We start from the raw sequence: 83,543 nt of genomic DNA, 5'->3' as shown, positions 1-83,543 counted from the left end.
TCGGTGTCTGTGTTATATGGATCTGTACCATTGGTATCTTCCATACCATTATCAACACCATCCGCATCACAATCTGCATTTGCCCAAGTTATATTGGTTGCATCATACCCAGTATACCCTGCTGCTTGTGTTGGAGAACAAGGATCTAGTGGGTTAATATCTGTATTATCAGGAACGCCATCACCATCGGTATCTGTATTATAAGGGTCTGTACCATTAGTATCTTCAGTACCATTAGTAACACCATCTCCATCACAATCAGCTGTTGCCCAAATAGCATTACTAGCATCATAACCCGTATAACCGGTTGTTTGTGTAGGATCACAAGGTTCTTGAGTATCTGTATTATTTGCTATTTCGGTTTGGTTATCAATACCATCACCATCACAGTCTGCTGTATTCCAAGAGGTGCTAGGTGTTTCTGTTGCACTATCAATATCGTAGCTACATAAATCTAGCGGGTTTGTACCATCAACAGTTATTTCCCAACCATCTTTTACACCATCCCCATCAGAATCAGGATTTGTAGGATCTGTACCAGCAGAAGCTTCTTCAGCTTCTGTTAGTCCATCATCATCACAATCGCTTGTGCTTAAAGGAGTACCTCCGTTAGAACTACAATCATCTAAAGGATCCGTACCATCTGTATTAATTTCTGTACCATCATCTATACCATCCCCATCGCTATCTGCTTCATTCGGATTTGTACCTGCAGCTGCCTCCTCATCATTGGTAAGTCCGTCATTATCACAATCATTTGTCCCTTGCGGTTGCCAATACTGGTCACTTGAAGGTTGACATGGGTCATTAACCGTTGCAGGTGTTTCTGCAGCATCACACACATTGTCACCATCAGAATCTATACACGCAGGAATTTCTACATAAAATATTGCGGTGGCACAGATAGTACCATTACAAACACGATAATCTATAGAAACCGTAGAGAAATTTTCACTTATTGGTGCCGTATAGGTAATTTCTCCTGTTGCGTTATTAATAACGACTGTACCAGAAGCGGTACCTGTACCTAAATCTGTAATGGTACTACCCACTAAAAAGTCGTCATTATTTAAAACATTAAATGTTTTTGCAATAGTTACACTTGCTGTGGTAAAATCATCAGTTGCAGTTGGATTAAATGGATTAGGATCATTACCATTTACATTACCATCGGCATCACAATCTGCTGCTGCCCAAACGGCATAATTCTCATCTGTGCTTTCACGTTCCGTTGGTGTAGTTACAGAACAAGGGTCTGCAGGGTCTGTACCGTTTGCTATTTCCGTTCCATTATCTTCGCCATCGCCATCGCAATCTGTTGTATTCCATATTGGGTCAACATTAGCTACTACTTGGTTTGTACTGTACACACAAGCATCGTTAGGGTCTGGATCTGTTACATCTGGGTCGCCATCGCCATCATCATCATTGTTTTTTATGGTAATAGTTTCTTCTAAATCATCAGCAGTTTCATTAGAATCTACTTGATCTTGTGTGTTTGACACTGTATTTGTAATCAAAACCTCTCTTATTGGAGACTCAATTGCATCAGGTATGGCAACTATGGTTAAAGTTTGTTTTTCTCCACCTGTCATTGTACCTAAACTCCAGTTTGGAGAAGACCAAGTTCCAGAAGAAGGTGTTGCACTAGATAGCGTTAAACCAGTAGGTAAAACATCGTTAATTACAACATTAGTAACATCGTGTACTCCTAAACTTTCTACAGTTATAGTAAAAGTAACGTTCTCTTCTTCTGAATAGGTTGATTTATTTGCTGTTTTTGTTACCGCTATATCTGGGTTACAGTAATATATATTGATAACATTAGAATCGTAAAAACAACCACCTGAAGAAACTTCAACATAATAATCACCAAGAGTAGTTGGTGTATAAGAAGAAAGATTTGCACCAGGAATTAATTCTCCATTTTTATACCATTGGTAGGTGTCAAAAGTATTTGTTAACGTAATTTCACTCCCTACACAACCGTCCCCCGAAATGGTATAATCTACTACGGGAACAGTATCAAAACCAGAGAAATAACCTCCAATACCTAAGGCACCGCTTAGCCCAACAACACCAACAGCTATTGGTCCTGAAGACATTACAGAAACATTTCCTGTTAAGTTTGGTAAATAAAAACTTTTCCAAGGTAACCCGGATGCATTTTGACTAGGAGGTAAGGTAACTGTACCAGACCCATCTGTAACAGTTATATTACTGTCTAAAGTAGTAGTAGAGGCTAAAATGGTTAAACCACCATTAATATCTACTCCAGCTAAATCTTCAATAGTAGCTATATTACTAAGAGTGTTTGGTAATAAACAATTTACTGGTGCTATAAAATTAAGCCCATTTGTAGCTACACTTGTACTGCCAGCTAAGGACTGGTATGCGTATACATTGTTAGAAGTAGTTACGGTAAGATTACTTCCAGGAGCAGTTCCCGAGTAGTTAGAGCCAGGTATTACAAAAAACTCTCCATCGTTTATTGTTGCTATAGGAGTAGAAGAGCCATTTACAAATATATCCGTTCCGTTTACCGTTCCGATAATAATAGGAAATTCTAAAGAGTTACTTCCGCCACCTCTAATGAAAACATATTCTCTACCAATTACATCTATAGGTACGGGTTGGTCTAAACCTGCATCTTGCAAGTTAGTACCAGAAACTACCCCAACTAAGACATTACCATTACTAATAGCAATATCTTTATCGGAAGCAATGTCGGCACCCAACCAGCCATATCTGTTTGCGTTAGTATCGTTAGCTGTGTTTTGGTTGTTTCCAATATTTTCTAGTACATAACTTTCGCCTTTATCTAATGTAATGGTTATTGTATTGCTAGTTATTCCTCTTGCATTTGTTCCTTGTCTAAATGCACAATCTGGATCGTAGTCTGATATAACAATGCTAGTATTATCTTCGGTTGCCATAATTCCTAAAGCAGCATTATAAATACTTCTATTGTGTAAAAAAGGAACACCACCCCATTTAAAGTGTTTTCCTAATCCAATTCTTCCTTTAGAGGTTAAAGATGCACCTTGAACATCATTTCTACCTCTATAATTTACATAGAATTTTTCTCCTCCTGGTGCTTCTAATCGCAAACCAGCATTAGATTGAATTGTACCAACTTGTGCATCTGGTAACATAGTTATTCCATTATCACTACTAGGTAATGTATAAATAAAAGGTGTTGTATTAGAGACAGAAACTGTTGTTAAAGGAACAGCAGATGTACCTCTGTAAATGTTAACATTAAATGCTGCGGTCTCAGGGGTTGATAAATAAACAGCCTGATCACGCATGTGGTTGCCAGTTTGTGTAAGTGGGGGCAAATAATGTAAATCACTTAATTGAGCTTGTATTTTTTGAGAGGTAACTAAAACAATAATTAATATTACTAAAGTATTTATTTTCTGTACTATTTTTTTTGTTTTTGAATGTACTGAGGGGGATAATTTTATCATGATTTTAATCTCTACGTATTAAATTTTAAAGTAATTTAATTATTAATTGTAATAATAAGGCTACATAATTGTAGTACATCCAAATATAATTTAATAGGTTTTTTTTAAAAATTTAATGTTGTGAATATAAGAGAGTGTGTATGTGTAGCTAGAGAGTTTTGTTTTGTGTACTAATTTGAAAGTATAATTAATATAGGTGTTTTAAGTGATTTTTGATAGTATTAGATATTATAAATTAAGGTAGAAAATCTAAATTTTCTACCTTAATTCTGTATTCTAATCCTATATTTAGGTTTGACTATTTTGTTACAATAAATTCAGACCTTCTGTTTTGTTGATGTTTCTCTTTAGAACAAATAACCTCATTACTACATTCATTGGTGAGTTCTGTTTCTCCAAACCCTTTGTGCGATATTCTTTCTTTAGCAATCTCTTGAGATATTAGATAAGCAGCTGTGGCTTTAGCTCTGCGTACCGAAAGGCCTTCATTATACCAGTTATTTGCACGAGAGTCTGTATGAGAACGTACTTGTACGTGTACTTCTGAGAATTCTCTAAGGTATGCCAATACTTTTCCGTACTAATTTTTGCATCTTCTCTGATAAAAGCTTTGTCAAAATCAAAATATATTGGTTCAATGTCTAAGTACTTAGCAAGGTCAGTTCTTATAGGAGCAGCTTTTCTAGTTTTTTCTAGAATTCAGTCTAATCTTTTCCATATAAATGGGAGATGAATGGTTTATGTTATTTTATGTAAAACTACTTTTTATGTAAGAAAAATAACATAAAAAATACGCTTTAGACAAGTATAGAGACTAAATAAAAAACGAATAATTAATTATTTTAGGTTTAAGGGGAAGTGTATTTGAAAAATAAGTAAATCTTGTCGTTTGTTATTTTTATTAAAAGTGTTTTTTATAAATGATTATAAACAGGAGGTTTTAAAAGAATTTTACGTTATTGTTTAGTGCTTGAAAGACCTAGTGATTCTCCTTTTTGTAGCATAAAATCATAAGCATCTTCATAACTATTTGCAATTTTGCCTTCTAAAATAGCTTCTTTAATGGCATCTTTAATAATTCCAATTTCTTTAGAAGGTTGTAGTCCAAAAACATTCATAATCTCTTCTCCAGAGATAGGAGGTTGAAAGTTTCTTATTTTATCTCTTTCTTCAACTTCAACTATTTTTTGGCGAACAATTTTAAAGTTGTTTTTGTATTTTTTTTGTTTTCTAGCATTCTTAGTAGTAATATCCGCTTCACATAGCGTCATTAGGTCTTCTATATGGTCTCCAGCATCAAAAATTAACCTTCTTACTGCAGAATCAGTAACAAAATCTTCAGATATTACAATGGGACGAGAACTCATGAGTACAATTTTTTGTACAAATTTCATCTTGTCGTTTAAAGGCATTCTAAGTCTTTTAAATAATTTGTAGACCATTTTGGAACCTACAAACTCATGTCCGTGAAAGGTCCAGCCAATTTTTTTATGAAATTTTTTGGTAGGAGCTTTACCTATATCATGTAGTAATGCAGCCCAACGTAACCATAAATTATCTGTAGTTTTGGCTATATTATCTACAACTTCTAAGGTATGCCAAAAGTTGTCTTTGTGTTTTTGTCCTTCTATTTCTTCAATACCTTGTAACGCCACAAGTTCTGGAAGAATAAAAGGTAATAATCCAGTTTTATGTAATAAAGCTAATCCAATAGAGGGAGTTTTACTTGCTAGTATTTTATGAAGTTCATCTACAATACGTTCTTTAGAGATAATTTTTATGCGATTTTTATGTTCCGTAATAGCATCTAAAGATTCTTTTTCTATTGTAAAGTTTAATTGTGTAGCAAAACGTATGGCACGCATCATTCGTAAAGGGTCATCGGAATACGTTATGCCTGGTTCTAAAGGTGTTTGTATGCTTTTTTGTTCTAAGTTTTTTATTCCAGAAAAAGGGTCTACTAAGTTTCCAAAAGACGTTTTGTTTAAAGAAAGCGCTAGAGCATTAATAGTAAAATCTCGCCTTTTTTGATCGTCCTCTAATGTTCCATTCTCTACCACAGGTTTACGACTGTCTCTATGGTAGCTTTCTTTTCTAGCACCAACAAATTCTAATTCTAAATTTTTGTATTTGATCATGGCGGTACCAAAATTCTTAAATACAGAAACTTGAGGGTTGTTAGGTAATAAAGATGCTACTTTTTTTGCAAGCTCAATACCACTACCAACAGTTACAATATCTATATCTTTATGTGATCCTCTTTGTAGTATAAAATCACGTACATAGCCTCCAATAACATAGGATTCTAATGCTAATTCTTCTGTAGCTTGGGATAAAATTGTAAATATTGGGTCTTGTAAAGCGGTTTTGTAATTTTCTTGCATTTTATTCACGAATCACTTTCACCTGTCCGTCATTACTTAATTTAATAATAGAAGATGGTGATCCAAAATTTTGTTGTGGCTGCAAATTTACAATATAGTCTACACCTTTTAAAATTACATCGCTAATTTCATTTCTGCTTTTAGGAGTCGGTTTACCAGAAACGTTTGCAGATGTAGAAACAATTGGTTTTTTAAACTTGTTTATTAAATATTGACAAAATTTATCGGAAGCTATTCTTACAGCAAGTGTATTATCTTCTGCAATTAAATTTTTAGCAATGCCTTTTGGATTGTCGTAGATAATTGTGGTTGGTTTTGTAGCCAAATCAATAATATCAAAAGCTAAATCCGGTACTTTCTCAATATGGCGTTCTAACATAGCATCATTACCAACCAAACAAATTAAAGCTTTACTGTCTTCTCTTTGCTTAAGGGCATATACTTTTTTTACGGCTTCTTCATTTGTAGCGTCGCAACCTATACCCCAAACAGTATCTGTAGGGTATAGGATAAGACCACCGTTTTGTAATACATCAACAGTTTTTTTAAGTTCTTGACTAAAATCTTGACGCATTTTATTTTTTATATTTCAATTTTTCTCTTTGTACCGATTCAATGTCTAAAATATCTTTTTCTTTATAAGTTAAAGCATCATGAGTAGCATTTAAATCTCTACAAAGTTTTCGTAATCCCATAGGTTCTAAAGACGCTGAGTGGTCAGTTCCTTTCCAGGTTCTATCTAAAGTAAAATGTCTTTCTATTACATGAGCCCCTAATGTATATGCAGCTACATCAACAGCTATTCCTAAATGATGTCCAGAAAAACCAATACTTTTAACTTTATCTCCATACTTTTTTTGAAGTGTTAGAATATCTAACAGGCATATATCTTTAAAAGGGACTGGATAGCCAGAGGTACAATTGTAAACTACTAAATCTTGATTTCTACCTTTTTTAGAGAAAAAAGCAACAATTTCATGAATTTCATCTTTAGTAGTCATTCCCGTAGAAATATGAATCTCACCAGGGTAATTGTCACACAACCATTCTAACATTTCAAAATGGTTATTACAGGCAGAAGGTATTTTTATAAAATCTGGCTCAAGACTAGCTATTTCTTTTGCAGAGGTGGTATCCCAAACAGAAGTAGAATAAGTAATGCCTACTTCTTCACAATAACTTTTTAATATTTTATGTTCCTCTACACTAAATTCTAAAAATTCTCTATGAGCACCATACGTATTACCATAAGAATTTATTGGGTTTGGGTGCGGCGCATTATATTGCTCTTTAGTTAATAATTCTTTATTATTTCTTTTTTGAAATTTTACAGCATTAGCATTACCAAAAACTTTAGAGATGTAAATTAGTTCTTTCGCTATTTTTAAATCACCTTTATGGTTACATCCTATTTCTGCAATAACATACGGTTTTTTATATTCCATTAAATCTTAAGTTATAATTTATTATAAATTCAGAAGCCTCTCGTATTGCTCCTTTGGCAGAAGTATTATTTAGTATTATATCTGCATTATATTTAATTGGTTTTGTTGCGTTATTTGGGCATAAAGACCATCCGCAACGGAGCATATTACTTAGGTCGTTTACATCATCACCTACATATGCTATCTCTTTAGATGAGATATCCCTATCTAACATTATTTGTTGTAAGAAAGAGTATTTATCTTTAATACCAAGGAATACATCTTCTATTTTTAATTTTTTCATTCTTTGTTTTACGACTTCAGAATTTTCAGAAGTCATCACCATTACTTTTACATTGTTTTGTCTTAATATTTCTAACCCCATTCCATCTCGCATATCAAAGACCTTAGATAATTCGCCATCTTTACTAAAATGCACATTACCATCTGTAAAAACTCCGTCTACATCTAATACAAGGTAGTTTATTCTTTCTGCAAATTTATTTAGTTTAAAATTAGAAACTAGTAATTGCTCAATAATTTTCCAATCAGTTTCAGAGTCTATCTCTACAAAGCTATTCTCGGGCATTTCTAAAGTAGCAATATTACCATTTAGTCTGTTTTTTGATTCTAATAAACCTTTTTTGTTAGTGCAATATATAGCTCCGTTTTCAATTAATAATCCTTCAAAATCTTGTCTTCTAGGTCTATTTTTGTAATCATAATTAAGACTTTTTCCTTCTTTAGACCATATAAACCTATGTGTTTTTACAACGCTAAGTACAGAATCTATATCTGCGTTTTCTAACTTTAATAAAGCTTCGTTAATATTTTCTTTTTTAGTTAAGGGGGAAGTTGCTTGTAGTAGGCAAAAAATATCGAACTCTAAATTTACGGAATCGCAAAATTCTAAGATGGCATCTTCTGTAGAGGATGTATCTTCTGCATTTTCTGGAGACCTTTTTATACATTGTACTTTAGATGACCATGAGAAATTGGTGTTTACATAATCAATAATTTCCTCGTCATCTGTGAAAACATAAACAAAATCTAGCTTAGAAAAAATAGCTTCTGCCAAAACCCAAGTAAATAAGGGTCTACCTAATAGTTTTTTTTTGTTCTTATTAGGAATTCCTTTTGAATTTTTTCTAAGAGGTATAAAACCTACCGTTTTTTTTTTCATTTTATTAACTTTCTATGAATTGTCTGTCATTTGTTTTATTAACTCCTTAGTTCCTCTGGCTGTAAATTTATCTAAATAATCTTTACCTAGAAAGAAACGCTCCTTAACAATTTCTAAATTAGAAAGTGCAGTTGAAAAAAGAGTATACCCTTGTTTAAAATGAAATCCTTCTTTAAGTCCTAAAATTTCAATTGGAAAAAGTGCAGGAAGTATGGTAATGTCTGAAAAATATTTATCATACTGTGTAATTTCTCTTGGATGTACTTTTAGTACAATATTTAAATTAGACGGCACTTTAGATATTACATCTTTATAAATTTCAATTTTAGTTTCTTCGTTTTTAATTACTTGGTCTTCAGAAATTGGCTGGGTAAGAATTAGGGCATTATTATTCTTCTTTAATGTAAAAGAGGTTTTTGGAAGAAAAAGATTAAAAAGCTCATCTTTAATATCTTTATTTAATTTTGCTACTTCCTTTTTTATATTTAACTCAATTGCTTTTTTTAATAATGGTTTTGGTAATTTCTCTGGAAATTGAGCATAAATTTTTTCAGTTTCTTTATCAAACCCACCACCAATTAAAGTTTTTGTTATATACGTTTTTGCAAATAACTCAAATTTGGTACGCCTTTGCCTATAAGTATTTGCTCCATCTTCAATCATTGAAATTTCTTTAAACCCATATTTATATAAGAAATAACTTTTAGAGGAGTCAACATCACATAAATAAAGACTTGATATTTTAAGGAACTCTTTTTCTTTGACTAATTCAGGATGTTTTTTTTCTAAATAAGGTACTAGTTTTTCTTTTCGTTTAAAAGTATAATTAAATTTCCCTAAGTCATTTACATGTTCTTTTCGTTCAGAAATAATATAAACATCTCTAAAAAACCTTTTTTTTAAACTAGGTATTAGCTTTTCTATGTTTGGAGTACTTTCAATTAAAAAAAGAATATTTTCTCCTGTATTATTTATATTATATTGAGAGCTTCTAATAATATGTAAAATAGAAAGGTAAATATGATAAATAGTGGAACCTACATAGGTATGCTTCATATAAAGAATGAAATTTTTTGTTGGAAATGAACATCAAAAAAGTACATTTGTAAAAGTAGTAAAATTTAATCATTTTTATGAGTGCTGTTAGTGTTATCGTGAGTACATATAATCAACCTGATTGGTTAGAAAAAGTTCTTTGGGGTTTTAATTGTCAGACCTACAAGGACTTTCAAATAGTTATTGCTGATGATGGTTCTACAAAGGAAACTAAAGAATTGATTGAAAGAATAAAAGAAGATGTTGATTATGAAATTATACATGTTTGGCAGGAAGACAACGGTTTTCAAAAATGTAAAATTCTTAACAAGGCCATAGTAGCAAGCACATCTGATTATATAATTATGACCGATGGTGATTGTATTCCTAGAGAAGATTTTGTTCATGTGCACTATTTAAATAAAGAAGATGGTACTTTTATTTCTGGAGGATATTATATGTTGCCAATGAATATATCTAAAGCTATTACTAAAGATGATATAATAAAACAGAACTGTTTTAATATTAATTGGTTAAAAGAGAAGGGGTTACCAAAAACATTTAAGAATAACAAATTAACTGCAAAAGGATTTATTTCTAGATTGTTAAATACTTTTACACCAACAAATGCAAGTTGGAATGGTCATAATTCCTCTGGTTGGAAAAAGGATATTTTAAATGTTAACGGTTTTGATGAGCGTATGCAATATGGAGGGGAAGACCGAGAATTTGGAGAGCGTTTATTTAATTTTGGATTAAAATCTAAACAGTTACGATATAGTGCTGTTTGTGTGCATCTAGATCATAAGAGAGGGTATAAAACTCCTGAAGCAATTGCTAAAAATATGGTAATAAGAAAAGAGGTTAAACAAAAAAAGAGTGTTTGGACACACTACGGCATTAGCAAATAATAAGCTAATTCGTTCTTTTTTTCTAAACGTTTAAGTTCTTTGCTATACTCTAAAACTCCTAATGCGTTTAAATAACAAATAGTAATTCCTTTTTTGCCATCTAAAAAGCCTAAACGTAAAAAGTAGTGATTAAAAAATTTCCAAGTAGGTTTAAGCAAAAGCATTACGTATGTAAATTTCTTTTCACGATAAAAAGCTTCTTTGGCTTTTAGTTTACCATATTTAAGCATTTTACCTTTGTAATCCTTATAGTCTTTATAACAGTAATGTGTTAGTTTTTCTTTTAAGATTCCAGATGAACCATTAACTTCTAGGGTTTCATGTACAATTTTTTTGTCTGAAAACTGTGCTTTACTTTTTCTAAAAAGACGGTAATTTTTATCCGTCTGCCATCCGCTAAAGTGTAAAGGTTTATTTTGGTACATAAACTTTCTGTAAAACCAATAAGCTTCTTTAGTGTTGTTAGAATTAATAGTAGTAGTAATTTCAGTCTCTAATTTTTTAGAAACCACTTCATCTGCATCTAAAAACAATACCCAGTCATTAGCAGCTTGTTTTAAAGTAAATGCTTTTTGCGCTGTAAAATTTGAAAATGGGTGTTGAATTACCTTTACCTTAGGATGCTCAACTAAAAACTCGTAAGTGCCATCTGTACTATAAGAATCTACCACAATAATTTCATCGGCAAAGGAAACAGATTCTATACATTGCTGAATGTATCCTATTTCATTATAGGTGATTATTAAAGCGGAAAGTTTTTCTTTATTATTAGGCATTATTCTTACAATATATATTTATATTTTAGATTCAATTTTTATAAAAGGTTGCGCTTGTATACTATTTAATTATTGTTATAACGATAATCTTTTATAAAAAGTGTGTTTGTAATTAAAAAAGAAAAAACTTACACTTTTAGTAAGTTCCAAATCTATGTGTTTTTTATTTAAAAACAACTTTAATAAAAAAAACCCTACCTTAAAAAGTAGAGTTTTTATGTTTTTTTAATAGAAGTTTTCTAAACTGCTACATCATACTCACGTAATGCATCATTTAAAGAGGTCTTCTTATTAGTACTTTCTTTACGCTTGCCAATAATTAGGGCACAAGGAACATTATATTCTCCAGCAGCAAACTTTTTAGTATAACTTCCAGGAATAACTACAGAACGTGCAGGAACAACCCCCTTTGTTTCTACTGGCTTATCTCCAGTTACATCTATAATTTTTGTACTCATAGTTAAAACTACATTGGCACCTAAAACCGCTTCTTTTTCTACTCTAACACCTTCTACAACAATACAACGAGAGCCAACAAAAACACCGTCTTCAATAATTACAGGGGCAGCTTGTAAAGGCTCTAAAACACCACCAATGCCAACACCACCACTTAAGTGTACGTTTTTACCAATTTGTGCACAGCTACCTACAGTTGCCCAAGTATCTACCATGGTACCTTCATCTACATAAGCACCTATGTTTACATAACTAGGCATTAAAATAGTTCCGGGAGAAAGGTAAGAACCTTGGCGAGCAGAAGCTCCAGGAACAACACGAACACCTTGGCCAGCATAATCTGTCTTAAGAGGCATTTTATCGTGGTATTCAAATACACCTGCTTCTAATGTTTCCATTTTTTGGATAGGGAAATAAAGTACTACACCTTTTTTTACCCATTCATTAACTTGCCAACCGTCTGTAGTAGGTTCTGCAACACGTAATTTTCCTTTATCTAATAAATCTATAACTTTTCTAATAGCGTCTTGCGTAGCGTTTTCTTTTAATAGGTCTCTATTATCCCACGCTTTTTCTATAATATTTTGTAATTCTGTCATTTTGTTTCTAAAGTTTCAACAAATATAAGTGGAAGTATGGGAATACCTCTTTCAAATTTATAGTTATAACAATTTATCCTTTATTTTTGCCAAAAATTAATTTGGGAAGAATTTTAGCAATAGATTTTGGTAGAAAGAGAACTGGAATTGCAGTTACCGATGAATTACAGATAATAGCCTCTGGACTAACAACTGTGGCAACACATGATTTGGTTGCTTTTTTGCAAAAGTATGTTGCAGAAGAAAAGGTAGATGTAATTATTGTAGGGGAACCTAAACAAATGGATAATACACCATCGGAATCAGAAGCATATATAATTCCTTTTTTAAATAGATTAGCTAAAGTTTTTCCAAATATGCCAGTTGAAAGGCAAGATGAAAGATTTACTTCTAAAATGGCATTCCAAGCCATGATAGATAGTGGATTAAAAAAGAAGCAAAGAAAAAATAAAGCTTTAGTAGACGAAATTAGTGCTACTATAATTTTACAAGCATATTTAAACAGAAAGTAATGATATTACCAATTATAGCCTACGGAGACCCAGTGTTAAGAAAAGTTGGCAAAGAAATAGATAAAGATTATCCTAAGCTAGATACGTTGTTAGAAAATATGTGGGAAACCATGTATAATGCAAATGGAGTAGGTTTGGCGGCACCTCAAATAGGGCTTCCTATTCGTTTGTTTTTAGTAGATGCATCTCCTTTTGCAGAAGATGATGATATGTCTGCCGAAGAAAAAAAGCAATTAGAGGGATTTAAAAAAGCATTTATTAACCCCAAAATAATTGAAGAAACTGGAGAAGAATGGAGTTTTAATGAGGGATGTCTTAGTATTCCAGATGTAAGAGAAGATGTTTCTAGAAAAGATACGATACTAATATCTTATTTTGATGAAAACTTTAAAGAACATAAAGAATCTTTCAATGGATTGTTAGCTAGAGTTATTCAACATGAATATGACCATATTGAAGGAATACTTTTTACAGATAAGATATCTAGCTTAAAAAAACGATTGCTTAAGGGAAGATTAAATAATATTTCTAAAGGAAAAATTAAGGCAGATTATAGAATGCGTTTTCCCGAAATGAAAAAACGTCGTTAAATAGCTTAATTAATTAAAGTAAAAGTAGCATATTTGCGGTCTTAAAATTTAATAATAGTATGGGGTTAGATAAAATTTTATCCATTTCTGGTAAGCCAGGATTATATAAGTTGTTAACACAAACAAGAACAGGTTTTGTAGCAGAGTCTTTATTAGACGGAAAAAAGATAAGCGTTAGTTTGCGTAGCAATGTAAGTGTATTATCTGAAATTGCTATTTATACTTTAGATGAAGAATTACCTTTAAGAGAAGTTTTCTTAAAAATACAAGTAAAAGAAAAAGGTGGTAAAACTAGTGTTTCTCATAAAGCAGATAAAATAAAATTAGAAGAGTACTTTTTTGAAGTTTTACCAAATTATGATGAGGATAGAGTTTACGCTAGTGATATTAAAAAGGTAGTACAATGGTATAATTTGTTACATGAACAAGGTATTACAGATTTTGATGAGAAAAAAGAGGGGGACGCTTCTGAGGAAGAATAAACCAAACTTTATAAAAAGAAAAAGCCTTCATTATACCATAATGAAGGCTTTTTTTATGGAAAAATAATAATTAATCTTTTTCTATAATTTCATTGGTGTGTTTGCTTTTCTTCCAATCTATTAATTTAGATGGGTAATATTTTACATCCATACGATCTAAAAATGGTGCTTGGTTTCCTAAACGAACCTTATAATTTTCCCAATCTCTATTTTCTTTGGTACTCCAACTTAGTTCAGAATACCCAATAATTCTAGGAAAAGCTAGATATTCTAGTTCCTCTATAGTACTAATTGTCTCGGACCATAAGGGGGCTTCAATACCTAAAATATTTTCTTTTGGTATCCCTTCAAAATTTTCAGGTGTCCATTTGTAAGCAGTATCCACAGGAATATAAGCAGCCCAATGTAGCCCATGTTTAGAAAGAGTATCATATTCCATATCTAAGTACGCTTTTTCTGCAGGAGACATAATTACTTTCATTCCTTTTTTTACTGCTTTTTTAGCGTTTTTAGAGTGTTTCCAATATTGAGAAATAGAGGTAGAGTCTACATTTGCATTTACAATTTCTTCCCACCCAATCATTCTTTTTCCATGTGCTTGGACAATTTTTTCTACTCTATTTACAAAATAGATGTAATCTTTTTTCTTAGTTACATGGCTTTCGTCTCCTCCAATATGAAAATATGGCCCTGGAGTAATCGCTGAAATTTCTTTAACTACATCATTAATGAAGCTATATACAGTATCTTTTCTTGTGTTAAATGTGCTAAAACCAACACGCATACCTTCATATAGTTTAAGCGCTTTCCCATTACCATTTAAAATAGGGTAGGAGACAGATGCTGCATTAGTATGCCCGGGCATATCTACTTCAGGAATTATAGTAATGTATCTTTCTGCTGCGTAAGCAACAATCTCTTTGTAATCTTCTTGCGTGTAAAAACCTCCAGACTCACCGCCAACTTCTGTACTACCTCCAATTTCGGTAAGCTTGGGCCATGATTTTATTTCTATACGCCAACCTTGGTCATCTGTTAAATGAAGATGTAATATGTTTATTTTATAGTAAGCTAAAAGGTCTATGTACTTTTTAACATCTTTTACACTAAAAAAATGCCTAGCAACGTCTAGCATAGAGGCTCTATATTCAAAATTTGGAGCATCTATTATTTTTCCAGAGGCTATAGGCCAAATCTTATGTTCTGCTAGCGTATCGTTACTTACTTCGGGAATAATTTGCCTTAGTGTTTGTATACCTCTAAAGGCACCTTCTGCAGTATTAGAATTAAGGATAATAGAATCTTTGTTTATATATAATTGGTATGCTTCTGGAGTTTCTAGTTCTAAACTGTTTGATTTGTTTATGTAAATAACACGTTCTATAGTTTCTACTCCTTCATAATTTACAGGAATTTCTAGATTAATTTTTGATTTAATTTTTTTAGCAAGAAAATCACCAATATCTTCAAAACCTGCAGCTCCTTTTGTAGTATAAATTGCTGTGTGTTTGTCTAATCCAAAAGCATTATTTGTAGCAATTATTTTTAATGGTTTTGGAATTAGGTTTTCCTTAGACAAATCTGTTGCAGGAAATTTAATTCTTGGTTTTTGTTGTTTTTTACACCCTAAAACTAGTATTATTAGGATTGCAACTGTAGTTAGTTGACAAAAGTTTTTGAACTTCATTTACTTTTAGTTTAAGTGTTTTTTAATAACAGTATACCAAATATTATATCCTTCTTTATTCATGTGTAAGCCATCTGGACCAAATAAAGATTTATTTAGTTTTTTGCCATTTAACATAGGTTTCCAAACATCAGCAAAATGTATTAGGGGGTCTTTTTTGGTAATTCTATGTAGTTTTCTGTTTAGTTGTTTATATTTTTTTTTGAAATGCCATCTACTAATACTTGGCTTTGCAGAAATAAGAATAATATTGGTGTTAGGTTTTTTTGATTTTATTTTATGAATTATTTCTACCATATTTTTAATTACTTCTTTTGGCTTTTTTTCATAAGCAATATCATTGTCTCCTTCGTAAATAAATACTTTTGTTGGGTTGTAGTTTGTAATTAACTTGTCTGAAAAGTGTAATAAATCTCCAGATAAAGATGCTCCAAAACCAGTGTTTATTATTTGTTTATTGGGAAAAAGGGAGTCTAAATTTTTCCATAGTCTAATGCTGGAACTACCTGTAAAAACAGTAGTTTCTTCATTGGGATTCCATGTTGTTTTATACTTTTTTTGAAGGTTTGCAACTTCGTTATCAAATCTATTTTGCGCTTGTAAGAGGAAAATATTAAAAGTTAAAAGAAGAAGAACTACCAATTTTTTTAGCATCTATGTTTTAGGATTAAGAAAAATGTGTTTTATGTATAAAAATACAAACTAAAAAGGTTTCTAAGAATTAATATTTTTTTAGCAAAAAGGATGGCGTTTTTTTATGTTTTTTTTCTAATTTAATACATCAAAAATATTTTAACATAAAACCAATTCAATTATGAGTGAATTAGCAGAAAAATTAGCAAAATTAAAGGCAACAGCAGTTAGTCAATTAAATGATTGTGGTGTTAGCAGTATTGATCATGATAAGCTAGATGGGTATGTAAATAGTTTAAAGTCTATGGTGAATAACAAGGATGCTACATTGGTTTCAGGACAAGATGCTTCTGAGCTAGAAACAGTGCGTAGAAATTTTGTTGAAAAGAAATTAGGTGTTGAGGATAAAGACAAAGCTATGGCTGCAATACAAAGTGTTGCTTCTAAAATGTCTGGTATTAGAATGAAAAGTAGACCTGCATTTTATTATTTAGTACAAGAAGAATTAAGCTAGTAATTTAGAACAACCAATTAAATTAAAAGCATAAGCCATTCGTAAGAGTGGCTTTTTTAATACCTAACGTCAGTTATAATTATTTTTAGAATGTTATGTAGAGTTTATAATTTATTATGATAGTAGCGTTACTCTAAAATTAAGTTAGGAAGAGCTAAAGAAATTTCAGGAAATAAGGTTACTAAAATTAACACTAGAATACTAACAGCTAAAAATGGTAAACTAGCTTTACTTACTTTGCTTATAGATACTTTTCCAATGCTGGAAGCTACAAAAAGACAAATGCCTAATGGTGGTGTAGTTAATCCAATCATTAAATTTAAGAGTGCAATAATTGCAAAATGTATTGGATCTACCTCTACAGCTACAGCAACTTTTAATAAAATAGGAAACAGAATAAGTAATGCGGCAATAGTTTCCATGAAAGTACCAATAAATATTAATAAAAGATTTATTAGTAATAACACTACATATTTGTTTGTAGAGAATCCTAAAATTTCTGTAGATATAATTTGTGGTAGTTGCTCAGTAATTAAAATCCATCCAAAAAGGTTAGCAAAACCAATTAGCACCATTAAAGATGCGGAAGTTTTCATGGAGTCTAAAGTAATTACTGCCAAATTTTTAAGTGTAATTTTTTTATAAACAAAAGCACCTATACATAAAGCATAAATAACGGCTACTATAGAAGCTTCTGTAGGAGTAAAGACCCCACCAATAATTCCAAATAATATTATAAAGGTCATGAGTAGTGACCAAAAAGTGTCTACAAACCCTTTTGCAATTTGCTTTAAATTACTTTTGGGGTGTTTAGGATATTTTCTTTTGCGAGCTAAATAATAGGTTAATATCATTAGGCCAACACCTAGTAAAAGGCCAGGAATTGCACCAGCTAAAAATAATTTACCAACAGATAGTCCACTTAATGTTGCCGCGATAATCATAGGTACACTTGGCGGTATAATAGGTCCAACAGTGGAAGATGCAGCAGTTACGGCGCAAGAGAAATCGGCATCGTAACCTTCTTTTTTCATGGCAGGAATCATTACGGCTCCTATACTTGCTGTGTCAGAAACTGCTGTTCCAGATATTCCCGCAAATAACATGGAAGCTCCAATATTTGCTAATGCTAAGCCACCACGGATATGACCTAGTAAGTGGTTGCAAAAACCAATAATTTTAGCAGTTAACCCGCCTTGGTTCATTAAATTTCCCGCAAGAATAAAACCAGGAATACTTAATAATACAAAAACGTCTATCCCAGAATATAGCTTCATAGGAATTAATATTAGGGGTATTTTTTTAATTAGTAAATAAATTAAACAAGAAATACCTAAAGAAAAAGCGATAGGAAACCTTAATGCAAGGCAAACGGCAAATATTAAAATAACTGTCCAAATCATTTTTTTCTATTAAGAAGTTTTAAAAGGTCTATAAATGCGTAATAACTAATACTAATCCCCATAACTAAAATGCTACTAAAAGCTACTGCCATAGGTAGGCCTATGCTTGGGGAATTCTCTGGTATTCCAAGTAGAAAAAAGTGAATACTATAAAAGGCTATTAAAAGAAAAAGAATTAGCGTAGCAATATTACTGATGATTTCAATCTTGTGCCTTATTGTATTACTTAGTTTATTAAACAGGCCATCAAAAAAAACATAACTTTTATCTTTCATAGCAAGACCAGCAGCAAAACTTGTTGCATATATAAAAAAGAATCTTGAAGCTTCCTCTGTCCAAGAAGGTGGTTTTTCTATAAAAAAGCGTCCATAAATTTGAAAAATTGTTGTTATAACAAAACCTATAGTTCCTATAAGTGTGCCATATTTAAGGAGTCTAGTGATGTTTTTTTTCATATAATTAATTTCTGTCTGCTAGAATTTGATGATATACTTCTTGCATTTCAGGAGATAAACTATTGTATATGGCATCCTTACATTTTTCATTAAAGGCATCTTTATCAACAGTAACAAAAGTCATCCCTTTAGATTTTAATTCTTGTTGTACTTTTTTTTCATTTTCAATAAATAGCTCATGTTCATAGGTTTGCATGTCTGCAGCGCATTCTAAAAATATTTTTTTTAAATCTTCGGGAAATTTTTGAAACTGTTTTTCTCCAATAACGGGGTAGGTCCAACTTACTACATGAGAAGTAACGTTAAGATATTTTTGCACTTCAGAAAAACCTGCTGCTTTTATTAGTGCGTATGGGTTTTCTTGTGCTTCTATAGTGCCTTGTTGTAAAGAGGTGAAAACTTCTGAAAAAGCCATAGGTGTTGGTTTTGCTCCTAAGGCGCTCCAAGCAGTTACAAAAGAAGGTACATTTGGTACACGTACAATTAAGCCTTTTAAATCATCAGGATGCTTTATGGGTCTGTTTGCTGTTAAATGTCTTGGGCCACGTTGAAAATAACCTAATGTTCTTAGTCCTGTTGTGTTTAGCATTTCTGCTTCCATACGTTTACCAATAGGGCCATTAATTAGGTTTTTCATGTCTACCGAATCTCTAAGAAGAAAAGGTAGTTCGCAAAAAGCCATTACTTCTATCCAATTATTTAAGATAGATCCAGTAACTGTCATGTCTATTACTTCGGTCTGAATCATTCGTATTGCTTCAATTTCTTTTGCAATTTGTTCCGAAGAATAGTTTTCTAAAATTATTCTTCCATTAGAACGTTCTTCTAAAATTTCAGAAAAATATTCAAAAGCTTTAAACCAAGTATGTTGGTCATTAACTAGATGGCTAGACCGTAATAAGAATTCAGGTTCCTTTTTAGAGCCACACTGAACTAGTATTAAACATAAAAAAACACATTTTAAAATGTTAAAAAAATATAAGATTGCTTTTTTCAAAATGTTTCTTTAATGTGGTTGGTAATAAATTGGCAAAAAAATGTACAGAATACATTTAATTGCTAAAAATAATAGATTTTTATTGACATAACAAGAAAATAGGACTTTGTATCTTAGCAAAATGAAAATGAACTCCAGAGAAACGCAGTTAAAAGCTTTAGACAGGTTGTTAACTATAATGAATGAGCTTAGAGAAAAATGTCCATGGGATAAAAAGCAAACTATAGAAACTCTAAGACATCTTACTATAGAAGAAACTTATGAATTGGGAGATGCTATTTTAGATAATAATTTGGAAGAAGTTAAAAAAGAACTTGGAGATTTACTTTTGCATATAGTTTTTTATGCAAAGATTGGGTCAGAAACAGGTGCTTTTGATATTGCTGATGTTGCAAATGAGATTTGTGAAAAACTAATTCACAGACACCCACATATTTATGGAGATGTAAAGGTGGAAAATGAAGAAGAGGTAAAACAAAACTGGGAAAAATTAAAACTTAAAGAAGGAAAAAAAAGTGTTTTAGAAGGTGTGCCAAAAGGGCTTCCTGCATTAGTGAAAGCAAGTAGAATACAGGATAAAGTTGCAGGAGTTGGTTTTGATTGGGAAGAACCAAAACAAGTATTTTTAAAAGTTCAGGAAGAATTAGCAGAGTTGGAGGAAGAAATTCAGGCAGGAGATACTGATAAAATAGAAGCCGAATTTGGAGATGTTTTATTTTCTATGATTAATTATGCTAGGTTTTTAAAAGTAAACCCAGAAAATGCATTAGAAAGAACCAATAAAAAATTTATTGGACGCTTTCAATATTTAGAGAAAAAAGCCAAAGAATTAGGGAAGTCTCTAGAAGATATGACGCTTGCCGAAATGGATATTTTTTGGGAAGAGGCAAAAGGGCTATAATTTTTGCTATAAAGCCATTTAACCCTATAGTAAATCTTATCTTTGCCGCTTTAAATTAACAAAGTTTTGTTTAAAGATTATACCAAAGAATTTCGTTACAATATAAAGCTTTCTTTACCTGTAATTATGGGGATGTTAGGCCATACTTTTGTACAATTAGCCGATAATATAATGGTGGGGCAATTAGGTACTGCAGAATTGGCAGCAGTTTCTTTAGGGAATAGTTTTGTTTTTATTGCAATGTCTCTTGGAATTGGTTTTTCTACAGCAATTACGCCACTTGTTGCCGAAGCAGATGGAGCAGGAGAAAAAAAAGATGCTAAAAGTGCGCTTAAACACGGACTGTTTTTATGTACAATTTTAGGAATAACTTTGTTTGGTGTAGTTTTTTTAGCCAAGCCTCTAATATACTCTATGAAACAATCTAATGAGGTAGTAGTGCTTGCTATGCCTTATTTAACTTTGGTTGCTTTTTCTTTAATTCCGTTAGTTATTTTTCAAGCATTTAAACAATTTTCTGATGGTTTGTCGCAAACAAAATACCCAATGTACGCAACTATAATTGGGAATGTTATTAACATTATTCTTAATTACCTTCTTATTTTTGGAACTTTTGGTTTTCCTAAAATGGGAATAGTAGGAGCGGCAATAGGAACTTTAGTTTCTAGAGTAATTATGATTGTTTATATATGGTTTTTACTAAAAAGTAAAGATAAGTTTAGTGGGTATGTTACTAACTTTAATTTTAGAGTAATAGAAAAGAAGGTTATTAAAAAGATGATTTCTCTTGGCTTTCCTTCTGCATTACAAATGTTTTTTGAAGTAGCAATATTTACAGCTGCAATATGGTTAAGTGGTGTATTAGGTAAAAATGCGCAAGCAGCTAACCAAATAGCACTAAATTTAAGCAGTATGACATTTATGTTTGGTATGGGGTTAGGTGTAGCTGCTATGATACGTGTTGGGAACCAAAAAGGATTGCAAAATTTTAAAGAATTAAGAAGAATTGGGCAATCTATATTTTTCCTTACACTATTGTTAGAAATAGTATTTGCTATTCTATTTTTGGTATGTAGAAATTGGTTTCCAACTTTATATCTTGATGTAGACGATACTATTAATCTAGCAGATAATACAGAAGTAATTACTCTTGCAGCAAAACTTTTATTAGTAGCAGCTTTTTTTCAAATTTCAGACGGAGTGCAAGTTGTAGTTTTAGGAGCCTTAAGAGGCTTACAAGATGTAAAAATACCAACCCTTATTACTTTTATAGCTTATTGGGTTATAGGTTTTCCAATTTCATTTTATTTAGGATTGTATACAGATTTTAAGAGTACTGGTATATGGATTGGCTTGCTTACAGGTTTAACCGCTTCTGGTATTATGTTGTATATTCGGTTTAATTATTTAACCAAAAAATTAATAAGTTCTTCAGAGGCTTAATATAGAATCAATTATAATAAAATAGTTACCATGGAATTTCCAAAATTTTTATTAGGAGATAATACAGATTATCCAACAGCAATTTTTGTTGTGCATACAGAGTACCCAAGATTCATTATTAATTTAGAGGATGATGAGGTAGAATGGTTAGAAGAATTTACAAAAGAAGACCAAAAAGAATTGGAAGCAGAAGCAGAATCTTTAATTGAAGAAGCTTCAAAATTTTATGATAGAGAAGTTTCTAGATACGAAGAATAATAACTATGCTAGAGGAACTAGTACAATTAGATAAAGCTATTTTTTTATACTTAAATAATTTAGGAGTATCCACATGGGATTCCTTTTGGTTATTTGTAACTAACAAACTAAGCTCTATTCCTTTATATGTAGTATTACTTTTTTTTTCATATAAACAATTAGGGGTAAAAAAAACACTTTTACTGTTATTTGCTGTAGTTGTTATGATAGGTGTAACAGACCAATTAGCTAATTTTTTTAAATACGGGGTACAGCGCTTAAGACCTTGCCATGATGGTGAGATAAATACACTAATGCGTCTTGTGAAGAGCTATTGTGGTGGTAAATATGGGTATTTTTCAGCGCATGCAGCTAATTCCTTTGCGGTAGCTATTTTCTTTACCAACGTTTTAAAAACTAAATGTAAGTATTTAGCACTTTTTCTTTTTACTTGGGCTGCTTTGGTTGCATATAGTAGAGTGTATATTGGAGTACATTTTCCTTTAGATATTTTAACTGGTACAGGTATAGGATTGTTTTTAGGTTGGTTGTTTACAAAGTTATATATATTTGCACTTCAGAAATTTCCTATATGATATCTAACAAAAGATATTGGTTTTTTATGCTCCTAATAATTCTAGTGTATATAACTGGAATGTTTGTAACTCTTTTTGAGAATGATTCTGCTCAATTTGCTGTAATGGCAATGCGAATGGTGCAAGAAAATGATTTTCTTAATTTATTTAAAGGACCTAATGAGTATTTAGATAAACCTCATATGCATTACTGGTTGGCTGCATTGTCTTTTAAGGTATTTGGACTACATGATTGGGCATATAGAATTCCTGGAATATTAGCATCTTTACTGGGAGCATACAGTTGTTATGGTCTAGGAAACTTATTATATAACAAATCTACAGGAAAATTAGCAGCGTTAATTTTTATGACTTCGCAGACAATATTTTTGTCTAATATAGATGTTAGGACAGATGCTGTTTTAACAGGGTTTACCATTTTTGCAATTTGGAAGCTAACAGATTATATAGAAACAAAATCTATACGTTCTATAATTTTAGGAGCTTTTGGAGCAGCAATAGCTTTTTCTACCAAAGGGCAAATAGCTATTTTAGTTTTAGGTTTGCCTTTAATATGTCATATGGCATATTCTAGAAATTTTATGGCATTTTTAAACTGGCGAGTGCTTATAGCTTTAGTTGTTTTTGGTATATGTATAGCACCAATGTTGTATGCTTATTACCATCAGTTTGATTTGCATCCAGAAAAAGTAATTCGAGGTAAGGACCATAGAAGTGGTATCTTTTTTATTTTTTGGGAGCAAAGCTTTGAGCGTTTAAGTGGCGATGGAATTGGAAAAAATAGTAGTGATTATTTTTTCTTTTTTCATACATTCTTATGGGTATTTTTACCTTGGACGGTTGTAGGGTTAGTAGCGTATTGGAATAAGGCAAAAGAGTTTGTTCAGAATAAATTTAAAAAACAACCAAATCAAGAGTTTTTAACTTTAGGAGGAATTACAATAATCTTTTTAATTATAAGTTTTGCGCAATTTAAACTACCACATTATTTAAACGTAACCATGCCTTTATTTGCTGTTCTTACGGCATCATATTTAATACACTTATATGAGGTAAAAAAAGCGAAGACTATAAAAATAATTTTAGGAGTACAGTATTTTATATTAGGTATTGTTTTTATAGCATCTAGTTTATTTTGCTTTTTTGTTTTTAAGGATAAACCAATTTATGTGTGTATTGGATTACTAATAGTCGCTGCTATTATTTTATACTATTGTTTAAAAAGAGAGGCATACTATTATAGAATAATTAGTATTGCAGTTGGTAGTGCTATACTTTTAAATTTTGTGTTAAATACCCATTTTTACCCAAATCTGCTAGAGTATCAGGGAGGTTCTTCTATGGCTCAAAAAATAGAAGAGCACACTATTCCTGTAGATAATATTTATAAAATATCTTCTAAATTTTCTTGGTCTTTAGATTTTTATAATCAAAACCCTGTAGACATAACCACAATTAAAGAATTAAAAAACAAGAATAATATTTGGGTGTATTGTACTGATGCAGATTTGTTGAAAATAAAAGAATCTGGCTTAGATTGGGATAAGCAATTAACAGTAAAGCAATTTAGAATAACTAGGCTACAAGCTAAATTTTTAAACCCTGCAACACGTAAAAAAGTGCTTAATAAAATGCACTTAATTCATGTAGACTAATTCTTTTTTAGTTCCAATTTGGGTTTTTTAAAATGATATATTATACCAAAAAGAGAAACAAAAGCTGTTACAAAAAAAAATAGCATACTTACACTTATAGATACGGTTTCGTTTAAATTTAAAAGAGTTGCGCCGTAAAAAAAAGTAACCTCTCTACTTCCAATCCCACCAATAGTAAGTGGAATAACAGATATTATAGAAGAGATAAGGAAAATTAATAAATAACCTAAAATATTGGTATTAATACCTAGAGCTTTTAATAAAAGAAAAATACTTGCCAGTTGCGCTATTTGTACCAGTGCTGAAAAAATAAAAGAGGTCCAGAAAATTGGTAAAGTATAACTGAAAAACTTTTTATTTAGGAACCAAAATGTAATGATACTTAAAAATATACCTACAATACATAGTATTTTAAAATTTTGAAGCCAATCTATTTGTACAAAGAGAGCCAATATGCAGGCGTATATAAACAAAAGTAACAAACCACTTAAACGGTCTAATACTAAGACAGAGACTACTTTTTTTGTTACAACATTAAACTTCTTTTTAATCACATAGCCTTTGTATGCATCACCACCAATTCCTCCAGGTAAAAACAAATTATAAAACATACCTAGTAAGTATAGCTTTAGATTGCTTTTTTCGGATAAATTTATGTGCAATTGATGAAAATAAAGATTAAGCCTAATAGATGCAATTACCTTAGATAAAACAAATAAGAGTATAGCAACAGCAACATAAAAGAAATTTGCCTTTTTTAGTACTGTACCTATTTCTTTACTGTCTATTTTGGTGAAAATAAAATAGATTAAAATGGCACTAATAATAATTTTAAGTGCGGTAAGTACGTGTTTAGGAGGTTTTGTCACCTACAAATATTTTTTTAATTCTATAAGGGCGTTTGTTTTGAGATTCGTAATAGGTACGAATAAGAAGCTCCATAACAATACCAATAGTAAATAATTGTATCCCAGCAAAAATAAACATCATACCAGCTGTTAGTAATGGTCTACTACCAATATCTTCTCCAAGGCCAAATTTTATTATAAGTAAATAGGCGTTAATTCCTAATCCTGCAAATATTAAAAGAGCACCTATAATACCAAATAAATGAATAGGTCTTTGGAAATACTTACGTATAAAAAGCAGTAAAGCCATATCTGCAACCACCTTAAAAACACGCTCTAAGCCATATTTAGAAACTCCAGCATTTCTGGCATGGTGTTTAACAGGAACCTGTTTTATTTGAGCACCTTCTAGGTAGGCTAATAAGGTAATAAATCGGTGCATTTCGCCATATAAATTAAGCTCTTTAGCAATATCTTTACTAAATACTTTTAAAGCGCAACCATTATCTTTAATATCTAATTTTGTAACTCTCCTAACTAGAAAATTAGCTATTTTGGACGGTATTTTTTTAACTAAAGAATCTTTTCTTTTTTGTCTAATGCCAGTAATAAGGTCATATTCTCCAGAAACGGCGTAGGTTAGCATTTGAGGAATATCGCTAGGGTCGTTTTGTAAATCACCATCCATAGTAATAATATATTCCCCTTCTGCATAATCTAAACCAGCTGCAAGTGCTAAACTTTGACCATAATTCTTTTTTAATTCTATAAAATGAATCGTGTCATCTTGCATGTCTTTTACAACCTTTCTTGTTTTATCTGTCGAAAAATCATCTACATAAATAATCTGGTACGTATAACCAACCAAGCTTTCATGTATTTTTTGTGTTAATAAAACAACATTGTCTTCCTCATTATATAAGGGAACAACAATAGATAATAAAGAAGAAGTAACTGGCTCCATTTATTTAATTTAAAATCGGGGCAAAGTTATGTTTTTTATTGCAAGTGGGCTTAACAATTTTGTAATGAAAATTTTGTGTTAATTAATAGGGATATTTACTCTGGTAGTGTCCCAAGCAAGAAATAAAGCAAGCTCATTAGAATCATCAAAATCTATTGTAAATTTTTCGGTTACTTTTGATAGCTTTTCGGTAGGCACAGTTATGTTTACCACATCATTTTCTGGGTTTCTAGTAGTTTCTTTTCCACCACTTAAAATAGTAACCCCCCATTCTGGAACTTCACTATTAAAAATTACATTCCATTGTTCTTTGTTTGGGATGGTCCATAAAGAATAAATACCGGCGGGTAAGTTTTTGTCTAGAATTTTAATATCTGTTTCTGTTATAAAGGAAGTTGGCTCATTTGCACCGGTACGCCATACGTGATTATAAGGAATTAATTCGCCAAATAATACTCTTCCTTTTTTGGACGGACTAGAATATATAACCTTTAAATCTTTATTATTTTTATGATAGTTAGCAGTTTGTTCTGGACTATGCTTTTTTGTTTGCCTTTGCATGTAGGGCATTGCAATGAATTTTATAAGAAGGGTAATGCCAATGAAAATTATTAAAATCCATTTTAACTTTTTCATAATCAATATTTTAAAGTATGTTCTAAGGTACTAAATCAAACTTAAAGATAGCAATGTTATGGTATTTTTCTCCTGGTTTTAAAACACTGCTTGGAAAATGTTTTTGGTTTGGTGCATCTGGGTAGTTTTGAGTTTCAAAACAAATAGCAGGGAACCCGTCAGGGGTATACACTACAACTGCGGGTTGGTTGGTGTATACTTTCATACCAATTCCAGTTTTTTTAGAACTTACCTCTGCAGCTTTATCACTACTTAAATCTATCGCAAAAGGAGTATCTAATCTTGTGCTGCCAATTCTACGTTGTTTAACAAAGTCATACTCACTTCCTCTAACAGATTTAGAAGCTCCTGTTGGAATTAACTGCTCTGTAGTTTCTAACATTTCAGGACAATTAAGTTGTAACTCATAATCATCAATAAACGTTTCATCATCTAATCTAAAATAAGAATGATTAGTTAAGTTTACTACCGTTGTACGGTCTGTAGTTGCCTCATGAATTACGTGTAGCGCATTATCTACCAGTTTATAAGTTACTGTGGCTGTTAGGTTTCCTGGGTAACCTTCTTCTAAATGTTTACTATGGTATTGTAGTGTAACAAACGGTTCTTCTTTATAATTAATTTCAATGATTTTCCAATGTTGTCTGCTAAAATTATTTTTACCCCCATGTAAGTGTACACCATTAGTAGAGCTTAAGTGAAATTGTTCTCTATCTAGCTCAAACCCTCCATTAGAAATTCTTCCAGCGTATCTACCAACGCAAGCTCCAAGAAAAAACGCATCTTTTAAGTATTTACTGGGGTAGTCATAACCAACAACAACATTTGTAGATACACCGTTTTTATCTTTCACTAATATTTTTTGTATAACCGCGCCATAGTCTAATACAATTAATGTGATAAAACTATTATTAATGGTAACTTGTTTCAAAAGGACAAAATTTTAAAAATCGATATAAAAATAATTGTTTTCTGCAACATCGATATAATTCTTTCGTCCTTAGTTTAACAAAGCAACCAAAAAAAGACAGAAACTGGCCAATGTTTCAAATAGATGTAGTAGAACAGTGTAAACAAAATAACCGTAAAGCTCAAGTAAAATTGTATAGGCAATATTGCGATGGCATGTACTGTGTTGCCATGCGTTTTGTAAAAAATGCAGATGATGCAGAAGATGTATTACAAGAGTCATTTATTAAAGCTTTTCAGAAAATAGAACAATTTAAAGGAGAGGTAACGTTTGGTGCATGGTTAAAGAGAATTGTAGTAAATAAGAGTATAGATTTTTTAAAAAAGAAGCAAGAAAAATTAGTGGCTCTAGATGAAAGCTATATGCATATTGTAGAAGATGAAGATTGGAGTATTGCTCCAGAGTATACATTTAATGATGTACGCAAAGCAATAGATCAGTTGCCAGAAAATTATAAATATGTAGTAATGATGTTTTTGATAGAAGGTTATGATCATATAGAAATATCAGAAGTTTTAAATATTACACATAGTACCTGTAGAACTAGATTATTACGAGGGAAAGGATATTTAAAAGAAATATTAAAAGGAAAAGATTATGGAACAGGATCTTAGAGAATTATTTAAAAAAGAACAACAAGCACATACGTCAAAACTAAAAGATGGTCATGAAGAACGTTTTTTAAAGCGGTTAGATAATGGTGTATTTAAAGAAAAAAAGAAAAGTTTTAGTGTATTAAAAATTGCAGCTACAATTTTAATACTAATAACTGCAGGTGTTTTTGGATATAAAGAATATAACAAGCAGGAAACAATAGAAACAATTGTAGTTACTAAAAACCCTGTTAATAAAGAACCAATTTCATTAGGAGACCTTTCTCCAGATTTAAAAAAAGTAGAAGATTATTATACAGCAACAATAAACGTATCGCTATCTAATTTACAGGTTTCTAATAAAAATAAAATGCTTGTAGATGGTTATATGGAACAGTTAACAAAGTTAAATTCTGAATACGAAATTTTAACTAAAGAATTGAATGAATCTGGGCCTAATGACTATACTATTAATGCATTAATTAAAAATTTGCAGTTAAGATTACAGTTGTTGCAAAAGCTAAAAAAGAAATTAGATCAATTAAAAACAGAAGAAAATGACCAAATTATATAGAACAAAATATTTATTATTAATTATTGTACTGTCTGTATTTGTATGCAGCGGACAAAAAAATAGTAAGGTATATAAAGAGACTTTTAAAGTAGTAGATAGTGCTATTTTAGAAATAAAAACAAGCTATGCGGATATAGAATTTGATACTTGGGACAAAAATGAAGTATCTATAGAGGCAACAGTTGTTTTGGAAGGAGCTACTGAGGAAGATGCAGCTCTATACTTTAAGAATGATCCTATACAAATATTAGGAAGTAGTAAAAGAATAGTTGTAACATCTAATAATAAGGGTCCTTCCGCATTTAGTAGTGGCCATTTTAATATGGACGATTTTAGTTTTAATATGCCAGAGATTAATGCTATGAAACATATTGTTGTTGAACTTCCTGAGCTACCTGAAATGCCTGAGTTGCCAGAGCTTCCAGAGCTTCCAGAAATGCCACCATTGCCATCAGTATCTGCTTTTAAATTTGATTACAAAGCGTATGAAGAAGAAGGGGATGCTTATTTAAAAAAATGGCAGAAAGATTTTGATAAAAACTTTGATAAGGATTACCAAGAAAAAATAGAAGCTTGGAGCGAAAAAATGGAAGCTAAAATGGAAAAGGCTGAAATTAAAAGAGAAAAAGCGCAAATAAGAATGGAAGCAGCACATTTAGAAAGAGAACGAGCTCATGAGCAAAGAGAACAAGCACATAGGCTAGAGGAGGAGCGTCATAGAAATGATGCAGCTGCTCACAGAAAAGTTTTTATATCTAGAGAGGGTAAGACAAAGAATTTTAATATAAAGAAGAAATTAAAAATTAAGTTGCCAAAATCTACCAAAATGAACTTAAATATTAGACACGGTGAGGTTAAGCTTGCCCAACAAACTTTTAATTTAAAGGCAACTTTGTCGCATTCTAATTTATCTGGCAACATTATAGAGGGGAATAATACAATGGTAAATGCATCGTACTCTCCAGTGGCTATTCAAAAATGGAATTATGGAAGCTTAAAGGCCGATTATTCTGATTATATAACCTTAGACGAAGTGTTGTTTTTAAATCTTAACGCAACTTCTTCAGATGTTACAATAAATAAAATTCTAAAAAAAGTAGTAATTAATAACAAGTTTGGACCTCTTAAAATTAATTATGTGGATGGTGGTTTTAAAGCTATAAATATAACTATGCAAAATGCAGAGTTGGAATGTAATTTGCCAAATTCGGCATGTAATATAGAGGGGCTTATGTATGCTTCAGAGTTTTCTTATCCAGAAGGTGTGCATGTAAAAAAAGACTGTAATTCTAATACCACAAGGATAAGCGGTTATCATAAAAACAACTCCTCTAAAAAAAATATTACTATAGATACTAAATTTAGCGAAGTTGTTTTAAAATAGTTTTAACTTATTTTAGAAGGCCATTTTACAATACTTTCTGTATACATAGCCTCTAATCCCATTTGCACCGCGATAGCTGTATTGGCTCCTGTTGTTATATTAGATATAGGAGAAGAGTTTAGGGTAATACTATCTCTAAAGTCTTGTAAAGCTTGCTTACTTGGGTTTAGATGTTCCATTTTTATTGGATACCCTTTATTTTTATCAAAAGTAACAGTAGCTCCTGCAACACCATCTACGGTTCCTAGTTTTTTGTTTTTTACTCCTTCAGGATAAAACCAAGCATTTCTAGTTCCCATAATAATGGTTCCTTTATCTCCTTTTACTTTTATTTGATAACCGCCTTTAGCATTACTTGTTAAGCAAGTAAATTTGGCTTTTACTCCCTTAGGATAATCATATAGTAAATTTACATTATCATATGTTTCTCTACCATCTTTCCAATAGTCTATACCGCCAATACCCATTACTTTTTTTGGAGTAGCATCTAGTACCCAATTCACAAAATCTATTTGGTGCGAGCATAGTTCGGCCACTAAACCACCAGAAAACTCTTTATACATTCTCCAGTTAATTGCTCTCTCTAATTCGGGTTTTGGTACTGGTCTTCTCCAGTTTCCGTTTCTATTCCATTGGCATTCAAAAGAAGTTATTTTACCAACCTTCCCCTCTTTTAGTAAATTTACTACATGGGTGTATAAACGTGAACTATGGTATTGGTGCCCTGTTTGAAAAACAGTATTAGATATTTTTGTTTTATTTATTAGGTTTTGAATACCATCTAAACCTTTTGCCATTGTTTTTTCACAATACACATGTTTGCCAGCATCTAAAGCATCTATGGCAATTTTGGAATGGGTATTAAAAGGAGTAGAGATTAAAACAGCATCAATATCTGGATTATTTAATAATTTTCTATAATCCGAATATCCTTTAGTTTTTTTGGCTGCGTTACTCAATCCTTTTTCTAATCTAAAAGGTAGGGTATCACAACAGGCTACAACATCAAAATTTTTAATTTCATTTATTAGAGGGATTAACCCACTGCCTCGATTTCCCGTGCCAATTACTCCAATAGTTACTTTATCTAGAGTGTTTTTAGAATTAAGAATATTGGCCACAACATTTGTTGAGGTAGCGATACCTGCGGTGGCTAAACCTCCTTTTAATACAAAATCTCTTCTTTTCATTTGTTATAATTTAGGTTCCCAACCTGCGGCATATTCTCTTTTCCAGCCTTCCATAGCTTTTGCATTGTTGGTCACTTTTCCTGTTAAGGTATCAATTTTTAGAGTTTCTCCAGCGTCTTGTGCCATATTTCCTAAATGGCATAGCATTGTGGATATACTTGCGTCCTGAATGTCTGAATGTAAACTTTTATCTTCACGAATAGCGTCAAAGAAATTGCCAACATGAGATACGTCTAAACTACCATCGCCTCTGGTGTTTGTAGTAGCACTTTGTCCTGCTTCTTTTTCTGTTTTTATAAGTGAACCATCTAAAGCAAATAAATTATAAGCATTTCTACTTAGAGTAATAGAGCCTTTGCTGCCATATATTGTAGCGCCTCTTCCAGGTTGTTTTGGTTGTATTTTTCCACGGCTATGACCAGTCCATGTTAAAAATTTATCATCCTTAAATTTGTAAGTTACTTGTTGGTTATCTACAAATTCCCAGTCATCTTCATAGGTGTATTTACCTCCAAAAGAGGTAACACTTTCTGGTAAATCTACTCCTAAAGCCCAACGGCAAATATCTATTTCATGGGTTCCATTATTATGTATTTCTCCTGTTCCCCAATTATGAAACCAGTGCCAGTTATATGGGTGAATATTATCTTTGTACTCTTTTCTAGGTGCTGGGCCTTGCCATAATTCCCAATCTAATGTTTTTGGAACGTCTGTAACTTTTCCAATGCCAATAGAACCTCTATTGTTAGAGTAGTAAGCTTCCCCTTTATAAACATCTCCAATAATACCTTCTCTTATTTCTTTTATAGCAAGAATAGAACTTTTAGCAGAGCGCTGTTGGTTTCCCATTTGTACTTTTTTACCGTATTTCTTTTGCGCTTGTACCAGTAAATCATTTTCATACGGGTTATGGCTACATGGTTTTTCTACATAAACATGTTTTCCTGCTTGTAAAGCCATTATAGCCATTGGTGCATGCCAGTGTTCTGGAGTTGCAATAAAAACGGCATCTACCCTTTTGTCTTCTAATACTTTTCTAAAATCTTTCTCTACTTTAGGTACATATCCAATATTCTCTTTGCACCATATATTATGCTCTTCTATAATAGTATCATCTACATCACAGTTATATAAAATTTTAGCATTTTTATCTTTATTTATAGCTACTATATGAGATTTAGCTCTACTACGAACACCAATAATTGCACAATTTATTTTATCGTTTGCACCAAGTATACCTGCGTAACTAGAACTAGGTAATACCAAGCCTCCTAAGGTTACAGCTGCAGTTCCTGCAGTAGTTTTTTTTATAAAATTTCTTCTTGAATTCATATTTTATTTTTTAGGAGATTTATTAACTTTTATATTTTTGAAGGAAACTTTATTTCCGTGATCTTGTAATAATAATTGCCCTTTTTCAAGTTCTCCAAAATTTGGCCATTTCTTATATTTGCTTTCAGCTACTAATTTTAAATATTCTGGACTTTTTCTTTCATATTCTAAAACTTTTACACCGTTTATCCAGTGTTCTACATGATTATCTATGGATGAAATATAGGCTGTGTTCCAATCTCCTATTGGATTTACGGGCTTGTTTGGGTCTGCTTTAATTAAGTCATACAAAGAGCATACCGTTCTGCTTCCTTCATGATTTCCTTTTTTTGCATCTGGATGTAAAGTATCATCTAAAATTTGATATTCTAAGCCTATAGAAGAGCCTGCTCCTTTATTTAGTTCCGTATCTACATAATATTTAATACCACTGTTTGCACCAGGGGTTAGTTTAAAATCTACAGATAATTCAAAATTTGCAAATAATTCTTTAGTAACAATATCTCCGCCAGCAGCAGATTCAGCACCATCAGAAGCTAATACGGTTAATTCTCCATTTTCTATTTCCCAGCCACTTTTTGGAAACGTTTCTAATTTAGCACCTTTCCAACCTTGTGTAGTTTTGCCATCCCATAACATTTCCCAACCAGCTTTTTCTTCGCTTACCGTAAGTTTATTTTTAGTGTATATAGGAGTTAAAGTAGATTTTTTGGAATATTTAGCCAAGTTGTCTGTAAGGATATTAATGTTTTTCCATATTATTTCTGTTCCTTCTTTCTTTTTTCCACCTATACTATGTACTTGTAATGCAATAAAACCACTTGCAGTTTTATCATCTATTAAATAAGCAGCAGGAACATCATTAATCCATGTTTTTAAAGTATCTCCTATGGCTTCAATTCTATAGTGATTCCAGTCGTTATTTTTAAAAGCTTTTTGCGCTTCAGGGTTTTTATCTAATGGGTTTAGCCAACCTCTACGGGCTTCATCAAAAATTCCAGCACTCCATGCACGTGAAGAGGGGTCTATTTCTACTTGGTAACCGTGAACTCTACCATTTTTATAATAAGGAAAACTATTGCTTCGTATTTGTATACCAGAATTCATACTGGAGTCTACCTTATAATCTAACTCAAGAATAAAATCGCCATACATTTTATCTGATGTTAAAAAAGAATTAGGGGTCTTTTTTACTGTAGTTCCTACTATGGCACCATCTCTTACCGTGTATTTAGCAACACCTCCTTTTTGTGACCAGCCATTCAGTGTTTCTCCATCAAAAAGGGAAACCCAAGGTGTTGTATCTTTTTTTTGTTCTGTACAGCCAATAACTGTTATTACGCATAATAGAAGGTATATTATGGAACGTGATTTTAATACTGTTTTCATAAAATAGATAATTTGTTTGATTTTTAAGCTGATTTTATTTCACCGTGTTCGTACACGGTAGGGAAATCGAAGGTACAAATTATTAGAATATATTTTACATTTTATCTATAAAATACATAAAGTAATTGTGTTAATCTTATTCCTAACTAGGAAAATAAGGAGTATTCTCATTATTGTGCAGGGGATAGTATAAAAAAAAGCTTCTTTATTACATAGGTAATAAAGAAGCTTTTTTTTAATAAAATTCAGTTTAGTGTGAATTATCTTTTAAAAATTCTCCAAAATTCTTTTTAAATCTATTTAGCCTTGGGATAGATACATTTTTTATATAGGAGTTATCTGGGTTTCTTTTTTCATAATCTTGATGGTACTCTTCTGCTTTATAAAATTTAGAAAAAGCGGTTACTTCTGTTGTTATAGGTAAACCATCATATACATTTTGGTCTTTTAAAGCTTTTATATAAGAGGTAATAATTTCTTTCTCTTTTTCATTTTTATAAAAAGCTATAGATCTATATTGTGTTCCTTTGTCTGGTCCTTGGCGGTTTAGTGTAGTTGGGTCATGTGAGCCAAAAAATACTTGAACTAAAGCAGTAAAAGAAATTACATTTGGATCATAAAAAACTTCAACTGTTTCTGCATGGGTAGTTTTTCCATAACCAACATCTTCATAAGTTGGGTTTTTCTCTTTTCCTCCAGAATAGCCAGATACTACTTCTTTAACTCCTTTTACACTTTCAAAAATAGCTTCTACACACCAAAAACATCCGCTAGCAAAATAAGCAGTTTCATAGTCGCTTAATTCTTGTGGTGTAAGTTTTACTTCTGCTACTTCTTGTATTTCTTGTGTAACAGGTATTTCTTTTTTTATTTTAGATTGGCATCCAAGGGTAAAAAAAAATGAAGTTGATGCTAGTAATAATTTTATAAAGGACATATTTTTTCTGTTTTAGTACTCAAAAGATAAAATACCTTACAATAGAATAGGGTTAAAAAGTTGTTAATTAAAAATTTATATCAAATTTAATATAAAGCTATTCTTGTTTTAAGTTTACAATATGACAGATTTAGAAAAGATATTAGCTGCTATTCCTAAAAAACCTATACCTATTATTGATTCCCAATTTTCTTTCGATGTATATACTCCTTTAGATTTATCTGTTTCAAATACTAGTCTTGAACACTACAATATTACTACGCCAGCAGGATGTCAAGAATATATAGATACAGTTTTAGCTGCTTCGAAAGCAAAGGTTGCTTATGGCGGTTACTTGGAGCAAAGAAATTTGTATGCTAATACCCCTAGTTTTAATAGTGCATCTGATTTTGTTAGAAATATTCATTTAGGATTAGATGTGTGGGCACCAATAGGTACACCTATAATAACTCCTATGGACGGTAAAGTTCATAGTTTTAAAAATAATACTACCGCTGGAGATTATGGCCCAACTATAATTTTAGAACATTCTGTAAATAATGTTATCTTTTATACTTTATATGGGCACTTATCTATTTCTTCTTTAGAGCAATTGTATGTAGGTAAAGAATTTAAACAGGACGAAATTCTTGCTGAAATGGGAGCGCCGGAGATTAATGTTAACTATGCTCCACATTTACACTTCCAAATTATAAAAGATTTACAAGGGAATTTTGGAGATTATCCTGGTGTATCTTCTAAGGCAGATATAGACTATTATTCTAAAAATTGCCCCAACCCTAATTTATTACTTTCTATAGGTGTTTAGAATCCGATTAAAAACACTTTCTTTAGATAAGGTGTTTTTGGATGTGTGTACGTTTATCGAGCATTTTTTACACTTTATCCATATTTGTGTCAGTTGCCGAAAAATAAGGGGTTTTCAGCGTTTTGTAACCTAGCTACATACGGCTTTGGGCGTTTTAATTATATATAAAACGCAAGTCATGAAAACTATCTTAACTTTAATCTTTGTTCTTTTTATTACAGTAGCTGCTCAAGCTCAAAACAACACTAAAGAAGTTAAAGTAGTTACTATAGAAAAGACAATTGTTACAGAAACTACAGTTAATACTACAGAGGTTGCACGTTTATATAAAAGAACAAATGCTAAAGTAAAAAAGGCGTTAACTTTTACTACTAAAAGAAACAGAGCTAAATTGGCTTAACCTTTACTCGATAATCGAGATTTAAATGCTCCAACGCTTTCGTCTAAATCAATGCTAATTTTTGTTCTAATGCCTAGTGGGATTGTCTCTAGATTATTTACTCCCTATTAGTAATTTGGATAATATATAACCCTTGTTTAAGTAGATTGCGTTTTGCCCAAAGGTGTTTTAGCTTTTCTATTCAAGATTTTTATTCTAATCCACATCATGGCAAATATTAAAACAGCTATCCATGAAAAAGTAGTTAGTAAGCTTTTTAAGATAGTAAGTGTGCTAGATAGTAAAACAAAAGATTTAGATATTTCCACAGACTTTGTAATCATTAAGATAATGCATATGTTTTCAGAATAATCAAATGCCATAGCTAAAAAAGGAAGGAGCAAAAGAGGAAATGTTATTCTAGTACTGTTATTTGTAATTTTGATAAGACGAAATAAAAAACTACTTAAAAATAAAGCTAAAAGAAAAGGATAAAATATATCTAAGAGGGTTAATTGTGGAAATAGGTAAAGATTGATGGTTTCATTATTAAGTTTACTTATTATTAATTCTGCTGTAGATAAAGAATAACCTAAATTTTGAAGGTCAAATGCTTTAGTACCAATTTGACTATTAATTACTGGAAAAGTATATACCATCATTAGTATCAGGATACAGTGACTTGCGACAAATGTGATACTTAATTTTTTAACGGACGAAGTTTTTAAGAGAATAGAATTTAAAATAGACATACATTTTTTTTATAAAGCAAAAATGCTCCATTAAAAAATTATATCCATTAACAAATGATAAGAGTTACGATTGTGTTCTTAGTCTGCTTAAAGAAATAGTTGTTATTCCTAAATAAGAAGCAATATCTGTATGTGGTACAAGATTCTCAATATTAGGAAATTGTTTTCTTAGTCGTTCTAATCGGTCTTTGCCTTTAAGAGAGGCTAATCCTATTTCTTTTTGAACTTTTGTTATTAGTTCTTTCCTTAATACGGTATTTGCAAAATGTCTAATTTCTAGATCTTCAATCATTAATCTTTCTAATTTGTCGGCATCAATTGTTGCAATTTCTACATCTGTTAATGTACTTATATTTAATATAGATTTTCCTTCTAAACTTCTTGTTGTGTTTGGTGATAAGACAGAGCCAGACATAAAGAAGGAAATTGTTATATCTTCTCCTTCTGGTGTATAAAGGAAACTCTTGCAAATACCTTTAATTAAAAAGTACTCTAAGTTATTAGTTTGACCAACCTTAGTTATTGGTTCTCCTTTTTTTAGAAAACTATAGGTAACCAGTTTATTTATTTTCTCTAAAGATGAAATAGGTAGGGGAGTTACGGAGTGAATAATAGGAGTAATCTTGTCTTTCATTTTTTTAAGGTAGTAATCTTATCTTCTTTCACAAAAGAAAAGCATCTTATTTTCCGATTAAAAGCACTTTCTTTCGGTAAGAGGTTTTTAGGTGTGTGTACGTTTATCGAGCATTTTTTACACTTTATCTGTATTAGTGTCAGTTACCGAAAAATAAGGGGTTTTCAGCGTTTTATGACCTAGCTGCATACGGCTTTGGGCGTTTTAATTATATATAAAACGCAAGTCATGAAAACTATCTTAACTTTAATCTTTGTTCTTTTTATCGGAGTAGCTGCTCAAGCTCAAAACAACACGCAAGAAGTTAAAGTGGTTACTATAGAAAAGACAATTGTAAAAGAAACTACAGTTAAGAAAACGGAAGTTGCACGTTTATATAAAAGAACAAATGCTAAAGTAAAAAAGGCGTTAACTTTTACTACTAAAAGAAACAAAGCAAAATTAGCTTAAGATTTTATCTTTAATAGGAATCCAAACTTCTTCTTCAGAATCCTCAGAATTGTTTTTATATTTTTCTCCTAGTATTTCAAAATGTGGTCTTTGGTCTAAATTATATTTAGATTGCGGTAGCCAAGTTCCAAATATGTATTGCATAGTTTTAGGAAAGTCGCTTGTTTTTCCTTTATGAATAAAAACGGCATACATACCTCCTGGTAAAATAAAAGATTCCATTGCATTTGGTATAGCATTATAATCTGTTACTTCGGCAGCAGCCCATTTGGTAAAAACTGTATGCGGATTAAAGTTTTTAAAATCTAATGAGGCATCATAAACCTGAATAGAATATAAAGCAGCGTTTACTACATTAGAAATCTGTTTTTTTTGTTGCATAAAACTTTTCCATAGCGTAGGGGTTTTATTATCTACCAAAGACATTTTTAATTGTTTGCCAATTAGTTTCTTGTCTTTACTAATTTCTATTCTTGGAATCAAACTTACTATTCTTAAAAATTAACAAAACTTATAATATTAAACTGATCGCGGCTAGTAGTTTCAAAAAACTGGTTCATGTAACCAGCTTCTAGACGTATGTTTTTGTTTATTTTATATCCAAGACCTGCATAAACTCTATTTCTATCAAAAATAGAAGTTTTAGTATTTAAGAAAATCTCATTATAAGCAGAAAAGTAGTATTTGTCCTTTTCTTTACTTAACGGAACATTAATAGCTAAGAAATATCGGAAACGCATTTTAAAATCGTTAGCAACAAAACGTTGTTCAAATCTATACCTATGGTTAACTGAAACAATTCCTATACTTTGTTTAGATGTAAATTGCTGAAAAATTCGATGCTCATTTACGCTAAACTTATCATTTGTATTAACTATGTAGTTTTCAGAAGTAATATAGCCATAGCCTAATAAGATATTATTTTTGTTTTCATTAAACGAGTAGCCTAAACCTGTTCTTAGTAGTAATTGTTCTAAGTCTCCTATGGCATTATAGTTTCGTAATTGTACTTCGTTATGAAGATTCCATTTACTATTTAATTTTTTATTTCCAATATAGATAAGCCAATTTCCAAAATTACTTTCCTGACTTTGTACATAAGCCGGGAATGTAAGAGTTACTAATAATAGTAATACAGGAATCTTATTTTTTAAATACTGATAGTTCATAGTATAATTTTTTTGGCAAGCAAATATAGTAACATGATAATGAAAATTACATTTCTATATTTTTTTGATGCTTTTTATGCAACAAACAAGTAAAAAATCAATCTATAAATGTCGTTTAAAAACACATTATCTCGATAAGCCGTTTTTAGGTGTGTGTACGTTTATCGAGCATTTTTTACACTTTATCTGTATTAGTGTCGATTGCCGAAAAATAAGGGGTTTTCAGCGTTTTGTAACCTAGCTGCATACGGCTTTGGGCGTTTTAATTATATATAAAACGCAAGTCATGAAAACTATCTTAACTTTAATTTTTGTTCTTTTTATCTCTGTTGCAGCACAAGCTCAAAACAACACTAATGAATTAAAGGTTGTTACTATAGAAAAAACAATTGTAACAGAAACTACAGTTAAAACTACAGAGGTTGCACGTTTATATAAAAGAACAAATGCTAAAGTAAAAAAGGCTTTAACTTTTACTACTAAAAGAAACAAAGCTAAATTGGCTTAATCTAGTTTTAGTATTTTAGTTTCTATTACATATTGTTTTCTTAAAATACTACGATTACATCGAAACTTTATAATTACCTGGAGTAAATAAAAAAGTTTTCATAAGTCTATTCCAAGTATTTATTTGCGTAATAGCAAGTGTTATATAGCATATTTCAGATTTAGAAAAATATTCTTCTAAGGTTTTATAAATTTCATTATTAATAGGAGTATTGTCTATTTGTGTTAAAGTTTCCGAAAAATTTAAAACAGCCCTTTCTTTTTCTGAAAAATATGGTGTTTCTTTCCATACCACTAAAGAAGATAAACGGAGTTCTGTTTCGTTTATGTGTTTTAGTTCTTTGTAGTGCATATCTACACAATAGGCGCATCCGTTAATTTGAGAAACGCGCAGTTTAATTAATTTTAATAAAGACTCGTTAAGAGGTGATTGATTAATAAAATCTTCAATATTTTTTAGTTTTTGAAACATTCCGTCTGGAATATCTTGATAGGTAATTCTTTCCATTATTATTGTTTTTTAATTAGAGGCAACAAAATTAGAAAGTACACTAGGCATAACTTCTTAGGATTTCTTAAGAAATATTTACTCGATAATCGAGATTTAAATGCTCCAACACTTGCCTCGAAATCAATGCTAATTTTCTTTCTAATACCTTTCGGTCTTGCTCCGAGGTTTTTTACTGATGCATTGTTTTTTTTAATTCACTAAGATACTCAGGAGTAATATCTAAATAGGAGGCGACCATATATTGCGGCACTCGCTGCATAAAAGTTGGGTTTTTCTTTACAAAACCTAAATACCTTTCTTTGCTATTAAGCTTCATGAAAATTTCATCTTTTCGTAAAATAGCAATAAGCATATTCTCTGTAATTATTCTAAAGCAGCGTTCTAGTTTGGGGACTTTAGTATACAAACTGTTTAAAGTATTTTTATCTAAGCATAAGGCAGTAGTTTCTTCAATAGCTTGTATGGTATTAAAAGAAGGCTTTTCTTTCATAAAACTCTCCATACTAGTTACCCACCAATTTTCTATAGCAAATTGACTGGTTTTTTCTTCTCCAGCAGAATTTGTTGTAAACGATCTAACCAATCCTTTGCAAATAAAGAAATTGTAAAGACAAATTGAATTTTGTTCTAATAAGAAGCCTTTTTTCTTATAAGTTTTAAGTATTAGGTTTTTATAGATTATATCTATTTCGTTGTCTGAAAATGGAACAAACCTGTTTAAATAATCTTGTATTTGTAGTTTGTAATTTTTCATGAAATGTATACTATATAATAATTTGTTTAAAGATATTATTTATGCTCTTATGTTGGAATATTTTTTAATAAGTATGGATAAAGTGCACTAAAAACAGTTAAACATTTAGTAGTAGTGTATACGTTTATCTATGCTTTTTAGTACTTAATCTATTTTTTTTACACTAGCCGAAAATACTTGTTGTTCAGCGTATTATCTCTTTTTTGTTTAAGGTGGGTTCTAATTTTACAGAACCAAATCTTAGTTATGAAAGCAGTTATTACATTATTATTAATCTTATTTATGAGTGTTTTAGGTTTTGCAAAAAACTTACCTCTTGAGGAAAAAGTTACTACTTTAGAAAAAGGAGTAGTGTTGGAGCAAACAACATTAATCTCTTTTAAAAACCTAGAGATTACCAACGAAAAGCAACTAACACGTTTGTATATGTACAAAAATTCTAGAATTTTAAAAGAATTAGCTTTTAGAACCAAAAGAAATAGAATAAGACAGGCGTAAAGTATTGTATTTTAACTGTTAGTTTTTGTAGTTCATCTAAGAATCTATTTTTAAACTATAATACTTGTATTTCAGCGGTTTACTAAGGTTTATGAGCCTTGATAGTTTATCTTTAAATAACGAAACAACAAGTGTTAAAAGGTAATTTTAATACAAATTTAAATTATAGGGGCTATAGCACTTGCATAAAATAAATGCAAATGATTAAATGGGCTTTTCTTAAATGGGTATTATTCTGGATTCTAGCAGTAGTAGTTTTGGCTTTAATTTTAAGAGTAAAACGTTGGAGTAAAAAAAAGAGTTTAAAAATGCTAAATATATATTGGCATAATAATTGAAAGTATATTTATAGCTACTACAAATTGTAGCAAATTAATAAAAAAGATATGATAGCACTTCTAGTAGTAATTTCGGTAGTATTTGTAGGGTCATTAATTTTTAATTACAGAGAAAAAAGAGCAGCTTTACGTCCTATAAAAGTTCCTGTAGAGAAGAAAAAATAAGTTTATACAACTGGGTTTAGTTGTTGTCCTATTTCTTGGAACTTAATTATATAATTGGTTCCTTTTTTAGAAATATCTCTAATAACGGAACCTTTTAGTTGCCTTGTTAGGCTGTATATTAACTTTAACCCTAAAGACTTTGTGTTTTTATGGTTTACAGTTTCTGGAAAACCAACTCCATTATCTCCTATTATTAATACATATTCTTTATGAAGCTCTTTTTTAATAGCTATATGTATTTCTCCTTCAGAATCATCTACAATACCATATTTTAAGGCGTTTGTAATAGTTTCATTTATTAATAGCCCTAAAGGTATAGCAGTATCTATACCTAATTTTATATCTGGTATATCTATGGTTAATTTTACTTTGTTTTCTATCCCTTTTATAGACTTTATTAAATACTGACTTAGTTCTTGTACATAGGTTTTATACTCTATTTTTGAAAGGTCATTACGCATATAAAGCATTTCATGTATCATAGACATGGATATTACTCTATTTTGAGTGCCTTTAAGTAGTGTTTGCAGCTCTTTATCTTCCATGTTTCTAGATTGCATACTAAGCAGGCTAGATACTGTTTGTAAGTTGTTTTTTACTCTATGATGAATTTCTTTTAATAGGGTTTCTTTCTCTAATAGTTTTTTAGATAATGTATTATTACTATAAATAAGACTGCTGTTTGATAGTGTTATTCTTTTCTTTAAAAGAAAAGAATTTATAAAAATTAGAATCCCAAAAATTAAAAATGCTATTGCTACAAATACGTTTATATTAAAAACAAAATAACATACTCCAGCAAATAGTATTGCAGCTAGAGAAGAAACATAATTAACTATTAAAAAAAAGTTGGTTTTTTTTATTTGTTCTTTATTATCTAGTATGTTGTTATGCATATACTGGATTTTATAGCTTGGTTAGCGTAGTTATCCATTGTAAATCTAGTTATGTTTTTGGATTAAAACCAACAAGTTTCTGAAAATTTGAAAAAAACTAAGAGGAATTACTAGTTTTTCAAATTTATAGTACAAAAAAAACGGCAATCTTTATAAGATTGCCGTTTTATATATTCGCATAAGTTTATTCTTCAATTAAAACCCATTCGCCTTTAGTAATTAAAGGTTCGGCTTGTTTGTATTTAACAGTTTTACTTTCTCCAGACATTATGTTTTTAATAGTAACTCTATCGTTTCTACCAATTTTAGGCCTTTCTCTAGTAATAGTTTCAGTAACAGCAGGTCTTTGCCCTTGCGTTTGTCCTGCCGCTCTATTTTGTGCAGCAAGCTCATCGCTATTAGGAATTTCTTCTTTACTGGTTTGTAAATTCTCTTTTGGTCTTCTTACGCTTCCAGCTTCTTGTATGGTAGAGCTCTCAGAAGGTAATTCTCCTTTAAATAAGAAAGAAACTATTTCTTTATTCACCTTATCAATCATACTCTTAAAAAGCTCAAAAGCTTCAAATTTATATATTAATAATGGGTCTTTTTGTTCGTGTACAGCAAGTTGTACAGACTGTTTTAGCTCATCCATTTTACGTAAATGAGTTTTCCAAGAATCATCAATAATTGCTAAAGATATATTCTTCTCAAAATCTGTTACTAATTGCTTTCCGTTACTATCATAAGCATCTTGCAAGTTCGTAACTACATTTAAGCTCTTTATACCATCCGTAAAAGGCACTACAATTCTTTCAAATTTATTAGCTTGGTCTTCGTAAACCTGTTTAATTACAGGAAAAGCAGTAGTGGCATTACGTTCCATTTTTTCGGTGTAATACTGGTATGCCTCTTTGTATATGGTATTAGCTATTTCTTGTATTCCTAATTTTTCAAAATCTGCTTCAGAAACAGGAGAAGTTATAGAGAAATATTTAATAAGTTCAAACTCAAAATTCTTATAGTCACTAGCTCCTTTGTTAGTTTCGGTAATAACTTCGCAAGTGTCGTAAATCATATTTGCAATATCCACCTTTAGCCTTTCACCTTGTATGGCATGCCTTCTGCGTTTATAAACAACTTCTCTTTGCGCATTCATAACATCATCATATTCTAAAAGACGTTTACGAACACCAAAGTTATTTTCTTCTACTTTTTTCTGCGCACGTTCTATAGATTTGGTCATCATGCCATGCTGAATAACTTCACCATCTTCTAAGCCCATTTTATCCATCATTTTGGCTACTCTGTCCGAACCAAATAAACGCATAAGGTTATCTTCTAAAGAAACATAGAATTGTGAACTTCCTGGGTCTCCTTGACGACCAGAACGACCTCTTAACTGTCTATCTACCCTTCTAGAATCATGTCTTTCTGTACCTACAATTGCTAAACCACCAGCAGCCTTTACAGCGTCTGATAATTTAATATCCGTACCACGACCGGCCATGTTGGTTGCAATAGTTACAATACCAGGATTACCAGCTTCTGCAACAACGTCTGCTTCTTTTTTGTGCAGCTTGGCATTTAATACATTATGCGGTACTTTACGTATTGCTAACATACGGGATAGTAATTCAGAAATTTCTACCGATGTTGTACCAATTAATACAGGTCTGCCAGATTGTGATAGTTTGGTAACTTCATCAATAATGGCATTGTATTTTTCTCTTTTTGTTTTGTAAATTAAATCATTACGGTCATCACGAGCAATTGGTCTGTTGGTAGGTATTTCCATAACATCCAATTTGTAAATCTCCCAAAATTCCCCAGCTTCTGTAATGGCAGTACCCGTCATACCAGAAAGCTTACTATACATTCTAAAGTAATTTTGTAAAGTTACGGTTGCAAAAGTTTGTGTTAAGGCTTCAATCTTTACATTTTCTTTAGCTTCAATGGCTTGGTGTAAACCGTCTGAGTATCTACGGCCATCCATAATACGACCTGTTTGCTCATCTACAATCATTACCTTATTGTCCATTACTACATACTCTACATCTTTTTCAAAAAGAGTATAGGCTTTTAGTAATTGGCTCATGGTATGTATACGCTCACTTTTTACAGTAAAGTCTTTAAAAAGCTCTTCTTTAAGCTCTGCTTCTTTTTCTATTTCTAGATTTTGGTTTTCAATTTTAGCAATTTCTCCACCAATGTCTGGCATTACAAAGAAATCTTTGTCTTGGTCTCCAGAGATATAATCTACCCCTTTATCGGTAAGTTCTATTTGATTGTTTTTTTCATCAATTACAAATAACAACTCTTCATCTACCTTAGGCATTTCTCTGTTGTTATCTTGCATGTAAAAGTTTTCGGTTTTTTGAAGCAATTGTTTTATTCCTTCTTCACTTAAAAACTTAATTAATGCTTTGTTTTTTGGTAAACCTCTATGTACTCTTAACAAAAGGAAACCACCTTCTTTAGTATCTCCTTCAGAAATATGCTTTTTAGCTTCAGCAAAAACACCAGTAAGGTATTGCCTTTGTTTTTGAACAATTTCAGAAACTCTTGGTTTAAGTTCATTAAACTCATGACGGTCTCCTTCAGGAACAGGACCAGAGATTATTAATGGCGTACGAGCATCATCTACCAAAACAGAATCTACCTCATCTACAATAGAAAAGTTATGTGGACGCTGTACTAAATCTTTTGGTGCATGTGCCATGTTATCTCTTAAATAATCAAAGCCAAACTCATTGTTAGTACCATAAGTAATATCTGCATTGTAAGCTGCTCTACGACCTTCAGAATTTGGTTTATGATAATCTATACAATCTACAGAAAGACCATGAAATTGAAAAATAGGGGCCATCCATGCGCTATCTCTTTTTGCTAAATAATCATTCACAGTTACTAAGTGAGCACCATTTCCTGTTAGCGCATTTAAGTAGAGTGGAAGGGTAGCTACTAAGGTTTTACCTTCCCCAGTTTGCATTTCTGCAATTTTACCTTGGTGTAATGCAATACCACCTATTAATTGTACATCATAATGAATCATGTCCCAGGTTACTTCTTTACCCGCGGCATTCCATGAGTTTTGCCAAATAGCATTGTCTCCTTCTAGGGTAACATATTCTTTTTCTCCAGATAGTTCTCTGTCATATTCAGATGCGGAAACAGTTAATGTAGTATTATTTGCAAAACGTTTAGCGGTTTCTTTAACTACGGCAAATGCTTCTGGTAAAATATCATTTAATGTATCTTCAGATATTTTATATGCTTCTTCTTTAAGTTTATCTATTTCTGCATAGATGTCCTCATTCTTGTCTATGTCTGTAGATTCATTTACTTCTTCTGTTAGGGCATTAATTTTAGAAGTGATGTCAGAACAATTTTCCTTTATTTTGTTTTTAAACTCTGTAGTCTTAGCTCTTAGTTCATCATGACTAAGGTTTTCTAGAGCTGCTTCAAAAGATTTTACTTGTTTAATTATGGGTTGTAGTTCCTTAACATCTTTTTCGGATTTATCTCCTACAAACACCTTTAGTATTGAATTTATAAAACTCATAATTTTATTCTATATTTTAGAGAGAAAAACATAAACAACTAGTATAGTTAAGTATTGGTTTTTCAATAATTTTTTAAGCCTAGTATATTTTACCAACTGTTTTCTTACATAACAAAAGCTATTCCAGTTTAGGTATTTGTAAATATAGCATTACACGGCTGACAAAATTACATAAAAAAAAAGCCTCCAAGGAGACTTTTTTATAGCAATTGTTATAATATTTTATTAATATTCATCCTCATTCCAGAGGTAATCTTCCTCGGTGGGGTAATCTGGCCATATTTCTTCTATGGACTCGTAAATTTCTCCGCCCTCTTCTTCCATGGATTGTAAATTCTCTACAACCTCTAATGGTGCTCCTGTTCTAATAGAGTAATCTATTAATTCATCTTTGGTAGCAGGCCATGGTGCATCACTCAAATAAGATGCTAGTTCTAATGTCCAATACATATTAAAAGTATGTTTTAATTTTTTGCAAAAATAATTTTTAAATATAAATAGTCAAGTTTTTTTGCTAGTAATTCTGATATTTTATTAACAAAAATCTTTTTCTAATATTTTGATAACGAATAAATAACAAAATTATTAGCCTTTTTTCTCAGGTATCCATTTTATTTCTTCCGCTTTAAGGTCAAACGACAATTTTCGTGCCAATACAAATAGATAGTCGGACAATCTATTAATAAATGACAAAACATTACCATCTGTAGGTTCATTTTCATTTAAAAAAGAAATCATCCTTTCTGCTCTTCTGCAAACTGTTCGTGCTATATGACAGTATGACACGGTTGTGTGTCCGCCTGGTAAAATAAAATGAGTCATTTGTGGTAACTGTGTTTCCATAGTATCCATATTATCTTCCAAGAAAGTAATATCTGCGTCTGATATTTTGGGAATAGAAAGGCGTTCTTTTCCATTCTTTAAGACAGCTTTTTCCGGGTCTGTAGCTAAAATTGCTCCTACAGTAAAAAGTTTATCTTGTATGGTTAGTAGTGTTTGTTTAGAAATACTATCTATTTCTTGGTCACGGATAAGGCCAATCCATGAATTAAGTTCATCAATAGTACCGTAAGAATCTAATCTAATATGATGTTTAGGGACTCTTGTGCCTCCAAATAGAGCAGAGGTTCCTTTATCTCCAGTTTTAGTATAAATTTTCATAGGTAAAGCTTTAGGGTGGGTAAGGAGTAGAGAGGTTTATTTTTTATTTTTTCGGTTATAATCGCTCATAAATTTTCTAGATTTTCTATTCTTAGATTTTTGACGATTTCTTATAGAAACAATTAGATATAACATTGCAACTCCGCCTAATACGTAATACATAGTATTTCCTTCCATAATATTCTAATTTACTCGATAATCGAGATTTAAATGTTCCGACGCTTGCGTCGAAATCAATACTAATTTTCCTTCTAATGTCTCGTGGGCTTGCCCCGAGTTAACTTAATAATCTATATTTTAACACTCAGAGCGTTATTTTGCATTAAAATTAATCTTTTAGTATCTAATTTTAAAATGTTCTTTTTCTTGTTCTTTTCTAAAAAAGAGAATACCGCAATAAAAGAAATCTATACTTACCTTTACCTCTTTTTGTTTTTTAATCTTTTCCCAAAAGGAATTTTCTTCTCTATTGTGGTGTATATTATTAATAAGAACCCAAGTAGTGTTTTTTATTTCTTTTTCTATAATAGTATTGTTCCAATCTTTGCAGTTTTCTAAATATATGCCATCAAATTGGGAAGCATTGGTTTCTAAATTAGGGAAATTTGTTTTAATGTTATTTTGATAGAAGCTACTTTCAGAGTCTATCTTTAAATTTTTAATATTAAAATAGTGTATGCTTTTTAGAAGTATATCTACATTTTTTAATGTCGCAAATTTCTTTTTAGTATAAAGTCCTTTTGTAATATAAGAATATATAAAAGGGGAGTGCACACCATGTTGATTGGTAGCAGAGAATAAAAATTTTATATGCGAAATAAAAGAATACATAACAAACTTAGCTTTCTAACATAGCAGAAAGCTCAAACCAACGTTCTGTTTTTGTTTCAATATCAGAAGTTATTTCTTGTAGTTTTTTTGAGAGTTTAGTAATATCATCTCCAGATAATTCTGGATTTGTAAATTCATTTTGCGCTTTTGTTTTTTTATTTTCAAGCTTTTGTATTTCTCTTTCTAGTTGGTTGTATTCCTTTTGTTGGGCATAGGATAATTTTGTGCCAGTTTTGCTCTCGGCTTTCCAAGAGTTTTTAGAATTAGATGTAGTGTTTTCTTTTTGCTCTCTTTTTTCTAAAACCTGACTGTCTTCATAGGCTCTGTAGTCAGAATAATTTCCTGGAAAATTCTCTATTTCTGCATTGCCTCTAAAAACAAATAAATGGTCTACAATTTTATCCATAAAATACCTGTCGTGGGAAACCACCATGAGGCATCCTGGGAAATCTAATAAGAAGCTTTCTAATACATTTAGGGTAACAATGTCTAAATCGTTTGTAGGTTCATCTAGAATTAAAAAATTAGGATTTTGTATTAAAACGGTACATAAATACAGTCTTTTGCGTTCGCCACCACTTAATTTGTCTACAAAATCATATTGTTTTTTTCTGTCAAAAAGGAAGCGTTCTAAAAGTTGTTGTGCAGATATTTGTCTTCCTTTACTAAGAGGAATATAATCTCCAAAATCTCGAATAACATCTATTACTTTTTGACCTTCTTTTATTTCAATACCTTTTTGAGTGTAGTAACCAAATTTAATGGTATCTCCAATTACAACCTTTCCGCTATCTGGTTTTCCTTTTCCTGCAATTATATTTAAAAAAGTAGATTTTCCAGTACCGTTTTTTCCAATAATACCTACCCGTTCTCCTTTTGTAAAACTATAATCAAATTGGTCTAAAATAGGTTTTTCAGGAAAAGCTTTAGATATTTTATGAAGCTCTATAATTTTACTTCCCATACGGGTCATGTTAATCTCTAACTGAACCTCGTGTTCTTTTCTTCTATTATTAGCTTTTTCCTTAATGGCATGAAAATCGTCTATCCTAGATTTAGATTTTGTGGTTCTTGCTTTTGGCTGCCTACGCATCCAATCTAATTCTTTTTTAAATAATAACTTAGATTTATGGTGTTCTACAGCTTCTTGTTCTTGCCTTGCTTCTTTCTTTTCTAAATAGTAAGAATAATTTCCTTTGTAAGGGTAAAGTTGCCCGCCATCTAGCTCTATAATTTCATTACAAACGCGTTCTAAGAAGTAACGATCGTGGGTAACCATAAAGAGTGTCATGTTTTCTTTAGCAAAATATTGCTCTAACCATTCTATCATTTCTAAATCTAGATGGTTAGTTGGTTCATCTAGAATTAATAAATCGGGTTTGTTAATTAGTGCATCTGCTAAAGCTAATCTCTTTTTTTGCCCCCCAGATAATAGTCCTACTTTTAAGTTTAAGTCTTCTAACTTAAGTTTAAATAAAATTTGCTTGTATTGGGTTTCAAAATCCCATGCATTAAAACGGTCCATTGCTTCAAAAGCTTTTTGGTAAGCCTCTGCGTCTTCTGGATTATTTAAAGCTTTTTCATAAGCTCTTATTACTTTTAGGACCTCATTATCCGAAGCAAAAATAGTCTCTTCAATAGTAAGGTTAGGGTCCATTTTTGGTTCTTGCTCTAGAAAAGATACTCTGGTTCCTTTGCGATAATTTACTTGCCCACTATCTGGATTTTCTGCACCCGATAAAATATTTAAAATAGATGTTTTTCCACTACCATTTTTAGCAATTAAAGCAATTTTCTGGTCTTTGTTAATGCCAAAAGAAAGGTTGTCAAAAAGAACAAGTTCGCCAAAGGATTTAGCAATATTTTCTACAGTAAGTAAATTCATGTTTTAAAACTAGGATTTAATATGGGAGTGCCTTAAATAAAAAAGTATGTAAAGGTACCTTATTATTAATGAAAGGAGTATAAAAATTAACAAAGGAGAGAATACTTGTATTTCTGCAACCCATAAAAACATAGTAACTAAAATTAGGGATAAAAGAATAATGAGGTATAGTTTTATAGTTTCCGGTAGTTTGTTTTTTCTTACTAAAAAAGCAAAATATAGGTTTATAGGAAATGCCCATAAGAAATTAAAATTCCATGCAGTTGCAGTGTGGTCTGTTCCTAACCATAGAAAGAGTATTAATAAGCCAGCAAGACCAGTTGCTAAGAAAAGAACAACATCTAGCCATTTTGTTCTTTTTTTTGAGGTATAATCTTTAATTGTTATTATACTTGTTGCTATTAGGGTTAACCCTAACCAAAAAAGAGGACTAAGAATAAATAAGTTGTTTTTTTCTTCTGGTTTAGATTTTAAAATCATAGCAGTTTTAGAAACTAATGGAGTACCATCTTTTTTAGTAGTATGTTCTAATTGATGGTACACATAAATTGGTGAAAATTGATGTTCCCAAAGTGTAGCTTCTTTATCAATTACAGAACCAAGAGCTAAATCTATTCCAAAAGTAGACCATTCATTTGCTACTAAAAACTCATGTATTAAATCTCTAAATGTTTTTTTCTTTTTTAAATGAGGGTAATTATAAAGTAAGTTGTTATGGGTTACTTTATTTAAAACTTCAGGGATTTTAGTAGCGCAATTATCAAACAAGAAATCGTATTTATAATACTTGTTTTCTGGAAGTAAATTGTTTTCTAAAAAGGCTATTAAATCGTTTTTCTCTTTTAAATTTAAAGCTAAATGCTGCTCTTTTACCCATTTGTTTTCAACTTTATAGGTGTACATGAAATTTTCAAAAGAGTGCCTGCCAATTTTATAGGGTAGTTTTCCGGTAGTAAATTTAAAGTAGAAATACGGATCACTAAAATCAAACATCCCATAATTATAGGTAACGTCTATTCCTAATGTTGGGTCTTGTATTCTAAAAGCACTATGTCCAAATTTAGAACTGAGTTCTTCTTGAGGTCCTATGGTTAATAGGCTAACTTTGGATAATGGGGATAATTCTATTTTGTTTTGCGCACTGTTAAAAGTGCTGTAAAGAACAATTAAACAAAACAATAATTTTTTAATAAACATGATTAGGAAATAGTTAATGTATTGCAAATATCTGAATAATTTAGGAACAAATCCCATTCCTGAAAAAATGTCTTACTTTTACGTAAAGTATACAAAAAAAGATGAAAAAACATATTCCTAATTTAATAACCTTAGGTAATTTATTTTGCGGTTGTGTAGCGGTAATTTTTGCGGTTTTAAATCAATTAGAGCTTGCTGCTTTATTTGTTTTTTTAGGTATATTTTTTGATTTTTTTGATGGTTTAGCGGCTCGTGTTCTAAACGTGCAAAGTTCTTTGGGGTTGCAGTTAGATTCTCTTGCAGATATGGTTACTAGTGGTGTAGTTCCTGGTATTGTAATGTTTCAATTATTAGCAATGTCTATGTCTGGCGGATGGAATGTAGATATGGCATCCCAAGCATCGGACACTACTTTTTGGGTAGGATTAAAAGTCTCGCCTTTACCTTTTTTAGGATTCTTAATTACTTTAGCATCTGCTTATAGGTTGGCAAAATTTAATATAGATGAAAATCAAGTTACTTCCTTTACTGGGCTTCCAACGCCAGCAAATGCTTTATTAATATTGTCGTTACCATTAATATTATTACATCATAATAATGATTTTTTAAATAGTATAATTTTAAATCAATGGTTTTTAATTAGTGTTACTATACTTAGTACATATCTTTTAAATGCTAATATTTCTCTCTTTGCTCTTAAATTTAAAAATTGGAGTTTTAAGGATAACGCTCTACGCTATATTTTCATAATTATAAGCTTAGTTTTAATACTAACATTACAGTTTTTAGCAATACCATTTGTTATTATTTTTTATGTCGTAAGTTCTTTTATTACAAACTTAAGTTCCAATAAGTAAATTTAATTAGTAAGTAGTTATGAGAGTATTAATAAATGTGGTGTTATTTATGAAGAAAGTAATTAAATATAAGCTCCAATTTGCAATTACCTTGCTTTTTTGTTTTGTGTCTACTTTTGTTTTTTCTCAGAAAGATTCTGTAGCAATAGAAACTTCTATAGCTGTTGTAAAAGATATTAGGTATGCAACTTATAAGAAAGATACCCTGTTATTAGATTTGTACAAGCCAAAAGTTTTTAAAGGAAAATTAAGAACTATTGTTGTAATTAGAGGTGGTGGTTTTAAAGTTGGCGACAAGGATGGCTTTGCAAAAATAGCTAAGGAAATAGCAAAAAGAGGATTTGCAGCAGCATGTATAGAATATAGAACCACAAAAGAAGCACTTTTTCCAGGAGCTGTTATAGATGCTAAGGCAGCTGTGCAATGGGTAAAAGAGAATGCTAAGGAATACAAATTAAATGCTAATGCGGTTGGTGTTTTAGGGGGTTCTGCTGGAGCGTATTTGGCAATGATGCTTGCAACAACAAATGAAATATCGCCATTAAATCCTGTTGGTAATCCTAATGATTTTAAAGTTAATGCTGCAGTAATATTAGCGGCAGATGCAGATTTTTCTTTAGTTCCAGAAAGTGCCCCTTTAACAGAGTGGTTAGGAGTTTCATACACAGAGAATAAAGATATTTGGAAGTTAGCTTCTCCATACTTTCATATTAGTAAAACATCTTCGCCAATGCTATTTATACATAGTAGTGCAGATAAAATTGTTCCATTTAAGCAATCTGTAAATAGTGTAGCTAAGTTATCTACGTATGATGTGTATTGTGAGTTGGTTTCTTTACCAAGAGCACCACATGGATTTTGGCACAATAAAGAATTAATGAAGCTTACTTTAGATAAATCAGTATTATTTTTTGAGGAACAAATGAAGATGAATTAATGGGAGGAGTAAAAAGAAAACACCCAAAAGAAAAAGTTACACTGCATATTAGAAGTAAGCATAGAAATCGTTATGATTTTGATGCTTTAATTACAACTTTTCCAGATTTAAAGCCCTTTGTGCAACCAAATGCGTACAACGACTTATCTATTAATTTTTTTGACCCACAAGCGGTAAAAATGTTAAATACCGCTTTGTTAATGCATTATTATAAGATTAGTTTTTGGGAAATTCCAACTAACTTTCTATGTCCGCCTATTCCTGGAAGGGCAGATTATATGCATAATGTAGCAGATGTTTTATATAGAGATGTTCCAGAAACGTTAGAAGGGGGTATTAAGAAAAATAGCAATATTAAATGTTTAGATATTGGAGTAGGGGCTAATTGTATTTATCCTATTATTGGGGAAGCTGAGTATGGGTGGACTTTTGTTGGTTCTGATATTGATGCAAAAGCAATAGAAGCTGCAGAGAATATTATTGATAAAAATCCACATTTATGTAAAAAAATAGAATTGCGGCAGCAATCTAGTTCTAGAGATTTTTTTAAAGGAATTATTAAAGAGGGGGAGTTGTTTGATTTAACGGTTTGTAATCCACCTTTTCATGGTTCTTTAGAAGAAGCCCAAAGAGGAACAAGAAGAAAATTAAAAAATTTACGAGGAGATAAAAAACCGAAACCTACGCTAAATTTTGGAGGACAAGCAAACGAGTTATGGTGCAATGGTGGTGAAATGAAATTTGTAAAAGATATGATTTACCAAAGTAGGCAATTTGCAAATTCATGTTTGTGGTTTTCTACCTTAGTGTCTAAAGAATCTAATTTGCCAATAGTACATAAATTACTAGAAAGGGTAGAAGCAAAAGAAGTTGGTACTTTGCCTATGGGGCAAGGAAATAAAATAAGTAGAGTAGTAATTTGGACTTTCTTATCTAAAGAAAAACAGAAAGATTGGCGTTTAAAAAGATGGGAATAAATTTAAAAGTTGACTTAGGTGCAAAAGTTATTTTTTATGAAAATACCACCAGTTCATTTCTCTAGTTAATGTATACCCTAGTTTTTTATAAAGTTTAATAGCTGCATTACCTTTTGTAGTATGTAAAATTGCTTTTTTTCCGGTTTTTAAAATTTCTTTTGTAGTATGTGCTACTAGTTGTTTAGCAAGGCCGCGTCTTGTGTAATTAGGATGCGTAACAACACCGCTAACCTCAATAAAGCTATTCGTTTGTATGCGTTGCCCAGTTACAGCAACTAATATATTGTCTTTAAAAATACCAAAATAAGAGCCCATGTCAAAGCTTCTTTTTTTGTAATACCCAGGCATAACTAGCCATATTAAATCGTAAATTTCATCTACATGTTCTTCTGTGAGAGGTACAATTTCTTCCGTAATTTTACAATCTTCTAAAGTGCCCTTTAAAACCATTTGTACGCCTTCAATTTTACGATCTAAAACCACAAATTTTTCATCAAATATTGGGTCTATGTTTTCTGAAACTAGAAAAAAATCATTGGTAAGTTTGGCATATTCGTTTAATGCTTTACTGGTTTTTTTTGGGGTATCAAAAGCTCCAAAAGGACAAATTTTTGGGTCATAAAATTTAACTCCATTTAAAGATATAGCAAATTTTTCATGTGCTTCATTTAGCGCATGCCAAACAGGATTTTTTAATGTTTCTTCAAAATTATCCATGAAATTTATTCTTTTTAACCAGTAAAATCAGCCCTTTAAAAATCAAGCTTCTTTTTACGTAATTCAAAGTTTTGTCCAAGGTATACTTTACGTACCATTTCATCTGCAGCTAAATCTTCAGGAATTCCAGATTTTAAAATTCCACCTTCAAACATAAGGTAAGAGCGTTCTGTAATAGCAAGTGTTTCCTGTACGTTGTGGTCTGTAATTAAAATGCCTATATTTTTATCTTTTAAATGCGCTACAATACGTTGTATGTCTTCTACAGCAACAGGGTCTACACCAGCAAAAGGCTCATCTAGTAATATAAACTTTGGGTCTGTAGCTAATGCTCTTGCAATCTCGGTACGTCTGCGTTCTCCACCAGAAAGTAAATCGCCACGGTTTTTACGAATGTGTCCAAGGCTAAACTCTTCAATAAGAGACTCCATTTTCATGTGTTGCTCTTTTTTGCTTAGTTTGGTAAGTTGTAAAACGCTAAGAATATTTTTTTCAATACTTAGTTTCCTGAAAACAGATGCTTCTTGCGCTAAATAACCAATGCCATTTTGAGCTCTTTTGTACATAGGGAAATTGGTAATTTCCATATCGTCTAAGTAGATTTTACCGCTATTTGGCTTAACTAGGCCAACAATCATATAAAAGGAAGTGGTTTTTCCTGCGCCATTTGGGCCAAGAAGACCAACAATTTCTCCTTGGTTTACTTCTAAAGAAATACCTTTAACAACTTGGCGCCCACGATAGGCTTTCATAATATTATCTGCTCTTAGCTTCATATTTTCAAATCTAATTCTATTTGGTTAGCATCAAAAGAATTTATGTAATTTTTAACCAATTCCTTTTTAAGGTCTAACTTGTTTTTAGGTTTTTCTTTGCCTTTTTAGCTTCTTTTTTTAATACATAAGAAGAAATATAAATACTTACCTGATATAAAATTAAAACTGGTACTGCAACAATAATTTGGCTAGCAACATCCGGAGGTGTAATTACAGCAGAAAGTATAAGAACAACAACTAAAGCTATTTTTCTATATTTTTTCATTATCTCTGGAGTTACGATTCCTATTTTGGTTAAAAAGTATATGATAATTGGCAATTCAAAAAGAATACCACATGCTATAACAGAGGATCGTACTGTAGCAATAAATGAGCTTAAATCAAACTCATTTAATACTTCTTCACTTACTTGGTAAGTTCCTAAAAAGTTAATAGATAATGGCGCTACTATGTAATATCCAAATAAAACTCCTAGAAAAAATAAAAAAGAGGCTATTAAAATAAAGCCTTTAGAGTTTCTACGTTCTTTTTCATAGAGCCCAGGGCTAATGAATTTCCACATTTCATATAATATATACGGAAAACCAACTATAAAACCAGCCCAAATAGAGGTCCAAATATGTGCAGAAAATTGGCCAGACATTAATCTACTTTGTATGGTAAAAGGTAATTTATCAGCACAGAAGTCAGAATCAAAACCTAAGTAAGTTGCTATTTCACAAAATAATCTATAGGTTGGAAAATCCATTTTCTTAGGCCCAAAAATAACCGTATCAAAAACAAATCCTCTAAATAAGAAAGCAAGGCTTCCTATAATTACAACTGCTAAGGTACTTCGTATAAGGTGCCAGCGTAGCTCCTCTAAATGGTCTAAAAAAGACATTTCTGCAGGAGTTTGTTTATTTTTATTACTCATTATAATATGCCTTCGTTTATTAAATTATGTAAATGCACAACGCCCTGGTATGTATTGTCTTTAATAGCTAGTAATTGAGAAATACCACTATTTTGCATTACTTCTAAAGCCTTAATTGCAAGTACACCAGTTTCAATTGTTTTAGGAGAAGTAGTCATTATATCTTTTGCGGTAAGCCCTTTAATAGAGTCATGTTTATTAAGCATTCTTCTAATATCTCCATCTGTTACAATACCAACAATTTTATTGTCTTCTAATACTGCAGTTACCCCAAGCATTTTTTCAGATATTTCTACAATAACTTCTTTTATATCAGTATCTATATTTACCTGTGGTTTTTTGTTATTATTAGCTATGTCTTCAACACGTAAATATAATTTTTTTCCTAACGCACCACCTGGGTGGTATTTAGCAAAATCGGTACTGCTAAACCCTTTTAGTTCTAGCAAACAAATAGCAAGAGCATCTCCCATTACTAATTGTGTTGTAGTACTGGTGGTAGGTGCTAAATTGTTTGGACAGGCTTCTTTTTCTACATAAGTATTAAGAATAAAATTAGCCTGCTGTGCTAAAAAAGATTCTGTGTTTCCAGTAATTCCTATAAGTTTATTGTTACCTCTTTTTAGTAAAGGAACTAGAACTTTTATTTCTGGTGTATTCCCGCTTTTAGAAATACAAATAACAACATCATTATCTTGTACTGTTCCTAAATCTCCATGAATAGCATCAGCAGCATGCATAAAAATAGCAGGAGTTCCGGTAGAATTAAAAGTGGCTACAATTTTACTTGCTATAATAGCACTTTTTCCTATTCCTGTAACAATAACTCTGCCTTTGGCTTCCATAATTGCATTTACGGCGTTTGCAAAATTTGCATCTAACAAATTAGCAATATTGCCTATTGCTTTACTCTGGAGGTCTATTGTTTTTTTTGCTAAATCTAGTATAGCTTTTGTATTGTTCAATGTAATGTGCAATTAAAAGGATTGTATTCCTAAAAGAATGTATTATCTTTAAGAACTGCAAAATTAAGCAAACTTAATTTTATAGAATATTTTATAAAATAGAAATTAGCTTTGTTTTATTTAGTAGCTAGGTTTTAAAAGTATAATTTATTAAATTCATGTGATAATATTCACAGGATTAAGTGAAAAATGACAATAGATAATTATGAGTCGTAATGTTGATGATATACATGCTGCACTAAAAAAGCATTTTGGATTTAATCAGTTTAAAGGCTTACAAGAAGAAGTAATAAGAAAAATCCTGGATGGCAAAAATGCTTTTGTAATTATGCCAACGGGTGGTGGTAAATCTTTATGTTACCAGTTGCCGGCATTAATGAAAGAAGGTACAGCTATTGTTGTTTCTCCTTTAATTGCTTTGATGAAAAATCAAGTAGATGCTATAAGAGGCGTTTCTTCGGAGCATGGTATAGCACATGTATTAAATTCTTCTTTAAATAAAACAGAAATAAAACAAGTAAAAGAAGATGTAACTAATGGGGTTACAAAACTTTTATATGTTGCGCCAGAGTCTTTAACAAAGGAAGAATACGTAGAATTTCTTAATTCTGTAACCATTTCTTTTGTGGCGGTAGATGAGGCACATTGTATTTCGGAATGGGGACATGACTTTAGACCGGAATACAGAAATTTACGAAATATTGTTGGGAGATTAGGAGATAATATTCCTATTGTAGGTCTTACAGCTACGGCTACCCCAAAAGTACAAGAAGATATTATAAAAAATTTAGGTATTACAGATGCGCAATTATTTAAAGCGTCATTTAATAGACCAAATTTGTTTTATGAAGTACGAACCAAAACAGAAAATGTTGATGCGGATATTATTCGTTTTGTAAAACAAAATCAAGGAAAATCTGGGGTTATTTATTGTCTAAGTAGAAAACGAGTAGAGGCTTTAGCGCAAGTGTTACAAGTAAATGGCGTAAGTGCGGTGCCATACCATGCTGGTTTTGATGCAAAAACAAGGTCTAAATACCAAGACATGTTCCTTATGGAAGATGTAGATGTTGTTGTGGCAACAATTGCCTTTGGTATGGGTATAGATAAACCAGATGTTCGTTTTGTAATACATAATGATATTCCTAAAAGTATAGAGAGTTATTACCAAGAAACAGGACGTGCAGGAAGAGATGGTGGGGAAGGGCATTGCCTTGCTTTTTATTCGTATAAAGATGTAGAGAAGCTAGAAAAGTTTATGTCTGGTAAGCCTGTTGCGGAACAAGAGATAGGAAATGCACTCTTGCAAGAAGTTGTTGCTTATGCAGAAACTTCTATGTCTAGACGTAAATTTATGCTCCATTATTTTGGAGAATCTTTTGATGAGGTAAATGGGGAAGGGGCAGATATGGATGATAATGCTCGTAACCCTAAAGATAAAAAAGAAGCCAAAGAAAATGTTGTAAAACTTCTTAGTGTAGTTCAGGGCACCAGTGAAAAGTTTAAAGCCAAAGAGATAGTAAAAACAATAATTGGAGAGGTTAATGCCTTAATATCTTCGCATAAGACTAATGAAAAACCCTTCTTTGGTATAGGAAAAGATAAAGATACTAGTTATTGGATGGCGCTTATTCGCCAAGTATTAGTTGCGGGCTATCTTAAAAAAGAGATAGAACAGTATGGGGTGTTGCGAGTAACTCCAAAAGGGAAAGAGTATTTAGATGCCCCAGAGTCTTTTATGATGACTATGGATCATGTGTATAATGAGGAGAGCGATGCTGCTATTGTTAGTGCATCTAAAGCTGCAGGAGTTGCAGACGAGAAGTTGTTAAAACAATTAAAAGATTTACGTAAAGCACAAGCAGATAAGTTAAATGTGCCTCCTTTTGTTGTTTTTCAGGATCCTTCTTTGGCCGATATGGCTTTAAAATACCCTATTTCTATGGAAGAGATGTTAAACATTCATGGTGTAGGAGAAGGGAAAGCAAAAAAATACGGAAAACCATTTATAGAGCTAATATCTAGCTATGTTGAGGATAATGATATTATTCGTCCAGATGACTTGGTAGTAAAAAGTACGGGTGCAAATTCTGCTTTAAAGCTATATATAATACAAAATGTGGATCGTAAATTGTCTTTAGAGGATATTGCTTCTGCTAAAGGGATAGAGCTTCCAGATTTAATAAAAGAGATGGAGCAAATTGTTTTTAGTGGTACTAAATTAAATTTAGGCTATTGGATTGATGAAATTTTGGATGAAGACCAGCAAGAAGAAATACATGATTACTTTTTAGAAGCAGAAACAGATGATTTAGAAGAAGCCAGTAAGGAGTTTGATGGAGATTATGAAGATGAAGAACTTCGTTTGTATAGGTTAAAATTTATTAGCGAAGTAGCTAATTAGTAATCTACTTGTAGAAAATAAAAAGAGCCAAAGCATTTTGTTATGTTTTGGCTCTTTTTTTTAGTTACGGTCTAGATGTACCTTCATTTACATTAATACGTTTTAACTGACGTTTAATTTTTCTAATAGCCGATTCTATAGATTTTTCTGGTTCTATAATGTTGTATTCTCCCCAAAAATCTGGGTCAGAAAAGCCTACAGCAGCATCACTTAAAATAATAGAAGATTTAATACGTTCTTTTGGTTTTGGCAGTAATTCTTTAGTGCTCTTTTCCCAATCTGTAACTGCCATTTCGCAGGTCATACTATAAACAGAGTTAAATAATCTCTTATCCCAATCAATTTTAAATTCTAAAAAAACATTACTGTACCCATAATACCATTTGCCATTTTTTTCTCTGTAGTCTACTCTATAGTTTACTTCTGTAGGCCATACTTTAGCGTTTTTTGGTTTTCTGCGGACAAACATTCTAGATGCAGCTTCTTTGTTGGTAACATTTAATTTATAGGTAGCATTAGTAAGTATTTTATTTTCAATGTCTATAAAAAGTTTCCCTTTATATAGGGGGGAGTATACATGGGGTTTTTGTTTAAAATTAATAACATAGATTAATTTATCATTTACTCGGGTAGAACTATCAAAGCTAAAAAGGTAATTGTCTAAGGATTCTTCACTAAAAATATATTCAGGATACTTAATAATATCAATATAAAGCGCGTTAAAAGGTCCTCCTTGTAGTTTTAAAGCAACCGTGTCTAATTTATTATAATCGGTACTTTTTCTTGCTTTATATAGTTGTACAGCATCATTCTTGTGAGAGGTGTATGGCGTTTTGTATATATTAACTACGGCTTCAGACAAGGAAATATTTTTTCTTCTCTTTTTTATAGTCTCTCTATAAAAAGCAGTCATTAAAGTTGGGTCATCAAAATAATTTTCTCCTTTACTTTTTAATGTTTCTCTTACTAGTGCTTCTGCATTTTTTGGAATGCTTAAATTAACTTCTGAAAGTTCTGTTACAGAAACAGCTAAATATATTTTTGTTTTATTTTTTTTGAATTCATTTAAAGGAATAATTTTTGTTTTGTACCCCAAGAAAGAAACAATTACATTTTTACTTTCAGTAGAATTTGGAATTTTTAGAGAAAATTCTCCTTCGGTATTTGTTACGGTACTAATGTTTGATTTTTCTATGGCTAGAGTAGCAAAAATTAATGGTTTTTTTGAAGATTCATCTAATACTTCTCCTTTATATTCTGCATAATTAGTTTCTGGTTCTTGAAAAGCAAAAGCTATTGTGCTATTTAAACTTAAAAGAATAAAAGTAGTGAATAGTAATATGGATACTTTTTTGTTTGCTACCATAGTAATTTCGGATTTAAGAAAACTATTTGCTCTCTAAAGAAAAAGAGAGCAACTACAAGATACTAATTTTTAAATAAAAGTATGTTAAAAAAGATTATTTTTTTGTGAAGTAATGTGTTAGAAATCAGTGTCATGAGTTTTTGATGAGGTAGATACAAGTCTGTTAATTTCTGCAAGTTCTTTTGCGGTTATATAGCGCCACTTTCCAACAGGTACATCTAAAGAGATATTCATAATACGTTCCCTTTTTAACTTCTTAACATCGTAATTTAAATACTCGCACATACGTCTAATTTGACGATTTAATCCTTGAGTCAAAATAATTTTAAATTGGTATTTACTTATTTCTTCTACTTCGCATTTACGAGTTACAGTATCTAAAATTGGAATACCGTTTCGCATTTGGTGTAAAAAATTGGGCGTTATAGGTTTGTCTACAGTGACAATATATTCCTTTTCATGATGGTTTCTTGCACGTAATATTTTGTTAACTATATCGCCATCATTGGTTAAGAAAATAAGACCTTCACTTGGTTTGTCTAATCTGCCAATTGGGAAAATTCTTTTCGGGTAATTTATATAGTCAATTATATTATCTTTTTCTACTCTTGTATCGGTAGTACATACAATACCAATAGGTTTGTTAAAAGCAATATATACGGGTTTTTCTTTAGGTTGGGTAACACTTTCGCCATCTACCTTTACAATATCTCCCTCAATAATTTTAGTACCCATTTCTGGAACTTTATCATTGATAGTAACTCTGCCTTGTTCTATAAGTTTATCGGCAGCTCTTCTAGAGCAAAAGCCAACTTCACTTAGGTATTTATTAATTCTTGTTTTTTTAGGCTCTGTCATAAAATATTATCTGTAAAAAGTAGTAGTTTTTAATTTTATAGTAATGATAGACTAAGGTTCTAAGACTTATTTTTCAATATAAATTTCTCCTCTATGTGGTTTTAAAGCATCTCTTACTGGTATCATGTTAGATTCTTCTACCACCATATAAGCAATACTATGCATATCATTAAGCATGGAAAAGCCAGTTATGTTTATAGAAAGTCCTTCTATGGTAATATATTCTTTTAAATGTATTTCATGGTGTTCTGCGGTTTTAAATGCTGCAGGACCACGAAAATCCCAAATAAGTTTTATTTTTTTATCCATTTAAAATTTTTAAATCAAAAATATTAGGGGTCTAAATTAGTAATTCTATATAATATGGGTATTAAATGTAATTAGTAAAAACATAAAATATTGCGAAACACCATCTTATTACTATTTTTGCGGAATGTGTTTATTTAAAGTGAATATGAAATTAAAAATTGCAGCACAATTTATTTTGTGTTTGGTAATTGTTTTTAGTGTCTTTTCTTGTGGTTCTTTTATTAAGAAAGAAGAAGAGAGAAAACCTTTGGCAAGAGTAGGAGAGTCTTATTTATATATGAGTAGTGTGGCTCCTTTTTTAAGAAAAGGAATTTCTTCTAATGATAGTGCGGCAATAATTTCTAATTATGTTAATAGTTGGGCATCCAAGCAGTTGTTGTTAAAGAAAGCGAAGATTAATTTACCAGAAGAAAAGCTGGCAGAGTTTGATACTCTAGTTGCAAATTATAAAACGGATTTATATACCAGAGCTTATAAAGAGGCATTAGTGCAACAAGGGAGTGATTCTTTGGTGACTAATGCACAATTAGAAAGTTTTTATGAACGTGAAAAAGAAAATTTTAAGCTCAAAGAAAGAATAGTTAAACTACGTTTTGTAGAGTTGCCTAAACAATTTTTAAATAAAGATGAGGTGATCAAAAAACTAAAGAACTTTAAAAGTGACGATTTAAAATTCCTAGACTCTATTGGTGTTCAGTTTAAAAAATTAAATTTTAATGATTCTATTTGGGTATCTGCCTCTAGAGTTATACAAGAAATACCTCCATTAACTATTGATAATCAGGATAAGTACTTAAAAAAATCACAATTTTTTGAATTGGAGGATGCATTAGGGGTATATTTGGGAAAAATTGTAGAAGTAAAAGAAGTAAATGACGTAGCTCCTTTGTCTTTTGTAAAACCAAATATTAAACAAGTCTTATTAAGTAGAAGAAAGTTAGATTTTCTTAGAAAATTGGAAACAGAAATAATAGACGAAGCAGTTAAAGAAAAAGAATTTGAAGTATATGTTAAGAATGAATAAAATAAAAGCATTATTTATATGTAGTGTGTTTTCTGGAGTTGCTTTTGCACAGGACACAGAACAAGAAGTTCCAGATACGCAAATAGAACCTAAAGAAGTAGTTGTAGAAGAAGTAGCTATAGAACCTGTAAAAGATTCTGTTACTTTTAAGAGAATTAAGTTAGATGGTATTGCTGCAGTAGTTGGAGATTACGTTATTCTAGAGTCTGACATAGAAAAAACACTGATAGATTTAAAAAGTCAAGGAGCATCTACAGAAGATATTACCCGTTGTAGTTTGTTAGGAAAATTAATGGAAGACCGTTTGTATGCGCACCAAGCAGTACAAGATAGTATCTTAGTTTCTGATGATGAGGTAAATGCAACAGGAGATAGGCAACTACAATCTTTAGTACAGCAAATAGGGTCAATGGATAAGGTCTTAAAGTATTATAAGAAAGAAGATGAGGCTAGTTTTAGAGAAGAATTATTTAAGATTAATAAATTACGTATGTTATCAGAGAAAATGCAAGGTAGCATTGTATCTGAAATAGAAATTACACCGGAAGAAGTAAGACAGTTTTTTAATAAGATTCCAAAAGAAGAAAGACCCGTTTTTGGTGCAGAAATGGAAATTGCTCAGATTGTAAAATCTCCAAAACCATCTGAAGAAGAAATACAAAAAGTAATTGATAGATTAAATGAAATTAAGGCCGATGTAGATGATAATGATGCTAGTTTTAGTGTAAAGGCTATTTTATATTCTCAAGATCCTGGGTCCAAATCTAAAGGAGGGTTTTATAGTATTACAAAAGAAACAGGGTTTGATAAAACGTTTAAAGACGTAGCATTTAGTTTGCAAGAAGGAGAGGTTTCAGAGCCTTTTGAAACACAATTTGGATACCATATTATTTTTATTGAAAAAATAAGAGGACAAGAATTAGATTTAAGACATATCTTAATTCAACCAGAAATTTCGGACGATGCATTACTTGAAGCTAAAACAGAGCTAGATAGTATACGTGCTAAAATAAACGAAGGGAAGTTTACTTTTGCAGAAGCTGCTCTTAATTTCTCGGATGAAAAAGAAACAAAGTTTGATGGTGGTTTGTTAAGAAATCCAACAAATTTTGATTCTCGTTTTGAGTTAACAAAAATGGACCCATCTTTATATAACCAAGTAAGAGACTTAAAAGACAATGAAGTTTCTTATCCTATTAGAGAAGATGACCCAAGAGGAGGTCCTCCTAAATATAAGCTATTAAAAGTTACTAATAGGTATGATGAGCATGTAGCAGATTTTGCAAAAGACTATATTAAAATTCAGAAATTAGCCCTAACAGAAAAGCAGTTTGAAGCTATTAAAGAGTGGATGGATGATCATATAGAAGATACGTATATTAGTGTTAATGATTCTAAGAAAGATTGCGATTTTACCAATAATTGGGTAAAGGAATAAATACATGTCAGACGTTACTGCAATAGAAAATTTAGTAAAAAAACACAAAGCCTTAAAGCAAGAAATTGCTAAAGTTATAGTTGGGCAGGATCAAGTAATAGATCAAATATTACTATCTATTTACACAGGAGGGCATTCTTTGTTAATAGGGGTTCCTGGTTTAGCAAAAACGTTAATGGTAAATACTATAGCGCAAACGCTAGGGTTAAATTTTAAGCGTATACAGTTTACGCCAGATTTAATGCCAAGTGATATTTTAGGTAGCGAAGTCTTAGACCAAAACAGGAATTTTAAATTTATAAAAGGGCCAATTTTTTCTAATATTATATTGGCAGATGAAATTAATAGAACGCCTCCTAAGACGCAAGCAGCTTTATTAGAAGCAATGCAAGAGAGGGCAGTTACTATTGCTGGGACACAGCATAAATTAGATTTGCCGTATTTTGTATTAGCAACTCAAAACCCTATTGAGCAAGAAGGTACCTATCCTTTGCCAGAAGCGCAGTTAGATCGTTTTATGTTTGCAATAGAATTAAAATACCCGTCTGTACAAGAAGAAATACAAGTAGTAAAAAATACTACATCAGATACTAAAGCAGTAATAAATACTTTATTTGGTGCGGAAGAAATTATTGCAGTACAAAAATTAATTAGAAGAATACCTGTTCCTGACAATGTAGTAGAATATGCTGTTAAGTTAGTAAATAAAACTAGGCCTAATTTAGATACTGCAGAAGATTTTGTAAAACAATATATAGATTGGGGGGCAGGCCCAAGAGCATCACAGAATTTAGTTTTAGCTGCAAAAGCACATGCGGCAATTAGTGGTAAATTTTCTCCAGATATAGAAGATGTGAAAGCGGTTTCTCTTGGAATTTTAAGACATAGAATTATAAAAAACTACAAAGCAGAGGCCGAAAACATCTCCGAAGAGGCAATTATTAAGCATTTGTGGTAGTGTCGTTACTGTATTTCAAACGTTTTCGTTAGCGATATTGTTAAAAAAAGCACTCAATAAATACGGAATTCGTTTTTTCATATCCATTTTTTTTGTTTTTCTTTAAAACAATAGTGAAGCAACTAGAATTTTTTCCAAAAACTTATAGATTTTAGTAATTTTACAAGATTGCATTTCCCTAAAATATTTTTGTTGGGAATAGCGTTTTATGTGGATAGGGCTATAAAGAGAATATGTTTATAGTCAGATAAAATCACTTATTAAAATACAATACTAAACTAATTTCTTTTATGACTATTTATAAGGATTACATTGCGGAGATTGAAGAACGAAAAGGACAGGGGCTTCATCCAAAACCAATTGATGGCGCAGAATTATTAAGCGCAATTATTGACCAAATTAAAGATGTAGATAATGCGTATAGAGAAGATTCTCTTCACTTTTTTATCTATAATGTTTTACCTGGAACCACAAGTGCTGCAGGTGTAAAAGCTACCTTTTTAAAAGAAATTATTTTAGGAGAAGAAGTTGTAAAAGAAATTACACCTGATTTTGCTTTAGAGCAATTATCGCACATGAAAGGTGGACCTTCTGTTGAAGTGTTGTTAGATTTAGCTTTAGGTGAAGATGCATCTATAGCAAAACAAGCAGCTGAGGTTTTAAAAACTCAGGTTTTCTTATATGAAGCAGATACGGACCGTTTAGAAGACGCAATGAAATCAGGAAGTGCTATTGCAAAAGAAATTATAGAAAGTTATGCGCAAGCAGAATTCTTTACAAAACTTCCAGAAGTAGAAGAAGAGATAGAAATTGTAACGTATATTGCTGGTGTTGGAGATATTTCTACAGATTTATTATCGCCAGGAGCAGATGCACACTCAAGATCAGATAGAGAATTACATGGTCAGTGTATGTTTGAGCATAATAAAGAAATGCAACAAGAAGTGTTGGCTTTAAAAGAACAGCACCCAGATAAGCGCGTAATGTTAATCGCGGAAAAAGGAACCATGGGAGTGGGGTCTTCAAGAATGTCAGGAGTTAATAATGTTGCTTTATGGACAGGGGTACCTTTTAGCAAATACGTGCCATTTATTAATTTTGCACCAGTAATTGCTGGTACTAATGGTATTGCACCAATTTTCTTAACAACAGTTGGGGTAACGGGTGGTATTGGTATTGATCTTAAAAACTGGGTAACTAAAAAGGATGCGGAAGGTAAAACCGTTTATGATGCAGACGGAGAACCAGTTTTAGAACAAGTATATACAGTAGATACAGGTACAGTACTTACGATAAATACAAAAGAGAAAAAATTATACAAAGACGGTAAAGCCGTTAAAGATATTTCTGCAGCATTAACGCCTCCAAAAATGGAGTTTATTAAAGCTGGTGGGTCTTATGCCGTTGTTTTTGGTAAAAAATTACAAACTTTTGCATGCAAAGCATTAGGGATAGATGTTCCTCAAGTATATGCTGCAGCAAAAGAAGTTTCTATAGAAGGGCAAGGGTTAACTGCCGTTGAAAAAATATTCAACAAAAATGCAGTAGGAACTACACCAGGAAAAACATTACACGCTGGGTCTAATGTTCGCGTAGAAGTTAATATTGTTGGGTCTCAAGATACTACAGGATTAATGACCTCTCAAGAGTTAGAGATGATGGCAGCAACTGTTATTTCTCCAATTGTAGATGCAGGATACCAATCGGGTTGTCATACCGCTTCGGTTTGGGATGATAAGTCTAAAGCTAATATTCCAAGATTAATGTCATTTATGAATGATTTTGGATTAATTACAGGACGCGATCCTAAGGGGAAATACTTTCCAATGACCGATGTTATTCATAAAGTATTAAATGATATCGCTGTAGATGATTGGGATGTTATTATTGGTGGAGATTCGCATACACGTATGGCAAAAGGTGTTGCTTTTGGAGCAGATTCTGGAACCGTTGCTTTAGCATTGGCAACAGGAGAGGCTACTATGCCAATTCCGCAGTCTGTAAAAGTGACCTTTAAAGGAAATATGAAACCGTACATGGACTTCCGTGATGTGGTACATGCTACGCAAGAGCAGATGTTAAATCAGTTTGGCGGTGAGAATGTATTCCAAGGAAGAATCATTGAGGTACATATTGGTACCTTAACTTCAGATGAAGCCTTTACATTTACAGATTGGACGGCGGAGATGAAAGCAAAAGCATCTATCTGTATATCGGAAGATGCTACATTAGCAGAATCATTAGCAATTTCAAGAGACCGTATCCAAATTATGTTAGATAAGGGTATGGATAATGATAAGAAGGTATTACAAGGCTTAGTAGATAAAGCAAACAAGCGTATTGCAGAATTAAAGTCGGGAGAAAGACCAGCTTTAAAACCAGATGCAGATGCGCAGTACCATGCAGAAGTGGTAATTGACTTAGATAAGATTGTGGAACCAATGATTGCGGATCCAGATGTAAATAACGAAGATGTATCTAAGCGTTACACACACGATAACATTCAACCATTATCTTTCTACGGAGGTACTAAAAAAGTAGATTTAGGATTTGTAGGATCTTGTATGATCCATAAAGGAGATATGAAGATTTTAGCGCAAATGCTAAAGAATGTAGAGGCACAACAAGGAAAAGTGGAGTTCAATGCACCTTTAGTAGTTGCACCACCAACCTATAACATTGTAGATGAGTTAAAAGAAGAAGGCGATTGGGAAATATTAGAAAAATACTCCGGTTTTGTATTCGATGATGATGCACCAAAAGGTTTAGCACGTACTAAATATGAAAATATGTTGTACTTAGAACGTCCAGGATGTAACCTTTGTATGGGTAACCAAGAAAAGGCAGAACCAGGAGATACCGTAATGGCAACCTCTACACGTTTATTCCAAGGAAGAGTGGTTAGAGATACAGATGGTAAAAAAGGAGAATCTTTATTATCCTCCACGCCAGTAGTGGTTTTATCTACTATTTTAGGAAGAACACCTACTATGGAAGAGTATGAAGCTGCTGTAGAAGGTATTGAGCTTACTAAGTTTAAACCTTCTCAAAAGCAATTAGTAAGCTAGTTTTAGATTACGATTATAATATTTTTAAAAGTCCGAGTTTTTAAGCTCGGACTTTTTTATTTCATGAATTTTGTATTTGTCATCCTGCCTATTATTTAAGATATTTCTCTTTTTTCTTCCCTAAAGACACTTTGTAGTCATCTATAGTTCCTTTAATTTTTAAATTAAGGTATTTTGTTTTTTGGTTAGCATCCACTTTTACAATTTCATCTTCTTGTTGGGTATTGCTAATACTATCTTTCTTTCCTCCAAACAGTTTTTGCCAAGCGGCTTTTTTTACGGTTTTCCAAGGAATACGTATGGCGTAGTCTATGTTTTGATTATTATCATGAGTACCAGAAAGTTGCATATGCCCTAGAGTAGAAGCAATGGTCATAGCGGGAATGGTAATTTTTCCTTGTTGTATATTTAGGCTATTCTGCAAGGTATCAAACCGAATGTTTTGCAGGTTTTTGTCCTCCATATAATCGGAAAGTGCTAACATTGGATTGTAATTTTTTAGTCTTCCGTTTGATACTTGTACATCCATTTCTAAGGTAGACTGGTCTAAATCTGGCACCAAATCTGGATACACTCTAATTTTACCTTTAATGCTAGAAGTAAGCTTCCCTTGTAAATTATTGGAAACGAGATGGTCTTGTCCAAAATTTTCAAACTTAAATAGCAATTTATCCAAATCCACATTATTTAAAACCAAATTGGGTTGCATATAAATATGTTTTGGGTCACTACCGTTAAAATATCCTTTTAATTGAATACTTCCTCCTGCGGCATTCATATCTAATGTATCTACATAAAGGTAATGGTTAGGGGTAGTTCTTAAATCGGCTTTAATATTTTGTAAGTCTATTCTATGGTATATAAAATGAGCAATATCTGCCTTAAATTGCATATCTGTAAATGGCAACTCATATACGTTAAATGCATCTGCATGCTCTTTTACATCTTCAGTTTTTGAAGTAACAACTCCTGTTTGTTTTGGCGGACTTGCATCAAAATTAAAAAGGGCATCAAAATCTATATAATTTGCTTTTAGTGCTAAAAAATTATCTCTTTTCTTTATTTGTGCATCCTTCCCTAAATAATAGTTTAAATCAAAATTAAAATTGGTAGTTCCTATTTCTCCATGAAAATCTTTTATAACTATATGTTCCTCTCCGTAATGTATATTTCCTTTAAAATCATGAAAACGAAGTGGGTGTAACTTCATTTTGGTGTCTAGCTTATCTAAATTTAAATCTATAGAATGTAACGAAGAGTCTTTATAATGCATGCTAGACGCAAAATGCAATGCCAAATTGTTAAAGGTTTCATGTTGGTATTCTTTGGGGACATAATTTTCTCCTTTATAGGAAAATAGGTCTTCGAGTTTTAGTTTTTTAGCAGTAAGATTAATATCTAAATCTACCTCTCCGTTAAGCTCTGGTTGCATCCAAAAGCCATAATCATGTATGAGGCCGTTAAAATGAAAATCGCTATCATCTATATAACCTGTAAAATCTACTAACTGTAAGTCTTTCTCATCTATTAATATATCGGCATGAAAATCATGTAGTTTATGCGGATAATGTTTTAAGTCTGCATATAAACTATCTATAAAAAATTCTCCTTTAGGTAAATACGTAGTTTCTGTAAAATCTTTGGCAGAAGTTTTAAAAGAAAGTCCTAAGCTCAAGTCTTTTATTTGTTCATCGATACCAGTTTGTATAGAATCCTGTTTTGAAAAACCAGTTAGTTGCGAAACATCTATGGTGTTAGAGGCTATATCTAAATGCGCTTTTACTGGAATGTTGGTATGGTGAACTATAGCTGGTAAATTAGAAAGAAAACCACGTATAGATACATCGGTATTACCCAGTAATAGTTGAAACTTATGCAATGTTGCTTCCTTGCCATTCATTACTAAATGTACATTTAGATCTTGTAGGGGAGCGGGAAGCTCTTTGGAAGATAGACTCAAATCTTTTACCAATAATTCTGCAAAATAAGCTTGGTTCAGTTTTTCTAATGCCTTTTCAGGATTATCTATATCTATAATATCATGAAAATTCATTTTCAGAGATACTTGCCCAGAGGCATCTTGTACTTGTTGTAGGTTAAAAAATTCTGTAACAAAATCAAGATTAAAATTTGAGTTTAGTTGCATGTCGATTTCAGGAGATTCAAAATTCTTTACAAAAAGAGATCCTTTAAATTCTCCCTTTTCTAAAGAGGCGGTCATATTGGTGAGAGAAAATTCCATAGTACTGGTATTTCTATTAGCACCATTTGTAAAATGGCCGTTGAAGCCCATGTTATCTATTTTTTTTCTTTTTTGGGTATTCTCCAAAAAAGCTTTTCCTGCTCCAAAGTTGGCGTTTATAAAAGGTCGGTTTCCTTTGTTAGATGGTCCTTGAATAGTAGCATTAAAATAAATTTCGCCTGCATTTTTGTACTTATTTAATATGGGTATTACATCTGTAGGAGCAAAAGCAATAAGCATATCAAAATTGGGCTTAGTTCCCTTTATAGAAAGGTCAAGGTCTACATCATTCTTAGTGTCTATAGAGCCTTCTAGCTCAAAATCTCCATTTTCCATGACAATACCAGAAGGTTGTATGTTTAGAATACCAGTGTATTCATTAAATGCCACATCGGTATGAATTTCAAAATGCTTTTTATGAATAAAAGTCGTATCTCCATCCTTTATCACATTTAATTCAAAATCGGTATCTATATGCCCTGCGATGATACTGTCTGTTTGACTAAAGCCACCTACACCAGTATAAATGAATTTTTCAACATCGGTATTGGTAGCTTCATCTAAGGTGTGAATATCAAGATTTTTAAATCTAATTTTTTTTAAATGAATACTAGTAGAGGGGGTTTCCGTTTCTTCTGTGCTGGCTAAGGAATTTTGAATATTAGTAGTGTTATTTTCATGAATTACAATATTAAAAACGCCTTCTTCTAGAACTAAAGACTGAATATCATAATTGCCCTTTACAATATCCCATAGATTAAAACCTACGAAAATGTCTTTTACGTTCATGATAATAGGTGCATTGTCTTCTTTTGTTTCTAAAACCTGCACATCATATACTTTTATAGAGACATACGGAAAATTGCTAAAAAGAGATAATTCACTTTTGCTAACACGAATAAGACCTTTGTGTTCTTTGTTTAGTTTGGTAATTTCTCCTTTAATAATTTCAGATTGATTACTCTGAATATATAGCATTAGGCTCCCTATTAATAGCATTGGAACTAAGATTAATGCTAGTAAAATTCGTTTCCAGAATTTTTTAATCTTCACAGTAGATATTTTTAGGGATTAGGAAAGGTCTGTATTCCTAAGAATAACGAATTCGTGTCAAAAAAATTTTATTTCAAAGAGGATTTAGTTACTAGAGATAACCGTGTGAATAGATTACATATTTGCTTTATAGGAATGTGGTAATTTTTGTACCTTAGAGAAAACTTAAAAAGAAACTAAAAATAAAAATCTTATGGCATTTGATATTGATATGATTAAAGGAGTTTACTCAAATCTTAAAAATAGAGTAGACGCTGCAAAACAAGTAGTAGGTAAACCTTTAACCTTAGCAGAAAAGATTTTATATGCTCATTTATGGGATGGTAAAGCAGAAAAAGCATTTGTGAGAGGAAAAGACTATGTAGATTTTGCGCCAGACCGTATTGCGTGCCAAGATGCAACGGCACAAATGGCACTATTACAATTTATGCAGGCGGGGAAGACTAAAGTAGCAGTACCAACCACAGTGCATTGTGATCACTTAATACAAGCAAAAGACGGAGCATTAGCAGATTTAAAATCAGCAAATACTACAAGTGCAGAAGTTTTTGATTTTTTAGAGTCGGTTTCTAATAAATACGGAATTGGTTTTTGGAAACCAGGAGCAGGTATTATTCATCAGGTAGTATTAGAAAATTATGCATTTCCAGGAGGGATGATGATTGGAACCGATTCGCACACTGTAAATGCTGGTGGTTTAGGAATGGTAGCTATTGGTGTTGGTGGTGCAGATGCTGTAGATGTTATGGCAGGAATGGCTTGGGAATTAAAGTTTCCTAAATTAATAGGAGTTAAGTTAACAGGAACAATTTCTGGTTGGACAGCTCCTAAAGATGTTATTTTAAAAGTTGCAGAAATTTTAACTGCAAAAGGAGGAACAGGTGCTATAGTGGAATATTTTGGACCTGGGGCTATATCTCTATCTTGTACAGGAAAAGGAACTATTTGTAATATGGGGGCAGAAATAGGGGCAACAACCTCTACATTTGGTTATGACGATGCAATGGAACGTTATTTAAGAGCTACAGATAGAGCAGATATTGCAGATGCAGCCAATGAGGTTAAGGAATATTTAACTGGCGATGCAGAAGTTTATGCAAATCCAGAAGACTATTTTGATGAGGTTATAGAAATTAATTTATCAGAGTTAACCCCATTATTAAATGGCCCTTTTACGCCAGATTTATCTACCAAAGTTGGTACAGATATGAATGTAAAGGCTACAGAGAATGATTGGCCTATAGCAGTAGAGTGGGGATTAATAGGTTCTTGTACTAACTCTTCTTATGAAGATTTATCTAGAGCGTCTTCCATAGCACAACAAGCTATTGATAAAGGAATAAAAATGAAAGCAGAATTGGGTATTAACCCTGGTTCGGAACAAGTGCGTTATACTGCTGAGCGAGATGGTATTCTAGGAATATTTGAAAACCTAGATGCTAAAATTTTTACAAATGCCTGCGGGCCATGTATAGGGCAATGGGCAAGATATAGTGACCCTAAGAATGCTCCTAAAAATAGTATTGTGCACTCTTTTAATAGAAACTTTGCTAAACGTGCAGATGGTAACCCTAATACACATGCTTTTGTAGCTTCTCCAGAAATTACGGCAGCTATTGCTATTGCAGGAAGATTAGATTTTAATCCAATTACGGATACGTTGATTAATAAGGATGGGGAAGAAGTAATGTTTGATGAGCCAACAGGATGGGAATTACCTCCAAAAGGATTTGAGGTAAAAGATGCAGGCTTTTTAGCTCCAGATGAAGATGGTTCTGGTGTTGTGGTTAAAGTGTCTCCAGATTCTGAAAGGTTGCAATTGCTAGAGCCTTTTACTCCTATAAAAGATGAGAGCTTACTTGGTGCTAAATTATTAATAAAAGCATTTGGTAAATGTACAACAGATCATATTTCTATGGCTGGGCCTTGGTTGCGCTTCCGTGGACATTTAGATAATATTTCTAATAATTGTTTAATAGGTGCTGTAAATGCTTTTGGTAAGAAAACTAATTTTGTAAAAAATCAATTAACAGGAGACTTTGGTGGTGTTCCAGATACCGCACGTGCATATAAGGCTGCTGGAATAAGAAGTATTGTAGTTGGAGACCATAATTACGGAGAAGGTTCTTCTCGTGAGCATGCCGCAATGGAGCCTAGACATTTAGGGGTTGCAGCAGTTATTGTAAAATCTTTTGCTCGTATTCATGAAACAAACCTTAAAAAACAAGGTATGTTAGGATTAACGTTTGCAAATGAGAATGATTATGATCTAATTCAAGAAGATGATACGTTTAATTTTATAGATATTTCTGAGTTTGCTCCGGATAAGCAATTAACAATTGAAATTGTTCATGCAGACGGAAGTAAAGATGTTATTATGGCTAACCACACCTATAACGATGCGCAAATAGAGTGGTACAGAAAAGGTTCTGCTTTAAATGTTATAAAAATGGAAAATGCTAACTAATTGCTAGTTGTAAATATTTAATAAAAAACTCCTGATTTTCTTCAGGAGTTTTTTAGTTTTGGAGTACATATGAGTAAAAAAACAATAGTAAACGTAGTATTAATAGTTGCAGTAGCCTCTTTTTTTGTTACCCCAGTGGGCTATTATGGTAAGGTATGGTTAAATAAAATATTTGCTAAAACACCAAACGTTATTGCAGTAGAGAATAGACAAAAAATTAAAGATTATGAATGGGAATTAAAAGACCCTAATTGGAATGTTTTTAATTTTAATAAATCTAAAGGGAAAGTTGTTTTTATTAATTTTTGGGCTTCATGGCGTTTGCCTTGTGCAGCAGAGTTACAAGAAATTCAAGAAGTATATAATAAATATAAGAATACAGTAGACTTTTATATTATAACCAATGAGGAAAGGGCTCCAGTGGAAGAATTTATGATAAAAAATAAATTCACATTTCCTGTAACCTATCTATTTATAGGAAAAAAATCGCCATTAGAAATTTTAGAGGCACCGGCATCTTATCTTTTAAATAAAAAAGGAGAGATTGTTATTAAAGAATTTGATATTGCAGATTGGGATAATAATACAATAGATACTTTGTTGCAAGATTTGATAAAGGAGTAAGATGAAAATAACCAAGAAACTAATTGGTAATATACTGTTTGTTACGCTACTAGTTATTTTGTTATTTACTCCCTTAGGCTTTTCTATAAAAGTGTATGTAAATAGGTTAATATCTTTTAGTCCGTCTATGGTGAAAGCAGAAGAGCGGGTTGTAATTAAGGATTATAATTGGCAGTTACGTACTTCTAAATTGGAACATATAAACTTAAGAGAAGCTAAGGGTAAGGTAGTATTAATAAATGTTTGGGCTACTTGGTGCCCTCCTTGCGTTGCAGAAATGCCAGGTTTACAAGAATTGTATGCAGCCTATAATAAAGATGTTATATTCTTATTTATAGCACAAGATGCTCCTGAAAAAGTAAGTGCTTATTTGCAAGAGAATAATTTTACTTTTCCTGTGTATTATGAGTATTCTAAAGCGCCAGAAGCTTTTTTATCTAATAGCATACCAACAACCTATATAATTAATAAAAGAGGAGAAATTGTAGTAGCCAAAATAGGTGCCGCAGATTGGAATAGCGATAAAACTAGGAAATTAATAGACGGACTTATTGTTGCGAAATAAAAAACGCTTTTTTACATAGTAAAAAAGCGTTTTGTGCCCACGACTGGAGTCGAACCAGCACGTCCATAAGAACACTACCCCCTCAAGGTAGCACGTCTACCAATTCCGCCACGTGGGCATAAAGTAAAGCGCAAATATATAAAGCTAGTGGGTAACTAAAAATTAATTTAGAGTTTTGTTTTTAAGAAGTTAAAAGGTTTTCTTTTAGGATAATATCTATAGGAATATTGTAGTTTGTTTTTAAAGTTTCCTGCTTGGCAATATGGTTAAATAAGTTTTTAATGGCCATATATCCTTGCAATACAGGTTGCTGATTAATTAAGAAGCTTATTTCTTCATTTTTTAAGCAGTTAATATTTTCTTCATTTAAATCAAATCCAATTATTTGCGTATTGGTCACCTTTTCTTTCTTTAAGGCTTTTGCTATAATATGAGATTTAGAATTTGTTACAAAAATCCCTTTTGGAGATTCTGTTTTTAGCCATGTAATTAGTTCAGGGCTTAATTTATAGTCATTTTTTAAAAAGTAAGATTTAGAGAGTATTTCTTTTTTATAGGCAACAGTTTTTATAAACTCTTTAAAGCCACCTTCTCTTTGTAAGTTGTTAACTAAAGTTCCTTTATCATTTTGTTTATTTATAATTAGATATTCCCCATCTGTGCCAACAAGACCGTAAAGCAATCTGCCAGCAACCATACCAGCTTGATGGGAGTTTTGTCTAATAAAATGAGCATTATCTTCTAAATCTATTTCAGTATCTAAAAAAACAACAGAGGTTTGTTTTTTAGCAGCTTTTTGCAATAGAATATTACTTTCTGTTTTAAAAAAAGGAACGGTAATAATAGCATTGTATTCTTTTAAAAAAATAGATTCTATTTCTTTTCTATAGGTTTTAGAGTCCTTAAAATGTAAAAAGTCTACCGCAACTCCCATCTCCTTTAATTCACTAACGGCATTGTTAATACCTTGTATTGGTAATTTCCAGTAGTTCCATTCTTTTTTAGTCTCGGGCAACAAAACTGCAAATTTTATTTTTTTTATAGAGGCAAGCTTAAGCCTGCTAGCAGTAGTGTTTTTTGTATACCCAGTTTCTTTAATAATTTTAAGAATCTTTTTTTCTGTTTCTTTAGAAACACCAGGTCTTTTATGAATAACACGGTCTACTGTTCCAATAGATACATTTGCGAGTTTTGCAATTTGTTTTATTCCCATGTTTTAAGAAAATAACTAATTTGTAATTGTAAAAATAGGATTAAAAAAAGGAATTTACAGTTATTAATGTAGGTTATACTTACCTATTTACACTATAATTAATTGGAATGCTATACTTTTTGTTATTTTTAAGCAATCTGGAAAAATTAATTTTTAAGAATGAATAGTATAAAGTGTTTAGGTGTTATTTTAGCTTCTACTTTTTTATTTGTGCAATGTAAGCAGGATAATAAAGTGAAAAAGGTTGCTAAAGAAAAAAAACATATGATTAAAGAGGGGAGTTTTAAGGATACTATAAATGGAGAAGAAGTTGGTTTATATAAACTTAAAAATAAAAATGGTTTAGAGGCTGTTTTTACAAACTATGGGCAACGCCTTGTTGCATTATATGTTCCAGATAAAGATGGTAGTTTTTCGGATATAGTATTGGGTCTTTCTTCTATAAAAGAGTATACTGGACCAAAAGGAGGTTATTTTGGTGCCGTAATAGGGCGTTACGGAAATAGAATTGCTAACGGAAAGTTTACTCTAAATGAAACTGAATATACTTTAGTTAAAAATAATGGAGAAAATCATTTACATGGAGGAGTAACAGGTTTTAATGATGTTGTATGGAAAACAAAAAGTATAAGTTCTAGCGAAGTAGAATTTTCAAGAACTTCTCCGGATATGGAAGAAGGGTATCCTGGTAACGTAGAAGTTGCTGTAAATTACAAGCTAACGGATGCTAATGAGTTAAAAATACAGTATACTGCAACCACAGATAAGGCAACGCCAATTAATCTTACGCACCATTCTTTTTTTAATTTAAAAGGGGAAGGACAAGGAGATGTATTGGATCATGTGTTAACCCTTAATTCAGATGCGTTTACGGCATTGAATAAAAATCAGATTCCTACAGGTGAAATAATAGACGTAAAAGGTACTCCTTTTGATTTTACAACCCCTAAAGAAATTGGTAAGGAGATAAACAATTCTCATGAACAGCTAATTTTAGGTAATGGTTACGATCATAATTTTATAATAGATTCCTCTAAAAAGAATCCTGCAGGAATTTATTTTGCGGCAAGAGTTGTAGAACCTGTTTCAGGAAGAGTAATGGAAGTCTATACGAATGAGCCGGGAATGCAATTATATACTTCAAATTTTTTAGATGGTTCTGTTGTAGGAAAAAGTGGTAAACCATACGTTAAGAGAGGGGCTGTATGTATAGAGACGCAACATTATCCAGATTCTCCTAACCAATCTAAATTTCCTTCCACTATTTTAAATCCAAATGAAACATATTCTTCTGTATGTATTTATAAGTTTTTGGTAGAATAGTTTAAAAAAAAAATACTTTTCGCTATTGGTAAAATGAGTATTTGCTAGTTTTTTAACTAGCACTATTTTATCATGATTGTGTATTTTTTATTGTTTTTGTGGTAATTTTTATAAATTTAAAGATGCTTTATGCGTTTTTGTAAGCGTGTAAAATACACTAATACAATATTAACTATGAAATTAACATATAAGCAGACAGAAAGAAAACCAGAAAATTCTTTTTTAGCAAGACAAGATACATTACCCTGTATTGAACAAGATTGGCATTTTCATAAGGAACTAGAGTTAATCTATTTTATGAAAAGTACTGGTACACGTTATGTAGGTAATTCAATAGGTAATTTTGGTCCAGGTGAATTATACCTAATAGGTAGTAATGTGCCACATTTATTTAAAAATCATAAAGAATATTATGAAGATGAAAATGTAGCAGGGGCTGTAGATCTTATTGTAGTTAAGTTTGAAAAAAGCTTTTTAGGAGATGCTTTTTTAAATTTAACAGAGTCAAAAAGATTACAACAGTTATTCCAAAAAGCAGACAGAGGACTTAAGTTTTCTAAGGCAGTTACTTACTTGGTGCATAGCTATATGGTTGGTTTAGTTGGTAGTAATGGTTTGTCTAGTGTAATTGGGTTATTAAATGTTTTAGATATTTTGTCTATAAGCGAAAACTATGAGCCACTATGTTCAGAAGTTATTACAAATACATTTAATAAGAATGAAAAAGAGAGAATGGCTAGGGTTATTTTGTATTTAACAGAAAACTTTGAAAAGAAAATTGAATTAGAGAAAGTAGCTTCTATAGCTTATATGACACCAAATGCTTTTTGTCGTTATTTTAAGAAAAGAACTCATAAGTCTTTTACACAATACCTTAATGAAATACGTTTGCGTCATGCTTGCAAATTATTAATAGAAGGGGAGTTGCAAATATCTGCAATATGTTACCAATCTGGTTTTAATACACTTACCAATTTTAATAGGCAGTTTAAAGGCTTAATGAATGTAACTCCATCAGAGTATATGGAGAAATATAAGAAAGACCAAGTAGTTGCTTAGTTGTATTTTAATATATTTCTTGGGTAAAATAGTGCTATAGAGAGGTAGCTTATATAAAAGTAACTATTGCTTAAATTAATAGTTTTGATTTTTACTCGATAGTTAAAATTTAAAAACTTTGAGGTTTATCCTGAGCTTATTGTTCTGTCTTTATTAAAAATAAATTTTATGTTAGGTTTAGTTGCTTTAATTTCTTGTATTGTTTTGCTTATTGTTGCGGTTACGGTCTTTAAAGTGCATCCTATACCTGCACTATTAGTTTCGGGTTTAATATTAGGCTTAGCAACTGGTAGTACAGTTGGTGTAGTAACAGAGAGTTTGTTAAGTGGTTTTGGGAATACTTTAAAATGGATTGGTTTAGTTATCTTATTTGGTACACTATTAGGTGAAATATTAGCTAAAACTGGTGGTGCCGATGTCATAGCAAATAGCATAATTAATTTATTTGGTGTAAAATACTTGCCTGTATCTATGGCGGTTATTGGCTTTTTAATAGGGATACCTGTATTTATGGATGTTGCATATTTAACATTGCTTCCTACAATATTAGTCTTATCAAGAAAATCTGGACATTCTGTTTTAGTTTTGGGTTTATCTTTAACAATGAGTTTAACTGTTGCTCATGCTTTAATACCGCCAACACCTGGACCGTTAGCGGTTGCATCTATTCTTAATTTACAAGTTGGTAAAATAATACCTTTAAATGTTTTAGTTGCTATTGCAGCTATTGTTGGAGGTTTAATATGGATAAAAATAAACACCCAGAGATTTAGTACTGTCATAGAAAAACCTAAAGAAGAGACTGTTGAAAATAAAATAGAAATTCAAGGATTTAAAAAAGCCTTGCCCTACGCGTCATTACTTGTGCCTTTATTGTGTATGTCTTTAGGGGCAATTTTTTCTAGTACCAATCCATTCATTGCTTTTGTTAGTAACCCAGTTTGGGCATTAATGATTGGAGTAGTTTTGACACTGCCATTAATGCCAATGAAGAATTTTGCATCTGAATTAAATAATTATTTTAATGAGTCGGGCTCAAAATCTGCAATAGTCATATTAATCACTGGGGTAGGGGGAGCGTTTGGGCAAGTAATAAAAGATACGGAAATAGTAAATTCACTTTTTACTGAGATTGGTGGTGGTAATTTAACTGTGCTAACGGTTATAATTCCCTTTTTATTAAGTTTCTTATTTACAACAGTAACGGGCTCCATAACGGTTTCGTTAATAACTACATCATCCATAGTAGCGCCTTTAATAAGTTCTGGGGCTTTTTATCCAGAATTAACAGCAGCTGCAATAGGAGCTGGTTCTTTAGGTGTAGTTCATGTTAATAGTAGTTTCTTTTGGTTATTTAAAGAAGTGCATAATGTAGGAGTGTCTAAATTACTCAAATCGTTAAGTCTTTTAACTGCAATTGTAGCTTTTTCGGGAGGATTAATGGTGGTTATTATATATTTTATTAAAAGTATATAATGTCTTTTAGGTAGATTTATATAGGTTAAGATAATGTAAGGTCAGGATAAATTAGAACTGTTATTTTTTTCTGCGTTTTAGTTAATTTGTAGAAACACAATTTATTATGGAATTTGCATTTTTACCTCTAGTTATAGTTTTAATAGCCAGTATTTTTCAAGGTTCTTTTGGGCTTGGGATGAAATTTATGGCACCTCTTAAATGGGAAGCTTGGTGGCTAGTTCATGCTGCTGTAGCTATGGTTTTAATTCCGTTGGTTTGGGCATTAATAGTTGTTCCAGATTTGTTCAATGTAATATTTAATACGCCTGTTAGTGTCTTGTTGGTGGGTATGTTTTTTGGTCTGCTTTGGGGAATTGGAGGAATAATGTTTGGGAAAAGTATACCTTATATAGGAATATCTTTAACATATGGTATTGTAATGGGAGTTTGTTCTGCGGTAGGCGGATTAATTCCATTCTTTCAAATAGAAAATGCGTCTTCACTTCCGGCTTTTCCTTACGTAATGTTAGGTGTTTTTATCATGTTAATAGGGGTTGCAATCACCGCATATGCTGGAATACAAAGAGATAAGGTAATTAACACTGGGGAAGGTGAAGGGGTAAAAGTAAACTTAAAAATGGGTTTAATTATTGCGGTGCTTAGTGGAATATTATCTGCGTTTTTAAATTTAGGTTTTGTTGGAGCGCAACCAGTAGGTGTTGCGGCAGAAGCTGCAGGAGCAATTTCTCGTAATAGTAGCTTAGCTATTTGGGTTGTTGTTTTATTTGGAGGCTTTCTTATGAATGCTGGTTATGCAATTTTTTTATTAACAAAGAATAAAACTTGGAGTTCTTTTTCAGTTCCTAATTCTGGTAAAGCATATGCATGGGCAATTGGCGCTAGTTTGTTGTGGTTTGGAGCTTTAGGAGTTTATGGGCAGGGAGCAACACTAATGGGTAAAATGGGGCCAGTAATAGGTTGGCCAATTTTGCTTGGAGTGTCTTTAGTAGTAAGTAATATTTGGGCTTATATGAATAAAGAATGGGCTGGAGCGTCAAAAGCTTTTAGTTGGTTAATAGCTGGTCTTGCTGTTTTAATCGTAGCAACGATAGTATTAGGGTATTCAAATAGTGTCGTATAAAAAAGGTAATAAGAATCATTTTATATAAATATAAACATGAAAATAAAATCTATAGAGAGTTTTATTCTTGCAGATAAGTTAAAAGAGAGTTTTTACTTTTCGCAATGGGAATATTCGGAAAGAAGAATATGTATAGTTAAGGTAACAAGTACTACGGGACATGTTGGTTATGGAGAAGGGTATGGTCCTGCAAGTATCATAAAAGCAGGTATAGAGCATTTAACTCCTTTTGTTGTTGGGCAAAATCCATTAGAAACAGAAACAATCTGGAGTACCATGTATAGAAGGTCTTTAGATTTTGCAAGAAGTGGTGTTTTGGTATCTGCTATTAGTGCAATAGATGTTGCTCTTTGGGATTTAAAAGGAAAAATTTTAGAGCAACCAGTGCATATGTTACTTGGTGGAAAAAAAAGGGATAATATTCAGCCATATGCAACAGGAATGTATTTTACTCATGGTGGTGATATGCCAAAAAAGCTAGCCGAAGAAGCTAAGACCTATGTTAAAAAAGGGTACAAGGCTATGAAAATGAAAGTTGGGTTAACTATAGAGGAAGATATTGAAAATGTAAAGCAAATTAGAGAAGCTATAGGTTCAAAAGTTAAGTTAATGATTGATGCTAATCATGCCTATAATTTGCGTGAAGCAATTGAGTTAGCAAATGCAGTAGAAAAATATAATATTTCTTGGTTTGAAGAACCAATTTCTCCAGAATATTATGATCAATATGCAGAGTTAAGGAGTAAAACTACAATTCCAATCTCTGGTGGAGAGTGTGAGTATTTACGTTATGGATTTCAAAGATTATTAAAATCTAACTCTGTAGATATTGTACAACCAGATATTTGTGCAACAGGAGGGCTTACAGAAGCTAAAAAAATAGCCACTTTGGCATCTGTGTATGGTGCAGAGGTTGTTCCGCATACATGGGGAACAGGTATTGCAATTTCTGCAGCATTGCATTTTATAAGTAATTTGGATGATCTTCCGGGAAGAATGAAACCTTCTCCTTGTCATATAGAATATGATAGAACAGAAAATGGATTAAGGGATGAATTAATAACAACAAAAATGGTCTGTAAGGATGGGGAGATTAAAATTTCCGATGATCCAGGCTTAGGTTTTGAGTTTAATGAAGACGCTTTAGAAAAATATAAAGAAAAAAAGAATCATGAATTTTGGACAT

Annotated in this window: 80 protein-coding genes and 1 tRNA gene (2 of these 81 cut by a window edge); 35 read left to right on the top strand and 46 right to left on the bottom strand. The window is 31.6% G+C overall.

The window, feature by feature from the left end:
* The 7 genes from Q0820_RS13840 to Q0820_RS13810 form a co-directional block, all read right to left on the bottom strand.
* Positions 1–3,473, bottom strand: a 3,473-nt coding sequence (locus tag Q0820_RS13840; protein WP_298488347.1) for a hypothetical protein, incomplete at its 3' end; no start/stop codon positions are given.
* A 298-nt stretch (positions 3,474–3,771) separates the two neighbouring features.
* Positions 3,772–4,041, bottom strand: coding sequence for an OmpA family protein (locus tag Q0820_RS13835; RefSeq protein ID WP_298488345.1), 270 nt, complete (start codon positions 4,039–4,041; stop codon positions 3,772–3,774).
* A 388-nt stretch (positions 4,042–4,429) separates the two neighbouring features.
* Positions 4,430–5,857: an HD domain-containing protein gene (locus Q0820_RS13830; protein ID WP_298488355.1), complete on the bottom strand. Its 1,428-nt coding sequence runs from the start codon at positions 5,855–5,857 to the stop codon at positions 4,430–4,432.
* 1 nt (position 5,858) lies between these two features.
* On the bottom strand, positions 5,859–6,431 hold the full coding sequence (locus Q0820_RS13825; RefSeq protein ID WP_298488343.1) for an L-threonylcarbamoyladenylate synthase: 573 nt from the start codon (positions 6,429–6,431) through the stop codon (positions 5,859–5,861).
* Between the two features lies 1 nt (position 6,432).
* Positions 6,433–7,302 carry an N-acetylneuraminate synthase family protein gene (locus tag Q0820_RS13820; protein ID WP_298488341.1) on the bottom strand — a complete coding sequence of 290 codons (870 nt, stop codon included), beginning with the start codon at positions 7,300–7,302 and terminating at the stop codon, positions 6,433–6,435.
* On the bottom strand, positions 7,292–8,464 hold the full coding sequence (locus Q0820_RS13815; protein ID WP_298488339.1) for an acylneuraminate cytidylyltransferase: 1,173 nt from the start codon (positions 8,462–8,464) through the stop codon (positions 7,292–7,294). Before Q0820_RS13815 ends, Q0820_RS13820 begins: the two co-directional genes overlap by 11 nt.
* A gap of 12 nt (positions 8,465–8,476) precedes the next feature.
* Positions 8,477–9,520, bottom strand: coding sequence for a glycosyltransferase family 52 (locus tag Q0820_RS13810; protein ID WP_298488337.1), 1,044 nt, complete (start codon positions 9,518–9,520; stop codon positions 8,477–8,479).
* 77 nt (positions 9,521–9,597) lie between these two features.
* On the opposite strand from Q0820_RS13810, the gene Q0820_RS13805 reads away from it, so the two are divergent.
* Positions 9,598–10,410 (top strand): glycosyltransferase family 2 protein, encoded by an 813-nt coding sequence (locus tag Q0820_RS13805; protein ID WP_298488335.1) that lies wholly within the window; start codon positions 9,598–9,600, stop codon positions 10,408–10,410.
* Here Q0820_RS13805 and Q0820_RS13800 read toward each other — a convergent pair.
* Together Q0820_RS13800 and Q0820_RS13795 are read right to left on the bottom strand one after the other, a co-directional pair.
* Positions 10,392–11,186: a glycosyltransferase family 2 protein gene (locus Q0820_RS13800; RefSeq protein ID WP_298488333.1), complete on the bottom strand. Its 795-nt coding sequence runs from the start codon at positions 11,184–11,186 to the stop codon at positions 10,392–10,394. The two genes, Q0820_RS13805 and Q0820_RS13800, sit on opposite strands and share 19 nt — an antisense overlap.
* Before the next feature lie 239 nt (positions 11,187–11,425).
* Positions 11,426–12,241 carry a 2,3,4,5-tetrahydropyridine-2,6-dicarboxylate N-succinyltransferase gene (locus Q0820_RS13795; protein ID WP_298488332.1) on the bottom strand — a complete coding sequence of 272 codons (816 nt, stop codon included), beginning with the start codon at positions 12,239–12,241 and terminating at the stop codon, positions 11,426–11,428.
* Between the two features lie 101 nt (positions 12,242–12,342).
* Here Q0820_RS13795 and ruvX point away from each other — a divergent pair, with 101 nt between their 5' ends.
* Genes ruvX through Q0820_RS13780 form a run of 3 tightly spaced genes read left to right on the top strand, consistent with a single transcriptional unit; the run spans position 12,343 to position 13,825 of the window.
* Positions 12,343–12,753 (top strand): Holliday junction resolvase RuvX, encoded by a 411-nt coding sequence (gene ruvX, locus Q0820_RS13790; protein WP_298488330.1) that lies wholly within the window; start codon positions 12,343–12,345, stop codon positions 12,751–12,753.
* Positions 12,753–13,343: a peptide deformylase gene (def, locus tag Q0820_RS13785; RefSeq protein ID WP_298488328.1), complete on the top strand. Its 591-nt coding sequence runs from the start codon at positions 12,753–12,755 to the stop codon at positions 13,341–13,343. The genes ruvX and def overlap by 1 nt, the downstream gene beginning before the upstream one ends.
* A gap of 59 nt (positions 13,344–13,402) precedes the next feature.
* Complete coding sequence (locus Q0820_RS13780; protein WP_298488326.1) at positions 13,403–13,825, top strand: DUF5606 domain-containing protein; 423 nt, start codon at positions 13,403–13,405, stop codon at positions 13,823–13,825.
* Positions 13,826–13,895: 70 nt separating this feature from the next.
* On the opposite strand, the gene Q0820_RS13775 is transcribed toward Q0820_RS13780, so the two are convergent.
* Both Q0820_RS13775 and Q0820_RS13770 read right to left on the bottom strand, forming a co-directional pair.
* Positions 13,896–15,512, bottom strand: a complete 1,617-nt coding sequence (locus tag Q0820_RS13775) for a family 20 glycosylhydrolase (RefSeq protein WP_298488324.1) — start codon at positions 15,510–15,512, stop codon at positions 13,896–13,898.
* 6 nt (positions 15,513–15,518) lie between these two features.
* On the bottom strand, positions 15,519–16,166 hold the full coding sequence (locus Q0820_RS13770; protein WP_298488322.1) for a GDSL-type esterase/lipase family protein: 648 nt from the start codon (positions 16,164–16,166) through the stop codon (positions 15,519–15,521).
* Between the two features lie 160 nt (positions 16,167–16,326).
* Between Q0820_RS13770 and Q0820_RS13765 the strand changes: the two genes are divergently transcribed.
* Positions 16,327–16,659, top strand: coding sequence for a DUF2853 family protein (locus Q0820_RS13765; RefSeq protein ID WP_298488320.1), 333 nt, complete (start codon positions 16,327–16,329; stop codon positions 16,657–16,659).
* 128 nt (positions 16,660–16,787) lie between these two features.
* Here the strand turns inward: Q0820_RS13765 and Q0820_RS13760 are convergent, their stop codons facing one another.
* Genes Q0820_RS13760 through Q0820_RS13750 form a run of 3 tightly spaced genes read right to left on the bottom strand, consistent with a single transcriptional unit; the run spans position 16,788 to position 19,514 of the window.
* The gene (locus Q0820_RS13760; protein WP_298488318.1) at positions 16,788–18,062 is read right to left on the bottom strand and encodes a TRAP transporter large permease; all 1,275 of its coding nucleotides are present in this window, start codon (positions 18,060–18,062) and stop codon (positions 16,788–16,790) included.
* Positions 18,059–18,517: a TRAP transporter small permease subunit gene (locus tag Q0820_RS13755; RefSeq protein WP_298488317.1), complete on the bottom strand. Its 459-nt coding sequence runs from the start codon at positions 18,515–18,517 to the stop codon at positions 18,059–18,061. Before Q0820_RS13755 ends, Q0820_RS13760 begins: the two co-directional genes overlap by 4 nt.
* Before the next feature lie 4 nt (positions 18,518–18,521).
* The gene (locus tag Q0820_RS13750; RefSeq protein WP_298488315.1) at positions 18,522–19,514 is read right to left on the bottom strand and encodes a TRAP transporter substrate-binding protein; all 993 of its coding nucleotides are present in this window, start codon (positions 19,512–19,514) and stop codon (positions 18,522–18,524) included.
* Between the two features lie 127 nt (positions 19,515–19,641).
* On the opposite strand from Q0820_RS13750, the gene mazG reads away from it, so the two are divergent.
* The 5 genes from mazG (at position 19,642) to Q0820_RS13725 (ending at position 24,346) form a co-directional block, all read left to right on the top strand.
* Positions 19,642–20,415: a nucleoside triphosphate pyrophosphohydrolase gene (gene mazG, locus Q0820_RS13745; RefSeq protein WP_298488313.1), complete on the top strand. Its 774-nt coding sequence runs from the start codon at positions 19,642–19,644 to the stop codon at positions 20,413–20,415.
* Positions 20,416–20,481: 66 nt separating this feature from the next.
* Positions 20,482–21,858, top strand: a complete 1,377-nt coding sequence (locus tag Q0820_RS13740; protein ID WP_298488311.1) for an MATE family efflux transporter — start codon at positions 20,482–20,484, stop codon at positions 21,856–21,858.
* A 30-nt stretch (positions 21,859–21,888) separates the two neighbouring features.
* Positions 21,889–22,116, top strand: coding sequence for a hypothetical protein (locus Q0820_RS13735; RefSeq protein WP_298488310.1), 228 nt, complete (start codon positions 21,889–21,891; stop codon positions 22,114–22,116).
* Positions 22,117–22,121: 5 nt separating this feature from the next.
* The gene (locus Q0820_RS13730; protein WP_298488308.1) at positions 22,122–22,691 is read left to right on the top strand and encodes a phosphatase PAP2 family protein; all 570 of its coding nucleotides are present in this window, start codon (positions 22,122–22,124) and stop codon (positions 22,689–22,691) included.
* Entirely contained in the window at positions 22,688–24,346 is a 1,659-nt protein-coding gene (locus Q0820_RS13725; RefSeq protein WP_298488307.1) for a glycosyltransferase family 39 protein, read from the top strand. The genes Q0820_RS13730 and Q0820_RS13725 overlap by 4 nt, the downstream gene beginning before the upstream one ends.
* Here Q0820_RS13725 and Q0820_RS13720 read toward each other — a convergent pair.
* From Q0820_RS13720 to Q0820_RS13705, 4 genes are all read right to left on the bottom strand, one after another.
* Positions 24,343–25,215, bottom strand: a complete 873-nt coding sequence (locus Q0820_RS13720; RefSeq protein ID WP_298488305.1) for a lysylphosphatidylglycerol synthase transmembrane domain-containing protein — start codon at positions 25,213–25,215, stop codon at positions 24,343–24,345. The genes Q0820_RS13725 and Q0820_RS13720 overlap by 4 nt on opposite strands.
* On the bottom strand, positions 25,199–26,158 hold the full coding sequence (locus Q0820_RS13715) for a glycosyltransferase family 2 protein (protein ID WP_298488303.1): 960 nt from the start codon (positions 26,156–26,158) through the stop codon (positions 25,199–25,201). Before Q0820_RS13715 ends, Q0820_RS13720 begins: the two co-directional genes overlap by 17 nt.
* Positions 26,159–26,236: 78 nt before the next feature.
* Positions 26,237–26,794: a DUF2911 domain-containing protein gene (locus Q0820_RS13710; protein WP_298488301.1), complete on the bottom strand. Its 558-nt coding sequence runs from the start codon at positions 26,792–26,794 to the stop codon at positions 26,237–26,239.
* 22 nt (positions 26,795–26,816) lie between these two features.
* Positions 26,817–27,725, bottom strand: a complete 909-nt coding sequence (locus Q0820_RS13705; RefSeq protein ID WP_298488299.1) for an aldose epimerase family protein — start codon at positions 27,723–27,725, stop codon at positions 26,817–26,819.
* 110 nt (positions 27,726–27,835) lie between these two features.
* On the opposite strand from Q0820_RS13705, the gene Q0820_RS13700 reads away from it, so the two are divergent.
* From Q0820_RS13700 to Q0820_RS13690, 3 genes are read left to right on the top strand one after another with little or no spacing between them, the layout of a single operon-like run.
* On the top strand, positions 27,836–28,378 hold the full coding sequence (locus tag Q0820_RS13700) for an RNA polymerase sigma factor (RefSeq protein ID WP_298488297.1): 543 nt from the start codon (positions 27,836–27,838) through the stop codon (positions 28,376–28,378).
* Positions 28,362–28,931 carry a hypothetical protein gene (locus tag Q0820_RS13695; protein WP_298488295.1) on the top strand — a complete coding sequence of 190 codons (570 nt, stop codon included), beginning with the start codon at positions 28,362–28,364 and terminating at the stop codon, positions 28,929–28,931. The genes Q0820_RS13700 and Q0820_RS13695 overlap by 17 nt, the downstream gene beginning before the upstream one ends.
* Positions 28,915–30,315 (top strand): hypothetical protein, encoded by a 1,401-nt coding sequence (locus Q0820_RS13690; RefSeq protein WP_298488293.1) that lies wholly within the window; start codon positions 28,915–28,917, stop codon positions 30,313–30,315. Before Q0820_RS13695 ends, Q0820_RS13690 begins: the two co-directional genes overlap by 17 nt.
* A gap of 2 nt (positions 30,316–30,317) precedes the next feature.
* Here the strand turns inward: Q0820_RS13690 and Q0820_RS13685 are convergent, their stop codons facing one another.
* From Q0820_RS13685 to msrA, 4 genes are all read right to left on the bottom strand, one after another.
* On the bottom strand, positions 30,318–31,505 hold the full coding sequence (locus Q0820_RS13685) for a Gfo/Idh/MocA family oxidoreductase (protein ID WP_298488291.1): 1,188 nt from the start codon (positions 31,503–31,505) through the stop codon (positions 30,318–30,320).
* A 3-nt stretch (positions 31,506–31,508) separates the two neighbouring features.
* Positions 31,509–32,837, bottom strand: coding sequence for a Gfo/Idh/MocA family oxidoreductase (locus Q0820_RS13680; RefSeq protein WP_298488289.1), 1,329 nt, complete (start codon positions 32,835–32,837; stop codon positions 31,509–31,511).
* 3 nt (positions 32,838–32,840) lie between these two features.
* Entirely contained in the window at positions 32,841–34,226 is a 1,386-nt protein-coding gene (locus tag Q0820_RS13675; protein WP_298488287.1) for a DUF1080 domain-containing protein, read from the bottom strand.
* A 250-nt stretch (positions 34,227–34,476) separates the two neighbouring features.
* Positions 34,477–35,163, bottom strand: coding sequence for a peptide-methionine (S)-S-oxide reductase MsrA (msrA, locus tag Q0820_RS13670; protein WP_298488285.1), 687 nt, complete (start codon positions 35,161–35,163; stop codon positions 34,477–34,479).
* Between the two features lie 121 nt (positions 35,164–35,284).
* Between msrA and Q0820_RS13665 the strand changes: the two genes are divergently transcribed.
* Positions 35,285–35,971 (top strand): peptidoglycan DD-metalloendopeptidase family protein, encoded by a 687-nt coding sequence (locus Q0820_RS13665; RefSeq protein WP_298488284.1) that lies wholly within the window; start codon positions 35,285–35,287, stop codon positions 35,969–35,971.
* Positions 35,972–36,149: 178 nt separating this feature from the next.
* Positions 36,150–36,371: a hypothetical protein gene (locus Q0820_RS13660; RefSeq protein WP_298488282.1), complete on the top strand. Its 222-nt coding sequence runs from the start codon at positions 36,150–36,152 to the stop codon at positions 36,369–36,371.
* A gap of 137 nt (positions 36,372–36,508) precedes the next feature.
* On the opposite strand, the gene Q0820_RS13655 is transcribed toward Q0820_RS13660, so the two are convergent.
* Complete coding sequence (locus Q0820_RS13655) at positions 36,509–37,102, bottom strand: hypothetical protein (protein ID WP_298488281.1); 594 nt, start codon at positions 37,100–37,102, stop codon at positions 36,509–36,511.
* A 64-nt stretch (positions 37,103–37,166) separates the two neighbouring features.
* Positions 37,167–37,736 (bottom strand): Crp/Fnr family transcriptional regulator, encoded by a 570-nt coding sequence (locus tag Q0820_RS13650; protein ID WP_298488279.1) that lies wholly within the window; start codon positions 37,734–37,736, stop codon positions 37,167–37,169.
* 228 nt (positions 37,737–37,964) lie between these two features.
* Here Q0820_RS13650 and Q0820_RS13645 point away from each other — a divergent pair, with 228 nt between their 5' ends.
* Positions 37,965–38,186, top strand: coding sequence for a hypothetical protein (locus Q0820_RS13645; RefSeq protein WP_298488277.1), 222 nt, complete (start codon positions 37,965–37,967; stop codon positions 38,184–38,186).
* Here Q0820_RS13645 and Q0820_RS13640 read toward each other — a convergent pair.
* Both Q0820_RS13640 and Q0820_RS13635 read right to left on the bottom strand, forming a co-directional pair.
* Positions 38,178–38,669, bottom strand: a complete 492-nt coding sequence (locus Q0820_RS13640; RefSeq protein WP_298488275.1) for a GyrI-like domain-containing protein — start codon at positions 38,667–38,669, stop codon at positions 38,178–38,180. The two genes, Q0820_RS13645 and Q0820_RS13640, sit on opposite strands and share 9 nt — an antisense overlap.
* An 11-nt stretch (positions 38,670–38,680) precedes the next feature.
* Entirely contained in the window at positions 38,681–39,355 is a 675-nt protein-coding gene (locus Q0820_RS13635) for a DUF2490 domain-containing protein (RefSeq protein WP_298488274.1), read from the bottom strand.
* Between the two features lie 286 nt (positions 39,356–39,641).
* Here Q0820_RS13635 and Q0820_RS13630 point away from each other — a divergent pair, with 286 nt between their 5' ends.
* A complete protein-coding gene (locus Q0820_RS13630) occupies positions 39,642–39,863 on the top strand; it encodes a hypothetical protein (RefSeq protein ID WP_298488271.1) in 222 nt (73 codons plus the stop codon).
* A 54-nt stretch (positions 39,864–39,917) separates the two neighbouring features.
* Here the strand turns inward: Q0820_RS13630 and Q0820_RS13625 are convergent, their stop codons facing one another.
* Both Q0820_RS13625 and Q0820_RS13620 read right to left on the bottom strand, forming a co-directional pair.
* Complete coding sequence (locus Q0820_RS13625) at positions 39,918–40,370, bottom strand: carboxymuconolactone decarboxylase family protein (protein ID WP_298488269.1); 453 nt, start codon at positions 40,368–40,370, stop codon at positions 39,918–39,920.
* Positions 40,371–40,542: 172 nt separating this feature from the next.
* Positions 40,543–41,127 (bottom strand): cyclic nucleotide-binding domain-containing protein, encoded by a 585-nt coding sequence (locus Q0820_RS13620; RefSeq protein ID WP_298488267.1) that lies wholly within the window; start codon positions 41,125–41,127, stop codon positions 40,543–40,545.
* Positions 41,128–41,373: 246 nt separating this feature from the next.
* On the opposite strand from Q0820_RS13620, the gene Q0820_RS13615 reads away from it, so the two are divergent.
* Positions 41,374–41,625 carry a hypothetical protein gene (locus tag Q0820_RS13615; protein ID WP_298488265.1) on the top strand — a complete coding sequence of 84 codons (252 nt, stop codon included), beginning with the start codon at positions 41,374–41,376 and terminating at the stop codon, positions 41,623–41,625.
* A 505-nt stretch (positions 41,626–42,130) separates the two neighbouring features.
* Here the strand turns inward: Q0820_RS13615 and Q0820_RS13610 are convergent.
* The 8 genes from Q0820_RS13610 to Q0820_RS13575 all read right to left on the bottom strand — a co-directional run bounded on the left by Q0820_RS13610 (position 42,131) and on the right by Q0820_RS13575 (position 51,642).
* Positions 42,131–43,024 carry a sensor histidine kinase gene (locus tag Q0820_RS13610; RefSeq protein WP_298488264.1) on the bottom strand — a complete coding sequence of 298 codons (894 nt, stop codon included), beginning with the start codon at positions 43,022–43,024 and terminating at the stop codon, positions 42,131–42,133.
* A 184-nt stretch (positions 43,025–43,208) separates the two neighbouring features.
* Entirely contained in the window at positions 43,209–46,568 is a 3,360-nt protein-coding gene (secA, locus tag Q0820_RS13605) for a preprotein translocase subunit SecA (RefSeq protein WP_298488262.1), read from the bottom strand.
* Positions 46,569–46,793: 225 nt separating this feature from the next.
* Positions 46,794–47,018 carry a DUF2795 domain-containing protein gene (locus tag Q0820_RS13600; RefSeq protein ID WP_013994285.1) on the bottom strand — a complete coding sequence of 75 codons (225 nt, stop codon included), beginning with the start codon at positions 47,016–47,018 and terminating at the stop codon, positions 46,794–46,796.
* Between the two features lie 135 nt (positions 47,019–47,153).
* Positions 47,154–47,729 (bottom strand): cob(I)yrinic acid a,c-diamide adenosyltransferase, encoded by a 576-nt coding sequence (locus Q0820_RS13595; RefSeq protein WP_298488260.1) that lies wholly within the window; start codon positions 47,727–47,729, stop codon positions 47,154–47,156.
* Positions 47,730–47,765: 36 nt separating this feature from the next.
* Entirely contained in the window at positions 47,766–47,906 is a 141-nt protein-coding gene (locus tag Q0820_RS13590) for a hypothetical protein (RefSeq protein WP_298488258.1), read from the bottom strand.
* Between the two features lie 159 nt (positions 47,907–48,065).
* Positions 48,066–48,560 carry a hypothetical protein gene (locus tag Q0820_RS13585; RefSeq protein ID WP_298488256.1) on the bottom strand — a complete coding sequence of 165 codons (495 nt, stop codon included), beginning with the start codon at positions 48,558–48,560 and terminating at the stop codon, positions 48,066–48,068.
* A 7-nt stretch (positions 48,561–48,567) separates the two neighbouring features.
* Positions 48,568–50,445 carry an ABC-F family ATP-binding cassette domain-containing protein gene (locus Q0820_RS13580; protein WP_298488254.1) on the bottom strand — a complete coding sequence of 626 codons (1,878 nt, stop codon included), beginning with the start codon at positions 50,443–50,445 and terminating at the stop codon, positions 48,568–48,570.
* Between the two features lie 9 nt (positions 50,446–50,454).
* Positions 50,455–51,642 carry a DUF4105 domain-containing protein gene (locus tag Q0820_RS13575; RefSeq protein ID WP_298488252.1) on the bottom strand — a complete coding sequence of 396 codons (1,188 nt, stop codon included), beginning with the start codon at positions 51,640–51,642 and terminating at the stop codon, positions 50,455–50,457.
* 101 nt (positions 51,643–51,743) lie between these two features.
* Between Q0820_RS13575 and Q0820_RS13570 the strand changes: the two genes are divergently transcribed.
* From Q0820_RS13570 to rlmF, 3 genes are read left to right on the top strand one after another with little or no spacing between them, the layout of a single operon-like run.
* Positions 51,744–52,499, top strand: coding sequence for a CDP-alcohol phosphatidyltransferase family protein (locus Q0820_RS13570; protein ID WP_298488250.1), 756 nt, complete (start codon positions 51,744–51,746; stop codon positions 52,497–52,499).
* Between the two features lie 49 nt (positions 52,500–52,548).
* A complete protein-coding gene (locus Q0820_RS13565; RefSeq protein WP_298488248.1) occupies positions 52,549–53,436 on the top strand; it encodes an alpha/beta hydrolase in 888 nt (295 codons plus the stop codon).
* A complete protein-coding gene (gene rlmF / locus Q0820_RS13560) occupies positions 53,436–54,413 on the top strand; it encodes a 23S rRNA (adenine(1618)-N(6))-methyltransferase RlmF (RefSeq protein ID WP_298488244.1) in 978 nt (325 codons plus the stop codon). Before Q0820_RS13565 ends, rlmF begins: the two co-directional genes overlap by 1 nt.
* Before the next feature lie 27 nt (positions 54,414–54,440).
* On the opposite strand, the gene Q0820_RS13555 is transcribed toward rlmF, so the two are convergent.
* The 4 genes from Q0820_RS13555 to Q0820_RS13540 form a co-directional block, all read right to left on the bottom strand.
* Positions 54,441–55,130 (bottom strand): GNAT family N-acetyltransferase, encoded by a 690-nt coding sequence (locus Q0820_RS13555; protein ID WP_298488242.1) that lies wholly within the window; start codon positions 55,128–55,130, stop codon positions 54,441–54,443.
* A gap of 35 nt (positions 55,131–55,165) precedes the next feature.
* Positions 55,166–55,906 carry an LPS export ABC transporter ATP-binding protein gene (gene lptB / locus Q0820_RS13550; RefSeq protein WP_121068106.1) on the bottom strand — a complete coding sequence of 247 codons (741 nt, stop codon included), beginning with the start codon at positions 55,904–55,906 and terminating at the stop codon, positions 55,166–55,168.
* 73 nt (positions 55,907–55,979) lie between these two features.
* Positions 55,980–56,822 carry a twin-arginine translocase subunit TatC gene (gene tatC / locus Q0820_RS13545; RefSeq protein ID WP_298488238.1) on the bottom strand — a complete coding sequence of 281 codons (843 nt, stop codon included), beginning with the start codon at positions 56,820–56,822 and terminating at the stop codon, positions 55,980–55,982.
* On the bottom strand, positions 56,822–57,787 hold the full coding sequence (locus Q0820_RS13540) for a KpsF/GutQ family sugar-phosphate isomerase (RefSeq protein WP_298488237.1): 966 nt from the start codon (positions 57,785–57,787) through the stop codon (positions 56,822–56,824). The genes tatC and Q0820_RS13540 overlap by 1 nt, the downstream gene beginning before the upstream one ends.
* A gap of 205 nt (positions 57,788–57,992) precedes the next feature.
* Here Q0820_RS13540 and recQ point away from each other — a divergent pair, with 205 nt between their 5' ends.
* Positions 57,993–60,191 carry a DNA helicase RecQ gene (gene recQ, locus Q0820_RS13535; RefSeq protein WP_298488236.1) on the top strand — a complete coding sequence of 733 codons (2,199 nt, stop codon included), beginning with the start codon at positions 57,993–57,995 and terminating at the stop codon, positions 60,189–60,191.
* Between the two features lie 64 nt (positions 60,192–60,255).
* On the opposite strand, the gene Q0820_RS13530 is transcribed toward recQ, so the two are convergent.
* The 3 genes from Q0820_RS13530 to Q0820_RS13520 form a co-directional block, all read right to left on the bottom strand.
* Positions 60,256–61,557, bottom strand: coding sequence for a carboxypeptidase-like regulatory domain-containing protein (locus Q0820_RS13530; RefSeq protein WP_298488234.1), 1,302 nt, complete (start codon positions 61,555–61,557; stop codon positions 60,256–60,258).
* Positions 61,558–61,674: 117 nt separating this feature from the next.
* Positions 61,675–62,415 (bottom strand): 23S rRNA pseudouridine(2604) synthase RluF, encoded by a 741-nt coding sequence (gene rluF / locus Q0820_RS13525; protein ID WP_298488233.1) that lies wholly within the window; start codon positions 62,413–62,415, stop codon positions 61,675–61,677.
* A 66-nt stretch (positions 62,416–62,481) separates the two neighbouring features.
* Positions 62,482–62,724, bottom strand: coding sequence for a hypothetical protein (locus Q0820_RS13520; RefSeq protein WP_298488231.1), 243 nt, complete (start codon positions 62,722–62,724; stop codon positions 62,482–62,484).
* A 145-nt stretch (positions 62,725–62,869) separates the two neighbouring features.
* On the opposite strand from Q0820_RS13520, the gene Q0820_RS13515 reads away from it, so the two are divergent.
* The 4 genes from Q0820_RS13515 (at position 62,870) to Q0820_RS13500 (ending at position 69,212) form a co-directional block, all read left to right on the top strand.
* Entirely contained in the window at positions 62,870–63,748 is an 879-nt protein-coding gene (locus Q0820_RS13515; RefSeq protein WP_298488229.1) for a peptidylprolyl isomerase, read from the top strand.
* Positions 63,741–65,186, top strand: coding sequence for a peptidylprolyl isomerase (locus Q0820_RS13510; protein ID WP_298488227.1), 1,446 nt, complete (start codon positions 63,741–63,743; stop codon positions 65,184–65,186). Before Q0820_RS13515 ends, Q0820_RS13510 begins: the two co-directional genes overlap by 8 nt.
* Before the next feature lie 4 nt (positions 65,187–65,190).
* On the top strand, positions 65,191–66,144 hold the full coding sequence (locus Q0820_RS13505; protein ID WP_298488226.1) for a MoxR family ATPase: 954 nt from the start codon (positions 65,191–65,193) through the stop codon (positions 66,142–66,144).
* Positions 66,145–66,434: 290 nt separating this feature from the next.
* Positions 66,435–69,212 (top strand): bifunctional aconitate hydratase 2/2-methylisocitrate dehydratase, encoded by a 2,778-nt coding sequence (locus tag Q0820_RS13500; protein ID WP_298488224.1) that lies wholly within the window; start codon positions 66,435–66,437, stop codon positions 69,210–69,212.
* Positions 69,213–69,303: 91 nt separating this feature from the next.
* Here Q0820_RS13500 and Q0820_RS13495 read toward each other — a convergent pair whose 3' ends face one another.
* Entirely contained in the window at positions 69,304–72,507 is a 3,204-nt protein-coding gene (locus tag Q0820_RS13495; protein ID WP_298488222.1) for an AsmA-like C-terminal region-containing protein, read from the bottom strand.
* 193 nt (positions 72,508–72,700) lie between these two features.
* Here Q0820_RS13495 and Q0820_RS13490 point away from each other — a divergent pair, with 193 nt between their 5' ends.
* The 3 genes from Q0820_RS13490 (at position 72,701) to Q0820_RS13480 (ending at position 76,163) form a co-directional block, all read left to right on the top strand.
* Positions 72,701–74,974, top strand: a complete 2,274-nt coding sequence (locus Q0820_RS13490; protein WP_298488220.1) for an aconitate hydratase — start codon at positions 72,701–72,703, stop codon at positions 74,972–74,974.
* A gap of 69 nt (positions 74,975–75,043) precedes the next feature.
* A complete protein-coding gene (locus tag Q0820_RS13485) occupies positions 75,044–75,598 on the top strand; it encodes a TlpA disulfide reductase family protein (protein ID WP_298488218.1) in 555 nt (184 codons plus the stop codon).
* Position 75,599: 1 nt separating this feature from the next.
* Positions 75,600–76,163, top strand: coding sequence for a TlpA disulfide reductase family protein (locus tag Q0820_RS13480; RefSeq protein WP_298488217.1), 564 nt, complete (start codon positions 75,600–75,602; stop codon positions 76,161–76,163).
* 34 nt (positions 76,164–76,197) lie between these two features.
* Here the strand turns inward: Q0820_RS13480 and Q0820_RS13475 are convergent.
* Positions 76,198–76,281: transfer RNA gene (locus Q0820_RS13475), tRNA-Leu, on the bottom strand.
* Positions 76,282–76,344: 63 nt separating this feature from the next.
* Positions 76,345–77,376 (bottom strand): LacI family DNA-binding transcriptional regulator, encoded by a 1,032-nt coding sequence (locus tag Q0820_RS13470; RefSeq protein ID WP_298488216.1) that lies wholly within the window; start codon positions 77,374–77,376, stop codon positions 76,345–76,347.
* 159 nt (positions 77,377–77,535) lie between these two features.
* Between Q0820_RS13470 and Q0820_RS13465 the strand changes: the two genes are divergently transcribed.
* A complete protein-coding gene (locus Q0820_RS13465) occupies positions 77,536–78,699 on the top strand; it encodes an aldose epimerase family protein (protein ID WP_298488215.1) in 1,164 nt (387 codons plus the stop codon).
* 174 nt (positions 78,700–78,873) lie between these two features.
* Positions 78,874–79,758, top strand: coding sequence for an AraC family transcriptional regulator (locus tag Q0820_RS13460; RefSeq protein WP_298488214.1), 885 nt, complete (start codon positions 78,874–78,876; stop codon positions 79,756–79,758).
* A gap of 168 nt (positions 79,759–79,926) precedes the next feature.
* Entirely contained in the window at positions 79,927–81,234 is a 1,308-nt protein-coding gene (locus Q0820_RS13455; RefSeq protein ID WP_298488212.1) for a Na+/H+ antiporter NhaC family protein, read from the top strand.
* A 106-nt stretch (positions 81,235–81,340) separates the two neighbouring features.
* A complete protein-coding gene (locus tag Q0820_RS13450) occupies positions 81,341–82,357 on the top strand; it encodes an L-rhamnose/proton symporter RhaT (protein ID WP_298488210.1) in 1,017 nt (338 codons plus the stop codon).
* Positions 82,358–82,393: 36 nt separating this feature from the next.
* On the top strand, positions 82,394–83,543 hold the 5' portion of the coding sequence (locus Q0820_RS13445) for a mandelate racemase/muconate lactonizing enzyme family protein (RefSeq protein ID WP_298488208.1). It continues 2 nt past the right edge of the window; only the first 1,150 of its 1,152 coding nucleotides appear in the window; it begins with the start codon at positions 82,394–82,396; only part of the stop codon is in view: it crosses the right edge, with 1 base visible at position 83,543.
* A protein-coding gene (locus Q0820_RS13440; RefSeq protein ID WP_298488206.1) for an aldehyde dehydrogenase family protein crosses the window boundary here: on the top strand, positions 83,529–83,543 show its start. It continues 1,422 nt past the right edge of the window; 15 of the gene's 1,437 nt are visible here — the first part of the coding sequence; it begins with the start codon at positions 83,529–83,531; its stop codon lies off the right edge, out of view. The genes Q0820_RS13445 and Q0820_RS13440 overlap by 17 nt, the downstream gene beginning before the upstream one ends.

Origin of the sequence: uncultured Maribacter sp. (assembly GCF_947495965.1) — a bacterium.
Taxonomy (GTDB): Bacteria; Bacteroidota; Bacteroidia; order Flavobacteriales; family Flavobacteriaceae; genus Maribacter_B.
This window is presented reverse-complemented; position numbering and strand designations above follow the sequence as displayed.

Coding starts and splice junctions, on each gene's coding strand:
- Q0820_RS13830 (WP_298488355.1), bottom strand. CDS start 5,857: ATGCAAGAAAATTACAAAACCGCTTTACAAGACCCAATATTTACAATT.
- Q0820_RS13825 (WP_298488343.1), bottom strand. CDS start 6,431: ATGCGTCAAGATTTTAGTCAAGAACTTAAAAAAACTGTTGATGTATTA.
- Q0820_RS13820 (WP_298488341.1), bottom strand. CDS start 7,302: ATGGAATATAAAAAACCGTATGTTATTGCAGAAATAGGATGTAACCAT.
- Q0820_RS13815 (WP_298488339.1), bottom strand. CDS start 8,464: ATGAAAAAAAAAACGGTAGGTTTTATACCTCTTAGAAAAAATTCAAAA.
- Q0820_RS13810 (WP_298488337.1), bottom strand. CDS start 9,520: ATGAAGCATACCTATGTAGGTTCCACTATTTATCATATTTACCTTTCT.
- Q0820_RS13805 (WP_298488335.1), top strand. CDS start 9,598: ATGAGTGCTGTTAGTGTTATCGTGAGTACATATAATCAACCTGATTGG.
- Q0820_RS13800 (WP_298488333.1), bottom strand. CDS start 11,186: ATGCCTAATAATAAAGAAAAACTTTCCGCTTTAATAATCACCTATAAT.
- Q0820_RS13795 (WP_298488332.1), bottom strand. CDS start 12,241: ATGACAGAATTACAAAATATTATAGAAAAAGCGTGGGATAATAGAGAC.
- def (WP_298488328.1), top strand. CDS start 12,753: ATGATATTACCAATTATAGCCTACGGAGACCCAGTGTTAAGAAAAGTT.
- Q0820_RS13780 (WP_298488326.1), top strand. CDS start 13,403: ATGGGGTTAGATAAAATTTTATCCATTTCTGGTAAGCCAGGATTATAT.
- Q0820_RS13775 (WP_298488324.1), bottom strand. CDS start 15,512: ATGAAGTTCAAAAACTTTTGTCAACTAACTACAGTTGCAATCCTAATA.
- Q0820_RS13770 (WP_298488322.1), bottom strand. CDS start 16,166: ATGCTAAAAAAATTGGTAGTTCTTCTTCTTTTAACTTTTAATATTTTC.
- Q0820_RS13765 (WP_298488320.1), top strand. CDS start 16,327: ATGAGTGAATTAGCAGAAAAATTAGCAAAATTAAAGGCAACAGCAGTT.
- Q0820_RS13760 (WP_298488318.1), bottom strand. CDS start 18,062: ATGATTTGGACAGTTATTTTAATATTTGCCGTTTGCCTTGCATTAAGG.
- Q0820_RS13755 (WP_298488317.1), bottom strand. CDS start 18,517: ATGAAAAAAAACATCACTAGACTCCTTAAATATGGCACACTTATAGGA.
- mazG (WP_298488313.1), top strand. CDS start 19,642: ATGAACTCCAGAGAAACGCAGTTAAAAGCTTTAGACAGGTTGTTAACT.
- Q0820_RS13735 (WP_298488310.1), top strand. CDS start 21,889: ATGGAATTTCCAAAATTTTTATTAGGAGATAATACAGATTATCCAACA.
- Q0820_RS13730 (WP_298488308.1), top strand. CDS start 22,122: ATGCTAGAGGAACTAGTACAATTAGATAAAGCTATTTTTTTATACTTA.
- Q0820_RS13725 (WP_298488307.1), top strand. CDS start 22,688: ATGATATCTAACAAAAGATATTGGTTTTTTATGCTCCTAATAATTCTA.
- Q0820_RS13715 (WP_298488303.1), bottom strand. CDS start 26,158: ATGGAGCCAGTTACTTCTTCTTTATTATCTATTGTTGTTCCCTTATAT.
- Q0820_RS13710 (WP_298488301.1), bottom strand. CDS start 26,794: ATGAAAAAGTTAAAATGGATTTTAATAATTTTCATTGGCATTACCCTT.
- Q0820_RS13700 (WP_298488297.1), top strand. CDS start 27,836: ATGTTTCAAATAGATGTAGTAGAACAGTGTAAACAAAATAACCGTAAA.
- Q0820_RS13695 (WP_298488295.1), top strand. CDS start 28,362: ATGGAACAGGATCTTAGAGAATTATTTAAAAAAGAACAACAAGCACAT.
- Q0820_RS13690 (WP_298488293.1), top strand. CDS start 28,915: ATGACCAAATTATATAGAACAAAATATTTATTATTAATTATTGTACTG.
- Q0820_RS13685 (WP_298488291.1), bottom strand. CDS start 31,505: ATGAAAAGAAGAGATTTTGTATTAAAAGGAGGTTTAGCCACCGCAGGT.
- Q0820_RS13680 (WP_298488289.1), bottom strand. CDS start 32,837: ATGAATTCAAGAAGAAATTTTATAAAAAAAACTACTGCAGGAACTGCA.
- Q0820_RS13675 (WP_298488287.1), bottom strand. CDS start 34,226: ATGAAAACAGTATTAAAATCACGTTCCATAATATACCTTCTATTATGC.
- msrA (WP_298488285.1), bottom strand. CDS start 35,163: ATGTCCTTTATAAAATTATTACTAGCATCAACTTCATTTTTTTTTACC.
- Q0820_RS13665 (WP_298488284.1), top strand. CDS start 35,285: ATGACAGATTTAGAAAAGATATTAGCTGCTATTCCTAAAAAACCTATA.
- Q0820_RS13660 (WP_298488282.1), top strand. CDS start 36,150: ATGAAAACTATCTTAACTTTAATCTTTGTTCTTTTTATTACAGTAGCT.
- Q0820_RS13655 (WP_298488281.1), bottom strand. CDS start 37,102: ATGTCTATTTTAAATTCTATTCTCTTAAAAACTTCGTCCGTTAAAAAA.
- Q0820_RS13650 (WP_298488279.1), bottom strand. CDS start 37,736: ATGAAAGACAAGATTACTCCTATTATTCACTCCGTAACTCCCCTACCT.
- Q0820_RS13645 (WP_298488277.1), top strand. CDS start 37,965: ATGAAAACTATCTTAACTTTAATCTTTGTTCTTTTTATCGGAGTAGCT.
- Q0820_RS13635 (WP_298488274.1), bottom strand. CDS start 39,355: ATGAACTATCAGTATTTAAAAAATAAGATTCCTGTATTACTATTATTA.
- Q0820_RS13630 (WP_298488271.1), top strand. CDS start 39,642: ATGAAAACTATCTTAACTTTAATTTTTGTTCTTTTTATCTCTGTTGCA.
- Q0820_RS13625 (WP_298488269.1), bottom strand. CDS start 40,370: ATGGAAAGAATTACCTATCAAGATATTCCAGACGGAATGTTTCAAAAA.
- Q0820_RS13620 (WP_298488267.1), bottom strand. CDS start 41,127: ATGAAAAATTACAAACTACAAATACAAGATTATTTAAACAGGTTTGTT.
- Q0820_RS13615 (WP_298488265.1), top strand. CDS start 41,374: ATGAAAGCAGTTATTACATTATTATTAATCTTATTTATGAGTGTTTTA.
- Q0820_RS13610 (WP_298488264.1), bottom strand. CDS start 43,024: ATGCATAACAACATACTAGATAATAAAGAACAAATAAAAAAAACCAAC.
- secA (WP_298488262.1), bottom strand. CDS start 46,568: ATGAGTTTTATAAATTCAATACTAAAGGTGTTTGTAGGAGATAAATCC.
- Q0820_RS13600 (WP_013994285.1), bottom strand. CDS start 47,018: ATGTATTGGACATTAGAACTAGCATCTTATTTGAGTGATGCACCATGG.
- Q0820_RS13595 (WP_298488260.1), bottom strand. CDS start 47,729: ATGAAAATTTATACTAAAACTGGAGATAAAGGAACCTCTGCTCTATTT.
- Q0820_RS13590 (WP_298488258.1), bottom strand. CDS start 47,906: ATGGAAGGAAATACTATGTATTACGTATTAGGCGGAGTTGCAATGTTA.
- Q0820_RS13585 (WP_298488256.1), bottom strand. CDS start 48,560: ATGTATTCTTTTATTTCGCATATAAAATTTTTATTCTCTGCTACCAAT.
- Q0820_RS13580 (WP_298488254.1), bottom strand. CDS start 50,445: ATGAATTTACTTACTGTAGAAAATATTGCTAAATCCTTTGGCGAACTT.
- Q0820_RS13575 (WP_298488252.1), bottom strand. CDS start 51,642: ATGTTTATTAAAAAATTATTGTTTTGTTTAATTGTTCTTTACAGCACT.
- Q0820_RS13570 (WP_298488250.1), top strand. CDS start 51,744: ATGAAAAAACATATTCCTAATTTAATAACCTTAGGTAATTTATTTTGC.
- Q0820_RS13565 (WP_298488248.1), top strand. CDS start 52,549: ATGAAGAAAGTAATTAAATATAAGCTCCAATTTGCAATTACCTTGCTT.
- rlmF (WP_298488244.1), top strand. CDS start 53,436: ATGGGAGGAGTAAAAAGAAAACACCCAAAAGAAAAAGTTACACTGCAT.
- Q0820_RS13555 (WP_298488242.1), bottom strand. CDS start 55,130: ATGGATAATTTTGAAGAAACATTAAAAAATCCTGTTTGGCATGCGCTA.
- lptB (WP_121068106.1), bottom strand. CDS start 55,906: ATGAAGCTAAGAGCAGATAATATTATGAAAGCCTATCGTGGGCGCCAA.
- tatC (WP_298488238.1), bottom strand. CDS start 56,822: ATGAGTAATAAAAATAAACAAACTCCTGCAGAAATGTCTTTTTTAGAC.
- recQ (WP_298488236.1), top strand. CDS start 57,993: ATGAGTCGTAATGTTGATGATATACATGCTGCACTAAAAAAGCATTTT.
- Q0820_RS13530 (WP_298488234.1), bottom strand. CDS start 61,557: ATGGTAGCAAACAAAAAAGTATCCATATTACTATTCACTACTTTTATT.
- rluF (WP_298488233.1), bottom strand. CDS start 62,415: ATGACAGAGCCTAAAAAAACAAGAATTAATAAATACCTAAGTGAAGTT.
- Q0820_RS13520 (WP_298488231.1), bottom strand. CDS start 62,724: ATGGATAAAAAAATAAAACTTATTTGGGATTTTCGTGGTCCTGCAGCA.
- Q0820_RS13515 (WP_298488229.1), top strand. CDS start 62,870: ATGAAATTAAAAATTGCAGCACAATTTATTTTGTGTTTGGTAATTGTT.
- Q0820_RS13510 (WP_298488227.1), top strand. CDS start 63,741: ATGAATAAAATAAAAGCATTATTTATATGTAGTGTGTTTTCTGGAGTT.
- Q0820_RS13505 (WP_298488226.1), top strand. CDS start 65,191: ATGTCAGACGTTACTGCAATAGAAAATTTAGTAAAAAAACACAAAGCC.
- Q0820_RS13500 (WP_298488224.1), top strand. CDS start 66,435: ATGACTATTTATAAGGATTACATTGCGGAGATTGAAGAACGAAAAGGA.
- Q0820_RS13490 (WP_298488220.1), top strand. CDS start 72,701: ATGGCATTTGATATTGATATGATTAAAGGAGTTTACTCAAATCTTAAA.
- Q0820_RS13485 (WP_298488218.1), top strand. CDS start 75,044: ATGAGTAAAAAAACAATAGTAAACGTAGTATTAATAGTTGCAGTAGCC.
- Q0820_RS13480 (WP_298488217.1), top strand. CDS start 75,600: ATGAAAATAACCAAGAAACTAATTGGTAATATACTGTTTGTTACGCTA.
- Q0820_RS13470 (WP_298488216.1), bottom strand. CDS start 77,376: ATGGGAATAAAACAAATTGCAAAACTCGCAAATGTATCTATTGGAACA.
- Q0820_RS13465 (WP_298488215.1), top strand. CDS start 77,536: ATGAATAGTATAAAGTGTTTAGGTGTTATTTTAGCTTCTACTTTTTTA.
- Q0820_RS13460 (WP_298488214.1), top strand. CDS start 78,874: ATGAAATTAACATATAAGCAGACAGAAAGAAAACCAGAAAATTCTTTT.
- Q0820_RS13455 (WP_298488212.1), top strand. CDS start 79,927: ATGTTAGGTTTAGTTGCTTTAATTTCTTGTATTGTTTTGCTTATTGTT.
- Q0820_RS13450 (WP_298488210.1), top strand. CDS start 81,341: ATGGAATTTGCATTTTTACCTCTAGTTATAGTTTTAATAGCCAGTATT.